Origin of the sequence: Actinomadura violacea, from assembly GCF_017573465.1 — a bacterium.
GTDB classification, from domain to species: Bacteria; Actinomycetota; Actinomycetes; order Streptosporangiales; family Streptosporangiaceae; genus Spirillospora; species Spirillospora violacea.
In genome coordinates this window covers 1-110988 of the sequence record NZ_JAGEPF010000033.1, presented here as the reverse complement: position 1 = coordinate 110988, position 110988 = coordinate 1, and the positions used below count along the sequence as shown (strand labels likewise).

The window sequence follows — 110988 nt, the reverse complement described above, 5'->3', positions numbered from 1 at the left end:
CCGGGCCGGACCGCCGAGCGGCACGTCCTCGCCGCCGTCCCGCCACGCCCGGGTCTCGCCCAGGATCCCGAACCGCATGCCCGAATCATCCCAGCACGGCGCACCCGAACGGGTTGTCGACCACGTACCGCCAGCACCCGTCCGCGCCGCGCCGCGCCACGTCCGTCGCGGTGCCCTCGATGTGCACGGGCGCGCCGTCGCGGCCGGTGCCGTCGATCACCCAGTCGACGATCAGCAGCGCGACGTCGCCCGCCGCGTGGACGTGCCGCGGGGCGACCTTGATCGGCACGCCGAGAGCGACGAACCGCTCGTTCGCCGCGCGGGCCTCCGCGCCGCGCAGGGCTGCGCCGGGCTCGGGCACGAACACCGCGCCGTCCTCGTACAGCTCCGCCACCGCCGCGGTGTCGCCGCTGTTGAACCGCTCCTCGAACACGTGGGGGACGTCCTCGGGACGCATCGCCGGCCGCCGCATGGTGGTCCTTCCGGTAGACAAGATCGTCGAGACGCGGCAACGCTAGGAGGCCCGTTCATGGCTCACCAAACGGTCAGTCGCCCGGGACTGCCCGACGATCCGCGCGCGGACGCCGCCGCGCCGAGCCCGTCCTGCCCGGTGGAGATCGCTCTCGACGCGCTGCGCGGGCGGTGGACGACGCTGGTGGTCCGCGAGCTGCTGCGCGGCGACCGCTCGTTCACCGAGCTGCGGACGGCGCTGCCCGCACTGTCGGACAAAGTGCTCGCCGACCGGCTCGCCCATCTCGTCGGCGCCGGCGTCCTCGTCCGGCACCGGGAGCCGGGCGTGCCGCCGCGCACCCGCTACAGCCTCACCGAGCGGGGGCGGCGCCTCGGCCCGGTGCTGCAGGCCCTGTGGGACTGGGGCGCCGCGACGCCTTAGGCCGCTCCCGCGGCGGTGGCGACGGCGATGACGCGGGTGAGGGTGCCGTGCAGGTCCTTCAGCTCGTCCAGGCCCATGCCGAGCCGGTCCATGATCGTGGCCGGGATCTTCTCCGCCTGCTCGCGCAGGGCGCGGCCCGCTTCGGTGACGGTGACGGCGAGCAGCCGCTCGTCCCTGCCGTCGCGCCGGCGGCGGATCAGGTCGGCGGACTCCAGCCGCTTGAGCAGCGGCGACAGCGTGCCCGGGTCGAGCTGGAGCAGCCGGCTCAGCTCCTTGACCGACAGCTGCTCGTGCTCCCAGAGCGCCAGCATGACCAGGTACTGCGGATGCGTCAGCCCCATCGGCTCCAGGATCGGGCGGTAGAGCGCGAGCACGCTGCGCGACGCCACCACCAGCGCGAAGCAGACCTGGTTCTCCAGCGCCAGCGGGTCGGGGGCGTCGCCCAGATCACGTGCCACGGTTCCTCCACTCGCCGGGGGCTTCGGCTATAAAGGTTACTACCGCAACGTTTTGTACACCAACGGTTGGCGAGGCAACGGAGGACGCATGTTCCGCAGGGCCCCCCTGGAAGAGCGCATCGCCCGCCGCCAGGCCGAGCTCGGCCCCCGCCCCCGCGGCGGCGGCCAGTTCGACCACCCCACCGCCAAGTACCTGTTCGTCGGGCTGCTCGCCGTCACCGTGGCCGCCCACGTCATCGGCGGCGTCCTGTTCGCCGTCATGGGCTGAGAGGGGAACGCATGGCGCTCCGACGTCCGTCCTTCCTGCCGTCCCTGGACGAACTGGAGCAGCAGGCTCAGGACCGCTCCGCGCAGACCGCCCGGAAGGGCTCGCAGTTCGACCACCCGACCGCCAAGTACCTCTTCATGGTCATGCTCGTGGTGACCGTCGCCGCGCACGTCGTCGCCGGCATCGTCTTCCTGGTCATGGGTCACTGAGCGGCGTCATAGGTCACTGAGCGGGGAGGCCGGCGACCCATTCCGCGCTCGTCATGATTTCGGCCTCGCGCGGGAAGAACCGCTCCACCAGGAACCGGTGCATCTCCTCGTCGGCGTCGTCGCACCCGTCCGACAGGACGATCTGCGCGTACTGCCGCTCCGTCGCGTCCCGGAGGGTGCTGATCACGACGCCGCTCGTCGCCAGGCCGGTCAGTACGAGCGTCCCAGCGCCGCGCGCCTTCAGCAGCGCATCCAGATCCGTGCCGGCGAACGCGCTGAAGAAGCGCTTGTCGAGGACGGGCTCGCCGGGCAGCGGCGCGACCGCCGGATGGATCCCGCTCTCCGGATGCGACTCGGTGAGGACGTCGGTGCCGGTCAGCCCTCGGAACGGCTTGTTCAGCGGCCCGATCTCCGGGTGCCCGTCGCGGTGCACGACCCGGACGTGGATCACCGGGACGCCCGCCGCGCGGGCCGCCGCCACCGTCTCCGCCAGCCGCGCGAGGTACCGGTCCGCCCGGTCCCCGAGCTGCGCCGCCACGATGCGCTGGACGTCCATCACCAGGAGGGCCTGCATGTTCGCGTTCACGGCGATCATCCCACCGCGGGCCGCGGCGCCGCGTCCAACACCCGTCCGGCCGGTTCGACAACCCCGGGTTGTCGGCGCAGCGTGCGGTGGGGGCCGTGGCCGGGCGGAAACCGGTTGACCCGGCTGCGAGCATGGGCTCATGGACCGCACGTTCGATGACCTGGTGGACGAGGCCGCCTCCCTCTCCGTCGACGGCTGGGACTTCTCCTGGCTGGAGGGCCGGGCGACCGAGCAGCGCCCGTCGTGGGGCTACCAGCGGCTGATGAGCGAGCGGCTCGGACGGGCCACCGCCGCGCTCGACCTGCAGACCGGCGGCGGCGAGGTGCTCGCCGAGGCCGCGGCGTTCCCGCCGACGATGGTCGCGACGGAGTCGTGGCCGCCGAACGCCGCCAAGGCGACCCGGCTGCTGCACCCGCGCGGCGCCGCGGTCGTCGTCCACCCCGACGGCGAGCCGCTGCCGTTCGCCGACGGCGCGTTCGACCTGGTCACCAGCCGCCATCCGGCCGTCGTGCGGTGGGCGGAGACCGCTCGCGTCCTCGCGCCCGGCGGCACGTACCTCGCCCAGCACGTCGGCCCGGCCAGCGTCTTCGAGGTCACCGAGCACTTCCTCGGCCCGCAGCCCGAGGCGCGCGCCGAGCGCGACCCGGCCGCCGAGAGCGCGGACGCCCGCGCCGCCGGCCTCGACATCGCCGACCTGCGTACCGAGCGGCTCCGCGTCGAGTTCTTCGACATCGGCGCGGTCGTCTACTTCCTGCGCAAGGTGATCTGGATCGTTCCCGGCTTCACCGTCGACCGCTACCGCGAACGGCTCCGCGCCATGGACGAGCTGATCCGGCGCGACGGATCGTTCGTCGCGCACTCGTCCCGCTCCCTCTTCGAGGCCCGCAAGCCCGCCTGAGCGGGGCCCGGGACGAGCCCGGGCCCCGCCCCGCCTGCTTACCGCCGCGAGATGTGCAGGATCTCCGCCGCGCGCTCGTAGCCCGCGCGCCGGTAGATGCGCTCCGCGCCGTCGTCCTCGGGCATCAGGAACGGCGTGGTGATCCCGGCGTCCCGGCCCTCGCGGGTGAGCCACGCCGTCAGCGCCGCCGCGATCCCGCGCCGCCGGTGGGCCGCGCGTACGCCGACGCCGGCGAGCTCGCTGACGCCCTCGTGCGGCGGCCCGAACTGGCCCGCGCCGGCGGCCTCGCCGGTCGCCGCGTCCACGGCCAGCGCGACGATGCCGCCCCGCGCGGAGACCCGGCGCAGCCGCGCCACGTCGTGCGCCGTGGCGTCCGGCATGCCGTACGCCTCGCCCTGCACCCGCGCGACCTGCCACAGCAGCGCGTCGTCCACCGCCCGGACGATCTCGACCGGGCCGTCGACGGCGGGCATCGGCGGCGCGGAGGCGCAGGTCAGGATCGGCAGCCGGCGCTCCGCCGCGAACCCGCCGGCGAGCAGCGCCGCCTCGACGCCGGGCGCCGCGGCGGGCAGGTACTCCAGGCGCGGCGTCCGGCCCCGCTCCGTGAACGCGTCGGCCAGCTCGCGGACGTCGCGCGGAGCGGGCCGCGCGCCGTCGTCCGGGATGGCGTAGTTGAAGAACAGGCCGTCGCTGTGCTCGTCGAAACGGGCCAGGAACGGCGGGACGCGGACGGCGTCGCCGCCCGCGGCTGCACGCAGGTACGCGTGCACGTCGGATTCGAACATGGTGAGAAGACCCCTAGTGCCAGGGTGGACGGGAACGGCGTGTTCGGGCCGCTCCGGAACCGGCACCGGACCGCGGGACGCTCCGTCCCGCCCGGTGGTGCGCAGCGGCCCGTCAGCGGGTCGCAGGCACAGGCCTCACTCCTCGTGTCCGTGATCGATCGACGCCCGCAATCTACACCGGCCGGACGTCACTTCGTGCGGACGGCCATCTTCGGGTACATCTCCGAGTACTGCTTGCCGGCGAAGTACGAGGTGAGCTGCGCGCTGTTCTTTCCGGACGCCGACGGCAGGCCGCCGCGCAGGTCCGCGATCGGCGCGGCGAACCCGCAGCCGTTCGTCTTCGGCACGGCGAACGCGTCGTCGACCGCGTCGATCTTGATCCAGAACGTGCCGTCGGGCCCCGGCGCCGGCGTGATGCCCGGCAGGTCCAGGTCGAGGTCGATCGGCGCCGCGGCGGACCCGACGAAGCACCTGTCGCCGAGCAGCTGGTTGATCAGCTTGATCTTCAGGGCGATGCGCGTCTTGCGGTTGGCGATGTCCATGTCGATGGCGCCGCCGTACTGGGGCTTCACCTTCAGCGCGAACAGCGGGATCTTCTCGGTGCCGGGGATGCCGAGGGCGCCGCCCGCCACCGGCATCGCCTTGCTGCGCATCTTCACGAACCTGGTCAGCTCGGCCCCGGTCTTCGGGTCGACGCCGAACAGCATCGTCATCGTCATCGGGGCGGTGATCTGCTGGTCGATGTTGCCGATCTTCATCCGGCCGCCGCTGGTCACCAGGACGTTGCAGTACCAGTCCGCCGGGTCGGCGCCGACCGGCAGGACGTCGGGGCAGTCCGACAGGTCGAGCGCCGCGGGCGGCGCGTCGGCGGGGGCGCCCGCCTGGGCGCGCGGCTTCGGGGCGGCCTGCGCGGACGCGGCGGACGCGGCGCACAGGGCGGTGCCGGCGAGGCCCGCCGACAGGGACAGCGCTGCCAGCCGCTTGAGCATGGACGACACGGAGATCCTCTCGCTGGGGGTGGAACCGCGGCGGGGGGCAGGCCGAGAGACCGGACCGAAATCCGGCTACTCGTGAGTATGGGAGCGATCCAAGAACAAACGAGATCACGTGTCAATAGGGCGTTCGTTCCTGCCGCCCCCGCTCCCCGGCGCGCCTCGGCTCAGGTCACCGCAGGCCGATGCGGGTAGAGGTCGCGGAGCACACCCAGTTCGGCGCTGTGGTGGATGAACTCGTCGAGCACGTGCAGAGCCGTGTCGATCGCGGGATATTCGGCATAGCCGAAAAAGGCGGGACCGGACGGTTCCCACAGCCGTTCCTCGGGCATCGCGGCGAACGGCTCGCGCCAATGGACGCGGAAGGCCGTCTCAAGGAACGCGATCGCACCCGCGGCGGTGCCGGCGAATTCGACGTCGTCCAGCGTGATGTTGCGGCCGCGGAAAAGCCGGTCCCCGAAGTCGGTGAACGTGAGGCCGATATGGCCGATACGCCACGCGAGGTTCGCGATCGGGACCGGGTCGGGCGCAGGACCGCCGCCGCCCTCTCCGTCGATATGCCAGCGGCCTTCGGCGTCGGGGCGGATCGTCCAGCCGCCGGGCGTGGGCTCCCACAGGTACTCGGCGTCGGTGAGCCCGTCGAGACGCTCGCGGGTACGCCGCCATACGTCGTCGAACGCGCGGCCGATCGAATCCCGGACACTGTTCACGGAAATGTCCTCCTGAGCGCGGGCGAACGGATCTCCGACCTTATTGAAAGGCGGCCGGAATCGCTCAGGTGCAGGTCAGGCCAATACGCGCCCAGGACGTGTTCGCATAGCCCTTCGGATTCCACAGGTGGACGGGCGATTCGGGCTGGACGGCGCCCGCGGAGTCCCAGGCCCGGGCCATGATCACGACGTCGCCCCGGGGCAGGTCGAGGGTGGTGCGCCAGTGCCGCCACGTCCACGGGGAGTCGCCGTCGTCGAGGGCCGCCTGCGTCCAGGACCGGCCGCCGTCCGCGGAGACGTCGACCCGCGCGGCGGTGCGGTCGCCGCCCGCCAGCGCGTAGCCGGTGACCTCGGTGGGGCCGGACGGGACGCGGTCGCCGTCGTCCGGACGCAGGATGTCGCAGTTCACCGTGATCGGGCCGAGCGAGATCCCGCCGCCCGCCGCCGGGTCCGCGTCGGCGGGCAGCACCCGGTACGCGGTCGCCTGGAAGTAGTTGTCGGACGGCTCGGCGCGCGCGCTGACGCGGGTCAGCCATTTGACGCTGCGCGCGCCGATCCAGCCGGGGACGACCGCGCGCAGCGGCGCGCCGTGCACGCGCGGCAGGGGCCGCCCGTCCATCGCCCAGGCGAGCAGCACCTCGGGGCGGACGGCCTTGTCCACGCCGATGGAGCCGCCGTAGGGCTGCGGCGGATCGGCCAGCTGCGACACGTCGGGCGCGGTGAACGCGACGTGCGCGGCCTCGGGGCGCAGCTTCGCCTCGGCGAGGACGTCGGCGAGGCGCACCCCGGTCCAGCGGGCGGTGGACGTGGCGCCCGGCCCCCACGGGTCCTCGCCGGGGATGGCGCGGACCGCGGCGAGCCCGGCGCGGCGGTTCCCGGCGCACTGCAGCGTGGCCGCGACCTCGTGCTCGGCGAACCGGTCGCGCAGTTCCGCCAGCGACAGTTCGAGCGGGCGGTCGACGAGGCCGTCCACGGTCAGCCGCCAGGCGGCCGGGTCGAGGTCGGGGACGGGCCCGTGGTTGCGGCTGTAGAAGGCGTCGGGCGGCGTCGTCCGGCGGCCGGCCAGCGCGGCGCGGGGGGGTTCGGCGTTGAACGGGTCGCGCCCGTGCACGACCATGTCGTCCCGTTTCCCCCACAGGCTCATGACGTGCGGATACCCGGGAACGAGAGGGTCGAAGCCCGCTCGCCCCGCCCTGGAGGCCGCCATGCAGGACCCCGCCAGTCAGGACGGTGCCGGCAAGGCCCCTGCCGGTAAGGACGACCCGGAGCTCGCCCGTGATCTGCTGGCCAACGAGCGCACGTACCTCGCCTGGATGCGGACGGCGGCCGGGGTCATGGTGCTCGGCCTCGCGGTCGCCAAGCTCGTCGAGGACGGCGGCACGCGGGCGGTGGCCGCCGGGATCGTGCTGGTGGTGACGGGTGTGGCGGGCATGGCGTACGCCGCGGTGCGCTACCGGGCCGGGGCGGCCGCGATCCAAGGGCGGCGGCCGTCCCCGGCCGGGCGGACGGCGGGCCCGCTGGCCGCCGGCGGCGTGCTGATCGTCGCCGTCGCGGCCGCGATGACCCTCCTGCTCTGGTGAGGGCCCGCCCGCCTGCCCGCGTCAGCAGTCGTTGACGGGCGGCTTGCCGGCGAACCGGTCGTCGAGGAAGTTCACCGAGTCGTTCTGCCGCACGACCATCTCCAGGGCGTGCTCGCCGATCGCGTCCCGCACGACGTGGACGGTGGCGCCGCGCGAGCACCACGCCTTCACCATCGCGTCGTCCTGCGCGGCGGGGACGATCTCGTCGGTGTTCGCGTGGTAGTCGAACACGGGGGTGGCCGGGGCGGCGGCGCCGAGCGTGTTGGCCTTCAGGACGGCCCGGACGCGCGGCACCGCCAGCGGGTCGGGGACGGTGCTGTAGTCGGACAGCTTCTTGAACGCGAACGAGGTGAGCAGGCTCGTCAGGCACTTCCCGGCGGCGTCCTTCATCGCCTGCTTGCCCTTGTCGTTCATCAGCGCGTCGATGTCCATCTCCGGGTACTCGGTGCCGAGGCTGACCGCGGCGGCGGCCTCGAACCCGGAGAAGACCCCGCCGTCCAGCGACCGCGCGACGGCCTCCGGGTCGGCGGGGATGCCGCCCATCGACGCGCCGGCGAGCTTCACGTCGGGGGCGTAGGACGGCTGGAGCTCCGCGGCCCAGCCGGTGGCCTGGGCGCCGCCGGAGTAGCCCGCGAGCGCCCACGGCGCCTGCGCGGCGATCCCGGAGTCCTTGAACCGCTGGACGGCGCGGATCCCGTCGAGGACGGCGTGCCCGGCCTGGACGCCCGCCATGAACACCGACTTCGGTCCCTCGAAGTCGGGCATGGCGACGGCCCAGCCCTTGCTCAGCATCGGCCCGGCGTAGATCGCGGCGGTGGAGGCGAACAGGTCGCCGGAGGCCAGGCCGTAGGACGGGGCGCACTGCGAGCCGGTGGAGTCCTCGGCGGCCTGCACCGACACGACCGGCCGCGCGCCGGACCCGGTCCACGCCTTCTTCGGCACGAGGACGGAGGTGACCGCGAGTTCCGGCGTCCCGTGCGAGTCGTTGGTGCGGTAGGAGACCTGCCAGGCGTTCGCGGTGTCGGCCACGTTCCCGGCCTTGGGCGTGAACGCGCGGGTGGCGACGATCGCGCCCGGCGCGTAGGTGCCGATGTTCGCGGGCGCCTTGTAGAAGGGGTCCTGGTCGGGCGGGACGGAGCCGGGCACGGTGTCGGCCGACGCCGGGGCGGCCAGGGCGGCGGCGGCGAGCGCGCCGGCGGCGGCGACCACGACGGCTCGCGCCGCCGCGGCGCGGAGGGAGGAGCGTCTCATCACGGACTCCCGGGGGGGGTGGGGTACGGGACACGCGAAACGGCGGCGTTCCGCAAAGGCCCACCCACTGTAAGGGAGCACTTGCGTCGTGTTTATGAGCGGGACTGAGCAACTCCCGGCGGCGTTTGTGGGCCCCGCCACCAAACCCGGCGGGGTCAGCCCTTGGGCGCCTGGAGGCTCCACAGCCGCCCGTCGGGGTCGCGGACGGTCATCTCCCGCGTCCCGTAGTGGGTGTCCTCGAACGGGCTGACCACGTCGACGGCCGGATCGGGACGGAACGCGTCCGCGTCGGGGACCCGCAGCGCGAGCTGCATCGCGGGTTCGCGGTCCTCCGGGACCTCGATCACGACGACATAGGGGCCGCTCCCGTTGCGGAACACGCCGGAACCGTCGCCGGTCTCGGTCTCCAGCTCGAACCCGAGCGTCTGGAGGAACTTCGCGGTCCTCCCCCAGTTGCGGGTCTCCATGAACACGGCCTCGAATCCGTCGGTCGCCATGTCACGACTCCTTTCCAGGTTGCGATCGCGCCCCGTGGGCATCGTCGAGGTAGGCGCGCAGGGCCGCGGCGACGAGCGCCGACAACGACATTCCCTCGTCGATCGCGTGGTGCTTGACCTGCTTGATCAGCTCTACCGGCAGGTACACGTTGAACTGCTTGACCTCCGCGTCACCCATGACAGGATGCTAGCATCCTTGCCAGCTAAGGACGTGGTCGGCTTCGGGGAGGCAGCGATGAGCGGCACCGATCTGCGGAGGGCCGTCAGGGGGCGGGTGCTGGAGCCCGGCGACGACGGCTTCGACGCGGCGCGCAGGGCCTGGAACCTGACGGTCGACCAGCCCGTCTCCGCCGTCGTCGAGGCCGCGGACGCCGAGGACGTCGCCGCGCTGGTCCGCTATGCGCGCCGGTCGGGACGGACGGTGACCGCCCAGGCTTCCGGCCACGACGCGTCCGGCGACGTGGACGGGGTGATCCTGCTACGTACCGGCCGCCTCGACGAGCTGCGGGTGCGGGACCGGCTGGCCCGGGCCGGAGCCGGCGTGAACTGGGGCCGCGTCCTGGCGGCGGCCGGGCCGGAGGGCCTGACGGGCCTGGCCGGCAGCTCCCCGGTCGTCAACGTCACCGGGTACACGCTCGGCGGCGGCCTGTCGTGGTTCGGCCGCAGGCACGGGTGGGCCGCCGACAGCGTGCGCGCCTTCGACGTCGTCGACGCGGAGGGCGAACAGGCACGGGTGACCGCCTCGTCCGACCCCGAACTGTTCTGGGGGCTGAAGGGCGGCGGCGGTGACTTCGCGCTGGTCACAGCACTGGAATTCGACCTGCATCCGGCATGCACAGTGTATGGCGGACGCGTGGTCTGGCCCGCGGAGCGCGCGGGAGAGGTGTTCGAGACCTTCCGGAAGCTCACCGGCGAGGCGCCGCCCGAGCTGACCGTGTGGTTCAACCGCTTCGCATTCCCCGGCGCCCCGCCGATGGTCGCGCTCGACCTCACCTACCTGGGCGACCCGTCCGAGGGCGCGGCACTGGTGCGCGCCATCGACGCGATCGACGGCCCGATCAGCGACGACCGCGGCCTCGTGGCGGTGGCCGACCTCGGCGGGATCGCCGGCGAGCCGGCCCGCCCCACCGCCTCCCTGCCGCGCGCCGAACTCCTGACCGGCCTGGACGAGAGCCTGGTCACCGAGCCGATCGAGCCGTTGATCTCCATCCAGATCCGGCACCTGTCCGGCGCGCTCGCCGAGCCGGGCACGGGCGCGAGCGGGGCGTTGCCCGAGCCGTACCTCCTGCAGATGGTCGGCGGCGGCCCCGATCCCGCCCGCGTCCGCGCCAAGCAGGTCGGGCTCGTCGAGCGGTTCGAGGCGGTCATCGCGGGACGCAAGCCCTACACGCTGCTGACCCCGGACGAGACCGCGGCCGATGCCTTCCCCGCGCCGACGCTCGCCCGGCTCCGCGCCCTGAAGCGTTCCCGCGACCCGCACGGCGTCTTCCGCGCGAACCACCCCGTCCTCACGTAGGCGGCTTGTCTCGCTATGCGGAGAACGCGGCCGCTATGCCGTAGTGGTCGGACAGATAGGTGGCGCGGCCGTCGGGCAGGCGGATCTCGTCCTTGAAGACCAGGCTCGTGGTCGCCGTCAGGGGCGGGGCGGCGAGGATCTGGTCGATCGGTTCGAGGCTGAGCTTCGGCGTGGGCCGGAAGGTGGTCGCGGGGCCGCCGTCCAGGACGTCCACGAGGCCGGTCGCGGCGCGGAAGTCGCGCAGGACGGGCGAGGACCGGGGGACGTTCAGGTCGCCCGCGACGACCAGCGGATCCGTCAGCCGCGGGTGCGCGAGCAGTTCCGCCAATCGGGCGAGCTCGCCGGCCTCGATCCGGGTGTAGGGATTCGCGAGGTCCCAGTCGTTGTCCCGGTTGGCCGTCAGATGGGTATTGGCGATGGTGACGTGGCGGTCCCCGAATGCGATGCGGGTCAGAAGGGCTCCCTTGCGCAGCAGGCCCTCGGCGCGGGGACGTCCGGTGAATCGGTAAGTGTGGAAATGGCGGCGGACGATCGGCCGCCGCGAAAGCGTCACGAGGCCGCCGCGCACCAGCGGGACGGACGGCCCGTGCGCGATGTGCGGGTACGAGGGCATCGCGCGGCGGAGCGTCGCGAGATTGACCGGGGACACCACTTCCTGGAGGCACACCACGTCGTAGGGCGATTCCTCGAGGATTCCGGCGAGCACTCTGATCCGGGCGCGGGAATCGCCCCGGAACAGCGTGTTGAACGTCAGCAGGCCGAAGTTCACGGGCCTCGGGTCGTCCCAGGTGGCCATGGACGCCACGATAGGGGCCACCGCGTCGCGGCGGGGGCGGCCCGCGTTCAAGATTCGTCGATCAGCCGGCGGGGACGCGGCGGTGGGCGCGCCGGTATTCGCTCGGGGTGACGCCGAGTTCGCGGGCGAAGTGGGTGCGGAGGTTCGCTGCGGTGCCGAGACCGCATTTCTCCGCGACGAGGTCGACCGACAGGTCGGTCTCCTCCAGGAGTTCGCGGGCCCGGATGACGCGCTGGACGAGCAGCCATTGCAGCGGCGTCGTCCCCGTCTCGGCGTGGAAGCGGCGGATGAGGGTGCGGCCGGTCAGGCCCGCGCGGCCCGCGAGCTCGGCGGTCGTGAGGGGGCGGTCGAGCCTGGTCAGCGCCCACTGCAGGACGGGGCCGAGCCCGTCGTCGCGGCCGGACGGCGGCAGCGGCGTCTCGACGTACTGGGCCTGGCCGCCGGTGCGGTGCGGCGGGACGACCATCTGGCGGGCGACGGCGTTCGCGACGTCCGCGCCGAGGTCCTGCCGGACGACGTGCAGGCACAGGTCGATCCCGGCGCTGTTGCCGGCGCCGGTGAGCAGGTCGCCGTCGTCGATGTAGAGGACGGACGTGTCGGCCTCGACGGCCGGGAACCGCTCGCGCAGCACCGCCGCGTGCTTCCAGTGCAGCGCGGTGCGGCGGCCGTCGAGGAGGCCCGCGGCGGCGAGGACGAACGCGCCGGAGCACAGCGACACGATGCGGGCGCCGCGCGCGTGCGCGGCGCGGACGGCCTCGATGACCTGCGGCGACGGGTCGTCCAGCACGTTCCCGGCGGCGGGGACGACGATCGTGTCCGCCTTTTCGAGGGCGTCCAGGCCGTGCGGGGCGACGATCTGGAACGCGCCCGGCAGATCGTCCTGGCCGGACGAGCCGCGCAGCCGGGACGAGCCCTCCGAGCAGAGCCGGACGTCGTACCAGGGCCCGGTGTGCGACGGCGGCGGCGAGCCGAACAGCTGGCAGGGGATGGCGACCTCGAAGATCGGTGCGCCGGGGACGACCAGGATCGCCAGGGTCCGCGTCATGTCAGAAATCTATCGGATGCTGTCAATCCTGCCACTCGTGGCGGGCCCGGGCCGTCCCGATCATTGACCGCATGAACGCACGGACGAAGACCCGGCCGGCACGGATCCCGGCCGGTACGCAGGCCCCGGACCGGCGGCGATGGCTCGTGCTCGCCGTCGCGTCGGCCACCCAGTTCCTGGCGATCCTCGACCTGTTCGCGGTGAGCGTCGCCTTCCCGGCGCTGCGGCGCACGTTCGACGGCGCGCCGCTGCCGCAGGTGTCGTGGGTGCTGAACGCGTACACGATCGTGCTCGCGGCGCTGCTCGTCCCGGCGGGGCGGCTCGCCGACGACACGAGCCGCAAGAAGAGCTTCCTCGCCGGGATGGCGCTGTTCGGCGCCGCGTCGGTGGCGTGCGCGGCGGCGCCGACGCTGCCGGTGCTGGTCGCGGCGCGGGTCGTCCAGGCGGCGGCGGGCGCGGTGCTCGTCCCGACGTCGCTCGGGCTGGCGCTGCCCGCCTTCCCCAGGCGCGAGCACCCGACCGTGATGGGGATCTGGACGGCGGTGGCGGCGCTCGGCGGCGGCTGCGGGCCGGTGCTCGGCGGGCTGCTGCTGATGGCGGGCTGGCGCTGGATCTTCCTGATCAACGTACCGGTGACGGCGGCGGCGATCCTGGCCGGCCGGCGGCTGCTGCCGGACACGCCGCGCAAGCCGCGCCAGCGGCTCGACCTGCTGGGATCGGCGCTGGTGCTGGGCGCGGCGACGGCGCTGACGGCGCTGCTCGTCCAGGCGCCGGCGTGGGGGTACGGGTCGGCGCGGACGATCGGCTGCGCGGTCGCGGCGGCCGTCCTCGCGGTGCTGGCGGTCGCGCACATGCGGCGGCACCCGAACCCGGTCATCGGCCCGGACCTGTTCCGGCACCGGCCGTTCGCGGTCGCGGTGTCGGGGGTCTTCCTCTACTACCTGGTGTTCGCGGCGACGCTGGTGGCGGCGACGCTGTTCTTCACGGGCGTGTGGCACTACCCGGTCGTCCGGGCGGGCGTGGGGATCGCGCCGATCCCGCTGTCATGCCTGGTGATGTCGCCGTTCTCCGGGCGGATCGTCGGGCGGATCGGGGGCCCCGCGTCGGCGGTGCTGGGCGGGCTGGCGCTCGCGGCGGGCTGCGGCTGGTGGGCGGCGACCGCCTCGCCCGAGCCGTCCTACCTGGTGATGTTCGTGCCGGGCGCGCTGCTGGCCGGGGTGAGCACCGCCCTGCTGCAGCCGCCGCTGTTCGGGTCGGCGGCGGCGCTGCCGGCGGACCGGCTGTCGCTCGGGTCGGCGGTGCTGATGATGGCGCGGCAGATCAGCTCGGCGCTCGGCATCGCGGTGCTGACCGTGCTGCTCGGGAACGCGGCGCGGCCGCCGGTGGCGGCGTTCCGGCACGGCTGGCTGTTCATGGTCGCGGCGGCGCTGCTGTCCGCCCTGATCTCCCGGCATTTCCGGACGAACAACAACAATAAGTAGAAATGCCGTGAATGGCTCCGGCCGGCTGGCCGGAAAGCGCAGCCGACTATCCGGTTAGCGTTGCGAACGAACAAATGCTCGTGCATAGTTGGTCCCGCACGAAGTCGCGGTTCCCCGCCCTGCGGAAGATGGAAGGAGCACCGGCCCCCGCCGATGGCCGTCCATTTTTCGGAGAAATGCGACATACGTGACCTGGGACCCGCCACCACCCGTTCGCGACCGCGCCGGAAGGCCCATCGATGCCCAGCGATCCCGCCCGCTCCCCGCTCGGCGACCGGCACATCTGCTCGATGCCCGGCTGCACCCGCCCGTCCTGCTTCCAGGTCCGCCTGGAGACCGCCGGCGCGCCACCGCCCGGCCGGGGCCCCCGCGCCACGGCCCGCGAACCCCGCTCGCCGAGCGAGCCCCGCGAACCCCGCGAAGCCCGCGGAGCCGGGGCCCGCCGCGACTTCCGGGGGCCCGGCTGCGACGCCGCGTCCCGCGCCGGCGACTCCTGCGGCACCCACCTCGCCGACGTCGTCCAGGCCCTCGCCCGCCGGTCCCGCGGCGGGTCCGGCGGCACCGCCCAGATCGTCGTGTACGCGACGCCCGAAGGCCGGCACCGCGCGGACGGCGAGCCCCCCGGTCCCTTCGACCGGTTCACCCTCGGCGTCATCCCGATATGAACGCCGGCGGCCGTTGCCCGCACCCGACGCCTTTCCGATACTGGAAAAAGTCGGATGTATACGGACGAGGCCGGACGAAGGTGAATCTCGATGGGATTCCAGCTTGGCTTGTTCTCCCCCAACACCGAATCAGGACTGGCGATAACCACGGTTCCGGAAAGGTGGCGGGCGACCTGGGACAACAATCTGCGCCTCGCCCGCCTCGCCGACGAGACCGGCATCGACTTCCTGCTCCCCGTCGCCCGCTGGACCGACTGGGGTCCCGGCACCGACTTCCACCACAGCGTCCTCGACCCGCTGGTCTGGGCGTCCGGCCTGCTCGCGAACACGACCCGGCTGCGCGTCTTCACCACCGTCCACACCGCGTTCCACCACCCGGTCGTCGCCGCCAAGCAGCTCGCGACCGCCGACCACCTCAGCCGCGGGCGCGTCGGGCTGAACATCGTCGCCGGCTGGCACGCCCCCGAATACGAGATGTTCGGCCTCACCCTCCCGGGCGACCACGACACCCGGTACGCCTACGCACAGGAATGGTGGGACGTCGTCCGGCGCATCTGGTCGTCCTCCGAGCCGTTCGACCACGACGGCCACTACTTCCACCTGCGCCGGGTCGTCGGCTCGCCGAAGCCCTACAACGGGCGGAGCCTGCCGGTGATCAACGCCGGGTCGTCGCGGCAGGGCCGCTCGTTCGCCGCCCGCAACGCCGACCGCGCGTTCACGGTCGTCGCCGGACCGGAGGACGGCGCGGAGATCGTCGCCGCGATCCGCGCGGAGGCCGCGTCGCAGGGCCGGAACGTCGGCGTCTTCACCCTCGGGCACGTCGTGTGCCGCCCCACCCGCACCGAAGCGGAGGACCAGTTGCACTACTACGCCGACGAGCACGCCGACTGGCCGGCCGTGGACGAGGTGATGCGCCTGCAGGGCCTGCACGCGCAGTCGTTCACGCCGGAGATGCTGCAGGTCCACCGGGACCGGTTCGCCGCCGGGCACGGCAGCTGCCCGCTGGTCGGCGACCCTGACGACGTCGCCGACGGGATCGCCGGGTTCGCCCGCGCGGGCTTCGACGGCATCGCGCTGTCGTTCCTGGACTACGCCGAGGAGCTGGGCTTCTTCGCCGCCGAGGTGATGCCGCGGCTGCGCGCCCGCGGCGTCCTGCCGATGCCCGCCGCCGCCCCGGGCGGCTCCCCGTGACCGCCCCCGGGCCGGCCCCGGGCGGGGACGAGGCGCCGCTGTCGTCGTGCCGGCGCGTCGCCAGCACCGACATCGACGTCCTGCACCGGACCGTCGAGCCGTACGCGATCGGCCACGACCTGCAGGCGCGCGACCCCGGCCGCCCGCTGGACGGCCTGGTCAACGCGCTCGGCGTCGGCGCGGTCAAGCTGGTGTGGGTCCGCTACGGCGGCGCCGGCGTCATCGTCGACACCCCGCCGACCGGCGGCGCGTTCGCGCTGTGCGCGCCGATCGCGCCGATGGGCGTGGAGTACCGCGGGTCGCGCGGCCGCGACACCGCGGGCGGCAGCCTCGTGGTGTCGCACGACGAGGCGATGCGGCTCACCCCGGACCCGCGGCACGGCTGCCTGGTGATCGCGACGAGCACCGGCCGGCTCGCCGACCACCTCGGCGGCTTCCTCGGCCGCGAGTACGACCCGCCGCTGCGCTTCCACAGCGTGGACGGCCCGGCGCTCGCGCCCGCGTCCATCGTCGAGCGGACGTGGCGGCACGTCTGCGCCGTCCTCGACGACACCGCGCCCGGGGGGCTGCACCCGCTCGCGGCCCGCAGCCTGGAGGAGTCGCTGCTCACCTCGATCCTGCTCGGGCTGCCGCACACCGCGACGCCGGAGCTGGCGGAGCCGCCGCGGCGCGTCCCGCACCATCTCGCCGGGTTCATCCGGGAATGGGTGGACGCGCACCATGACCGGCCGATCGGCACGTCCGAAATCGCGGCGGCGGCCGGGATCGGCGTCCGGCAGCTCCAGGCGATCTGCCGCGCCCAGTGGGGGCTCACGCCGACGCAGCTGCTGCGCGGGGTGCGGCTCGACCACGCCCGCGACGCGCTGCGGTCGGCCGTGCCGGGCCGCCGGACGGTCTCGGACGTCGCGGCCGCCGCCGGCTACCTGCACATGGGCCGGTTCGCGGCGCACTACCGGCAGCGCTTCGGCGAGACACCGAGCGACACCCTCAGGCACGCGGCGGCCTCACCCGGCTGACGGCAGCCGTCCGGACGCCCGGCATCGACCTTGGTCGGTATTTCCGGCGACGCGTCCCCGGCAGGCTCGGCGGCATGAAAGACGCGAAGTCCTACGACGGCCTGTCCTCCTTCGTGTTCATGCTCGGGATGTACGCGGGCGGCGTGCCGTTCGTCACCAAGCTGTTCGGCTGGAAGCCGGACGGCCCGAAGCGCTACCTGGTGTTCGCGCTGCGGCTGCCGTCCCCGGCGTGGTGGATCGTGTCGCTCCTCGCGCTCGGCGTCGCGTTCGCGCTGCTCTGCTGGATCGACACCGCCAAGAAGCGCCGCTTCCCCGGCTGACACCACAACGTTGACTTGCGGCGTGTCGGCCTTAAGAAGCGCGTTTTAAGGCCGACACGCCGCAAGTCAACGAGGCGGGGCGGCGTGGCGGTCGCGGACGTCGGTGAAGATCCGGTCGCCGGCGCGGCGGCCTAGCCGCGCGAGGGACCGGGTCGCGCCGGGCGACAGGCGCGCGATCGTCCGCGCGACGTGCGCCTCGACCGCGACGGGGACGACCGCCGCGTCCTGCCGGACGGCCCGCAGGATCGCCCTGGCGACCTTCTCCGGCGGGAAGCCGCGCCGCTCGATCGCGCGCGCCATCTTCTCGCGCAGCTCGGCGTCCGCCGCCGGGGCCAGCCCGACGAACCGGGTCTGCCGCTTGATCGGCGTGTCGACCGCGCCGGGGCAGACGGCCGTGACGCCGATCCCGTACCGCTCCATGTCGAGCCGGAAGCACTCGGCGAGCTGCAGCACCGCCGCCTTCGTCGCGCCGTAGGCGGGCAGCTCCGGGCTCGGCGTGAACGCGGCCAGCGACGACAGGACGACGATGTGGCCGCCCTCGCCGCGCTCGACCATCTGCCGCCCGAACAGCCGGGATCCGCGGTACATGCCGTCGATGTTGATCGACCGGATGCGCGCCCAGTCCTCCTCCGGCGTGTCCAGCAGCGAGCCCGCGAGCGCGATCCCCGCGTTGTTGACGACGACGTCCGGGACTCCCCAGGTGCCCTTCACGTAGTCGGCGAACTGCTCCATCGCCTCCGCGTCGGCGACGTCCACGCGGTAGACGTGGGCCTCGCCGCCCGCCGCGCCGATCTCGTCCACGGTCCGCTTGGCGCCGCCCTCGTCGATGTCGGCGACGACGACCCGCGCCCCCGCCTCGGCGAACGCGCTCGCCGTCGCGCGGCCGATGCCGCTGCCCGCGCCCGTCACGACGACGAGGTCGCCGCCGAACTCCTTGCCGGGCTCGGCGGCGGCCCGCGCGTGCGCGAGGCCCGGCGTCTCCGGCCCGCCCTCGACGTGCTCGACGAACTCGGTGATCCAGCGCGCGACCAGGTCCGGATGGCTGCGCGCCACCCAGTGCCCGGCCGGGGCGCGGCGCACGTACAGGTTCGGGACGACGCCGCGCGGCGACAGCAGCAGCGGCTGCGACCCGTACCGGTCCTTGATCGGGACGATCAGCTGGACGGGCACGTCGGTCCGCCCGTCGCCCTCAGCCGGGGCGCCGCGCCGCCCGCCCTCCGCCGGGGCGCCGCGCCGGCGTCCCATGTTCGCGCGGTACAGGCCGAGGCCGTTGCGCGCGTCCCGGGCGAGCGTCCCGGCCGGATGCCCGGGGCGCGGCTCGGCGCCCTCCCGCAGCCGCAGGCCGCGCGCGAACCCGGCCGGGAGCAGCCGCGCCGCCGCCTCGCCGACGCGCGGCGCCATCAGCACCGGCATGTAGACGCTGCGCCGCGCCTGCGCCAGCACCTCCCGCACCCCGCGCGGCCCCGACCGGACGGCGGTCCGCACCCAGCGGGCGAGGTGCCGCCGGTCCGGCCCGGAGATCGAGGTGAACGAGGCGAACCGGCCGCGGAGCCGCTCCCCGATGACCGCCTCCCAGCCCTGCACCGACCCCCAGTCGTGGCCGACGAGATGCACCGGCTCGTCCGCGCCGACGCCGTCGAGCACCGCCTCCAGGTCGCCCATCAGCGCGTCCAGACCGTAGTCGAGCGGGTCGGACGGCGCGGACGAGCCGCCCGCGCCGCGCACGTCGTAGGCGACCACGCGGAACCGGGCCGCGAGCCGCTCGGCGACGTCGTCCCACATCGCGCCGGTGTCGGGGTAGCCGTGGACGAGGACGACCGTGGGCCGGTCCCCCTCGCCGCGCACCCGTACCGCCAGGTCGATCCCGCCCGACCTCACCCGCTGGTCCCGCATCGGCGCTCCCTACCGCGTTCCGGGGGTTTGCCCGAGAACCTACGCCGATGAGGTCTGCTGTCCAGGCCCCTCAGCGGACGGGCTGGCGGAGGATCGTCCGCGCCTTCGCCTGGTCCTGCGCCTTCGGGTCGGTGAGGTAGATCTCGTGGTGCAGGCCGTTCGCTTCGAGCCCCTCGGCGTGCATCAGCGCGTCCATCTCGGCGAGGCTCGCGGGCTCGTCCGCGTACGGGCCGCGATGCAGCATCTGCACGCACCGCCCCTCGGTGAAGGCGACGAGCTGGACCCGCGCCGCCGCCGGCACCTCCGGCCTGACCCGCTCGACGGCCTCGCCGATCGCGTCGACCTCGTCCGGCAGCCGCAGGAACAGGTGCCACCACCACTCCTCGCGCGGCACCTCGAACGGGGAGCGCTCGTCCTCCACCCACCAGCGGCCCTCCAGCGGGACCATCGGCGCGCCGAGCGCGCCCATCACCGCGTACAGCGCGCCGACGCTCGCCCCGTACGCGGCGCCGCCCGGCTCGCCGCATCCGGTGACGGACAGGCCCCTCACCGGCCCGAACTCCGCGATCTCCGGCTTCTCCGCCGCCTCGTACCAGCTCATCGGACATCCTCCAGTCGAATCAGGACCCGGGTCTCCAGGTCCTCCGGCGGCGTGCTGGCCGGGTCGTTCAGGTAGACCTCGCGGACCGGCCCCGCGGGCGCGTGCCCGTGGTCGCCGAACCAGGCCAGCACGGCGTGGACGGTGAGCGCGATCTCCTCGTACGGGCCGACGTGCAACGCCTGCGCGAACGCCCCGCCGGGCAGGACGTCCTCGCCGGACGGCGACTCCAGGGCCACCCGCACCTCGAACTCCTCCGCCATGTCCAGCGGGAACAGCCCGACCAGGCTCGGCACCCCCGCGAACCCGTCGAGGAGGCGGGCGACGCAGGCCCCCGTCGCCGGGGCGATCGCCATCGGGGTCGCGGGCTCGCTCGCCGTCCGCACCCGCCGCGCCGGCTCCCGCACCACCGACACCGCCGTCTCCGGCAGGCCCTCGGCCAGCACCCGGTCCAGCAGCCGCAGCGCGCGGCGCCGGCGCGCCACCTCCGCCTCCAGCCGGTCCCGCGCGACGCGCAGCGCGTCCGCGCCCTGACCCGCGAGGACCCGCGCCACCGCGGACAGCGGCACGTCCAGCTCCCGCAGCATCCCGACCGTCAGCGCGTCCCGCGCCTGATCGGGCCGGTAGTACCGGTAGCCCGACGCCGGATCGACCCATGCCGGGGACAGAAGCCCCAGCTCGTCGTAGTGGCGCAGCTGCTTGACGCTCAACCGGCACAGCCGCGCGAACCGCCCGATGGGCAGGAGATCGTTGCTCACGCCCCCAGCGTGACGTCTCCCAGCGTGGGAGAGTCCACTAGGGACGCGCCGTCAGCCCCGTGCAGCCGCGCAGCCCGTCCCACCGCCGGCCCTCGGCCGCCGCCGCTGCGCCCTTCATCGGGATCGGCAGCCCGCCGATGATCTCCGCGGGCTTCCACTTCGCCTTCGTGACCTTCCGGCCCTCGACCCGCAGCAGCAGCACCCCGGACTTCGCCGTCTGCCCGTGCGCCGACGAGAACACGAAATTGCCCATGCCGTAATGGACGTACCGGCCCTGCAGGTACCCGCCGCCGAGCGGGACGTGCGCGTGCCCGCCGACGATGATGTCCGCACCCGCGTCGACCAGCGTCTTCGCCAGCTCCCGCTGCCTCGGCAGCGGGCACGCCTTCAGCTCCTGCCCCCAGTGCAGATGCACGATGACCAGGTCGGAGCCCTTCCGCGCGTCCTTCACCGCCCGCACCATCCGCGGCACGTCCTTCGCCGACGCGAGCCCGCCCTTGCCGGGCCCCGCCGTCCACGCCGTGATCAGGTTGTCGTCCAGCACCTGCGTCGCGCCGACGACCGCGATCCGGTTGCCCTTCACCGTCGTCCGGTACGCCTTGAACGCCTGGTCCGCGTCGCGTCCGATGCCGACGACCGGGAACCCGCTGCGCCTGATCGCGGCGAGCGAGTCGCGCAGGCCCTCCTCCATGTAGTCCATGCCGTGGTTGTTCGCCATGGACGCCACGTCGACGCCGGCGCGGCGCAGCGCGGTCAGCGCCGACGGCGGGGCCCGGAACGCGAACTCCTTGCCGGGCGCCGGCGTCCCGCCCGTCGTGATCGCCGTCTCCAGGTTCACCATGGCGAGGTCGGCGGCCCGCAGCGTGGACGCGACGGGTCCGAGCGCCGTCGCCGGATTCGCGAGCCGGGACCGCAGCGGCCCCTCGAAATGCGTGTCCCCGCCGAACGCGAGCACGATCGGCTCCGGGCGCGCCTTCGGCGGCGCCGCCTTGGCTGTCGGCTTCGCCGAGGTCGCGGGCGGCGTCGCCCCGTCCGCCTTCGGCCCGCCGGACCCGCCGCACGCGGACGCGGCGCCGGCGACCAGCACGCCGACGGCCACCACGGCGAAAACGCGCATGGGAGACCTCCCCGCTCTGATCGGCACAGCATGGCACGACCAGGACAACCCGGGCTACGCCCTTTCCCGGCGGGCGGGGGTGCGTTCAAGGCGCGGTGTCGGTGGAGGTTTCTTGGCCGTTGGGCTTGCCCTGGGTCAGTTGGTAGGGCGGGATCGGGTCGGCTGCGGGGATTTCGCGGGGTGGTTCCGGGGTGTCGGAGTCGGCGGGGGTCTCGTTCGGCGGGGGGCCGCCGAAGGCCTGGGTGATGGCCTGGAGGGCGCTCGTCACTTCGCTGGGGATGACCCAGAAGGTGCTGCCCTGGCCCTCGGCGAGCTTCGGGAGGGTCTGGAGGTACTGGTAGGCGAGCAGTTTCGGGTCGGGGTCGGCGTCGTGGACGGCGGTGAAGACCTGCCGGATCGCCGCTGACTGGCCCTCGGCCTCCAGGATCGCGGCCTGCCGTCCGCCCTCCGCCTTGAGGATCGCGGACTGCTTGTCGCCCTCCGCGGTGAGGATCTTGGCGGCGCGGGCGCCCTCGGCGGTGAGGATCGCGGCGCGCTTCTCACGCTCGGCGCGCATCTGCTTCTCCATGGCGTCCTTGATGGACGCGGGCGGCTCGATCGCCTTGATCTCCACGCGGGTGACGCGGATGCCCCATTTCCCGGACGCGTCGTCCAGGACGCCGCGCAGGGCGGTGTTGATGCGGTCGCGGGAGGTGAGGGTGGCCTCCAGGTCGAGGGTGCCGATGACGTTGCGGAGGGTCGTCGCGGTGAGCTGCTCGATCGCCTTGATGTAGTTGACGATCTCGTAGTCGGCGGCGCGCGGGTCGGTGACCTGGAAGAACAGGACGGTGTCGATGTGCACGACGACGTTGTCCTCGGTGATCACGGGTTGCGCCTTGAAGGAGACGACCTGTTCGCGCAGGTCGATGAGCGACTTGACGCGGTCGACGAACGGGACGACGAAGCTGATGCCGGGTTCGAGGGTGCGGTGGTAGCGGCCGAGGCGTTCGACGTTGCGGGCGCGGGCCTGCGGGACGATCCAGACCGACCGCAGGACGGCGGTGGCGACCACGGCGAGCACGGCGGCCGCGGCGATGAGCAGGGCAATGGCGATGTCGGTCATGATGTCTCCTCGCCCGGCCCGCCGGGGACCGGGTAGAGCAGGGCGGTGGCGCCTTCGATGGCGAGGACGTCGGCGGCGGCGCCCGCGGGGATGACGAGGTCGGGGTCGTAGGGGCGGGCCGACCATTCCTCGCCGCCGATGCGGGCGCGTCCGCCGGCGCGGGACACCTCGGTGAGGGTGATGGCCTCGCGTCCGACGAGGGCGGCGGCGCCGGTGCGCAGCAGGGGCGGCTGCCGGACGTGGCGGCGGGCGACGGGCCGGACGACGGCGAGGCCCGCGACGGAGCCGGCGGCGAAGACGGCGACCTGGGCCGCGAGGGGGAGGCCGAGGGCGCCGGTGAGGCCGGCGGCGAGCGCGGCGGCGGCGAGGAGGCCGAGCGCGAGGGTGAGCGTGAGGAGTTCGGCGATGCCGAGCAGCGCGGCGATCAGCAGCCAGACGGCCCACGCGTCCATAGCAGCTCCTTGTGGCTGCCGGAAGTCCTCAACAACAAAGTAACTCCGGAAACGGGAAATGGCGCCCCCTGGAAGAACACGACAGAATGGAGTTCGGTCCCACAGGAGGAGCGTCTACATGGGCGACCGCACGGCCTTCCGCACCTGTCCCCTCTGCGAGGCCCTCTGCGGGCTCGAGCTGACCCTCGACGACGGCGGCGCGGTGACGCGCGTACGCGGCGACAAGGACGACCCGTTCAGCAAGGGGTTCCTGTGCCCGAAGGGCGCGACGCTCGGGGTCCTCGACGGCGACCCGGACCGGCTCCAGGAGGCGCTCGTCCGCGACGGCGAGGCCCACCGGACGGCCGGTTGGGACGAGGCGTTCGAGATGGTCCGGCGGGAACTGGCCAAGGTCGTCGAGCGGTACGGGCGGGACACGGTGGCCGTCTACATCGGCAACCCGACGGCGCATTCGGTGGCGGGGCCGCTGTACGGGGCGGCGATCGTGAAGGCGCTCGGCACCCGCAACCTGTACACGGCCAGCACCGCCGACCAGATGCCGAAGCACGTGAGCTGCGGGCACATGTTCGGCGACCCGCTCGCGATCCCGGTGCCGGACCTGGACAGGACCGGGCATCTGCTGATGCTGGGCGCGAACCCTCTGGAGTCGAACGGGAGCCTGGCGTCGGCGCCCGACTTCCCCGGCCGGCTGAAGGCGATCCGGGAGCGCGGCGGGAAGGTCGTCGTGGTCGACCCGCGCCGCACGCGGACCGCGGCGCTCGCCGACGAGCACCTGTTCATCCGCCCCGGCACGGACGCGTTCCTGCTGATGGCGCTCGTCCACACGCTGTTCGCCGAGGAGCTCGTGACCGTGCGGCTCGACGGCCTGGTGAACGGCCTGGACGACCTGCGCGCCCTCGCCGTCGACTTCGCCCCCGAGCGCGTCGCGTCCGTCACCGGCATTCCCGCCGGGACGATCCGCAGGACGGCGCGGGAACTGGCCGCCGCCGACCGCGCCGCCGTCTACGGGCGCATCGGCACGTGCACGCAGGCGTTCGGGACGCTCAACAGCTGGCTCGTGGACGTCCTCAACGTGCTCACCGGCAACCTCGACCGGCCCGGCGGCGCGATGTTCCCGCGCCCCGCGCACGCGCCCGTGTACCGGCGCAAGAAGCCGTTCACGACCGGCCGGTGGCGCAGCCGCGTCCGGGACCTGCCCGAGGTCAACGGCGAGTTCCCCGTCGCGACCCTCGCCGACGAGATCGAGACGCCCGGCGAGGGCCGCATCCGGGCGCTGGTCACTATCGGCGGGAACCCCGCGCTGTCCGCGCCGAACGCCTCCCGCCTCGACCGCGCGCTCGCCGGCCTCGACTTCATGGTGAGCGTCGACCCGTACCTGAACGAGACGACCCGGCACGCGCACGTGATCCTCCCGCCGCCGCGGCCCGCGCAGACGCCGCACTACGACATCGCGCTGACCGGGCTCGCCGTCCGCGACTACGCGCGCTACTCGCCGCCGATCGTCCCGCTGCCGGACGGGCGGCCGAGCGAGTCCGAGATCCTCGCGCGGCTGGCGCTCGCCGCGTCCGGCTCGGGCGGCGACCCCGCCGCCCTCGACGAGCTGATCATCACCACGACGCTACGCAAGGCCACCGAACTGCCCGGCTCGCCCGTGCACGGCCGCGAGGCCGACGAACTCCGCAAGATGCTGGACGAGGCCGGCACCCCCACCGAGCAGCGGCTCGACATGATGCTGCGCCTCGGCCCCTACGGCGACGGCTTCGGCGCCGACCCGTCCGGGCTCACCCTCACCCGGCTGCGCACCGAGCACCCGCACGGCCTCGACCTCGGCGCCCTCAAGCCCCGCATCGACGAGGTGCTGTGCACGACGTCCGGATGCGTCGAACTGTGCCCGTCCACGTGCGCCGCCGACGTCGGCCGCCTCCTCGCCGCGCTGCGCGCGCACAAGCCGCCGGAGTTCGTGCTGATCGGGCGGCGGCACCTGCGGTCCAACAACAGCTGGCTGCACAACGTCCCCGAGCTGGTGCGCGGCTCCAACACCTGCACACTGCAACTCAACACCGCCGACGCGGCGCGGCTCGGCGTCGGCGCGGGCGACACCGTCCGGGTCGCGTCCCGCACCGGCTCCATCGACGCCGTCGCCGAGCCCACCGACACCGTCATGGCGGGCGTCGTCAGCCTCCCGCACGGCTGGGGACACGACCGTCCCGGCACCCGCACCGCCGTCGCCCGCGAGCACGCCGGCGTGAACGTGAACGCCGTGACCGACGAGCAGGAGATCGACCCGCTGTCCGGCAACGCGGTGTTCAACGGCGTCCCCGTAACCCTGACTCTGTGTTAGCCCAGGGGGACGACCCCCTGGAACCCCCGCCACGACGGACAACGCGTTTCCCGCTCCGCTAGCGCTCCGCGCGAAACGGCCACTATCCCAGGGGAGCGACCCCCTGGAACCCCCGCCACGACGGACAACGCGTTTCCCGCTCCGCTAGCGCTCCGCGCGAAACGCATTGTCCGTCGTCGGGCGTGCCCGCTCCACTCGCTGGCGCTCGCTCCGCGTGCCCGCCCGTGTCAGTGCAGGGAAGCGGCCCGCCGGAACCCGATCACGACGTGTTTAGCACCGGCGGCGGCTGGTAGGTATCACTCGCCGCAGGCGGCTCGGGCCGCCTCGAACGTCACACGGGGGATCGACTAACCTCGCAATCAAGCGTCCCATTACGGCCGTCTCTAACCAGTGGGCCGGACGGAACCGATGGGTCCGGGCGCCGCCTCGGGCGGGCCGCCCGCACGCACCGAGGGAGGGACATGAACCGGCGGTCGAGCAACATCTTCCGGCGCGGCGCAAGGGCGCAGGCGACGCAGCGGCTGGCGGACGCGACGGACAACCTGGAGCACGCCAGCGGCCTCGACCGCACCATCCGCGTGCTGTCCAACGCCGTGCGGAGGACGCTGCCCCCCGGGCCGCTCAAGGACGTCCTGCACGGCGTCCCGTTCGGGCACCCCGCGCACACACCGCTCACCGACGTGCCGATCGGCTGCTGGATCTCATCGGCGATCCTCGACCTCATGCCCGGGACGGCGCGCGCCTCGCAGGCCCTCGTCGCCGCCGGGCTCGCCGGGGCCGTCCCGACCGTCCTCACCGGCATCGCCGACTGGTCCGCGCTGCACCGCGAGCAGCAGCGCGTCGGCCTCGTGCACGCGTCCGCGACGGCCACCGCGAGCATGCTGTACTCGGCGTCCCTCGCCGCCCGCTACCAGGGCCGCGACGGCGCCGGGAAGGCGTTCGGGTTCGCCGGGCTGACCGTCCTGCTCGGCGGCACCTACCTCGGCGGGCACCTGGCGTTCCGGCAGGCGGCGGGCGCCAGCCACGCCGACCAGACGTCCCACCTCGTCGCGACCGGCTGGCACGACCTGTGCGCCGCCGACGAGCTGCCGGACGGCTGGCCGGTGCACCGCAGGCTCGGCTACATCAGCCTGTTCGTGCTGCGCGAGGGCGACGAGATCAACGTGCTCGCCGACCGGTGCAGCCACCTCGCCGGCCCGCTCCACCAGGGCCGCGTCACCAGCGACGACAACGCCGAGACCTGCATCGTGTGCCCCTGGCACGGCAGCACGTTCCGGGTTCGCGACGGCTCGGTCGTGCACGGCCCCGCGACGGCCCGCCAGCCGTACTTCGAGACCCGCGTGACCGACGGCGTCGTCCAGGTCCGTCCCGCGGGCTGACCAGCGCTTTTCGCCCGCTTCGCGGCGGTTCGCGGACCCCCGTTCGGGGTATATGTCGAATATACGTTCGACTACCGGAGGTTCGCGCCGATGAAGGGCGACAGGGTCGAGATCATGATCGACGCCGGCGGCGAGGGAACGCGGACGTACGAGGTGGTCGCCGCGCGCGCGGGCCGCCGCGTGGAGGTCGCGACGCGCCGCGGCGTGGTGGAGGTCAGCGAGGTCACCCGCACCGGGACCCCCGTCCGCACGGCCCGTTTCATGGCCAGCCGCGTCCTGGCCCTCGTCGAGTACCCGAACAGCGACACCCACCCCGACGACCCCACCCCACCCACCTGACCCCACAGCCCCGGCCCCGCCAGCTTGAAGCCCGGCCACCGGCAGATTGAAGCCCGGCCACCGCCAGGTTGAGCCCCAGCCACCGGCAGCTTGAAGCCCAGCCACCGGCAGATTGAGCCTCAGCCACCACCCCGGGCGTGCACGCGGAGCGAGTGCAGCGAGCGCAGCGGGCACGCCCGACGACGGACAATGCGTTTCGCGCGGAGCGCTAGCGGAGCGGGAAACGCATTGTCCGTCGTGACGGGGGTTCCAGGGGGTCGCCCCCCTGGGAAAAGTGGCCGTTTCGCGCGGAGCGCTAGCGGAGCGGGAAACGCATTGTCCGTCGTGACGGGGGTTCCAGGGGGTCGCCCCCCTGGGCTAACGCAGCAGGTTCACGATGGCGACCACGCCGACTACGACGATGACGGCGCGGAGGACCAGGGGCGGGATGCGGCGGCCGACCTTGGCGCCGAGGAAGCCGCCGACGGTGGAGCCGGCGGCGATCAGCAGTACCGCCCACCAGTTGATCCGGGTGTCGCCGAACAGCCAGGTCACGATGAACATGACCGCGGCGGTGCCGTTGACGATGGCGGACAGGACGTTCTTGCTCGCGTTGAGCCGCTGGAGTTCGTCGTCGAGCATGATGCCGAGCAGCGCGATCAGCACGATGCCCTGCGCGGCGCCGAAGTAGCCGCCGTACATGCCGGCGACCAGCACGCCGAGCCAGAGCCAGGGCCCGCCGTGCGCGTGTCCGCCGCCGTCCTCGCGGCGCTTGCGGATCCAGCCCTGCATGCGCGGCTGCACCACGACGAGGACCAGCGCGATGATGATGAGGATCGGGACGATGAACTTGAACGCGGACGCGGGCAGGCCGAGCAGCAGGAGGGCGCCGATCACGGCGCCGATCAGGGACGCGCTGCCGAGCCGCAGCAGCCGGGCACGCTGCCCCTTGAGCTCGGCGCGGTACCCGTACGCGCCGGTGACGCCGCCGGGGACGAGGCCGATGTTGTTGGACACGTTCGCGACGACGGGCACGTAGCCGAGCGCCACCAGCGTCGGGAACGTGATCAGCGAGCCGGAGCCGACGACGGTGTTGATGCCGCCGGCGGCGACCCCGGCCGCGAACACCGCGGCCGCGTCCAGCAGGTTCACGAGGGCCCCATCCCGGCGTCAGGTGTTGGCAACGGCGCTCATGATGGTAGGGACACCGCAGCTCAGCCCGGTAATGGGGGTGCCGGTTGCGCGGCGGCCGGCGCGCCCGGCGGTCAGCGGACGGCGCGCGCGTACCAGCGGCCGCCCTGCCGTTCGATGGTGAGGGGGAGGCCGAAGCAGTCCGTCAGGTGCTCGGGGGTGAAGACCTCGTCGACCTTGCCCTGCGCGACGATGCCGCCCTTGCGCAGCAGCAGGGCGTGCGTGAAGCCGTCCGGGACCTCCTCGACGTGGTGGGTGACCATCGCCATGGTCGGCGCCATCGGGTCGTCGGCGAGGGCGCCGAGCCGGGCGACGAGGTCCTCGCGGCCGCCGAGGTCGAGGCCCGCGGCGGGCTCGTCCAGCAGCAGCAGTTCGGGGTCGGGCATCAGCGCGCGGGCGATCTGGACCCGCTTGCGCTCGCCCTCGGCCAGGGTGGTGAACGTGCGGCCCATCAGCTCGGCGCAGCCGAGCTGGTCGAGCAGCCCGACGGCGCGGCTGACGTCGGTCGAGTCGTACTCCTCCTGCCAGCGGCCGAGGATCGCGTACGAGGCGGTCAGCACCAGGTCGATGACCTTCTCGCCGGCGGGGACCTTCTCGGCGAGCGCGGTGCTCGCGAGGCCGATGCGGGGCCGTAGCTCGAACACGTCGGTGCGGCCGATCTCCTCCTCCAGGATCTCCACCGAGCCCTCGGTGGGGTGCATCATCGCGGCGGCGACCTGCAGCAGCGTGGTCTTGCCCGCCCCGTTGGGGCCGACGACCACCCACCGCTCGCCCTCGTTCACCGTCCACGTGACATCGCGCAGCAGGGCCGAGCCCCCGCGCCTGACCCCGACTCCGCGGAGCTGAAGTACCTCGCCGGCCATCGCGTGCCTTCGTCCCCATTCCCGGTGATCCCACCGGTCCCGGTCCGGACCGGTCCGTTGTCCAGGAAAGAACCTATGCGATCCGGGGGCTCCGGCGCCCCCCGCCTCCCCGCGGAGGCCGCCCGGGAAGGCAGGAACGTCGCGCGGGCCCGATGGCAGCGGCGATCCGAGCGCTTATGGTGGATCGCATGTCCATTGGGGAGTGTCGGGCGCGATGAGCCCGGACGGCATGAGCAGGGACGTGGCGACGGCGCTGGTCGCGTGGGGCAATGCCTGGCTGACCGGCAGCGTCGGCCTGGACGAGGCGGTGGACGCGGTCGAGAAGGCGGCGGGCCCGCAGATCCTCGGCGGCGAGCCCGCCGAGGTGACGCTGCGCCGCGGGCTCGGCGACCTGCGCGTCGGCGGGCTGACGGCGCTGCGGCTGGCGCTGCCCGAGCCGGGCGACCCGCTCGGGCTGACGGGTCCCGCCGAGTTCAACCGGGCGGCGATCGACGCGGGCGCGGCGGTGGTGGTGCTGCTCGGCGACCGGGCGATCGGGCTGGTCCCCGAGGAGGACCGGCGCGGCTCGTCCTATGTCGGGGTGCGGTGGTCGACGCACGACGCGTCCGCGAACCCGCCGGACGTGCCGGGTCTCGCCGACGCGGACCGGCAGCTGACGCTGGCGATGCGGGACGCGACGGAGGCGCTGCTGACGGTGGACGACGTGTCGGGGGTGCCGCCGGAGATCGCGGACGCGCTGGTCGACCTGCGCGACCCGCACCGCGGCGACCATCCGCTGGCGCCGGGGTATCCGCCGCGGGCGCACCGGGTGGCGGCGCTGGCGGGCCGGTTGGCGCTGGTGGTGGACCTGGCGCGGCGGATGGACGAGCGGGGCCTGACCGCCGACCAGATGCGCCGGCGGGGTGAGGCGCTGCGGCTGCTCGACCGGGCGGTGCGGCGGGCGCGGGTCGCGGCGTGCAACAGCGCGTTCGATCCCGTCCCGTAGGCGCCGCTGAGAACGTGCCAAACGGAAAGCGGGACGTCCCCGGAGGGACGCCCCGCTCACACCGTGCGGTGCCGGTTCAGTCGCGGACGACGATCGTGTTGACGATCTTGTCGGCGAAGGTCTGCTTGCGCTCGTCCCACAGCGGCCACAGGAAGCCGAGGTAGCACAGGAAGCTGTCGGCGATGTGCGCGAGCTTGCGCACGAAGGCCATGCCGAACCCGATCGGCTGGCCGGTCTGCGCGCTGACCAGCCGGATGCCCATCTGGCGCTTGCCGATGGACTGGCCGGTCGTGCCCTCCTGGTAGCAGATCCACAGGCCGCCGGCGAGCATCAGCGCGCCGCCGATCAGGATGAACAGCACGCCGATCAGGGCGCCGCCGCCGCTGCCGGAGCTGCTCAGCAGGCTGCCGAGCAGGTACAGCACCCAGAACGGGCCCATGAAGATGAGGTAGTCGATGATGTAGCCGCCGACGCGCGACCCCCACTCGGCCAGCTGGCCGGTCGAGCCGTAGTGGTGGTGGTGCACCTCCTGGTAGCCCGGCGCGGCGGGCGGCCCGGGGGGACCGGGAGGGGCGGGCGGGGCGCCGTAGCCCGGCTGGGCCGAGGGCGGCTGGCCGTAGCCCGGCTGCGCCGGCGGCTGGCCGTACCCGGGCTGCGCCGGGGGCTGGCCGTAGCCCGGCTGCGCGGGGGGCTGGCCGTAGCCCGGCTGGGCCGGGGGCTGGCCGTATCCGGGCTGCTGGGCCGGGGGCTGGCCGTACCCGGGCTGCTGTTGCCCGTAGCCCGGCTGCTGACCGTACGGGTCGTAGGGGTTACCCACACTTGCTCCTTATTGATTGACCCTGTGGATATGTGACGCCCGCCGGACCCGGAGGGCTCCGCAAGTCTGACCGACGATCGACCGCGGCTCAAACCCGCAGAACACCGAACCGGACGAGCTGCCACAGCTCCGACCCGATGAGGGCGGCGCCGAGCATTCGGGCACGGGTCTTCGGCTGGAGTGCCCACCACCGTCCCCAGAGCCCCAGCGGGGCGAGGGCGACGGCGATCGCACCGGTCAGGGCCAGCGGGTTCGCCAGCGCGCCGCGGGCCGGGTGGCCCGCGCCGAGCTCGGTGAACACGGTGGTCCCCCCGCACAGGGGACACGGGAGACCGGTGAGAGCCCGCACGGGGCAGAGCACGCCGGGGTCGTGGAGGCGGTGGATCCATGAAACGCCGACGGCCGCAACGGCCATCGCCGCAACGCGCAGCAGCACGCCTTGTGGGCCGTGCCGCGCTGCGGTGAGGGTCCGGCTGACGTGCCGGCCGAGCGCACCGTCCGGTGCGCCGGCGGCCGCCGCCCCGGGCGCTCCCCCCAACGAAATCCTCCGCCTCGAGAACATACGGCTGAGTGACCCGTATACCGGGTTCACCCGGAGGCGGGTCAAGTCCGGGCGACGATCCGCGACGCGACCGTTACCGAGGGCATGCTGAGCCCACCTCGGAGCAAGACTAGGACAAACGGTCAGCTATGCGGGCAGAGTTATGGGTTACGGATGCCACGAATCACGTTCGCGAGCAGCACGGAGACGTGCGGGCGAGCGGCACGGGCACACGGTGCGCGGACGGAGCGGTACCGCACGGCGGCGCGCGGTCCGGGGTTGCGGGACCGCGGCGCCGGGTCAGGACTGCGCCGCGGCGCCCACGACGAGGGGGCCGCCGGCGTCGGTGTGGTACTCCGCCTCGACGACGTCCGCGACGACCGCGGTGATGTTGTCGGGGCCGCCGTTGGCCCGCGCCTCCTCGATCAGCCCGGCGACGGCGCGCTGCGGGTCGGCCTCCGCGGACAGCAGCTCGTAGATCCGCTGCGCCTCGACCGGGCCGCTCAGGCCGTCGGAGCAGAGCAGGTAGCGGTCGCCGAGCCGCGCCTCGCGCAGCCGCAGGTCCGGCTCGCGGTCGTCGCGGCCGTCCAGCACCCGGTACAGCACGTGCGACAGCCGCGAGGTCTCGGCCGGGTCGGCGGTCTGCCCCGCCTGCTCGGCCTCCGCCTTCAGCAGCTCGTCCATCGTGTGGTCCTGGGTCATCTGGAACAGCTCGCCGTCGCGCAGCAGGTAGCCGCGGGAGTCGCCGATGTGGGCCAGCGCCACCGAGTCGCCCGCCCACAGCATCGCGGTGAGCGTGGTGCCCATCCGGCTCAGGTCGGGCCGCTCCTCGCGCACGATGCGGAGCTTCTCGTTGGCCTCCGCGACCGCGCGGCCGAGGGTGTCGACCAGGTCGTCACCATGGCCGTCGGTGTCCAGTGAGCGCAGCGAGCCGATGACGGTCGAGCTCGCGACCTCGCCGCCGGCATAACCGCCCATGCCGTCGGCGACCGCGATCAACCGTGCACCGGCGTAGCCCGAGTCCTCGTTGTTCTCTCGGTTGCACCCGATGTCACTGCCTGCTGCGTACCTGATTGCTACGTTCATACCGATTTCGATGACGATCCTGTCAGAGGAGTTGTATCACTCACGGGCGGCCTCCCCGGCCCGGTCCGCGCCGTCGTCCACCCGGCCGATGCCGTGCCGGACGGCGTAGAGCGCCGCCTGCGTCCGATCCTGCACTCCCAGTTTCATGAGCAGATTACTGACGTGCGTCTTGACCGTCTTCTCCGAGACGACGAGGGCGCGGGCGATCTCCCGGTTCGACCTGCCCCGCGCGATGTGCACGAGCACCTCCCGTTCCCGTTCGGTGAGCGCGGCGAGGCCGCGGTCGGCCGGCCCGCGCTCGGGCCCGCCCGCTGATCCGGCGCGCAGCATCGCCTCCGCGGCGTCCGGGGCGAACAGCACATGCCCGTCGTGCACCGCCCTGATCGCCTGGACGAGGGCGCGCGGGTCCACGTCCTTGTACAGGTAGCCGGCCGCGCCCGCCTGCACCGCCGGCAGCACGTGCCCGCGTTCGGTGACGCTGGTCAGGATCAGCACCCGCGCCCCCACCCCCCGAGCCCGCAACTCCGCCAGCGCGGTCACGCCGTCGGCGCCCGGCATCTTGAGGTCCATCAGCACGATATCGGGCTCCAGCGATTCGGCCAGCGTCACGGCCGATGTGCCGTCCTCCGCCTCGCCCACGACCTCGATGTCGTCCTGGATGCCGAGGAACGTGCGCAGCCCCTGCCGGACGACCGGATGGTCGTCGGCGATCAGCACCCGGATCGGCGGCGCGGCGGGCGGCGGGGTCACAGCGGCACCTCCAGCCGCACCCGCGTGCCGCGCCCGGGCGCGGCGTCGACGCCGAACGTCCCGCCGATCGAGCACGCCCGGTCGCGCATCGACGCGAGGCCGAGCCCGCCCTGCTGGTCGCCCTCGGACGCGTCGAACCCGGACCCGTCGTCGGCGACCTCCAGCACGGCGCTGCCGTCGCGCACCAGCAGGCTGACGTCGACCGTCCCCGCCCCGGCGTGTCGCAGCGCGTTGTAGACGGCCTCCTGCGCGATCCGCAGCACGACCGCCTCCTGCTCCTCCGCCAGGACGACCGGCTCGGCGGCGGTGAACCGGACGGCGGTCTCGTGCGCCCGGTCCAGCACCTCGGCGTGCTTGCGCAGCGAGGCGACCAGGCCGTCGGCGAGGTCGGCGGGCCGCAGCTCGAAGATGACCGCGCGCAGTTCGGCGAGCGCGTCGGCGGCGAGCCGCTCGACCTGCTCCAGCTCCTGGACGGTCCGGACCGGGTCCTTGTCCGCCAGCGCGGACGCGGTGCGCGCCGTCAGCCGCAGCGAGAACAGCTTCTGCGCGACGGCGTCGTGCAGCTCGCGGGCCAGCCGGTTGCGCTCGGCGACGACCGTCAGCTCACGGTTGTGCTCGTACAGCCGGGCGTTGGCCATGGCGATGGCGGCGTGCGCGGCGAACAGCGCGAGCACGTCCTGATCGTCCTGCGTGAACCCGCCGGGCCGCTTCTTGTTCGCCAGGAAGATGATGCCGAGGACGTCCTCGCCGTCCTTGATCGGCACGCCCAGGAAGTCCTTCAGCACGGGGTGCGCGACGGGCCAGCCCTCGAACTCCGGCTCGCGGCGGATGTCGGCGAGCCGCTTCGGCGTGTCGCCGTGCAGCATCGCGGCGAGCATGCCGTGCTGGCGGGGCAGCGGGCCGATCCGCTCCCACTCCTCCTCGGAGACGCCCTCGACGACGAACTCCGCGAACGACCCCTCGTCGTCGGGCACGCCGAGCGCCGCGTACCGGGCGTCCAGCAGCTGCGCCGCCGCCCGGACGATCACCTGCAGCACCTCGTGGACCGACAGGTGGCGGGTGACGGCGAGCACGGCGGAGCTCACCGCGTGCAGGGTCGCGCCCTGCCCGGCTCCGAGCCCTTCCGCGTCGCCCATTCCGGCCTCTCGCCTCCCCCTCCGCGCGCCCTTCGACGCGCGCATGTGAAGACCGTACTCGGTTTTGCCGCCGTGCCTCCGGATGCGGGCTCGGCCAAGGCGGTCCGGTGGTCCTAAGACCATTTGCGGAGGGGCCGCGGGGGCCGATGGCCGATGCCGGAAGGCGCCCCGGTTCCTAGCGTCTGAGGCATGAAGACGGCCGGTGGAAAGACAGCATTGATCACTGGAGGGTCCCGGGGGCTCGGGCGGGCGCTGGCCCGCGAGCTCGCCGCGGACGGCTGGACGCTCGTCGTCGACGGCCGCGACGCGGCGGCGCTGGAGGCGGCGGCCCGGGAGATCGGCGGGGACGTGACGGCGGTCGCCGGGGACGTCGCCGACGCCGCGCACCGCGCGGAGCTCGCCCGCGCGGTCGCCGGCGGGCTCGACCTGCTCGTCAACAACGCGAGCACGCTCGGGACGACGCCGCTGCCCCGGCTCGCCGACCAGCCCGTCGCCGACCTCGCCGCGACGTACGCGACGAACGTGCTCGCGCCGCTCGCGCTGATCCAGGCCGTCCTGCCGGCGCTGCGGGAACGGCACGGCGCGATCCTCAACGTCACCTCGGACGCGGCGGTCGAGAACTACGAGACGTGGGGCGGCTACGGCTCGTCCAAGGCGGCGCTGGAGCAGCTGTCCAACGTCCTCGCGGCCGAGGAGCCGGACGTGCGGGTGTGGTGGGCGGACCCGGGGGAGATGCGCACCGGCATGCTGCGCGACGCCGGGGAGGACGCCGACGCCGCGCCGCCGCCCGAGGAGGCCGCCGCCGCGTTCCACCGGCTCGTCACGGACCGTCCGGCCAGCGGCCGGTACCGCGCCGCGGACCTCGCGAGCGCACGATGACCACCGTGATCGAACCGGACGAGGCCGCCGCCGGGGAACGGCCGCGCCAGGGGGTGATGGACGGCGGGTACCGGGTCGCGACCCTCGGCATCGTGCTCGTCGTCACCCTCCTGGCGTTCGAGTCGATGTCCGTCGGGACCGTCATGCCCGCCGTCGCGAAGGACCTCGACGGGCTCTCGCTGTACGCGTGGGGCTTCAGCGCCACGCTGATCGCGAGCCTGCTGTCCACCGTGCTGGCGGGCGGCTGGGTGGACCGCGCCGGCCCGGCCCGCCCGTTCATGATCGGCCTCGCGGTGTTCGTGGCCGGCCTCGCCATCGCCGGTACCGCGCCGACGATGTGGCTGTTCGTCGCCGGACGCGCCGTCCAGGGCCTCGGCTCCGGCGTCCCGATGGTCGCGCTGTACGTGGTGATCGCCCGCGTCTACCCCGAGCACCTGCGGTCCCGCGTGTTCGCCGCGCTGTCGGCGGCGTGGGTGCTGCCGTCGCTGATCGGGCCCGCCGTCGGCGGCGTCGTCGCCGAGCACCTCGGCTGGCGCTGGGTGTTCCTAGGCCTCATCCCGCTGGTGATCCCGCCCGGGCTGCTGCTCACGCCCACGCTGCGCGGCGTCCGCCGGACCGCGTCCGCGGCGGACGCCCCGGGCCGCACCCGCTACACCGCCGCCATCGCCGCCGCCGGAGGCGCCGGCCTGCTGCTCTACGGCCTCGGGCGCACCGGCTGGGCGATGGCCCCCACCGCCCTCATCGGCCTCGCCGGGCTCGGCTACGGCCTCCCCCGGCTGCTGCCCGCCGGAACCCTCCGGATGCGGCGCGGGCTGCCCAGCGTCGTCATCGTCCGCGGCCTGCTGTCCGGCGCGTTCTTCGGCGCCGACTCCTTCATCCCGCTGACCCTCACCTCGCTGCACGGGTTCAGCCCCACCAAGGCCGGCGTCGTGCTGACCGTCGGGGCGCTCGGCTGGTCCGCCGCGTCCCAGATCCAGGGCCGCTCCAAGCGGTCACGCGCGTTCTTCGCGCTGCTCGGCGCGGTGTTCGTCGCCGCGGGGATCGTCGCCGTCACCGTCGCGCTCCAGCTGTCCGGCTGGGCCGCCGTGCCCGCCTGGATCGTCGGCGGCGCCGGGATGGGCTTCGCGATCGGCAGCCTCAGCGTCCTGATGCTGGACCTGTCCCCCGAGGACGAGCAGGGCGTCAACTCCTCCGCCCTGCAGATCGCCGACACCCTCGGCTCGTCCCTCGTCGTGGGCGCCGCGGGCGCGCTCCTCACCGGCTTCGGCACCGGCCGCCTGCACCTGGGGCTCGCCGCCGCCGGGGTCATGTTCGCCGCGATCGCCGCCGCCGGCGTCGTCGCCGCACTCCGCCTGGAGGCCCGGAAATGACCGACATCATCGACTTCACCCTCCCGTCCGACCTCGAAGCCCACGAACCGCCCGAGGCCCGCGGCCGCAGCCGCGACGGCGTCCGCCTCCTCGTCGGCCGCCGCGCCGCCGGGCAGGTCTCCCACCACGCCTTCCGCGACCTGCCCGAGCTGCTCGAACCCGGCGACCTGCTCGTCGTGAACACCTCCGCCACGCTGCCCGCCGCCGTCCGCCTCGACCGCATCAGCGTCCACTTCTCCACGCCCCTGCCCGGCGCCGACGGCCGCGACTGGATCGTCGAGCTCCGCCGCATGTCCGGCAAGGCGAGCCTCCCCTACGGCGGCGGCAGCCCCGGCGAGTGGATCCCGATGCCCGGCGGCGCCACCCTCACCCTCATCGGCCGCCGCACCGACCGGCTCTGGCAGGCCCGGCTGAGCACCGACGTCGTCCCCTACCTGCGCCGCCACGGCGTCCCCATCCGCTACGGGTACGTCCGCCGCGACTGGCCCACCGCCGCCTACCAGACCGCCTTCGCCCACGACCGCTCCACCGGCAGCGCCGAGATGCCGAGCGCCGCCCGCCCCTTCACCCCCGAACTCGTCACCCGGCTCGTCTCGCGCGGCGTCCTGCTCGCCCCGATCACCCTGCACACCGGCGTCGCGTCCCCCGAGGCCCACGAACCCCCGTACGCCGAACGCTACGAGGTGCCCGCCGCCACCGCCGCGCTCGTCGCCCACGTCCGCGGCCGCGGCGGCCGCGTCATCGCCGTCGGCACCACCGCCGTCCGCGCCCTGGAGACCGCGGTGGACGCCTCCGGGACCGTCCAGGCGGCCTCGGGCTGGACCGAGCACATCGTCACCCCGGAACGCGGCGTCCGCGCCGTCGACGGCCTCCTCACCGGCCTCCACGAGCCCCGCTCGTCCCACCTGATGATGCTCACCGCCATAGCCGGCCGCCCCCTCCTCGCCACCACCTACCAGGCCGCCCTCGACGAGGGTTACCTCTGGCACGAATTCGGCGACCTCAACCTCCTACTTCCCTAGAGACGGCGACCAGCAGAGGCGCGCGGGGATCCCGTCGGTCATGAAGCCCTCCTCGAACGGCTCCCACGGCCGGGGATCGTCGATGACGTGGACACGACGGTCCGCCGGCTCACCCCGGCCCGCGGGCAGCTCGGGCCGGACGGAACCCGCCCTGACCCCGGCCTGCTCCGCGACCCCGAGCATCGCCTCCGCGTCGAACGGCTCGGTCGGCTCGATGTCGAAGGCGTCGGGGTCCAGATGCCGCAGCAGCCCGTCGACGGCCTCCCGGTCCACCGCCCGCGCCCGAGCGGCCCCGATCAGCGCCTCGAAGGCCTCCTCCGCCCGCTCGCCGCCGTCGTCGTCCCAGGCGAAGAAGGAGCTCTCGACCTGGTCGTTGCGGCCCGTCTCACCACCGCCGCCGTCCTTCAGACCGTCGGGGTAGTCCGTGCGGGCCCAGGTCGAGCCGTCCCACCAGTAGACGTACTGGACGATGTGCTCATCGCGCATCATCCGCGCCAGCCACTCCCACGGAAGCCACGCCGGGCCGCCGGCCAGCAGATCGACGGGCGGCACCTGGTGACGGGTCTCGCTGTAGTCGACGTCGTAGCCGTACAGGATCGCGCGGCCGCCCTCGACCCAGCTCATCCCATGCCAGCCGTTGCCCACGTCGTCGGTGCGCACCCCGTCGCCGCGCACCGTCGCGCCCCAGCTCGGGGTGCCGACGCTGAGCATGGCCAGCGCGCACGACTCCGCCCACAGGTCCTCAGGATCCGCCAGCTCCAACTCCACAGGCACAGCCCACTCCCGTCGCACGGTGATCGTCCCGCCTACGACGCCGCCCCCACCCCCGAAGTTCCCCTGGAGCCCGCGGCTGCGACCGCCTCCATGACCGCCATGGACAGGCGTCCGCCTGAGGAACGCGCGTCACGAACCGGTCCGGCTCCTGATGAGCAGGATGGTCGCCAGCGGCACGATCACCAGGTCCAAGGCGACATGCCAGACGCTGAACGGGTTGGTGTGCAGGAACAGGAAGCGGATGACGCCCAGCGTCCCGCCGATCACCGGCAGCACGGTGGCCGCGGGCACCGCTCCCGGCCACCTCCGCAAGAGGCCCGTCCCGACGAGGGCGTAGACCACGCCGAACCCGGCGGCGCCCAAGACGTTGCCTTCGGTGCCGTAGACCGGGACCTGCAGGACGTGCGTGATCGCGGAGAGCAGCAGCAGCCACCCGGCGACCCTCCGGAGCCGATCGGCCGCCGGCGCCGATCGGGGTGCTGCGCTCTGTGCTGCGGCCTTCATCTCGCCACCTTTCCAGCGGGAAGGCCACCCGGAGCGCGTGACGCCGGCGCGCCCGGCGTGCGCGAAATTGGTACGGTGACCTGACTGATTTCCGAGATAGTACGGTGGCCTGACTATCGTGTCAACGAACCGCACAGGCGGCGACCTGGACAAACTCGCCGACATCGCGATGGGGCCCGGCTCGCGCATCGGCGCGCTCGCCCGCAGGCTCGCGGCCCTGGTCACCGATCGCGTGCAGGAGGGACTGGCGGCCGAGGGGATCACCGACGTGCGGCCGGTCCACCTCCGGGTCTTCGTCGCCCTCGATCAGGGCCCGGCCCGGATCACCGCCATCGCCGAGCGCCTGGGCGCCACGAAGCAGACGGTGGGCCCCCTCGTCGACGAACTGGTCAGGCTCGGTTACCTCTCACGGCTCCCGGACCCCCGGGACTCACGCGCCAAGCTCGTCGATTTCACGCCCGCCGGACGCGCCGCCGCCACGACGGCACAGCAATGCGCCGAGGCGATCGACCGAGAGCTGGCCGAGCAGGTCGGCCTCGCACGCGCCCAAGACTGCCGCGCCACGCTCTGGTCCCTCATCACGGGCCTCGACCGCTCCGCCGGCTGAACCCCTACGCGAGGTCGTGCTCCCCGCGCTTCACCGCCTCCACCAGCGCCCGAAACCCGGCAGGGGGCAGCGCCACCTTGGGGCCGACAGGGTCCTTGGAGTCGCGTACACCGATGTTTCCAGCGAGCTGCGCAACTTCGACGCAAGCCCCACCGGACGTGTTGGAACGGCTCGCCTTCCGCCACCGCGTCATGGGCACCTCCGTCGCTCGTTGGAGCACTCCACACAGGGCTCCGGACGTCCCGCCTACGGCAGGTCGTGCTCCCCGCGCTTCACCGCGTCCAGCAGCGCCCGGAACATGGCAGCCGGAAGCGCGACCTTTGCCCCCTCTGGGTCCTTGCTGTCGCGCACGCCGATGTTTCCCGCGAGGTTCGCAACCTGCACACAATCCGACTGCGCACCCGAACCGCTCCGGGACGATTTCCGCCACTTCGTCAAGGGCATCTCCGCTGCTCCTTGGAGCACTCCACACAAGGTTCCGGACGTCCCGCCTACGGCAGGTCGTGCTCCCCGCGCTTCACCGCGTCCACCAGCACCCGAAACCCAGCCCGAGGCAGCGCCACCTTGGGCCCCGCCGGATCCTTGGAATCACGCACCCCGATGTTTCGCGCGAGCCGTGCAACTTCGACGCAGTTGGTGTTGTCCGATGTCGCGCTACGGCTCGCCTTGCGCCACTGCGTCATTGGTACATCTCCATGGCTCGTTGGAGCATCGCTCGCGATGGTCCTATCGGGGCGGCGATGTGGCCGATACGGTCATAGCGTACTTCGAAGTCCTGAACCTCCGCCGGATCGATCACGAGTCCTGCACCGTGGGGGGCGTCCGCGTATGCGATATCGCGTGCGTCCACTGTGAGCAGGTGCAGTGGCCCGTCATATCCGGCGTGAACGCCGGCGCCTCTCTCGACCACGCGGACGTTGACGTGGGGCAGGTCGCTGAGTTCGAGTAGATGGGCGAGTTGCTCGCGCATGATGTCGGACGAGCCGACGAGCTGTTCGAGGACCACCCAGTTGAGAATCACGGAGACCTCGGGCGGACGGCCCCGGTCGAACACCGCCGCCTGCCGGGCGAGACGGGTGTTCACCGCCGCGTCCAGGTCGCGGACGAGCCCGACGGAGAACCCGGCGCGGGCGTAGGCAGGGGTTTGCAGCAGCCCGGGCACGAGCCCGACCTCCCACATGCGCACGCGTGATGCACGCGCCTCCTGCTCCGCGAGATCACCGAGTCGCCATTCGTCGCTTTTGCGCTCTTTGGCGAACTTCACGAGGCGGGTGAACAGGCGGTCGAGGTCCCATTCGCGGTCGACGATCTCCGCGTGGTCCAACTGCATGGGGATATGGCCGGACTCGATGCGTGAAACAATTGAACGATCACGTCCGATGAGCCGTCCCAACGCGGCACCGGAAATCCCTCGCGCGCGACGCTGTCTTCGCAGCTCAACCGCTATGAAGTCCCACATCGACCGGTCCGGGTCCAGGGAATCCTGATCTTTCACCGCCCACGCTCCTGCCGGTGTATTTGGTGTATGAACGTAGCGAACTTACCTCCACCAAGGGATTCTTGGCAGGCAGTTGTTCCGGATTCCCGAGGGAGTGGGGTGGGTGGAATGGGGAGGGTGGCGATGTCGCGGGAGGATATGCGGCATTTCATCTCGCGGCTTGACCGGGAAGTGGCGATGTGGCCTGATTTGGCGTGCGGGATCGTGGAACGCCGAGGGGAAGGCGCCGTCCTGAACGTCGTGCGGATCGGTTCGGCGCTCAACTCGGTCGAGATCACGTGCCGGAGGGTGGACGGCAACGACTGGTACGCGTGGGCGTCCGATGGCGAGCTGATCGGCGCCGTGGACTTCGTCGAGGACGTCGCCGCCGCGATAGCGCGGGTGCTCACGCAGCGGGCGCACGCATGAGCCCGGCGGTCGTGACCGGCGGGTTCGCAGGTGTCGCGCTCGTCGTCCTGGTCTTCGGGGCGGTGTGCGGGCTGGTCGGGGCGGTGGCGGGCGCGCTGCTGGCGACGCGCCGGCGGCCCGCGCGGCCGCGGCATCGGCGGGGCGACGACCTCCCGGACGCACCGCCGCTCATCGTCGCCGCGCCGACGGATCCGCTGCGCGACCTCTACCGGCCACGCCCACGTTGAGTTGCGGCGTGTCGGCCTTATCCGGCCGCTTTTAAGGACGACACGCCGCAAGTCAACGAAGAGCGCTCGTGTTGGACGCGTCCCCCTCGTCGTCCGGCGCGGGTCAGGGCCGCCTTGGAGGGCGGTCCGTTCCCGGCGTTCCCCCGACGCCTGGGAGGGGCGCCCCGGAGCCGTGGCTCCGGGGCGCCTCGGGCTTTGCGGTGCGGTGGTGGGGCGGCTTGTACAACGGAGATGTCATGGGGGACGGGAGAAGCGTCCGGGACGCGTTCGAGGCGGTTCCGCGGAGCCTGTTCGTGCCCGAGGTGATCTGGTTCCGGCGGGAGGACGGGTGGTTCGTCCCGCTTCGCCGGCAGGACGACCCGGACCGCTGGCAAGAGGCGTGCCGCGCCGACGACCCCATCGTCACGCAGGTCGACGAGGGCAGGGCCGCCGGCAAGGGGTTCTGGGCGACGAGTTCGAGCAGCACGCCCAGCCTCATGGCGCGGATGCTTGAGGCGTTGCAACTGGGCCCGGGGATGCGGGTGCTGGAGATCGGGACCGGGACCGGCTTCAACGCCGCTCTGCTCGCGTACATCGCCGGGACGCAGAACGTCACGTCGATCGAGATCGACGTGGGGCTGGCCACACGGGCGCGGGAGGCGCTCGCGCGGGCCGGGCGTCCGGTGCGGGTCGTCGCGGGCGACGGTCTGCGCGGCCATCCGCAGGGCGCCCCGTACGACCGGCTGATCGCGACGGCCGCCGTCCGCGAGGTCCCGTACGCGTGGGTGGAGCAGGTGAGGCCGGGCGGGCTGATCGTGACGCCGTGGACCCTGACGATCCATCCTGAGGCGCCGTTCGGGGTACTGCGCGTCGGGGACGACGGGACGGCCGAGGGCCGGTTCGTGGGGCCTTCCGGGTTCATGTCGGTGCGAGGGCAGCGCGGGTCGCAGCAGGAGGTCCGGCGGATCGACCGGGCGTGGATCAGGGCGGGCGAGCCGGACGTGGCGCGGTACGGGGTGACGGTGACCCGCGAGGGCCAGGCCGTCTGGCTGGACGAGCCCGGCCACCGGGTCGGGTGACGCCGGTGGCCTGATCCGGGCGAACCGGTAGGCGGATCGTCCCGTCCCACTAGGGTGCTCCCACATTCTCCGGACTCGTCAGGATCGCCATGACTCTCGACGCGGACAGGGCCGGCGAGGCGCTGCGCCCGGACGACCCCGGCCGGATCGGTCCGTACCGGCTCCTCAGGCGGCTGGGGCAGGGCGGGATGGGCACGGTCTTCCTGGCCGAGGGCCCCGGCGGCGGCCCCGTCGCGGTCAAGGTGATCAACCCGGAGATGGCCGGGGAGGGCGAGGCGCTCCAGCGGTTCCGGCGCGAGATCGAGGCGGCGCGGAGCGTGCGGCGGTACTGCACGGCGCCGGTGATCGACGCCGACCTGGACCGGCGGCCGCCCTACCTCGTCACCGAGTACATCGAGGGCCCGGGCCTCGACCGGGCCGTCGCGGACCGGGGCCCGCTGGACGGGTCGGCGCTGGAGGGCCTCGCGGTCGGCGTCGCGGTCGCGCTGGCCGGCATCCACGGCGCGGGGGTCGTGCACCGCGACCTGAAGCCGGCGAACGTGCTGCTGTCGCCCACCGGGCCCCGCGTGATCGACTTCGGCATCGCCCGCCCCCTGGACGGCTCCGACGGCCCGACCCGCAGCGGCCAGTTCGTCGGCACCCCGTCCTACATGGCGCCGGAGGTGCTGCTCGGGGAGCCCGCCGGGCACGCGTCCGACGTGTTCGCGTGGGGCTGCGTCGTCGCCTACGCGGGGACGGGACGCCCGCCGTTCCAGGGCCGGACGATCGCCGAGACGTTCCACCTGATCCAGACGCGGGAGCCGGTGCTGGACGGCCTCGACCCCGCCTTGCGGGACCTCGTCGCCGCCGCCCTCGCCAAGGACCCGCAGCAGCGCCCGTCCGTCCGGGATCTGCTCGCGCGGCTGGTCGGCGGGGTCGAGCCCGACGACACGGCCGCGCTGGAGGCCACGGTCCGCGCCGAATGGGCGACGGGGGACCGGACGATCGTCGACCCGCGGCCCCGGCGGAACCGGCGCCCGCTGCTGGCCGGTGCGGCGGCCGCGGCCGTCCTGGTCGTCGCCGCCGCGGTCGTGCTCGCCGTCCGAGGAGGCGGCCTGGGCTCGGACAGCCCGCCCGGCAACGTGACGCGCGTGTGGGGCGACGACTTCGCCTCCACGGACAGCGGCTGGATGGGCACGTCCTACACCCACGAGAACAGCTACCGGGGCGAAGGGTACGAGGACGGCAAGTACTGGGTGAACGCCGATTCGTCCAGGGGCGAGTGGTCCGCCGCCCCCGTGGACCTCGGCCGGATCGCCGACCGCGTGCTCCTGACCGTCACGACCAGCGACCTCAGCGGGCCGGACGACGGCTGGTACGGCGCCGACTGCAGGGGCATCGAGGACTACGCCGACGGCACCGACCGGCGCTACGCCTTCCTGATCCGCAAGGACGGCGGCGAGGCGGTGATCCGCAAGATCGCCTCGGCGCAGGGCAACGAGCAGTTCGCCCGCAGCGGCACCGTCCCCGGCCTGCGGAAGGGCCGGCCGAACAAGATCCAGATCGCCTGCGAGGCGGAGGACGGCGGGAAGAGGGTCCGGCTGCGCCTCTGGGTGAACGGCGCGCGGGTGATCGACAAGACCGACGCCGACGCTCCGCTGGGGTACGGCCACGTCGGCCTCGAGGCGGCGCCGGGCGGCGGCACGGACGCCTCGGCCGCCATGTCGGCCGGGTTCGACGACATCACCGTCTACAAGATCAAGGGCTGAACGGCGCCGCGGCGTCTCGAATGGCGGACCTGCGGTTCGGAGGGTGGGCCGCGACCGGTACCGTTGTGGACAGCTATGGACGGGTCAGCACAGCGAACGCTGCTCATCACACTCACCGGACGCGACCGCCCCGGCGTGACGTCGCGGCTGTTCCGCACACTCTCCCAGTTCCCGCTCACCGTCGCCGACGTCGAGCAGGTCGTGATCCGCGGACGCCTCGTCCTCGGGGTCCTGCTGGCCTACACCGAGGGCGCCGACATCGGCCGCGTGTGGAACGCCGCCGAGAAGGTCGCCAACGATCTCGACATGGAGATCGAGCTGTCCACCGGCCGCAACAAGCGGATGCCGAAGCGCAGCGGCCGGCTGCACGTCACCGTGCTCGGCGCCCCGCTGAAGCCCGCCGCGATGGCCGGGATCGCGGGCCGGATCTCCGCGCACGGCGCCAACATCGACCGGATCGAGCGGCTCGCGCAGAACCCGGTGACCTGCATCGAGATGGACGTGTCGGGCGCCGACCCGGACACCCTGCGCGCGGCGCTGGCCGCCGAGGCCGCCGAGCAGCAGGTCGACATCGCCGTCCAGCACGGCGGGCTGAGCCGGCGCGCGAAGCGGCTGATCGTCATGGACGTCGACTCGACGCTGATCCAAGGCGAGGTGATCGAGCTGCTCGCCGAGCACGCGGGCTGCCTCGACGAGGTCGCGAAGGTCACCGAGGCGGCGATGCGCGGCGAACTGGACTTCGAGGGGTCGCTGCGCGAGCGGGTGGCGCTGCTCGCGGGGCTGGACGCGGCGGCGATCGACGACGTCCGCGAGAAGCTGCGGCTCGCCGCGGGCGCCCGCACCATGGTCCGCACGCTGAAGCGCCTCGACTACAAGTTCGCGATCGTGTCCGGCGGGTTCACGCAGGTCACCGACGCCCTCGTGGACGATCTCGGGATCGACTACTCGGCGGCGAACACGCTGGAGATCGAGAACGGCAAGCTCACCGGGCGGGTCACCGGGCCGGTGATCGACCGGGCCGGGAAGGCCGCGGCGCTGCGGCGGTTCGCCGCGGAGGCCGGGGTGCCGGTCAGCCAGACCGTCGCGATCGGCGACGGCGCGAACGATCTCGACATGCTCCAGGCCGCGGGCCTCGGCGTCGCCTACAACGCCAAGCCCGTCGTCCGCCAGGCCGCCGACACGGCCGTCAACGTCCCCTACCTCGACACGATCGTCTTCCTTCTCGGGATCTCCCGGGAGGAGGTCGAGGCCGCCGACGCGGCCGACGCCGCCCGGCACGACTAGCACCGCCGGCTCCGCACCTGAGCCAAGGAACAGGCCCTAGGCGAGGACCGACCTCCCGGCAACACAGAACCCCCGGCAGCACTGCTGCCGGGGGTTCGCTTCGTTCTCACTCATCAGGGCCTCAGCGCGCCCCACAACATCTCACTTGACGATCGGCCGGGCGCGGCGACAGTACTACATGCGGTCGAGAGTCGTCCGCAGCAAGAATGACAACCAGGGGATGATCGATATGACCAAGGCCAGGAAGCCCGCGGAGAGGGTCGCCGAAGACATGGGGAAGATCGCCGGTACGGCGATCACCACCACGGCGAAGCTGGTCATCCGCGTGTTCACCAAGAAGAAGTAAACCCGCCGGGGCCGGTCCCGCACGCCAGGGCGGGCCCACGACGTTGATTCTGATCCGGTCCCCGTCAGAGACGGGGACCGGATTTTTCACTCCCAGACGGCGGTGGCGGGGTCGATGCCGCGGGCCTCGGCGTTCGCGAAGATGGCGTCGCGGAACCAGCCGGCCAGGCCCGGTTCCATCGCGTCGTAGTAGCGGGCGAAGCCCGGGTCGTCGGCGAACATCCGCCCCAGGCACGCGTGCATCGCGTGGGTGCAGTCGAAATAGGTCGCCATCAGCGCGCGGTGCCGCTCGGCGAGGGCGTTGGCCTCGGCGGAGCCGGGGACGGTCCCGGCGCGGCGGGCGGCGGCGAGGTCGGCGTTGAACGCCTCGGTCCGCGCCGCGACGTCCTTCCAGTCCCGCGCGGTCATCGCGGCGGCGCGCTCGGCGTACTGCGTCCACTGCGCGCTGCCGCCCCAGCGGTCCCGGGCGTCCTCGACCCACTCGGGCCGCCAGTCCGCGCCGAAGATCTCGACCTGCTCCTCCGGTGTCAGCCGCAGCCCGGAGTCCAGCGCGTCCAGCATGCGGTCGACGGCGCGGGCCATCTCCCGCAGGCGCCCGGCGCGCCGCTCCAGCTCGGCCCGCTGCCGCCGCAGGTGGTCGCGGGCGTCGGCGGACGGGTCGTCGAGGATCCGGGCGATCTCGGCGAGCGGGAAGCCCAGCTCCCGGTAGACCAGGACGCGGTGGATGCGGGCGATGTCGTCGTCGGCGTACACCCGGTACCCGGCGGCGGTGTGCCCGCCCGGGCGGACGAGCCCGACCGCGTCCCAGTGGTGCAGGGTCTTCACGCTCACCCCGACGAGCGCGGCAGTGCGTCCGACGGTCAGCCCGTCCTCCCCGGCGTGCGTCATCGGCCCAGTGTCGCGCACCAGGCCGATGACGTGCGCGCTCACGGTTGCGGGACCTCGATGCCCATCTCGCGCATCCAGCCGGCCTGCGGCCCGTCCGGGTCGAGCGGCCTGGCGGCCGTCATCACGACCCGCGCGTTCTCCGGCGTGACGACCTCCAGCTCGACGGAGTTCCACGGCTTGTCCTCCGGCCCGCTCGTGCAGCCCGGCACCAGCTCCTCGCAGCGGGCGGCGATCTCGTCGAGCTGGCTCAGCACGCAGGCGAAGCTGACGCCCACCGCCGGCGCCGCGGCCGCCGGTTCGCCGGGTACCAGGAGGACGTCCTGGAACGCCCAGCGCCGCAGGTGCGTGATCTGGCCGGGGACGGAGAACAGGTCGACGAAGCCGAGCCCGCGCATCCAGAAGTCCCGGGACTCGGCAAGGTCGCGGGTCGGCACGGTCACGAACATCGGCATGGGGTAGATCTCGTGGTAGACGTCCGCGGGCTTCGCGTCGGGCCCCGGCAGGGGGACGGGGCTGATGAATTCGCTCATGGCCCCCGATCGTCGGCCCTCCTGCGACGTCAGGGTCAAATCCGGCGCGGGCCGGATCTAAGGTAACGATCATGCCCTCCGCACTCGTGCTCATCGACCTGATGCCCCGCATCGTCGCCCTCCCCGTCGCCCCGCACACCGGTGACGAGGTGCTCGACCGGTGCCGGTCCCTCGCGGCGGCGTTCCGGGCGCGGGGCCTCCCGGTGGCGCTCGTCCGGGTCAAGCGGCCGGGCGTGCCGCGGCAGCCTCCCGGCAGCGAGCTCGCCGACGGCCTCGCCGAGCCCGGCGACATCCTCGTCGCCAAGCGGGCCGTCGGCGCGTTCCACGGCACCGACCTGCACGAACGCCTCCAGGAGCGCGGCGCGACCACCCTGGTGTTCGGCGGGCTCGTCACGACGATGGGGGTCGAGTCGTCCGCGCGGGCGGCGAGCGACCACGGCTACGAGGTCGAGTTCGTCTCCGACGCGATGTCCGGCTTCGCCGCCGAGGAGCACGAGTTCGCGGTCCGCCGGATCTTCCCCCGCTTCGGCACCGTGCGGGAGACCGCCGCCTACCTGTGAATCCGCGCACGCCGCCCGCCCCGCAACGATCACCGTGGGGGTTTTCGGGGTAGGAGTGGCGGTGTGCGGTCCCCGGCACCCGCCGGGACCGGCGGGACGAGTCGGGAAGGCGAGCCGGAGCGGTGCTGAAGCGTGCGCGGTCGGCGTACGCCCAGATCAACGGGCAGTCGGCGCCGTTCTATGGGCTGGCGGCGGCCCTCGCCATGGCGATCCCGCTGCTGGTCGGATCGCTGACGGGCCGCGCCGCGCAGGGCTCGATGATCGCCCTCGGCGCGTACCTGGTCGCGCTGCGCGCGCCGGAGGGCCCGTACGGGAACCGGGCGCGGGACCTCGCGAGCGGCGTGCTGATGGTCGCGATCGGGTCCGCGGTCGGCGGCCTGCTCAGCGGGCACACCTGGCCCGCGGTGATCGTCGTGCCGCCGCTGATCGCGCTCGGCGTCGCGGTCCCCCGGATCGGGTCGACCGCCGGGCTCGCGGTGCTGCTGAGCGCGATCCGGCCGCCGTCCGCGGACGTCATCGGCGTCGGCCTGCTGGAGCTGATCGGCGGACTCCTCACCATGGGCCTGCTGCTCGTCCCGTGGCCGGTGCGGCGGCTGCGGCCGCTGCGCGAGGCCCTCGCCGACGCCGCCGACCGCGTCGCCGAGGCGCTCGACGCCGTCGCGCAGGACGTCGGCGCGCCCGACCCGAGCCCGCTGGACGCCGTCGAGCTCACCAACCCCGACCTGCTCGCCGTCACCCGGATGCCCGACTGGGAGGAGCGGCGGCGCGCCGCGTCCGAGGCGCTCACCGAGGCCCGCGCCGTCTACGGCCTATACCGGTCCGGGCGCGGTGGAGGGGAGCCCACCCGGCCGGAACGGTTGATCGACGCGCTCGGCCGCGTCCTGCACGAGACGGTCACGCTGCAGGCCGTCCTGGAGGCAGCGAAGAACTACCCGCCGGACCGCGAATGGGAGCTGGAGACGCAGACCGCCGTGTCCGCGCTCGCGGCCCGGCTGCGGCTGCTCGCCGGCGCGATCGCCACCAACGGCGAGGCGCCGCTCGGCGGCGAGGAGTCCGCCGCGGTCCGCCGGATGGGCCGGCTGGCCGAGCAGATCAGGCGGGCCGGGCTCGCCGGCGACGAGGACCTGGTCGCGGTGTCGCTGATCGGGCAGGTGCGGCGCTCCATCGACCGCATCGCCGGTGAGACGTCGTCCGCGCGCCGCACCATCGCGGCCGGGCTGCGGATCGGGATCGGGCCGCCGCGGATGCCGGGCGCCCCCGACCCGATGTCGGCGCTGGACCGGATGCGCCGCGCCGTCCGCACCCGCTCCCCGCTGTTCCGGCAGATCACCCGCGTGTACGTCACCGCGGTCGTGTCGATGTCGCTGGCCGGGGCGCTGCACATCCCGCACGGCCACTGGCTGACGATCACCGCGATGCTGAGCCTGCGCGCCACCTACGGGGAGACCGTCGAACGGCTCGTGCAGCGCGTCGGCGGCACCGCCGCCGGGTCGGTGGTCGCCGCGATCGTGCTGACGCTCGCGCCGACCCAGCGCGTCGTCGCGATGATCGTCTTCGCGTTCGCGCTGGCCGGGTTCGCGCTGCGCCCGATCAACTTCGCCTACTGGGGGCTGTTCGGCACGCCGCTGGCGATGATGCTGCTCGACTTCTCCGCGCCGTCCGACTGGCGCATCGCCGGCGAGCGGATCGGCCTGGTCGCCGGCGGGACGGTGCTGTCGTTCCTCGCCGTCCGGCTGCTGTGGCCCGCCGGGCACGTGGAGCGGCTGCCCGTCCAGCTCGGCCGGATGCTGTCGGTGCACGCCGACCTCGTCCGCGCGGCGGCGGACGTGGTGGGCGGCGAACGGGTCCGGCTGCCGCAGGAGAAGGTCGTCACCGCGGAGCGCTCCGCCGAGGCCGTCGCCGAGACGGCGGACCGGCTGCGGCACGAGCGGCTGCCCGACACCGAGCTGATCGGCCGGCTGCGCGACGCCGTCCGCGCCGCGCACCGCGTCCGCGACCACCTGATCGCGGTGTCGCGGGTGACGCGGGAGGAGGCCGTCGACGCCGGGCCGGTCCCGGAGATCCTGGACCGCCTCGCCGACCAGCTGGAGGAGGCCGCCGGGCTCCTGGACGACCCCGACGAGGACCTGAAGTCCCGCTCGCCCGCGGCGGAGCTGGAGGACGAGCTCGCCGACCTCGACGCCTACCTGAAGAAGCTCACCAAACGGCGCCGCGCCGAGATCAAGTCGGGTGTCGGACGGGAGGAGTTCACGCCGCTGCGGCACGCGCTGCTGCAGGTGTCGGGGACCCGGTACGCGGTCCGGTCGCTGCGCCGCGACACCGGACGGGTGATCAACGCCTCGCTCGCGGCGGTCGGGCAGGGGTCCGAGCCCGGGCCGGAGGCGGAACCGGAGCCGGTCAGTCCTTCGGAGCCCGGAACGTGACCAGGGTGCCCGCGCCGGGCCGGGCGTCCGCCCACGCGCCCGGCAGGTCGACGACCGCGAGCGCGCAGGTCGGGAACCGGTCCGGGGCCTGCCCGGTCAGGTCGTGGACGAGCTGGTGCACCGATGGGTTGTGCCCGACGAGCAGGACCGTCCCCGCGTCGTCCGGCGCCTCGGCGACCAGGGACAGCAGCAGGTCCAGGTCGTTGTCGTAGATCTTCGGCTCGACGTCGACGCCGGTATCGGCGCCGAGCGCGAGCAGCCCGAGCGTCTCCCGCGTCCGCACGGCGGGGGAGCACAGCACCCGCGCGGGGACGAGCCCCTCCGCGCGCAGCCACTCGCCGGCCGCCGCGGCGTCGCGCCGCCCGCGGTCGTTCAGGGCGCGGTCGGCGTCGGGCGTCCCGAGGGCCGTGACGGCCTTGGCGTGGCGGAGCACGATCAGCGTCGGCATGCCGCCACCCTACGGCGCGACCAGCGCCGCCAGGCCCCACAACGCGAGCAGGATGGCGAGCATCCCGCACAGCACCAGGGCGAAGCCCTTACCGCCGGACAAGGCCGGCTTCCCGCCGCTCGCCACAGCGCCTCCCGTTCCTCGGTCACGTTCCCGCGTACAGCGTACGACCGGTCCCGCGTGGTCCTGACACCACCCGGGGGAACGCGGAAGGGGCCGGTGGCGCGACGCCACCGGCCCCTCGCGTTCCGGACGGATCAGGACGCCCCGGCCGGGGACTCGTCGGCCTTGCCGGACGCCGCCGAGCCGTTCGCCTCGACCGCGACCGCCTCCTCCGCGGGGGCCGGCGCCTGCTCTGGCGCGGTCGCCTCGACGGCGCCGCCGTTCCCGCCGCCGTTCGCGTCGCCGCCCTTCACGGCGGGCTTCGCCGCCTGGTCGCCGCCCGCGTCCGCCGACGGCGCGATCGGGTCGGCGCGCCGCTTGGACACGACGATCGCCGCGACGACGATGCCGACCGCCACGACCGTCACGCCGACGCGCAGCGCGTAGTTGTCGGCGTAGGTCACGACCGCGTCCGCGATCAGCAGCGCGACCAGGTTCATCACCTTGATCAGCGGGTTGATCGCGGGACCGGCGGTGTCCTTGAACGGGTCGCCGACCGTGTCGCCGATGACCGTCGCCTCGTGCGCCTCGCTGCCCTTGCCGCCGAGGAAGCCCTCCTCGACGACCTTCTTCGCGTTGTCCCAGGCGCCGCCGGCGTTCGACAGGAACACCGCCATCAGCACCCCGGCCGCGATCGCGCCGCCGAGGTAGGCGCCGAGCGGCGCGTACCCGAGCGCGAACCCGACCGCGATCGGCGTCATGATCGCCAGCAGCCCGGGGGTGGCGAGCTCGCGCTGCGCGTCCCGGGTGCAGATGTCGACGACCCGGTCGTAGTCCGGCTTCTCGGTGTAGTCCATGATCCCGGGCTTGGTGCGGAACTGCTCGCGCACCTCGACCACGACGCGTCCGGCCGCCCGGCCGACCGCCATGATCGCCAGGCCGGAGAACAGGAACACCACGGCCGCGCCGATGATCAGCCCGATCAGCACGTTCGGGTTGTCGATCGACAGGTTGATGTGGCCGCCGTTGACGAACGTCGAGCCGATCGCGTCCTTGGCGCCCTTGGACGCCTTGGCCAGCGCCGACTCCACCGCCGTCCGGAACGAGCCGAACAGCGCGGTCGCGGCGAGCACCGCCGTGGCGATCGCGATGCCCTTGGTGATCGCCTTGGTGGTGTTGCCGACCGCGTCCAGCCGCTCCAGCACCGACGCGGCCTCGCCCTGCACGTCGCCGGACATCTCCGCGATGCCCTGCGCGTTGTCGGACACGGGCCCGAAGGTGTCCATGGACACGATCACGCCGACGGTGGTGAGCAGCCCGGTGCCGGCCATCGCCACCGCGAACAGCGCGACGGTGGTGTTGCCGAAGCCGAGCAGGAACGCCCCGTAGACGGCGCCGCCGATGACGAGCGCGGTGTAGACCGCCGACTCCAGGCCGAGCGAGATACCGGACAGGATCACCGTCGCGGGGCCGGTCCGGGCGCTGTTGGTGACCTCCTTCACCGGCTTGCGGTTGGTCTCGGTGAAGTAGCCGGTGAGCAGCTGGATCGCGCTCGCCAGCACGATGCCGATGAGCACCGAGCCGAGCGCCACCCAGCGCGGGTCGGCGTCCAGGCCGCGGATCGAGGCGTTCGAGACGCCGTCCAGGTCGGCGAACGACGAGGGCAGGTAGGCGAACGCGGCGATCGCGACGAGCACCGCGGAGATGATCGCCGAGATGAAGAAGCCCCGGTTGATCGCCGACATCCCGGACCGGTCGCCGTCGCGCGGCATCACCGCGAAGATGCCGATCACCGCGGTGATGACGCCGATCATCGGCACCAGCAGCGGGAACACCAGGCCCTGGTTGCCGAACGCCGCGGTGCCCAGGATGAGCGCGGCGACCAGCATCACCGAGTACGACTCGAACAGGTCCGCGGCCATGCCGGCGCAGTCGCCGACGTTGTCGCCCACGTTGTCGGCGATCGTCGCCGCGTTGCGCGGGTCGTCCTCCGGGATGCCCTGCTCGACCTTGCCGACCAGGTCGGCGCCGACGTCGGCGGCCTTGGTGAAGATGCCGCCGCCGACCCGCATGAACATCGCGAGCAGCGCGGCGCCGAACCCGAAGCCCTCCAGCACCTTCGGCGCGTCGCCCTGGTAGGCCAGCACGACGATCGCCGCGCCGAACAGCCCGAGGCCGACGGTGAACATGCCGGCGACGCCGCCGGTGCGGAACGCGATCCGCATCGCGGTCTTCTCGCCGCCCTCCTCGCGGGCCGCCGCCGCGACCCGCACGTTGCCGCGGACCGCCAGCCACATCCCGGTGAAGCCGGTGACGGCCGAGAACACCGCGCCGATGACGAAGAACACCGACCGCCCGATGCGCTCGCTCCAGGAGTCGGCGGGCAGGAGCAGCAGCACCAGCGGAATGAGCACCACGAAGACGCCGACCGTGCGGAACTGGCGTTTCAGGTAGGCGCTCGCGCCGACCTGGACCGCGCGCGCGATCTCCTGCATCTTCTCGGTGCCCTGACCCGCGGCCAGTACATCGCGTACCAGACCCGCGGCGACGGCCAGTGCCAGCAAGGCGATCACGGCGACGACGACGACCAGTGACAGGTCGCCGCCGCCGAGATCTACCTTTGCTGCTGCAGTGGCCGGGCTTGACAGGGAAAGCCCAGACATCCGTCCTCCTCGACAGGGGCGTTGCGATCCGACCGTCAAAAGACGATCTTTACCGCCTACCCCGCGAGTCCTGATTTCGAACGCCTCGCACGGCAGCGCGGGTGCCGGGAGTCTACGCAGGAGAAGGGCGAATGAGAAGGCCGCCAGACCCTTAATGAGGATGTCACGGAAAAGCAATCCGCATTACGCCGTAATTTGACCTTTAAACCGGGTCGGCCGCTATTTCCGCAGGTCAGTCCCGGTAAGCACAATGTCACTCCGCGGCCACCTTGACTAGGCCGCGGGCAGCGTCCTCCGGCGGCGGCGCATGCGCCGCCCGCTAATTAAGCTAGGCATTAACACGTAATATGTCCAGGCCCAAATCGGGGCGATTCAAGATCAATCTCTGCAGAGAATCCCACACGCCGCCGACTCCCCCGTCCCCGGGGCCCCAAGAGCCACATCCGCCAATTCCGCCACGGCGGCGTCAGGCGGAGCGGGGGCGGGCGGCGGACCGGCGGTAGCCGCCCGGCGCCACGCCGAACTCCCGCTTGAACGCCTTGGCGAACGCGAACTCCGAGGTGTAGCCCGTCCGCTCCGCCACCGCGCTCAGCGGGTCGCGGGTCTCGCGCAGCAGCCGGCCCGCCGTCGTCATCCGCCAGCGCGTCAGGTACGCCAGCGGCGGCTCCCCGACCAGCGCCGCGAACCGCCGCGCGAACGCCGCCCGCGACAGGCCCGCGCACCGGCCCAGCTCCTCCACCGTCCACCGCCGTCCCGGCTCGTCGTGGATCGCCCGGAGCGCGCGCGAGACGCCGGGGTCGGTGAGCGCGGCCGCCCAGCCGTCCGGCGCGTCCGCGTCGTCCAGCCAGGCCCGCAGGACGTAGAACAGCAGCACGTCGATCATCGGCGGGACGATCCCGTCCGCGCCCTGCCGCCCGCCGGACAGCTCCGCGCCGAGCAGCGCGACCGCCGCGCGCAGCTCCGGATGCCGGCCGTGCCGCGCCCGGACGTGGATCACCGGCGGCAGCCCGCGCAGCAGCGGATGCGGGCGCGCCTGGTCCAGGTCGTACGCCCCGCACAGCATGACCGTCCGCGGGCCGGGACCGTCGATCGCCAGCTCGCCGAAGCTCCCGCCGCCGTCCGGGCCGGTGTGGAACCCGGCCGGCGGCGTGGACGGGTCGTCCGCGAGGACGTGCTCGCGGCCCGACCGCAGGAACACCACGTCGCCCGCCGCCAGTTCGAGGGGCTCACCACCGGCGTCGCCCGGCGGGACGATCCAGCAGGTCCCCTCCAGGATCACGTGGAACCCGGCGCCCGCAACCGGGCGGAGCCGCAGTGCCCACGGCGCCCGCGCGTCGGTGCGCGTCGCCGCCGGAAGGCCGGTCCGCATCGAGGCGATCACTTCGGTGAGCACGTCCATACCGGGCATGCTACGTCGCGACCGCGAGACGAACGGACATGAAGTGACGACGCCGAGACATTCAGCGTCTCCCATCCGCTCCGTACGGTGATCAGCATCAGGTTCCCGCGAACACCAGGAGAAGAGATCATGCGTGCGGTCACCCAGCGCTCCTTCGGCGGCCCGGACGTCCTCGAAGTCGTCGAGACCGGGCGGCCGGCGCCCCTCCCGGCGGAGGTCCTCGTCCGCGTCCGCGCGACGTCCGTCAACCCGGTCGACGCCTACATCCGCGCGGGCTCGTTCCCGCTGCTCGGCGAGCCCCCGTTCGTCCTCGGCTGGGACGTGTCCGGCGTCGTGGAGGAGGTCGTCCCGGGCGTCACGCGGTTCGCGCCGGGCGACGAGGTCTACGGCATGCCGCTGTTCCCGCGCGCCGCCGGCGCCTACGCCGAGTACGTCGTCGCGCCGTCCCGGCAGATCGCCCGCAAGCCCGCCGGGCTGAGCCACGTCGAGGCCGGCGCGCTGCCCCTCGTCGGGCTCACCGCCTGGCAGGGCCTCGTCGACGCTGCAGGGGTCCGGGAGGGCGACCGGGTCCTCGTGCACGGTGCGGGCGGCGGGGTCGGCCACGTCGCCGTACAGATCGCCAAGGCGCTCGGCGCGCACGTCGTCGCGACGGCGAGCGCGGCCAAGCACGACTTCGTCCGCTCGCTCGGCACCGACGAGGTCATCGACTACCGGACGACCGACTTCACCGAGGCCACCGGCGACCTCGACATCGTCTACGACGCCGTCGGCGGCGGATACGGCGAGCGGTCGCTGAGCGTGCTGCGGCCGGGCGGCGTCCTCGTCACCGCCGTGGACCGCGAGGATGCCGAACTCGCGGCGGCCACCGCCGCGGCCGGACGCCGCTTCGCCGGCATCACCGTCGAGCCCGACCACACGGGCCTCGAAGCGCTCACCGCGCTCGTCGACTCCGGCCGGCTGCGCCCGCACGTCGCGCACGTCCTGCCGCTGGAGGACGCGGCCAAGGCGCACGAGCTCGTCGAGTCCGGCCGCACCCAGGGCAAGATCGTCCTCACCCCGTGACCCGTCCGCGGAGACGGCGAAGGCCCCGCCGGAGCGGGGCCTTCGCCATGCGGTCTCGCGGGGACGGGCGCGTCGGTGGAACTCGAGGAGGGACGCCCCCGGACCGGCCTCGCCGGGGCTAGATGGTCGCCTCGGCCTCCGCCGGCCAGCTCATCCGGATCTGGACGCCCTTCGGCGTCGTGGCGATCTCCACATCGTCGGCCAGCCCGGCGATGACCGCCAGCCCGAGCTCCGCGGTGCCCTCGCCCAGATCGAAGTCCAGATCGTCCTCGTCGGGCCGCGGCGGCGGCCCGCCCGCCGCGTCGTCCCCGGGAACGGTGTCGCTCACGGTGACCTCGAAGCGGCGCCCGGACCCGGTCAGCTCGAGCCGGACGGGTTCGTCCGGGCAGTGCAGGCGGTGCGCCTCCACGGCCCGCGAGCACGCCTCGCCGACCGCCAGCCGCACCTCGTCCAGCAGCGCCTCGGCGACGCCGCTGCGGCGGGCCACCGCGGTCACGATCAGCCGGGCGGTCCGGACGTGCACGGGAAGCGCACTGAAGGACAGTTCAACGGTCGCCATCGTGGTGTCAGGCCGCCTACTTCGCGCCCTTGCGCTTCTCCTCGGCCTCGGCGATCGAGTCGTGGATGCCGAAGACCTTGGTCAGCCCCGTGATCCGGAAGATCTTGAGGATGCGCTCCTGGGTGCAGACCAGCTCCAGCGAGCCGTCGTGCGCGCGGACCCGCTTGAGCCCGCCGACCAGGACGCCGAGACCGGTCGAGTCCAGGAACTCGACCTTCTCCATGTCCACGAGCAGGTGGAACTTGCCCTTGTTGACCAGGTCGATGAGCTTCTCGCGAAGCTTCGGCGCCGTGTAGACGTCGATCTCGCCCTCCACGTTGATGACGGTGAGGCCATCGTCGGTGGTGTAGTCGTTCACCTTCAGGTCCACAAATCCTCCAGCGCCGTGCAGCACAATCCGATCCCGCCCTCCGGGCTCCGCGGCGGCGGCCCGGACGGCGAGACATCGCCGTGATTCAACCACGCTCCGGCGCGGCGCACGCACGTTATCGACCAGTCGGGCGAAAGTTCGCGCCGTCCCGTCTGACCTGCTGATCTCGCGCGGAGGACAGGGGGATCGGGCCCACCGGCGCCGGGGCGTTCCCGTAGTTTTGCCCCGGCTGGCAAACTGAAAACCTGATGGCCGCCCAAAGATCTTCAACCCCTCTCGACCGGCTGCTCGCCGACCCGTCCCGGCGCGGCCGCATCACCCATGTGGAAAGCGTTCCCGCACGTCAGGGCCGTCGCGCACCGTGGCCGACGTGGTCGACGCCACTGCTGGTGGACCGGCTGGCCGCCGCCGGCATCCAGGCCCCGTGGGAGCACCAGTCGGCCGCCGCGGAGCACGCCCGCGCCGGCCGGTCTGTGATCATCGCCACAGGCACCGCGTCCGGAAAGTCCCTCGCCTACCTGCTGCCCTCCATCGAGGCGATCTATGCGGGCGAGGACGACCACCGCCGCGAGGGCACGGTCCTCTACCTGTCGCCGACCAAGGCGCTCGCCGCCGACCAGCTCCGCGCGCTGCGCGGCCTGCGGCTCACCCGCGTCCGCGCCGCGACCTACGACGGCGACACTCCCCGGGACGACCGCACCTGGGTCCGCCAGCACGCCAACTACGTGCTGACGAACCCGGACATGCTGCACCGGTCGATCCTGCCCGGGCACTCCCGCTGGTCGTCGTTCCTGCGCCGCCTCCGCTACGTCATCATCGACGAGGCCCACGGATACCGAGGGGTCTTCGGCTCGCACGTCGCGCAGATCCTCCGCCGGCTGCGCCGCGTCTGCGCCCGCTACCACGCCGACCCCACCTTCATCCTCGCGTCCGCCACCACGTCCGAACCGGCGACCACCGCGTCCCGGCTGACCGGCCTCGACGTCGTCGCCGTCGACGACGACGCCTCGCCCCGCGGCCCCGCCACCTTCGCGCTCTGGGAACCGCCCCTCACCGAACTGCGCGGCGAACAGGGCGCCCCCGTCCGCCGCACCGCCACCGCCGAAGCCGGCGACCTCCTCGCCGACCTCGTCGTCGAAGGCGTCCAGACCCTGGCGTTCGTCCGGTCCCGGCGCGGCGCCGAATCCGTCGCCCTCGGCGCCAAGCGCGCCCTGCACGAGGTCGCCCCCGGCCTCGCCGAGCAGGTCGCCGCCTACCGCGCCGGCTACCTCCCCGAAGAGCGCCGCGCCCTCGAAGCCGCGCTGCGCTCCCGCTCGATCGTGGGGCTGGCCAGCACGAACGCCCTCGAACTCGGGGTGGACGTGTCCGGGCTCGACGCCGTCCTCGTCTGCGGCTGGCCCGGCACCCGCGCCTCCCTCTGGCAGCAGGCCGGACGCGCCGGACGGTCCGGGCAGGCCGCCCTGTCCGTCCTCGTCGCCCGCGACGACCCCCTCGACACCTTCCTCGTCCACCACCCCGAGGCGATCTTCGGGACACCCGTCGAGGCCACCGTCCTCGACCCCGACAACCCCTACGTCCTCGAACCCCACCTGTGCGCCGCCGCGTCCGAACTCCCCCTCACCGACGACGACGCCGCGCTCTTCGGACCGTCCACCGCCGACCTGCTGCCCGACCTCGTCCGCCGCGGGTTCCTGCGCCGCCGCCCCAACGGCTGGTACTGGACGCGCCGCGACAAGGCCTGCGACCTCGCCGACATCCGCGGCGCCGGCGGCGCGCCCGTCCAGGTCGTCGAGACCGCCACCGGACGCCTCCTCGGCACCGTCGACGAGGCCTCCGCGCACACCACCGTCCACGACGGCGCCGTCTACATCCACCAGGGCGACTCGTTCATCGTCCAGACCCTCGACCTGGACGACTCCGTCGCCCTCGTCGAGGCCGCCGACCCCGACTACTCCACCACCGCCCGCGACGTCACCGACATCACCATCGCCGAGCGGCTCCGCTCCATCTCCTGGGGCGAGGCGACCCTCTGCTACGGCACCGTCGACGTCACCAGCCAGGTCGTCGCCTACCAGATGCGCCGCGTCCAGACCGGCGAGATGCTCGGCGAGAAACCGCTCGACCTCCCGCCCCGCACCCTGCGCACCCGCGCCGTCTGGTGGACGCTGTCGGAAGCGCAGGTCGACGCCCTCGGCGACCTCGACCTCGCGGGCGCCGCGCACGCCGCCGAGCACGCCTCCATCGGCCTGCTCCCCCTCTACGCCACCTGCGACCGCTGGGACATCGGCGGCGTCTCCACCGCCGTCCACCCCGACACCGGGCTGCTCACCGTCTTCGTCTACGACGGCCACGAGGGCGGCGCCGGCTTCGCCGAACGCGGCTACGCCGACGCGTCCGCCTGGCTCCGCGCCACCCGCGACGCGATCGCCGCCTGCGAATGCGAGTCCGGCTGCCCGTCCTGCATCCAGTCCCCCAAGTGCGGCAACGGCAACGACCCCCTCGACAAGCAGGGCGCCCTCACGCTGCTGGCCGCACTCCTGAACTCAGCCCCCTGACACCTCCCGCGCGGCCTGCGAGCGACGCCGGTTCGCGAGTCGTCGGGGGCTTCAGTTCGGGGCGACGCGCTGGGCGGGAACGGGCGCCTGCTCGTCCAGGCCGCGGCGGGCCTGCGCCAGCGCCTGCTGCAGCTTGCGACGCTCCATCTCCAGCGTCTGCAGCGACTCCTCGTGCTCGTCTCGCAGATCCCGCAGCTCGCGGCGCACGTTCACGGCCCGCCGGAAGCCGAGCGCGGCGATCCCCGCGCCGGCCATGAACACGATCGCGACGACGACGCCGGCCAGGAACAGGTGCCACTGCTGCGTGATGCCGGGGACCTCGTGCCCGAACGCGGTCACGTGGACGCCGCCGGTGTTGCCCAGGATGACGGCCACGGCCGCGGCGAGTGCGGCGAGCGTGACGACCAGCCCCAAGATGATCATGCGGAGGGTCTCCTCTCCCGTGCCGGACGAGCCGGGGATCCGGCTGGCTCGGCAGCCTAGACCGATCTCAACCCCCGTCCAAGCCCCAGCCGGCCCCCTAGCACCACGAATCACCCAGGGACCGGGCCGGACGGACCGGCTTACTTGCGGCGGTGACTGCGGGGCTGGGAACGGCGCCTGCCCGCGGGCTTCCCGGACGCCGGCTTCGCGATCTGGACGTCGACACCGCCGGGCTTGCCGCCGGCGGCCGCCGAACGCCGCCCCGACCTGCTCTTCGCCTTCTTCGGCGCCGCACCGAGCACCATCGTGTCGCCGCCGTGCGCACCCTTGCCGGCCGGCTTCACCGCACCCGTCTTGGCGATGGCCTCCGCACGGGCGATCCGCTCACGCGCACTCTTGACGCGCTTGCGTCCCGTCCCGCCGCGGGCGATCCGCGCGGCCCGGCCGAGGCCGCTCGCCCCGGCCTGGGAGACGCGCAGCCGCCGCGTCCAGGTGCCGAGGTGCGCGGCGACGATCAGCAGGATCAGCGCGATCCCGACGCTCTTGCCCCACTGCAGCCGGTCGGTCGCCGCGACGTTCACGGCCTTCGGCTGGTCCGTCGCGATCTGCGGCGCGGGGTAGGTGAGGCCGGGCGTCGCGCCGTCGGGCTGGACCGACGGCAGCGTGACCGGCGACTCGTTGTTGAACGGCGTCAGCGGCGTGGACGTGTTCGGCCCGGAGGTCCCGGAGGGCAGGGACGGCGCGCTGCCGGTCGGAAGGCTCCCGGTGCCGCCGGCCGCCATCGCGGTGGCCGTGGCGGGGGACGAGTACAGCGACCCGCCCGTCCCGGTGGACCGCCTGGCCCGCACCCCCACCGAGACCGCTCCGCTCGACCGCGTCATGGACAGGCTGGCGGAGCAGTTCGTGCCGGAGCAGAGCGAGGCCGTGGAGGCGGACTTCGAGCTCACCCCCGAACCCGACAGGGAGTAGCCGAGGAGGTCGTCCTCATAGCCGCGGTTCCACTTCACCACGAGCTTGCTTCCGGACACGCTCGCGGAGACGCCGGTCGGCGCGGCCGGCGCGATCCGGACGGTGAAGTAGCTGGTGTCGTAGACCTTCCCGGTGATCGAGCCCTTGAGGTAGGCCTTGTACTTGCCGTTGCGGCGCAGCTCCAGCGGGGCCGACAGGTCGCCCGCCCAGCTGCTCTCCTTGAGGAAGGTGTCGCCGATCCCGGGCCCGTCGACGCGCAGCTGCATCTTCAGCGCGAAGTCGTAGTGGGCCTTCACGGTCACGCTGGTCCCGCTGGTGATGACGGCGCCGTCCGCCGGGCTGATCACGGCGGTCGTGGCGGCGTCCGCGGGCAACGCCCCGAGGACCGGGATGCTCATCGCAAGGGGCGCCGCGAGTGCGACTGCACCGATCCTGCGAATGATGGTCACGGCCTCAATCCCTTCGACAGCGTCCTGCATCTCCACCCGCCGAGAACGACGCTCGCGGGGCGCACTGTGCCGAGTGATGACTATGGGCTCAGGGCAGCGTAACGTACCGGACGGTAGGAAAAATCACAGGAAGGTGACAAAGAGGTAGCAGAAACCGGCCCCACCTCACGCACCCTCCTATTGACACTCAGTGCAACGAGTCGCGCCGGGCCAGGTTACGCCGTCCCGTCCCACGGGGCCAGCCCGGGCCCTCGATCGGACCCGGACATCACCGCCCCCGAGCGGCACGCGCAGCCCCACCGCCACCTCGACCTCGACGGTCTCGCCGCGGACCCGGCACCGCACCATCCGCGCCCCCGACCGGCTCGCGATCGCCCGCGCCTTCCCGCACGCGCCCGCCGCACCGTCCGCCACCCGCGCCGCCCCCGCGAGCGCGGCCAGGTCCGCCGCCGCGTCCCCCCGATGCCGCGCCGCCCGCACCCCGCCGACCCCGACGGCCACCACGCCCCCGACCCAGATGACGGCCATGAAGGCCACCACCCAGAGCGTCCCCGCCCCCCGATCACACCGCCACCCCACCCCCGCCCGTCGCCCGGTGCGCGGTCTCCCTGCCATAACTGCACCTCCCTTTCGTCAGCCCATGCCTCCGCCCAACAACCGCGGCCCGCAGTCGGCATCGTTTTCGGCAAGCTCGTCACCGTGCCCCGCCCCGAGCCGTCCGACCGATTCAGGAACGGCCGGCTCCACCAACCACACCCCGAGCAACCGCTCCGCCAACCACCCACCCACCGCAGGCGGCCGGCTCTCCCTCCCGCCCACCCCAGGTGGCCGGCGCTACCGGCCGCCCACCGCAGGTGGCCGGCGCTACCAGCCGCCCACCACAGGTGGCCGGCTCCACCAGCCGCCCACCACAGGTGGTCGGGGCTCTAGCGGCCGGACGCCCAGCGCTGGTGGGCGTTCGTCTGCCGCGGTGGGTGCCGGTGGCGGACGTGCGCGGGGTCGGGGTCAGGTGTCGTCGTCCGCGGCGCCCGGTTCCGTCGCGGCGGCCACATGGGCGTGGACGGTCAGGGCGGGCAGTCCCGTCGCGGCCGGCGGTCTGACCGGAGCGGAGACGTCGACCTGGACGGTCGCGGCGTCGCGGTGGACCGTCACCGTGGCGTGGGGCGGGACCGCCTTGACCACCAGCTCCCGGACGGCGGTGAGGGACTCGCCGCGTGCCGCCGCCCGCGCGCCCGTCCGGGCGGCGTCGGTGCAGGTGAGCTGCGCCGACGCGGCCGCCACTCCCCACAGCGCGATCGCGGTGACCAGCACCAGGCTGGGCAGTGCCAGCGCGATCTCGGCCGTCACCATGCCCCGGTCGCGGGCGCCGCGGCTCACCCGGCCATCTGCAGCGCCTTTTTGATGATCCCTTGCAGCAGCGTGTGGACTTCCGGACTGTTGACGATCTTGTAGAGCAGCGTGGCGAACGCCGCGGCGGCGATCGTTCCGACGGCGTATTCGGCGGTGGACATCCCGCGGTCTCCGGAAAGGCTCCGCCATCTCCGCACCACCATCTGTATCGCCCGCATGGGGCCTCCCTGTTCTCCTTGGGGACGCCCGGTCGCGTCCGATCCCAGACTCCGGTGCGGCGGATCCGGCCACCAGGCGAACCGCGTTCTGTGGATAACTCGGCGGGTTCACCACGGCAGGAGGATGGTCGAGGCGATCCCGGCGATCGCCGGCACCACTCCGAGCAGGACGAATGCGGGCAGGAAGCACAGACCCAGCGGCGCGAGCGCCCGGACGCCCGCGGCGCGCGCCCGTGCGGCGGCGGCCGTCCGCGCGACGCGCCGCTGGTCTCGGGCGAGGCGCCCGAGGGACGGCGCCAAGGCGGCGCCGCTGGAGACCGCACGGACGGCGGTGCGGGCCAACGGTGCCAGCACCGGCTCCTCGGTGAGCGCGAGCCATGCCTCCACGGGATCGGCGCCGAGGCGGATCTGGACGGCAACACCGCGCAGTTCCTCGCCGAGCGGACCGCCGACTGCGTCCGCGACCGCCTCGACCGCGTCCTGCCATGGGGCGCCACCGCGCAGACACGCGGCAAGGAGGTCGACGGCCACCGGAAGGTCCGCGATGATGCGCCCCCGCCGTCGCCGCCGGTCGGCGCTCCCCAGCCGTCCGAAGGAGTACCAGACGGCCCCAGCGACGACGAGGCCGAGCACCGCGCCCATGAACCCGCCGAACGTCACCCAGCAAAGAACTCCGGCCACCAGCGACGCCGCCCGCCGCAACACCGCGTCACGCCGCCCCGTCTCCGCGCGCTCCGCATCCCCGCCGCCCCGCGCTACCGCGGACCCCGATGCATCCGGGACGCGCTTCCACGGCGGCTGCCCCCTCGGCGAAGCCTCCCCGAACTGCCCCTCAAGCCTGCGCCCGGCCGCATTAACACCCTTCGGCAGAAGAAAGCCCGCGACCGCCGCGCACAGCACCACCATCAACGTCACCATCGTTCCTCCATCACTCAATGGCCCACGGCTCCTCAGCCCACGGCCCGCTACCTCGTCCTCAACACGCTCTGGCCCGCAACCCCGCCGACGCCCGCCTCCGCCAACCGCCCTCACCACCGCCCCTTCACCACGCCCGCCACCCCTGGCCGGTGCTGGTGCTTCGTGGGCTGGCAGTGGACGTGCGGAGCCGGCACCAGGGCGGTTGGCGGCGTTCTTGGGTCCTTTTGAGGTGCTTCCTTGGGTGTCGTCGAGGGCGTGCCGCGTTAGGTTTCGCGCGGCGGCCTGTCGGGCGCGGGTGGTCGGGGCGGGTTCTGGCCGGGGGTGGGGCTTGGTCGGCTAGGTGGGGGACTCGGCGGATTTGGCCAGGTGGCGGGTCCAGTAGAGGCCGGTCGCGTTGAAGGCGACGCCTGTGAGCAGGCAGGCGAGGCCGGGGATGGAGCCGCAGAGGAAGGTGAGGGGGTGAGCGCCCATGGCCGCGGCCAGGCCGACGCCGAGGAGCGGCAGGGTGGCGAGAAGGCGGGCCGTTGCGCGGGGGCCCGCCAGCTGGACCGAGACGTCCTGGCGTTGTGCTTCCTCGTCGCGGAGTGCGGCGGCCAAGCCGTCCAGGACGGTGGCGAGAGTGCCGCCGCGTTCGGTGCCGACGCGCCAGCAGGCGGCGAGGAGGCGCAGGCCCTCGGCGCCGGGCTCGTGCGCCAACTCGGTCAGGTGGTCGGGGATCGACGGGGGTGGGCGGCCGGGTTTCAGCAGCTCGGCGGCCACGTGCGGGTCGAGGACGGCGGCGGACAGCGCGAACGCCTCTTCCGGGGCTCGGCCCGCGGCGAGTTCTGCGGCCATCCCGTCGCAGAGTTCGATGATCGAGGTCCGGCGGCGGGCGGGCCTGCTCCTCCGCTCTCTGAACGCGTCGACGTGGGCGCGGAGGGCGGGGCCTCCTGGTGAAGGGGGCGGAACGAGGATGCGGGCGAGGCGCGCGCCGGCGGGGGACGGTCCGAGCAACAGCCAGGCCGACGCGGCGGAGCAGAGGGCGGCCAGCGCGATCGTGTGGGTCATGGCGTCCACCCCAGGCGGGACGCGAGGGCGTCGGCTCCCGCGGCCGCGATCGTCCGTCCGTCCGCGGTGAAGGTGACGGCAGGCAGGACGCCGACGAGGCCGTCGGCCGCGCGGCGCAGCAGGCAGACCTCGGCGACGCGGCGGCGGCCTCCGCCGGGTTCGCGGACCAGGTGGACGACGATGTCGAGGGCGGCGGCGAGCTGGCTGTGGACCGCCTCGCGGGAGAGGCCGGCGGCGCAGGCCAGTGCTTCCAGGCGTGCGGGGACGTCCGCCGCCGTGTTCGCGTGCAGGGTGCCGCAGCCGCCCTCGTGGCCGGTGTTCAATGCTTGGAGGAGGTCTGCGACTTCCCTGCCGCGAACCTCGCCGACCACTAGGCGGTCGGGGCGCATTCGGAGGGCTTGGCGGACCAGGTCGTTCAGGGTGACGCCGCCGGCGCCTTCCACGTTGGGTGGGCGGGCTTCTAGGCGGACGACGTGGGGATGCGTCGGACGCAGTTCGGCGGAGTCTTCGACGAGGAGAAGCCGCTCGCCTGGATTCGTTAGTGACAAAAGGCTGCTGAGCAGTGTGGTTTTGCCCGTGCCGGTCCCTCCGGTGATGAGGAACGCGGCGCGGGTCTCGATCAGTGCGGAGAGCAGGGCGGCGCCTTCGGGCGGGACGGTGCCGGTCGCGACGAGTTCGGCGAGGGTGAAGGCGCGGCGGCGCGGAAGGCGCAGGGAGAGGCACGTGCCGTTCGCGGCGACCGGTGGGAGGACGGCATGCAGCCGGACTCCGCCGGGGAGGCGCGCGTCGGCGTACGGGGCCGCGTCGTCGAGGCGGCGGCCCGCGGCGGCGGTGAGGCGCTGGGCCAGGCGGCGCACGGCGGCCTCGTCCGGGAATCGGACATCGGTGCGGACGAGCCCCGAGCCGGCGTCGACCCACACCTCGCCGGGCCCGTTCACCAGGACGTCCGTGACCTCTGGCGCCCGCAGCAGCGGTTCGAGCGGGCCGGCGCCGACGAACTCGGCGCGCAGTTCGTCGGTGAGCGCGAGGACCTCGCGGTCGCCGAGGAGCCGGTCCTCGGCGCGCAGCGCCGCCGCGACGCGTCCCGCGGTGGCCTCGCCGCCGGCGTCGGCGAGCCTGTCACGGACGGCCGACGACAGCCTGGTCATGCCGCCTCCGCACAGGTGATCGGCGTCTTCGGACGGTGCGCCGCCCTCATGCCGCCTCCTCGCGGTAGGCGTAGGGCTGGAGGGCGAGGTCGGCGAGGAGGCGGGCGCAGAAGTCGGCGAGGGGGCCGCGGCGGCAGGCGCGGGCGAGGCCGCCCTCCTCGACCGCGGCGGGGAGGCGGCGGTCGCGCTCGTAGGCGCCGGCGACGGGGAGGCCGAGGGCCTGGGTGACGGCGCCGGGTGTGAGGCCGCCCGGGGAGGGGCCCTGCACGACGAGGCGGAGGTCGGCGGTGTCGCGGCGCAGGGCGGCGGCGAGGCCGTCGGCGGCGACGGTGGCGCGGACCTCGGCCGGGACGAGCAGGAACGTGACGTCGGCGGCGCGCAGCGCGGCGCGGCCGATGTCGCCGGGGAAGCGGGGCACGTCGGCGACCACCAGGTCGAAGCCGCGGGCGGCGGCGTCGAGCAGGGACAGCACGGCCGCGTCGGTGATCGGTGCGGACTCGCCGCGCCGCCAGGACAGCACCGACAGCTCGCCGGCGGACGGGAGGGTGTCGCGGAGGGTGGCGGCGTTCAGCCGGCCGTTCCGTTCGGCGAGGTCGGGCCAGCGGGCGCCCTCGTGGCCTTCGAGGCCGAGCATGAGGTCGACGCCGCCGCCGAGCGGGTCGGCGTCGACGAGCAGGGTGCGCAGGCCGCTGCCGGCGGCGGCGAGGCCGAGCGCGGCGGACAGGACGCTGGCGCCCACGCCGCCGCGGGAGCCGACGACGCAGAGGGTGGTGGCGCGGTTGGCGTCGGGTTCGCCGGCGGCGGCGAACGCGTCGATGAGCCATTGCTCGTGGTCGGGCAGCACGGCGACGTCCTGCGCACCGATCCGGACGGCCGCCTGGTAGGCCTCGGGCGTGGCGGCGCCGGCGACGAGGACGACGCCGCCGCGGCGGGGCAGGCCGGCGGCCGCGACCTCGGCGGCGGCGTCGGCGCCGACCAGGACGAGCGCGGGCCAGGCCCAGGCGGCGCGGGCGTCGCCCGGGCCGGCGGCGACCTCGGCGTGCGCGTCGGCGGCCGCGGCGAGGCGGAGCAGGCCGTCGGCGACGGCGGGGTCGGCGGTGATGATCAGTGCGGCGATGTTCATCGGGTCCTCCAGTGCGGTCAGAGGACTCCAGCGTGCGGCGCCGCGGCGGGCGGATGAAAGCGTTCCGTAAATTGTGGATAACTCTCCGCGTCCTGTCGCCGGACGAGGAGAAACGACGCGGCGGGCGGACGGTGGCGTGGAGGATCTGACACGCCGCCGTCCGCCCGCCGCAGGTTTGGGCGACCCCCGCCGGGGGGGAGAGCGGGGGTCGCCTAACGGTCCGGCTCCGGGGGGGTAGAGCCGGTCCGTTTTCCCAAGAAAGTCTCGGGTGAGATCGGCTGAGCCGTTAGCAAGGCCGGTCTATAGGAGAGGCAAACTCGTTGCCTCCAGTCTAAGCAGATCCAACATATGCTGCCCGACCGCCATGAGTTCCGTCGAGCCGCAAAGTCGCCCGGAGGGCGGTGTTTATCCCCATCTGTCGATGGCGCAGCCCTCCGGATCCCCGTGCAGGGCGGCGGAACGGAGGCCGCAGGGGCCGTCCCCGCCCATACGGAGTGCAACGGTACGGAAGTGGGAGCGTACCGGAGAACCAAAGATTTTTCCGGCCGAGCCCCCGATCGGCGGCCGAAAAGAAACGATCACACTGCGTGATCGTTTTGGCGGCCGGAGCGGCCGTTGCGGATAGCCCGAAATTGCGTGATTCGCCCCTTATCCGGCGAAGAAGCCGAGTGCGGCGGCGCGGCGGGCGGCCGTCGCGGACCGTCCGGATTTGCGAATAGGGGCTTGTCATCAGGGCGAATGAGGCGTAGACAGGGTCTACGGACCACGTGTCCGCGCACGGCAGCCGGGCACCCACGCGCGACCAGCCGCGGGAGGCGCGCCGAGACGGGCTTGACCCGATCCGGCGAATGTGAGGTGCACGCTTGGTAACCCGGTGTGACGTGGTAGGCGACGGCGCTCCCTGGCGAGCGCCGTTCGCTGTGCCGGCGCCCCGCCGCCCAAGCCCGGCCACCCAAAACCCGACATCAGCGCCCCGCCGCGAGGGGCCGTCAGTCGCCGCGCACGTCCAGGCCGAGGGCCGTCGCCAGCACGACCGCCTGGTACGGGTCGATGACCGCGCCCTTCAGCTCGACCGTGCCCGGGTCGACCGACGAGAGGTCGCTCCCGCGCAGGTCGCAGCCGGACAGGTCGGCGCGGTGCAGCGAGGCTCCCGACAGGTCGAGGCCGCGCAGCGTGGCGCCCGCGCACCGCGCGCCCGTGAGGTCGGCCTCACGCAGCCGGACGCCGGTGAACGACGCGCGCCGCAGGTCGGCGCCGGGCAGCCCGGTGAACGACCAGTCGCCACCGGACACCTTCATCAGGTCGTGCGCGCAGCCGTCGAAGAGCCCGCCGACGACCTTGCAGCCGGCGAACGTCGCGTCGAAGAGGTTGCAGCGGACGAACGTGCAGTTCAGGAACGCCGCGTCGGTGTGCGTCGACGCGTTGAACCGGACGCCGCGGAAGGTGCACTCGGTGAACACCGCGCCGGCGCCGGACGCCTCGGTCATGTCGACGTCCACGAACAGGACGCGTTCGTGTTGTTCGCCGGTCAGGTCGCGCGAGTCCCAGTCGGCGGACGCGATGGTGGTCTCGGTGGGCGCCGCCGGGCGCCCATCCATCCGTTCGGCCATCAGCCCAGCATGGCTGCCGCCACCGACAAGACAGGCACCGACAAGACGCGCACCGACAAGATGTGTCAGCCGCGCATGAAGGCTTCGCAGATGGCCTGCGAGTCGCGGGCCGCCGCTGCGACGGCGGCCGAGCAGTGCGCGACCCACTGGGCGACGCCCTCGGACGTCCCCGACGCATAGGCGCGCAGTGCCTCGGCATAGTCGCCGGCGAGTTCGGCATGGCCGACCTCTGGGGCGACCAAGGATTTCGGGTCGAGGCCGCGGGCGACGAGCGTGATCCGCTGCGCGGCGCGGGCGATGATGCCGTCGCCCCAGCCGAACGGGCGCAGCGTCAGCAGCTCGCCGTGCACGATGGCGGCGACGACGAGTGCGGGGGCCTTGGTCGGCTGCGTGAGAAGCCCGCTGAGCGCGTCCAGCCGTGCCGCGACCTCCGCGGCCGACGGCGGGTCGCCGAGCCCGAGGACGTCCTTGACCTGCTGGTCGTCGGTACGGGGACGGCCGAGGTCGGCGGTGTCGACGGCGTCCGCCGCGGCGAGCACGTGCAGCCGCGCGAGCACCTGGCGGGGCGCCTGCCGCCAGGTCTCGGTGAGCGTGCCGAGTTCCGCCGAGACCCGCAGCGCCCCCTGGACGACCGGGTCCGTCGGGTTCTCGGTGGTACGCAGGTCCTCAAGGGTGACCGAGGCGCCTTCCAGCACGGCGGACGCGCGCGCGCCGCGCAGCGCCGACTCCGTGGACACCTCCGCGCTGCGGCGCCGCAGGATGCGGTGTCCGAGCAGCCGGTCCACGGCGGAGCGCGCGTCGGCGACGGCGTCCTCGACGCCGGGCAGGTTCGCTATCTGAGCAAGGGCATCGGTCACGGCCCGACCCTATGCGGTCGCCGGTATCGCTCGCGCAACCCCCCTGCGCGCGCGTAGAACGGAAGCGGTTCCCGAGGCGCAGCACTGGGAAGGCACTGTGTGTCGGGCATCACACAGCATCATCCGGAGCCGAGGGCGCCGGTCGCGCTCTTCCTCGACACTCGGGAATGCGGCCTTGTGGGGGCGGGACCTTCCTGGTGAAGTGGGGATACCGGGCGACCCCCGTTCAGCTAGAAGGAGTACGCGTTGAGCCAGAGCCAAGAGACACTGTCGAACCTTCTGCAGGAGACGCGGAGCTTCCCCCCGCCCGCCGAGCTCGCCGAAGCGGCGAACGTCAAGGCCGAGGCGTACGACGAGGCCGCCGCGGACCGCCTGGGCTACTGGGCGAAGCAGGCCGAGCGGCTGACCTGGTCCAAGCGCTGGGACGAGATCCTGGACTGGAGCAACCCGCCGTTCGCCAAGTGGTTCGTGGGGGGCGAGCTGAACGCCGCCTACAACTGCGTCGACCGGCACGTCGAGGCCGGCCTCGGCGCGAAGGTCGCCTACCACTGGGAGGGCGAGCCCGGCGACACCCGCACGATCACCTACGCGGACCTGCAGCGGGAGGTGAACAAGGCCGCGAACGCGCTGCTGGAGCTCGGCGTCCGCAAGGGCGACCGGGTCGCGATCTACCTCCCGATGATCCCGGAGCTGCCGATCTCGATGCTCGCGTGCGCGCGGATCGGCGCCACCCACTCGGTGGTGTTCGGCGGCTTCTCCTCCGAGGCGCTGCGCACCCGCATCGACGACGCGCAGGCCAAGCTCGTCATCACCGCCGACGGCGGGTACCGGCGCGGCAAGCCGTCCGCGCTGAAGCCGACCGTGGACGAGGCGGTCGCGCAGACCCCGACGATCGAGCACGTGCTGGTCGTCCGCCGCACCGGCGAGGACGTCGCGGAGAACGAGCGGGACGTCTGGTGGCAGGACCTGGTGGAGCGGCAGAGCGACGAGCACACCGCCGAGCCCATGGACGCCGAGCACCCCCTGTACATCCTGTACACCTCGGGCACCACGGGTAAGCCGAAGGGCATCCTGCACACCACGGGCGGATACCTGACGCAGTGCGCCTACACCCACAACGCGGTGTTCGACCTGAAGCCGGAGACGGACGTCTACTGGTGCTCCGCCGACATCGGCTGGGTGACGGGCCACTCCTACATCGTGTACGGGCCGCTCGCCAACGGCGCGACCAGCGTGATGTACGAGGGGACGCCGGACACGCCCAACAAGGGCCGCTGGTGGGATCTCATCCAGAAGTACAAGGTGTCCATCTTCTACACGGCGCCCACGGCGATCCGCACGTTCATGAAGTGGGGCGACGACATCCCGGCGCAGTACGACCTGTCGTCGCTGCGGGTGCTGGGGTCGGTGGGCGAGCCCATCAACCCGGAGGCCTACGTCTGGTACCGGGAGAACATCGGCGCCGGCCGGACGCCGGTGGTGGACACGTGGTGGCAGACCGAGACCGGCGGCATCATGATCAGCCCGCTGCCGGGCGTGGCGGCCGCCAAGCCGGGCGCGGCGATGCGCCCGCTGCCGGGCGTGTCCGCGGAGGTGGTGGACGACCAGGGCGAGCCGGTGCCGAACGGCGGCGGCGGGTTCCTGGTGCTCACCGAGCCGTGGCCGGGCATGCTCCGGACGGTCTGGGGCGACGACGAGCGGTACATCAAGACGTACTGGTCGCGCTTCGAGGGCAAGTACTTCGCCGGTGACGGCGCGAAGAAGGACGAGGACGGCGACATCTGGCTGCTCGGCCGGGTCGACGACGTGATGCTGGTGTCCGGGCACAACATCTCCACCACGGAGGTGGAGTCGGCGCTGGTGTCGCACCCGAAGGTCGCCGAGGCGGCGGTCGTCGGCGCGACGGACCCGGTGACCGGGCAGGCGATCGTGTCGTTCGTGATCCCGCGCGGCAGCGCCGGCGAGGAGGTCGAGGGCGCGGAGTTCCTGAAGGAGCTGCGCGACCACGTCGCGAGGACGCTCGGCCCGATCGCCAAGCCGCGGCAGATCATGATGGTGCCGGAGCTGCCGAAGACCCGGTCCGGCAAGATCATGCGGCGGCTGCTGCGGGACGTGGCGGAGAACCGCAGCATCGGCGACGTCTCGACGCTCGCCGACAGCACGGTGATGGACCTGATCTCCGAGAAGCTGCCCGGCTCCAAGTCCGAGGACTGACCGGAGCGCAGGTCGCGGCGGACGGCCCGCGGCGGGGTGCCGGAAACGGCGCCCGGCCGCGGGCCGTCGCACGTCCGGGGTGCTCGGCGGGGTGATCGGGCGGGTAGCCTGGTGATCAGGTGTGCCGGGAAGTCTGGTCGGCGATGGACGCCCCCTCTCGCCGTCGGCGTGCGGGCGGGGCTCCGCGTCCGGACCGTCGCCACCTTCCGGGGGTTGATTCATGCCGCGCCCGTCCACCACGTCCGGCAAGCGCCGTATCGCCCATGTCTGGCCGTTCCGTCCGACGGTGCGGTACGGCGGTCAGGTCGCCGCGGCGCTGCGCACCGAGACGGTCGGCGGCATCGTCATGCTCCTCGCGACGGTCGCCGCGCTGGTCTGGGCGAACACCCCGTGGGCCGACGCCTACAAGAGCCTGCAGTCGCATGACCTGACCCCGCACTGGCTGCACCTCGAGCACATGGACGTGCAGCACTGGGCGTCCGGCGGGCTGCTCGCGGTGTTCTTCTTCATCGCGGGCCTGGAGCTGCGCGAGGAGCTGACGCACGGGGAGCTGCGCGACCCGCGGGACGCGGCGCTGCCGGTGATCGCGGCGGCGGCGGGGGTGGCGGTGCCGGCGCTGATCTTCGTCGCGGTGAGCGCGGGCGAGCCGGGGGCGCTGCGCGGCTGGGCGGTGCCGACGGCGACCGACATCGCGTTCGCCTTGGCCGTGCTGGCGGTGACGTTCTCGTCGTGCCCGGCGCCGCTGCGCGCGTTCCTCCTGACGCTGGCCGTGGTGGACGACCTCATAGCCATCACCATCATCGCGCTGTTCTACACGGAGACACTGCACTGGACGTGGCTGGCCATAGGCGTCGTCCTCATCGTGCTGTACGGGCTGCTGCAGGCCAGGAACGTACGGTCGCCATGGCTGTACCTGCCGCTCGCGGTGCTCGCCTGGTACTGCGTGCAGCGCAGCGGGATCCACGCGACCGTCGCGGGTGTCGCCCTGGGCATGCTGACCAGTTCCAAGGAGACGCCCGATGGCCGGCCCACCAACGCCGAGCGGGCCGACCATGTCCTGCGGCCGTTCTCGGCGGGGTTCTGCGTGCCGGTGTTCGCGTTCCTGTCGGCGGGCGTCGCGCTCAGCGGGTCCGCGCTGAACGCCGTCCTCGGCGATCGGGTGGCCCTCGGTGTGATCTGCGGTTTGGTGATCGGTAAGTTCGTGGGGGTCTTCGGGGGAGCATGGTCGGCCGTCCGGCTCGGCCTGGCGACGCTCGGGGAGGAACTGCGCTGGCGGGAGATCGCGGGAGTCGCGATGCTCGCCGGGGTGGGTTTCACCGTTTCCCTGCTGATCGGCGGTTTGGCCTATACCGACCCGTCCCGATTCGAGAGAGTGACGACTGCGGTCCTGATCGCGAGCATCATCGCCTCGGCGGCCGCCGCCGTCGTCTTCCGGAGGCGGGCGCGCCCGCGCCCGGCGGAGTGACGGCCGACCTGGAAGGAGAGGAGCGCCATGTCCGAGGCACTGCCCGGCGGGAGCGTTGAGGACAAGTCCCTCGGCGAGCTCGTCGCACTGGCGTCCGGCAACGTCTCCGCACTGGTCAGGGCGGAGATCGACCTGGCCAAGCTGGAGCTGAAGGCGGACGCGAAGAAGGCCGCCTACGGCAGCCTGATGTTCACCATCGCCGCGCTGATGGGCGGGCTGATCGTCATCCTGCTGTCGATCGCGCTCGCCTACGGGCTCGTCGCGCTGGGCCTGTCCCACTGGCTGGCGTTCCTGGCCGTCTCCGGGATCTACCTGGTCCTCGCGGGCGGCCTGATCGGCTTCGGCTACCTGCGCATCCGCAAGATCGACGGGGCGAAGCGGACGCGCAAGACGCTCAAGGACGACTTCGCGGCGCTCCGCCACCGCGGCGACTCGGACACCCCCGCGCTGACGGACTGAACCACGCCATGTCCGGGCACGACACGTCCCTGGTCGAGGTCGACGGACCGTGGACGCACCGCGCCGTCAGCGCCGGCGGGACCCGGTTCCACGTCGCCGAGGCCGGAGAGGGGCCGCTGGTCCTGCTGCTGCACGGGTTCCCGCAGTTCTGGTGGTCGTGGCACCACCAGCTGGTGTCGCTGGCGAACGCCGGATACCGGGCGGTCGCGGTGGACCTGCGCGGGTACGGCGGCAGCGACAAGCCGCCGCGCGGGTACGACCTGATCACCCTCGCCGGGGACGCGGCGGGGCTGGTGCGCGCGCTCGGCGAGCCGAACGCGGTCGTGTGCGGGCACGACTGGGGCGGGCTGCTCGCATGGACGACGGCGGTGTACCACCCGAAGACCGTGCAGCGGCTGGCGGTGGTCGGTGCGCCGCATCCGCTGCGGCTGCGGCAGTCGGTGCTCGGCGATCCGCGCGGGCAGGGCCGTGCGGCGCGGCACACGTTCGCCTTCCAGGTGCCGATGTGGCCGGAGCGGCGCCTCGTCCGCGACGACGGGGAACTCGCGGGCCGGCTCCTGCGCGACTGGTCGGGCCCGGGGTGGCCGGACGAGCGGACGGAACGCTTCGCGCGCAAGGCGGTGCAGATCCCGGGGACGGCGCACTGCGCGCTGGAGTACCACCGGTGGCTCATCAGGTCGCAGGCCCGTCCGGACGGCATCCGCTACGCGCACCGTATGCGCACCCCTGTCCAGGCGCCCACGCTCCAACTGCACGGTGCCCTCGACACGTGCACGCTGCCGTCCAGCGCCCAGGGGTCCGGACGGTACGTCGCGGCGCCCTACCGCTGGAAGCTCATCGAAGGGGCGGGCCACTTCCCGCACCAGGAGCGTCCACGCGCGTTCGACGCGCAGCTTCTCGGATGGCTCGCCGACCCGGAACCCGACAGCTGACCTAGGCCGGCCCCCAGGACGCAGGCCCGGCCCTAGAGCGGCCGAGGACCCGCGTACCGTGGAGGCATGCGGGATCGTGACGAGTCCGGACGCCCACGCAACGCACGGCCACGCGACGCGTACGGCCGTCCGCTGCCGCACGGCGCCTCCGGTGTGCCGACCATGCCGGACGACCTCGACCTGCCGCCCGATGAGGCCCTGGTGGAGGCGCAGCGCCTGCTGGACGAGGACCGGCCCTTCCACGCACACGAGGTCCTCGAAGCCGTCTGGAAGGGCGCTCCGGAGCCGGAACGGGAGCTGTGGAGAGGGCTCGCCCAGGTCGCCGTGGGGATCACGCACCTGCGGCGCGGGAACCTGCGCGGCGCGCAGGCGCTGCTGAGCCGCGCCGCCGACCGCATCGAGCCGTACGCCGGCGCCCCACCGCACGGCATCGACGTGGACGGCATAGTCCGGCAGGCGCGCGCGCTGGCCGAACAGCCGGACGACCCGCATGCCCCGGTGAAGCTCCGCCTCACCGCGCCCTGAGGAAGGGCGATCAGTCGGAGCAGCCCTGCGTGTCGACCGCCTTGGTGAGCGACGCGCCCTGCTTGGCGTCCGGCAGGACCTCCTCGGACGTCAGCGCGTACCCGGTCGACGGCGTGTCCAGCGCCGCCGCGAAGATCACGCCGTAGACGCGGCCGTCGGTGGACAGCAGCGGCCCGCCGGAGTTGCCCGGCTCGACCTTCCCGCGGATCGCGTAGATCTCCCGGCTGACCTGCCCGGTGTGGTAGATGTCCGGGCCGCGCGCGGTCTGCCGGGCGCGGATCCGGGCGGCGCCCGGCGTGAACGGCTGGTTCTTCGGGAACCCGGCGATGATCGCGCTGTCGCGGACCCGCGCCTCCCCGGCGAACTTCAGCGGCTGCGCGTCCAGCCCCGGCACGTACAGCACCGCGATGTCGCGCTTCGGGTCGTACAGCACGACGTGGCCGCGGGTCCGGTCGCCGGTGCGCGACTCCACCACCGACGAGCCCTGGGCGCCCGCGACGACGTGCGCGTTCGTCATGATGTGCTGCGGCGCGAACACGAACCCGGTGCCCTCGATGCGGCGCTGGCACTGCGGCGCGGTGCTGACGACCTTGACGATGCTGTTCTTGGACTCGCGCAGCCCCGCGGTGTTCAGCACCGACTCGTCCGGCGGCGGCACCTGCACCACCGACTCGCCGCCGAGCCCGTTGAACACCTGCGGGAACTCGCTGCTCTTCACGAACCCCTGGAACGAGGTGAACCAGGTCTGCGCCTGCGCGGGCATCACCCCGTTGATGCCCTTGATGATCGTCGAGCCCTTGACCTGGGTGCGCACCGGCTTGAACTCCGAGTTCGCCACCAGGTTCCCGAAGAACCAGGCGACGACCAGCAGCGACAGCGCGCTGACGAAGGTGCCGCCGACCGCGTCCGCGGTGCGCGCGTTCAGCCCGGTCACCCGGTTGCGCAGCACCGCGCCGACCGACGAGGCGATCAGCTGCCCGAGCGTGGCGGCCAGGAATGCCACCACGATGGCCAGCAGCGCCTGCTGCGCGGCCCCGTTGACGGTGGCCTCGGCGATCGGCGGCGCGATGAGCACCCCGATCACCCCGCCGCCGACGAAGCCGACGAAGCTCAGCAGGCTGACGATGAACCCCTGCCGGTACCCCGAGACTCCGAACAGCACGACGAGCACGAGCAGGATGAGATCGAGAACGTGGTCGTGCAGCACCGCTTCACCGTATAGTGCGCCGGGCCCGCTTCACGTCCCCTCGACGGACCAGTTTGGCCGGGCGCGAATGACCGTGCAGGGCGACGCGGCGGCGGTGCCGTCCGCGCCCGGACTGACGCCGAGCCCCTGACCTGCGCCGATCCGGGCCGGTGCGAACCGCGCTGGGAGGACCGGTCAGTCGCGGGCCGCGAGGGTCAGCACGTCCGGCGGCAGGTCCTCCACGTGACCGGTGTCCCAGGGGCGGTCCCAGCCGCCCGCGACCAGCACCTGCGTCAGCACCGCGGCGGTGAACCCCCACACCAGCATGCCGCCGGCGCGGAACGCCGGGCCCATCTTGATCCCGGACGGGTGCCGGACCGTCAGCCGGTTCGCCGGGTCGGCCAGGTCGGCGATCGGGACCCGGGCCACCAGCGCGACCTCGCCCGGATGGCCGGGCGCGACCTCCGACGGCTCCCGCCACCAGCCCGCGACGGGCGTGACGCGGTGCCGGCTGTGCGACAGGTGCAGCTCGGGGAGCGTGCAGATCACGTCCACGCCGGCCGGCTCGACGCCGGCCTCCTCCCACGCCTCGCGCAGCGCCGCCGCGACCGGGCCGTCGTCGCCGGGGTCGATCCGGCCGCCGGGGAACGCGGGCTGCCCGGCGTGCTTGGACAGCGTCGCGGCCCGCTCGGTGAGCAGCACGTCCGGGCCGTCCGGGCCCTCGCCGAACAGGATCAGCACGGCGGCGGCGCGGGCGCCGGGCGCCGGCTCGAACATCGGCGGGACCGGCATCCGCGGCGCCTCGGCGCGGAACCGGTCGAGCCACGGCGGGCAGGTGGATGCGATCTCGGTCACGCCACTCCCAACTCCGGAACGCCCGCGTTCCTTCCCGATGGGAACGGTTCCATCACCCCGCGGGCTCGCGGACGGGCGCCGCTCACGAGAACGGGCCGGGCTTGACGAGCTTGCCCGCCGCCTCCGCGTCCACCGGGCCCGTCCCGTAGGCCGGGCAGTCCTTCGCGAGCGGGCACGCCCCGCAGGCGGGACGGCGCGCGTGGCAGATCCGGCGGCCGTGCCAGATCAGCCGGTGCGACAGCATCGTCCAGTCCTTGCGGGGGAACATCTCGCCGATCTGCTTCTCGACCTTCACCGGGTCGTCCTCGTCGGTCCAGCCGAACCGGCCGACCAGGCGCCCGAAGTGGGTGTCGACGGTGATGCCCGGCACGTCGAAGGCGTTGCCGAGCACGACGTTGGCGGTCTTGCGGCCGACGCCGGGCAGCGTGACGAGGTCTTCGAGCCGTCCGGGGACCTCGCCGCCGAACCGGTCGCGCAGCGCGGCCGACAGGCCCATCACCGACTTGGTCTTCGCGCGGAAGAATCCGGTCGGCTTCAGCAGCGCCTCGACGTCCTCGGGGTCGGCGGCGGCCAGGTCCTCCGGCGCCGGGTACTTCGCGAACAGGGCGGGGGTCGTCAGGTTCACCCGCTTGTCGGTGGTCTGCGCCGACAGGACGGTCGCGACCAGCAGCTGGAACGGGGTGCCGAAGTCCAGCTCGCAGTGCGCGTCGGGATAGGTCTCGGCGAGCACCCGGTTCATCCGGCGTGCGCGCCGCACCAGCCCGGTCCTGGTCTCGTCGCGGAACCTGCGCGCCCGCGCCGCCCCGCCCGGCACCTGCGCCTTGGGCTGCCCCTTGGCCGGCGCCTTGGCCTGGGCCTTCTCGTCCTGCGCGCGCGCCCGCGCCTTACCGCCCGCCTCCGCGCTCATGCCGGCTCCGTCGTCATACGGCAAGCCTAGGACCTCACCCCCGCCGGCGGTGGCCGAGAAATTTCAGGCCAAGCGCGTAATGGCCGGGGGTTCCCGCCGTCTCTTCAGCACGTCGTACCCCGCGAAGGAGATCTCATTGTCTGACTTCAGCCAGGTGGTTTCCCTTCCCGTGCGCCGCATCGACCTAGGGTTGTCCTTCGCCGGCTCCGCGCGGCTGGCCGGCGCGCTGCGCCCCCAGGTGCCCGCCGTCGCCGAGGAGGCGGCGCGCCGGATCGAGAAGCGGCTCCCGGAGTTCGTCCGGCCGCACGACCCCCGGTACGCCCGGGGCCTGGAGACCGCCGTGGAGTGCGCCATCGGCCACTTCCTGGACCTGCTGGCCGACCAGGGCGTCTCGTCGGCCGACGTGCTGGACTTCTGGCGGCGGGTCGGCGCCGGCGAGGCGGGCGAGGGGCGCACGCTCGACTCCTGGCACACGGCGATCCGGATCGGCGCGGGGGTCGCGGTCGAGGAGCTCACCGAGCGCGCAGGGCGGCTCGGCTACCGGGCCGACGCGTCCACCATGGCGGGCATCACCCATGCGATGTTCGACTACATGAACCAGCTCGCGGCGGCCGTCTCCGAGGGCCACGCCGACGCCGCCGCGCGGGCCGCCGGGTCGCAGCAGGACCACCGGCGGCGGCTGCTCGACCTGCTGCTGGACGAGCCCGCCCCCGCCGCGCGGGACCTGCGGGAGGCGGCCGGCGAGGCGTCCTGGGCGCTGCCCCGGACGGTCGCGGCGGTCGCGCTGCGCGAGCGCGGGCCCGAGACGCGGCGCCCGTCGCTGCCGCCGGACGTGCTGCTCGGCCTGCACCGCGCCGAGCCGTGCCTGATCGTCCCGGACCCGGAGGGCCCCGGCCGCGCCCGGCTGCTGGAGCGGCGGCTGGACGGCTGGACCGCCGCGATCGGCCCGGCCGTCGAGCCGACCGGCGCGGCGCGGTCGCTGCGCTGGGCGCGCGACGCGCTGGACCTGGCCGACGAGGGCCTGATCGACCGGGACGCGGCCGGTCCGGACGCGCCGATCGCCGCCGAGCTGCACATGCCGATCATCGTGATGATGCGGGAGCGGGACCTGGTCGAGAAGGTGATCGAGCGGCGGCTCGCGCCGCTGCTGGCGGCCCGCCCGGCGCAGCGGCACCGGCTCGCCGAGACGCTGCTGGCCTCGCTGGAGTGCGGGTTCAACGCGACGGCGGTCTCCGGGCACCTGCACGTGCACCCGCAGACCGTCCGGTACCGGTTCCGGCAGCTGGAGGAGCTGTTCGGCGACACCATCCAGGCGACGTCGGACCGGCTGGAGCTGCACATGGCGCTGCGGGCGTGGCTCGCGCTCAACCCCGAGCCGTCCGCGCGCGAGCAGCTCCGCTACGGGTGATCCTCGTGCGCGGGGAGGGTCAGCTCACGGCCCAGCCTTGGGCGGCCATCCCCGCGTACGAGGAGGGCTTCAGCGTCACCGGCTGCAGGCCGGACCAGCTCGCCTGCAGGAACCAGCCGTCGCCGTTGGCGAGCCGGTACACGCCGCCGAACTTCACGAGCTTCCACACCTGGTTGGCGCCGCCGCAGGACGCCATCACGACGGAGTACTCCTGCCCGCCCTCCCACATGGGTCCGGCCGAGAGCTGCCCGCGCGCCATGCACTTCCCGGTGGACATGCTGGTCAGCGTGAAGCCGCCGCCGGTGTTCTTGCGCCGCCACGTCGTCGCGGAGCCGCTGCACGCGCGCTGGACGACGTTCGTACCGCTGGGGGCCAGGCAGGACTGCAAGGTCGTGTTGCGCACCCGGTAAGGGCCGGCTCCTCCCGGACTGCCCGCCGCCGGAGCGCCGCCGCCGGCACCGGGCAGCCCGTGCCCGCCGACGGGCTTCTTCCCGGACGCGTGGTCGGGCGCCCGCGACTCCTGGTCGGGCGCGCCGGAGGCCGCGGGGGACGCGGGCGCGGCGGCCGGCGGCGCGGCGCGCGTCGTGCCCGGCCGGTGGTCGCCGTCGCCGCCTCCGCCGCCCGTCGCGAACAGGACGGCCAGGACCAGCGCCCCCGCGGCCGCCGCGACGCCCGCCGGGACGGCCCACGCGGGGAACGACGCGGCCGGCGCGAGGCCCCCGAACGGGGCGGACGGCGCGGCCAGCAGCACGGCGCCGATCGGGAGCGCGCGCCGCAGCCGCCCGTTCAGGTCGGACATCTCCTCGGCCGTGCGGCGGCACCGCTCGCAGGACTCCAGGTGGCGGCGCAGCGCGCGGCTGCGGCGCCGGCCCGGCCGGCGGACGGACGCGGCGAGCTGCGCGGTGTACTCCGCGCAGTCCGGATGCCCCTCGCAGCTCGCGGCGAGGTAGGCCTGCCGCAGCCCCTCGCGCGCGCGGAAGGACAGCTGCGCGACCGCGCCCGCCTCCATGCCGAGGATCTCCGCGACGCGCTGGAGCGGCTCGTCCTCGATGACCGTGTGCCACAGGACGGTCTGCCAGCGCTCGGGCAGCGACCGGAACGCGCGGACGAGGGCGTCCATCTCGTCGACGTCGGGCAGTTCCTCGGGCGGGCCGTCGGCCCACTCGGCGACCTGGTCGGTGACGACGGTGCGGCGGTCGGAGCGGGCCCAGTCGACGGCCGCGTTCCGCACGACCGTGTACAGGTACGGCCGGCAGGCCTCGCGGGGGCCGCGGCCCTGGCGCAGCGCCGCGAGCGTCCGCGCGAACGCCTCGCTGGCCAGATCCTCGGCGAGGTACTGGTCGCGGACGAGCCCCCGGGCATAGCCGAGGACCGCCGCGTGGTGCCGCCGGTACAGCTCGTCCGACGCCCGTTCGTCGCCCGCGCCGGCGGCGGCCGCCAGATCGGCGTCCGGCTCGGTCCCCACGCCTGTCACCACGACGACATCCAACCCAGAGCACGCATCTGATCACAACCCTCGTAGGTCGCCATCCGCCGCCCCTTTAGACGCCCGATTGCTCACTTCATTACGAGGTTTCACGAAGTTCCGTGAGCAATCCGGGCGCCGACCCCGCGCCGCCTTAAAAAGACGGGTGTGTTTTTTTATGCTACGGTCCGGGCATGATCTACGTCTCCGCACGCTGGAGGGCCACGCTCGCGGGCCGGCGCGTGCTGATCACCGGGGCGGCGCGCGGCATCGGCGCGGCACTCGCCGCCCGGCTGCACGAGCGCGGCGCGCGGACCGCCCTGGCCGGCCTCGAACCGGACCTGCTCGCCGCCGTCGCCGCCGGCTGCGGCGACGCCCCCTGGTGGACGTGCGACGTGACCGACCGCGACCGGGTCCGCACCGTCGTAGACGAGGCGGCGCGCGCGCTCGGCGGGCTGGACGTCGTCATAGCGAACGCCGGTGTCGCGGCCCAGATGCCGATCGTCGGCGGCGACCCGGCGGTGCTGGAGCAGAGCCTTCGGGTCAACGTGCTCGGAGCCCACAACACCCTTTCGGCCGCCGGTCCGCACATCAGCCACCGGCGCGGCTATGCCCTGACCATCGCGTCGCTCGCCGCCGCCGTCCACCTCCCCTTGCTCGGCGCCTACAGCGCGTCCAAGGCGGCGGCCGAGGCGCTCGGCGACACGCTGCGCATCGAGCTGCGTCCATGGGGCGCCAAGGCCGGCGTCGCCTACTTCGCGGAACTCGACACCGACATGACCAGCCGCGGCTTCGGCACCGAGGCCGCCGCCGCGCTCACCCAGGGCGCGCGCGGCGCGGCGCTGGTGTCGCGGGTCGCGCCCCTCAAGGCCGGGATCGACGCGCTGGAGCGCGGCATCGCCCACCGGTCCCGCCGGATCGTCGCGCCCTGGTGGGTCGCCGGGGCACTGCCCGCGCGCGCGGCGATCCAGCCCGTGGTGGACCGGCTCGTCCAGCCCAAGCTGCGCGGCGCGCTGGAGATCGCGCGCGAGGAGCAGGCCGCCCTGACCACCCCGCAAGCGGACCGCGCGCTGTGAGCGCCGAACCGCGGGTGGCCCCCGGCGGCATCCGGGACGTCGGGCCGCTCAACTGGCTGATCTGCGCCGTCTCCGGACGCGTCGCCGGGACCGGGCCGCCCAACCTGTTCCTGACCCTCGCGCGGCGGCGCGGCCTGTTCCGCGGCTGGCTGTGGTTCGGCGGGCGCCTCATGCCGGGCGGGAAGCTGAAGCGCCGCGAGACCGAACTGGTGATCCTGCGCGTCGCCCACCTGCGCGAATGCCGCTACGAGTTCGACCACCACGTGCGTCTCGCCCGCCGCGCCGGGGTCCGGTCCGCGGACGTCGAACGGCTCAAGGAGGGTCCGGACGCGGGCGGCTGGAACCCCCGCGAGCAGGCGATCCTCGCCGCCGCCGACGAGCTGCACCACCGGCGGGACCTGTCCGACGAGACCTGGGCGCGGCTGCGCGCACGCCTGACCGAACCCGAATGCGTCGAGCTGTGCATGCTCGCCGGCCACTACGAGATGCTCGCGACCGTGATCACCGCGCTGCGCGTGCGCCCCGACGTCCCCCTCAAGCACCGCTCACCCCGGCCACGCCGCTGACCCGCTAGCCCGTCCGCAACGCTGACCCCGGCCCCCAGGAGGTCCGAATGCGCACACGACGGTTCATCACCACGACGCTGCTGCTCGCCGGAACCCCCGGCCTGGTCGCCGTCGGAGCATGGCGGCCCGCCGCCGCCGCGCAGACCTCCGCGTCCGTGCGGTTCTTCGATGCCGACGGCATCCATGTGGAGCGGGTCCAGCGGATCGACGAGCGGCAGTACGCCGTCCGGGTCAGCACCGCCGCGCTAGGGCGGGCCGTGGACGTCCGCGTCCTGCTGCCGACGGGCTACACGCAGCGGAAGTCCGCCCGGTATCCCGTCCTGTACCTGTTCCACGGGACGGGCGGCCGCGCGTCCGACTGGGTGCAGAAGGGCGACGCCGAGGCCACCACCGCCGGGAAACCGCTGATCACCGTCATGCCGGACGCCGGATTCGACGGCGACGGCGGCGGCTGGTTCACCGACTGGGCGGACCCGAAGACCAAGCTCGGCCCGTCCCGCTGGGAGACGTTCCACGTCGGGCAGCTCGTCCCGTGGATCGACCGCAACCTGCGGACGGTCGCCGCCCGGCGCGGCAGGGCGATCGCGGGCCTGTCGCAGGGCGGGTTCGGAGCGATGAGCTACGCCGCCCGGCACCCCGACATGTTCGGTTCCGCGACGTCGTTCTCCGGCGCCCCCGACATCGCCTACGACCCGGTCACCGCGGCCGGCGCGTACGGCGTGATCTCCTATGTCGCGGCCGTCGAGGACGGCGTCCCGCCCGACGCGCTCTTCGGCTCGCGGTTCACCGACGCGATCAACTGGCGCGGCCACGACCCCGCCACCCTCGCGACGAACCTGCGCGCGACCCGGCTGTCGCTGTACACCGCCACCGGCTTCCCAGGGCCGCTCGACAAGGGCGTCCCGGACCCGGCGGCGATGGGGATCGAGGCCCTCACCCACCAGTCGACGCTGAGCTTCCACCGCCGGATCCAGGGGCTGGGGATCGCGAGCCGGTTCGACGACTACACCTTCGGCACGCACACGTTCCCGTACTGGGCGCGCGACCTGCGGCAGGAGATCGGCCCGCTGATGCGCGCGTTCGCCCGTCCGGCCCGTCCGCCGGCGCGCGTCTCCTACACCTCGATCGACCAGGCGTGGTCCCAGTGGGGCTGGACGATCTCCTTCGACCGGCGCGCACCCCGCGAGTTCAGCAGCCTCAGCGACGCCACCGCCAAGGGCTTCACCCTCCAGGCCAGCGGCACCGCCACCATCACGACCCCGCCGTCCTACCGCCCGCGGACCCGCTACACCATCACGACGGGAACCCGCCGCATCACAACCAAGGCCACCGCGTCCGGCCGCCTCACCTTCCCCCTCCCGCTCTCCCACAAGACCCACGTCAAGATCACCCGCAGCTGACACCTCGTTGAGTTGCGGCGTGTCGGCCTTATGCGGCGGTTTTTAAGGCCGACACGCCGCAAGTCAACGAAAGGTCAGCCTTCGAGGAGGCCGGAGCGGGCCAGGCTGCGGACGTGGTCGACGATCGGCGGGCCGACGGCGCGCAGCGCGGCCATGTCGCCGGACGCGATGGCAGGGGTCACCATCGTCCCGACCGCCGCGACGACGACCTGGCAGGCGAACCGCGCCCGCTCCCCGGTCGCGCCCATCAGGTCGGCGAGCGCCGCGGCCAGGTCGCGCTGGACGGCCGAGCGCCGCGCGACCGCCTCGGGGCCCGCGGCGAACACCTCCACCAGGAACACCCGCGCGTAGCCGGGCTCGGACGCGAGGACGTCCAGGTAGACGGTGATCGCCCGCTCGAACCGGTCGGCGGGGTCGGCGCCGCCCTGCACGGCCTGCGCGAGCCGGTCGCGCACCAGGTCGCCGGCCTGGTCGAACGCCGCCATGAAGCAGTCGAGCTTGGAGGAGAACAGCCGGTAGAAGCTCTGCCGCGACACCCGGGCCCGCTTCAGCACGTCCTCCACGGACGTGCCGGCGTAGCCCTTCTCGGTCATCGCCTCGGCCATGGCCGACAGCAGGCGCCCGCGATGGACGCGGTCGACCTCCGCACGGGACAGCGCGTGGCGGCCCCGCGGGAGCCGGGACGGCGAGGACTGCGGCACGTGATCACGATAGAGCACCGGCCCGCGGCGCACGCCCGTCCGGAAAACGGGGATGAGACCGGTGTGATGGCATTCACCGGATGGTCCGTACACTGGGCGAACGGGATCGTGGAGGCGGTCCTGCGTTTCGGCGCGCCGTGACCCTACCTTCACGTACGCGGTGGGACGTACGTCACACTATGCATGTAGGTGTTTCGAGGAGGAGAAGCGTGACCGACCGCGACGTGGACGTTCTGAGCAGAGCACCGCTCTTCGAGGCCCTCGACGAGCAGGGCGCCAAGGCGCTGCGCGCCAACGTGACGGAGGTGCGCCTGGCCCGCGGCCAGACGCTCTTCAACGAGGGGGAGACGGGCGACCGGCTGTACGTCGTCCTCGAAGGCAAGATCAAGCTGACCCGGACGGCGCCGGACGGCCGGGAGAACCTGCTGAGCGTGCTCGGCCCGAGCGAGATGTTCGGCGAGCTGTCGCTGTTCGACCCGCGGCCCCGCACCGCCAGCGCGATCGCGGTGACCGAGTGCCGGCTGGCCGGGCTCGGGCACGACGACCTGCGGCCGTGGCTGACCGGGCACCCCGAGGTCGCCGTGCAGCTGCTCCGCGCGCTCGCTCAGCGGCTCCGCAAGACCAACGACGTGATGGCCGACCTGGTCTTCACCGACGTGCCGGGCCGCGTGGCGAAGGCGCTGCTGGACCTCGCCGAGCGGTTCGGGCAGCCGTCCGAGGCGGGCCTGCACGTGCACCACGACCTCACCCAGGAGGAGCTGGCGCAGCTCGTCGGCGCGTCCCGGGAGACGGTCAACAAGGCCCTCGCCGACTTCGCGCAGCGCAACTGGCTGCGGATCGAGGCGCGCGCCGTGGTGATCCTCGACATCGAGCGGCTGCGCAAGCGCTCCAAGTAGGGGCGCCGGGCGGCCCGCCCGTCCCGGCCTCCGCTCAGCGGCGCGCGGCGGGTCAGGGGCGTTCGTTCAGGTAGTCCAGCTGCGACTGGACGGACCATTCGGCCGCCGGCCACAGCGTCCGGTCGACGTCGGCGTAGACGATCTCGACGACCTCCCGGGCGGTGCGGGCGCCGCCGGCGACGGCGGCCTCGACCTGCGCGAGGCGTTCGCGGCGGTGGTCGATGTAGTGGTCGAGGGCGGCCAGCGGGTCGTCCAGCTTCGGACCGTGACCGGGGAGGATCACGGCCGCCTCCCGGTCGGCGGAGAACGTCCGCAGCCGGTCCAGCGAGCTGAGGTAGTCGCCCAGCTTGCCCTCCAGCACGGTGGTGCCGTAGCCGAGGACGGTGTCCCCGGTGAGGACGGCGCGGTCCGCCGGCAGCCAGAACGTGAGCGAGTCGTCGCTGTGGCCCGGGGTCTCCATGATCCGCAGTTCGAGGCCGCCGGTGGTGACGACGTCGCCCTCGCCGAGCCCCTCGTCGCCGAGCCGGTGCCGCGGATCGAGCGCCCGGACCTTGACGCCCCCGCCCGCGATCTCGGCGAACCGCGCGGCCCCGGCCGAGTGGTCGGGGTGGCCGTGGGTGAGCAGGACGAGCCCGACCCGGCGGCCCTGGCCCGCGATGACGTCGGCGACGCGGCGCAGGTGCTTGCCGTCCTTCGGGCCGGGGTCGACGACGACGACCTCTTCGGCGCCCGGTTCCCCGATGATCCAGGTGTTGGTGCCGTCCAGGGTCATCGCGGACGGGTTCGGTGCGAGCACGCAGGTCGCCCGTTCCGTGCCCATCCCATCGATCTCGCTCATATCGCCCATCCTGCCCGAGGCCCGATCGGGGTGGCGGACCGGGTTCCAGCCCAGCGTCTCGAGGTGCCGCAGCACGGACGTGCCGGCCAGCCGCCACATGACGGCCCTCGACCACGGCACCCGGCGCGTCACGTCCCGCCCCTCAGCCCTTCGGGTAGTACTGGGCCGCCTTCTCCGGCAGCACCAGCCACGCCTCGCCGTCGATGATCTCCGCGGTGGGCTCGTGCACGACGATCTCGCGGGGCGCGGCGAGCACGTCCGCGACCGTGTCGAACGCGGCCAGCTCGCTCAGCGTCGCCAGGGTCGGCGGCAGCATGAACCACTCGCCGGCCTGGGCCCGCTCCACGGCCTCCGCCGGGCGCACCCACGCGACCTGGTCGGCCTCGGTGCTGACGTCGCGCGCGCGCTGCCCCTCGGGCATCGCGGCGACGAAGAACCGGGTGTCGTAGCGCTTCGGCTCGATCTTCGGGGTGATCCAGTGCGCCCACGGGCGCAGCAGGTCCGAGCGCAGCACGAGGCCGCGCCGGTCCAGGAACCCGCCGAACGACTGGGAGCGGTCCAACAGGGCCTGCCGGTCGGCCTCCCAGTCGTCGCCGCGGGTGTCGTCCACGACCGAGTCGCCGGTCGGGCCGGCCAGCAGGACGAGCGTCTCCTCGAACGTCTCCCGGACCGCCGCGCACACCAGCTCGCGGGCGGTCTTCTCGTCGGCCTTGAACGCCGCGCCCCACTCCGCCGGGGACGGCCCCGACCAGCCGAGGTCGGCCTCGCCGTCGCGCGGGTCGACCGAGCCGCCGGGGAAGACGTAGGCGCCGGGCGCGAACGCCATGGACCGCACCCGGCGCAGCATGAACGCCTGGATCCCGTGCCGGTCGTGATCGCGCAGGACGACGACGGTGGCGGCGTGCCGGGCGGCGGCCGGCTGCGCCCGGCCGGACAGGATGTCGTCGATCTGGTCCCGCATCGTCTCCGGCAGCTTCAGCCCGTTCACCATCGCCCCGCCCCACTCGTCGCACTCATGGCGGTTCATTCGGACATACCGAATGGCGTTCCGTCAACCCCGGGGTCCCGGGGGCGGGGCGACCGCCGGGACCCGGGCGCGGGTCAGGAGACCTCGGCGATCAGCTCGACCTCGACGGGCACGTCGCGCGGCAGCACGGCGACGCCCACGGCGCTGCGCGCGTGCTTGCCCGCGTCCCCGAACACCTCGCCCAGCAGGTCGCTGGCGCCGTTGATCACCTGCGGCTGGCCGTGGAAGCCCGGGGCGGACGCGACGAACCCGACGACCTTGACGATCCGCACCACCCGCGACAGCTCGCCGAGCTCGGCCTTCAGCGCCGCGATGCAGTTCAGCGCGCAGATCCGCGCCTGCTCGGCGGCCTGCTCCAGCGTCACCTCCGCGCCGACCTTGCCGGTCACCTTGAGCTCGCCCTTCACCAGCGGGACCTGCCCGGAGGTGTAGACGAGCGAGCCCGTGCGGGCGGTCGGCACGTACGACGCGAGCGGCGTCACGACCTCCGGCAGCTCCAGCCCCAGCTCGGTGATGCGCTCTTCGGGCGTGCTCATGGCGTTCCTCCTCGTTGAGGCGTTCGGGTCTCTCGGCGGCGGGTCTTCTCGGCGGCCCGGTCCCGTCCGGTCAGGACTGGACCTCGCGCTTGAAGTAGGCCACCAGGTTCTCCGGGTTCGGGCCCGGCAGCACGGTGACGAGCTCCCACCCGTCCTGGCCCCAGTTGTCGAGGATCTGCTTGGTCGCGTGCACCAGCAGCGGAACGGTCGCGTACTCCCACTTCTTCATGGGTTTCAGCCTAGCGATCAGCCCGCCCGCGCCCCGCCCGAACCCGGCCTAGTCCGCGGCGGCGTCGTAGCGGTCACGGGCGGCGCGGATCTCGGCGATGCTGTGCTCGGCGAAGTGCCGGACGGACGCGAGCAGCGGGACGAGGCGCTCGCCCAGCAGCGTCAGCGCGTACTCCACCTGCACCGGCACGGACGGGGTCACGCTGCGCGCGACGAAACCGTCCCGTTCGAGGGAGCGGAGCGTCTGCGTGAGCATCTTCGCGCTGACGCCCGGCAGGGCGCGCGCGAGGTCGGCGTAGCGGCGCGGCCCCTGCGTCAGCTGGAACAGGACCATCGACGTCCACTTGCTGCCGATGACGCCGAGCACGTCGTGCGTCGGGCATGCGTCCATGTAGGAGTCGAACGCGGCCTTCGCCTCCAGCCGCCGTTCGGCCGCGGTCATCGTCGCCATGCTGCGGGTTCACCTCCGGGTGCCGATCGCACCTGCAAGTAACCACTTCCAACGCCCCGATGTTCCGGGTGACAGTGGCTTTCGCCGCGGAGTTCCCGTCCGCGGAACCCCACGTCAGGAACGGAGTTCGGCATGCGCGCGATCATCGTGGAGAAGCCCGGCGGACCGGGCGCGCTGGAGATCGCCGAGGTCGGGACGCCCGCCCCCGGCCCCGGCCAGGTGCGGATCCGGATGGCGGCCGCCGCCGTGAACCCGGTGGACGCCGCGACCCGCTCCGGCGCCCTCGCCGACGCCGGGCTGATGCCGCCGTTCGGGTCGCGCGGCCCGATCGGCATCGGCTGGGACGTCGCCGGGACCGTCGACGCGGTCGGCCCGGACGTCGCCCGGTTCGCACCCGGCGACGCGGTCATCGGGCTGCGGGACCGGCTGGACGTCCCGCTCGGCGCCTACGCGGACGCGATCGTCCTGGACACGTCCGCCGTCGCGCGCGCGCCGCGCTCCGCGTCCGCCGCCGAGGCCGCGACGCTGCCGCTGAACGGGCTCACCGCGTCCCAGGCCCTCGACCTGCTGGACCTCCCGTCCGGGAGCACGCTGCTGGTGACGGGCGCGGCGGGCGCGGTCGGCGGGTTCGCGGTCGAGCTCGCCGTCCTGCGCGGGCTGCGGGTCGTCGCGGTGGCGTCGGCGGCGGACGAGGCGCTGGTCCGCGGGCTGGGCGCCGAATGGTTCGTGCCGCGCGGCGTCCACCTCGGCGACGCGGTCCGCGCGCTCGTCCCGGGCGGTGTGGACGGCGCGCTGGACGCGGCGCTGCTGTCGGTCGCGGCGCTCGACGCGGTCCGGGGCGGCGGCGCGTTCACCGCCGTCGCCGGCGGGGCCGCCGTCCCGGTGCCGCTGCGGGGTATCGCCGTCCACAACGTGTGGATAAAGGCGGACGGCGCGCGGCTGGAACAGCTGTCGGCACTCGTGGACGCGGGACGTCTCACCCTCCGCGTCGCCGGCACGTTCCCCCTGGCAGAGGCCGTGAAGGCGCACGAGCGGCTGGAGGCGGGCGGGCTGCGCGGGCGCCTCGTCCTCACCGCGCGCTGACCGCCGCCGCGCCGCCGGTCAGCGAGTGGTGCGCCGGTCGTCAGGGCGTCCGCCGAGTCTGTGTGCCAACGACGACGGCGACGAGCAACGGAGACGACAATGACCATGAACGTGCTGATCTCGGGTGCGAGCATCGCGGGCCCCTCCCTGGCCTACTGGCTGAGCCGCTACGGCCACCGGGTGACGGTCGTGGAGCGCGCCCCGGCGATCCGCCCCGGCGGCCAGGCGGTCGACTTCCGCGGCGACGTCCACCTGAGCGTGCTGCGCAAGATGGGCGTCCTGGACGAGATCCGGCGGCGGCAGACGCACGGCGGGGCGCTCGACCTCATCGACGCCGAGGGACGGGTCCAGGTCAGCCTGCCGGACTCCTTCACCGGCGGCGACGTGGAGATCCACCGCGGCGACCTCGCCGAGATCCTCTACGAGCTGACCCGCGACCGCGTCGAGTACGTCTTCGGCGACTCGATCGCCTCCCTCGCCGACACCGGCGACCGGGTGGAGGTCACCTTCGAGCGCTCCGCGCCCCGCACGTTCGACCTGGTCATCGGCGCGGACGGGCTGCACTCCAACGTCCGGCGGCTCGCCTTCGGCGACGAGTCGCAGTTCGTGAAGGACTCCGGTCACCACGTCGCGATCTTCGAGGCGCCGAACCGGCTCGGCCTCGGCACCGGCAAGCTGTACAGCGAGGTCGGGCGCGGCGTGTCGGCGTACCCGACGCGCGGCGGCGCCGGCGCGAACGTGATGTGCGTGTTCACCGACGACAGCCTCCGGCCGCACCACCGCGACGTGGACGCGCAGAAGCGCGCGCTGGCCGACAGGTTCAACGGGATGGGCTGGCACACCGGCACCCTCCTGCAGGACATGTGGAGCGCCCCGTACTTCTACTGCGACTCGATCAGCATCGTCCGGATGGACTCCTGGACGAAGGGCCGCGTCGCGCTGCTCGGCGACGCCGGATACGGCGCGACCTGCGGCGGGATGGGCACCGGACTGGCGGTCGTCTGCGCGTACGTGCTGGCCGGCGAGCTGGCGGCGGCCGGCGGCGACCACCGCGCCGCGTTCGCGGCCTACGAGCGGCGGATCAAGAAGTTCACGACGGCGTGCCAGCGGGTCGCGGGCGGCGCCGGGTCGTTCTTCGCGCCGAAGAGCGCGGGCGCGCTGCGCCGCCGCGCCTTCCTGTACCGGCTGCTGACCGCCGGCCCGCTCAGCCGGCTGCTCGACAAGCTGGCGACGCAGGCCGCCACCGCGATCAAGCTGGCGGACTACCCCGAGCCGACGCTCGCGGCGTGACCGCCGGCTACCGGGCCTCCTGCTCGGCGCGGGACATCACGCGCCGCAGGAGGCCCGACAGCGTCCGGCGCTCGTCCGCGGTCAGGCCGGCGAGCAGCCGGTACTCCTCGTGCCCGACGCCGCCCATCGCGCCGAGCCACGCGGCGCGCCCGTCGTCGGTCAGCTCGACCCGGACGCGCCGCCGGTCCGTCGCCGACGGCGTCCGGCGGACGAACCCGCGCCGCTCCAGCGCGTCCAGCCGGCCGGTGACCGAGTTCGGCGGCATGCCGAGGTCGGCGGCGAGTTCGGACGGGGCGGCGCCGCCGTGCCGGCCGCCGAGCGCCTGCAGGGTGTCGTACTCGTGCCGGTGCAGGTCGTACTCCAGGAGCGACCGGTCCTTGACCCGCCTGATGTGCTCCACGAACCGGATCATCCGGGTGACGGCGCCCTCGATGTCGGGATCGAGGTCGGGCAGGATCCGCGTCCACCGCGCGACGTGCTCGTCGGTCCGGTCGCGGGGCCCGTCCGCCGCCCCGGCCGCGCCGGTCCCGCCGTGCGGTCGCGTCCCGCCGTGCGGTCGCGTCCCGCCGTCGCTGCTGCCGTCCATGCACGGATCGTACGACCCACATCACTTCGGCAGCGAATAATTCTTTGACGAATAGTTCCTCACCGAACTACATTGCGGCGCATGTCCCCTCCGCTGCGCGGCCGCGACTTCCGGCTGCTGTTCACCGCCCGGGTCCTCTCCCTGACCGGCGACGCCGCCGTGCCCGCCGCGCTCGCCCTCGCCGTGCTGCGCGCCACCGGCTCCACCTCCGCGCTCGCCCTCGTGCTCGGCTGCGCGATGGTGCCGCGGCTGCTCCTGCTGCCCCTCGGCGGCGTCCTCGCCGACCGGCTCAACGCCCGCGCCGTCGCCATCACCACCGACCTCGCCGGCTGCGGCGCCCAGCTGTTCGCCGCGATCGAGCTGCTCGGCGGCCACCCCCGGCTCTGGCACCTCGCCGCCGCGCAGGCGGTCGGCGGCGCCGCGTCCGCGTTCCAGACCCCGACGATCGCCCCGATGATCACCGGCACGGTCGAGCCCGGCGGCCTGCAGCGGGCCAACGCCCTGCTCGGCACCGCCAACGGCGCCACCCGGCTCGCCGGGCCCGCCCTCGCCGGCACGCTCGTCCTCACCGCCGGGCCCGGCTGGACGTTCCTGCTGGACTCCGCCTCGTTCGCCGCCAGCGCCGCCCTGCTCGCCCTCGCCCGCGTCCGCCGCGCCCCGGACCCCGAACCGCGGGACGGCGGGTCCACCCGCCGCATGCTCCGCGACCTCGCCGAAGGCTGGCACGAGGTCCGCTCCCGCGACTGGTACTGGACGAGCCTCATCGCGCACGCCACCTGGAACGGCGCGTCCGCCGTGCTGCTCACCCTCGGCCCCGCCATCGCCGTCGACCGGCTCGGCGGCGAGGGCACCTGGGTCGCGACCGTGCAGGTCGGCGCCGTCGGCCTCGTCACCGGGGCGCTGCTGGCGGCGCGGGTCCGGCCGCACCGGCCGGTGCTCGTCGCCAACCTCGGCCTCGCCCTGTTCGCGCTGCCCCTCGCGCTGCTCGCGGCCGCAGCGCCCGCGCCGCTGGTCATCGCGGCGTACGGGCTGGCGCTCACCGGGCTCGGCGTGCTCAACCCGACCTGGGAGACCGTCGTCCAGCTGACCATCCCGCAGCGGTCGCTGGCCCGCGTCACCTCCTACGACTGGCTGCTCTCCCTCGCCGCCGCGCCGCTCGGCTACGCGGTCGCCCCGTGGGCCGCGTCCGCGTGGGGCCCGTCCGTCCCGCTACTGGTCAGCGCCGTCCTCGTCGGCGGTACCTGCCTGGGGACGGCCGCCGTCCCCGGCGTCCGGGCCCTGACCATGCCGAAGCCCGCCGAGACCACCGCCCCCGTGCCCGCGGCGCGCTGAACCGCCACCGCGGGCCTTCCGGGGCCGCGGACGTCAGAAGTCGGTGGGGGGCTCGTCCTCGCGGGAGCCGCCCCCCGCCGGCCGGTCGCCGCCCGTGATGCCGCGCCGCTCGCCCTCGCGGGGGCCCTGCACCTCACCGGACCGCTCGCCCTCCGAGAGCCCGTGGTGCGGCCGCGGGTCGTCCAGCCCGATGACCGGCGGGACGTCCTCCGCCGACTCCAGCGTCGAGGGCTGCTCGGCCGCCTTCGCCAGGTCCTCCTCCGCCTTGGCGAGCCGCTCGCGCAGGTCCAGCCGGTTCGCCTCGGAGCCGCCACCGCCGGACTCGCCGCCGCCCATCTTGTCGAAGAACCGCAGGATCTCCACCGGCAGCGGCATCACCAGCGTGCTGTTCTTCTCCGCCGACACCTCCACGACCGTCTGCAGCAGCCGCAGCTGCAGCGCCGCCGGGTCCTGCGACATGATCTCCGCCGCCGCGGCCAGCCGCTTGGACGCCTGGAACTCACCGTCCGCGGTGATGATCCGCGCGCGCCGCTCCCGCTCGGCCTCCGCCTGCCGCGCCATGGAGCGCTTCATGCCCTCCGGCAGCGACACGTCCTTGATCTCCACCCGCTCGATCAGGATCCCCCACGGGTCCTGGGTGATCTCGTCGATGATCGAGCGCAGCCGGACGTTGATCTTCTCGCGCTCGCCGAGCAGCTCCTGCATGTCGGCCTGGCCGATCGCCGACCGCAGCGACGTCTGCGCCACCTGCGAGATCGCGTACCCGTAGTTCTGCACGTTCACGATCGCCTTCACCGGGTCGACCACCCGGAAGTACACGACCGCGTCCACCCGGACGCTCACGTTGTCCTGGGTGATGCCGTCCTGCGCAGGCACCCCCATCGTGACCGTCTGCTGGTTCACCTTCTGCATTCGCTCGGCGTACGGGATGATCGCCGTCAGGCCCGGCCGGCGGACGGCGCCGGGCCGCAGCTGCCCGCCGCGCTGCACCTGGCCGAACCGGAACACGATGCCGTGCTCGAACTGCTGCACGACCCGCAGCGACGAGGCGAGCGTGATCAAGCCGCCCACCACGACGATCAGCACAATGATCAGGGCCACCGCTGCCATCACGGGCCACCTTTCGTCCCTGGACGGTCCGTACCCGTCGGGGTGCGGACGTACCGGCCCGAAGACCGGTCTCACGTTTCCCAGCTAACCGCGCGGGCACGCCCGAGACAACGGCCCGGGCAAGCGATCTACCCACGCGCGCACCACCGTGTCAGGGATCACTTGCATCAGGGAGGGCGCCCTCTAAAGTCCTTGCCGAGTGAACGATATGGTCGATCGGGTGAGCGCGAGAGACACCGACTGGGACGGCGTACGCCTCCACGTCGTCACCGGCAAGGGCGGCACGGGCAAGACGACCGTCGCGGCCGCACTCGCCCTGGCCCTGGCCTCCGGCGGCCGCAAGGTCCTGCTCGTCGAGGTGGAGGGCCGGCAGGGCATCGCCCAGCTCTTCGACTGCCCGCCGCTGCCCTACGAGGAGCGCCGCGTCGCGATCGCCCCGGACGGCGGGGACGTCCACGCGCTCGCCGTCGACACCGAAGAGGCGCTCATCGAGTACCTCGAGATGTTCTACAGCCTCAAGCGCGCCGGGAAGGCGATGACCAAGCTCGGCATCGTCGACTTCGTCACCACCATCGCCCCCGGCCTGCGCGACGTGATCCTCACCGGCAAGACCTCCGAGTCCGTGCGGCGCCGCAAGAAGGACGGCTCGTTCATCTACGACGCCGTCGTCATGGACGCCCCGCCCACCGGCCGGATCACCAAGTTCCTCAACGTCAACGACGAGGTGTCCGGGCTCGCCAAGGTCGGCCCGGTCCGCAACCACGCCGACACCGTGATGAAGGTCGTCCGCAGCCCCGAGACCGCGGTCCACTTCGTCACGCTGCTGGAGGAGATGCCCGTCCAGGAGACGATGGACGGCATCCGCGAGCTCACCGAGGTGGGGCTGCCCGTCGGCGGCGTCATCGTCAACATGGAGCACCAGCCCGTGCTGTCCGAGGACGACCTCGCCGCGGCCGCCGCCGGCACCCTGGACACCGACGAGATCCTGCGCGGGGTGAAGGCCGCCGGGCTGGAGCACGACGCCGAGTCCATCGCCGCGGTCCTGGCCGCCGAGGCCGGCGAGCACGCCCGCCGCACCGCGCTGCAGCGCCGCGAGAAGGAGCGGCTGGAGTCGGTCGACCGGCCCCGCTACACGCTGCCGATACTGTCGGACGGCATGGACCTCGCCGGCCTGTACGACCTGGCCGCCGCCCTCCGCGCACAAGGCGCCGCGTGATCTTGGAGACCTCATGAGCCCCACCAAGAACCCGCCCGCGCTGGACGTCGACGCCCTGCTCGACGACCCGCGCACCAAGATCATCGTGTGCTGCGGGTCCGGCGGCGTCGGCAAGACGACCACCGCCGCGGCCCTCGGCGTCCGCGCCGCCGAGCGCGGCCGCGACGTCGTCGTCCTCACCGTCGACCCGGCCCGCCGCCTCGCCCAGTCCATGGGCCTGTCCGAGCTGGACAACAACCCGCGCAAGATCGAGATCGACGGCGACGGCGAGCTGCACGCCATGATGCTCGACATGAAGCGGACCTTCGACGAGATCGTCGAGGCGCACGCCGACCCCGACCGGGCCAAGCAGATCCTCGCCAACCCCTTCTACCAGTCGCTCTCCTCGTCCCTGTCGGGCACGCAGGAGTACATGGCGATGGAGAAGCTCGGGCAGCTGCACCGCTCCGGCGCCTGGGACCTGATCATCGTCGACACCCCGCCGTCCCGCAACGCCCTGGACTTCCTGGACGCGCCCGAGCGGATGGGCCGCTTCCTCGACGGCCGCTTCATGAAGATCCTCGCCGCCCCCGCCAAGACCGGCGGCCGGTTCGGCGTCAAGGTGATCAGCGCCGGGTTCGGCATGTTCACCGGCGCGATCAACAAGGTGCTCGGCGTCCAGCTGCTGCGCGACGTGCAGACCTTCGTCGCCGCGTTCGACACGATGTTCGGCGGGTTCCGCGAACGCGCCGACAAGACGTTCAAGCTGCTCCAGACCCCCGGCACCGCGTTCCTCGTCGTCGCCGCCCCCGAACCGGACGCGCTGCGCGAGGCGTCCTACTTCGTCGAGCGGCTCGCCGAAGAGCGGATGCCGCTCGCCGGGCTCGTCGTCAACCGCGTCCACGAATCCGCCGCCGACGGCCTGTCCGCCGCCCGCAGCCAGGCCGCCGCCGAGACCCTCGACGAGCGCGGCGAGCACACCCTGACCGCCACGCTGCTGCGCCTGCACACCGACCGCATGCAGCTCGCCGCCCGCGAGGAACGCCTCCGCGACCACTTCGCCTCGACGCACCCGACCGTCCCGGTCACCGCCGTCCCCGCGCAGGCCGAGGACGTCCACGACCTCGAAGGCCTCCGCCAGGTCGGCGACGACCTGGCTGTGTCGATACAAGCTCGGCCCAAGCGCCTCGCCTAGGGGCTCGGCGCTTGACCGTGCTTGGGCGGGCGCGGCCTCGCTTCGCGAGCTTCCCGGCGGGGCTCGCCTTCGGCTTCGCCCCGCCGGTCAGACAACGCACCCGCGCGCCGGCTCGGCTCGGCTCGGCTCGGCTCGGCTCGGCTCGGCGAACACTACCCCCAGGCGTGCTTGCGCGGCGGGGCGCGGATCCGTACGGGCCGGGGTCAGGTGGGGGACGGGGCGGTCTGGAAGACGGGCCAGCCGATCTCGGTGCGCCATTGCCCGGCGTCGGCCGTCTCGCGGCGGCCGGTGAGGTAGTACTCGCGCATCGGGCCGTCCACCGCGAGCGCGTGCCGCGAGACGTACGCGGCGAGCGTGCCGTAGGAACGGTCCACGTCGTCGGGCGGCCCGTGGTGGGTGATGACGGCGAGCTCCGCCGCCGGCACCTCGCACCCGACGACCCGGCCCATCGGGCGGACGGCCCCGGCGCACGGCAGGAAGATCGTCGCCTCGCCGCGGTGCCGGGTGTACAGCTCGTCGGCGAAGACCCCGCCGGCGCGCCCGGCCTCGGACACGCCCTGCGCCGCGACCGTCCCGTACAGCTCGCCGAGCGCGCCCTGGAACCACGCGGCCATGTCGGCGACGTCGACGACCTCGGTGATCGCGGCGGCCCGCACCGCCGGGACGCTGCGCAGCTCCACGTTCGCCGACGCGTCCGCCGGGGGAGGCGCGAGGAGGTCGCGCAGCGCGGCGACGGAGCGGCGGGTGCGGCCGAGGTCGTCCTCCAGCCGGCGCAGGTGCGCGACGATCCGCTCGTTGCGGGCGGGCACGTCCGGCGCGGCGAGGACCGCGTCGATGTCGTCCAGCGGCATGCCGAGGTCGCGGAAGCGGCGGATGACCTGCGCGGTCGGGATCTGCTCGGCGGTGTAGCGGCGGTAGCCGGTGGCCGGGTCCACATGGGCGGGTTCGAGGAGCCCGACCCGGTGGTAGTGCCGCAGCGTCTTGACGCTCATGTGGGTGGCGCGCGAGAAGTCCCCGATGGACAGGTACGTCATGCCGCCCATTGTGGGCTCTCCCCTTGGGGGAGGGTCTCGCTCGTGCGCGCGCGTTGACCCTGCCCGTGCGGCAGCCGCGAGGGTCGTTGCGACGGCCCGCCGGGCCGGACGGAAGGAGACCGACGATGACGCAGGCCATCGACTACGAGCTGCAGCCCGCCGCGATCGAGGACATCGCCCGCCGGTACGTGGCGGTGTGGAGCGAACCCGACGCCGCCGCGCGCCGCGCCGCCATCGCCGCGCTGTGGGCCGAGGACGGCGTCGAGCTCGTCGAGGGCGCGCGGTTCCGCGGCCACGCCGAGCTGGCGGACCGGATCGCGGAGGCGTACGGCGAGTTCGTGGGCAGCGGCAAGTACGCCGTGACGTGCGCGGGCGACGTGTTCGGCCACCACAACGCCGTCACGTTCACCGTGCGGCTGGTCACGCCCGACGGCGGCGTCGCGTGGGCCGCGCGGGTGCTCCTCGTCCTCGGCGAGGACGACCTCATCCGCTACGACTACCAGTTCACCGTGCAGCCCCTGGAGGCATGAGCACGCGAACACCCGGCACACGGTGCGCCGACATGAGTGCGCGGTGTGAGCATGGGTGGACGCGGCGGCAGGCCCGTACCCATCGGTACGGGCCCGCAGCCGCACTATCGCCGACCTTCCGGTCGCCGCTCAGCTCGCGACGAGTTCTTCCTCGTCGGACTCGACGGACCGCTCGTACTCCTCCTTGGCGGTCTCCAACAGGTCGCGCCATGAAAGCACGTCCGGCCGGCGCCGTAGGAGCGCGCGGCGCTCCCGCTCCGTCATGCCGCCCCAGACGCCGAACTCGATCCTGTTGTCGAGGGCGTCGGCGAGACACTCCGTGCGCACCGGGCAGCCGCGGCAGATGAGCTTGGCCCGGTTCTGCGCCGCTCCCTGCACGAACAGGGCATCCGGATCCGCGTTACGGCAGGCGGCGCGGGCGGTCCAATCCGTGATCCACATCTTGGCCCCACTCCCCTAGGGTCTGTGTCGATTTGCGCTCCTTGGCCGGACGGGCGCGGACGTCAGGCCGCCAAACGAAAGCCGTGGGGAAGAACTTACGGAAGCGAGGGACGATTCAACAGACCCCGATGGGCCCATTCTCGATATAGCCCACCGGGGCCATACCGCCGGAACGGACTAGTTACCTGTAGTTGACGCGCCAGACACGGCGCAGGTTGTCACGAGAGGCACATACCGGACGAACGGCCGGCGCCGGCGCCCCGCTGCGCCCGGACCCGGGGGGACCTGTCCCGTATGCACTGGTCGTCCCGCGTACCCTAGACCCCGTGCGCGATGCGAAGCTAGCTCGGGGTAAGGCCTTCTCCACACTGTTCAGGCTGTTGGGAGCGGGTGTCGTCGCGGGCGTCCTGGTCGCGTTCATCGCGCTGCCCGGCGTCGGCAGCGCGGGACTGACCGCGCGCGACGCCGCGAACAACTTCGAGAACATGGACAGCAACCTGAAGACGACACCGCCGTCGGAGAAGACGGTGATGTACGACGCCAACGGCAAGCAGGTCGCCACGTTCTTCGACAAGTACCGCGAATCCGTCCGGCTCGACCAGGTCGCCCCCATCATGCGGCAGGCGATGGTCGACATCGAGGACTCGCGCTTCTACCAGCACGGCGCGCTCGACCTCAAGGGCACGATCCGCGCGCTGGCCTCCAACGTCGAGTCCGAGCAGACGCAGGGCGGGTCCACCCTCACCCAGCAGTACGTGAAGAACCTGCTCGTCGACCAGGCGACGACCCAGGACGAGTACAAGGAGGTCACGGCCCCGACCGTGGGCCGCAAGCTGCGCGAGCTGCGCTACGCGCTCGACATCGAGCAGCACATGACCAAGGACCAGATCCTCGAGGGCTACCTCAACGTCGCGTACTTCAGCGCCGGCGCGTACGGCATCCAGGCCGCCGCCAAGCGCTACTTCAGCGTCCCCGCCTCCAAGCTGACCCTCGGGCAGGCCGCGCTCCTCGCCGGGATCACGCAGAACCCGACGCTGTACGACCCGATCCGCAACCCGAAGGAGGCGCGCAAGCGGCGCGACATCGTCCTCTACCGGATGCAGCAGCTCGGGCACATCTCCAAGGCGCAGGCCGACACCGAGGCCGCCAAGCCCATCCTGCTGAACCGCACCGACCCGGTCGGCGGCTGCGAGTCCAGCGCGGCGCCCTACTTCTGCGAGTACGTCAAGTACGACATGCTCGACATCCTGTCCAACGGCAAGTACTGGTCGATGACGCCGAAGGAGCAGGAGACCGTCGTCAACAAGCTGAACCGCGGCGGCTACACCATCCGCACCACCCTCGACATGAAGGCCCAGAACGCCGTCGACCGGGCGCTGCGCGGCCACGTCGCGCCCGCCGGCAACCGCGTCGGCGCGGAGGCGATGGTCGAGCCCGGCACCGGCAGGATCAAGGCGATCGGGCTGAGCAAGCGGTTCGGCGCGGGCAAGGGCCGCACCACCATCAACCTGCCCGCCGACTCCCACCACGGCGGCGGCACCGGCGTGTCCGCCGGCTCCACCTTCAAGACCTTCACGCTCGCCGCAGCCCTGGACGAGGGCATCCCGGTCAGCACCTCGATCAACTCGCCGCAGACGACGACCGTCAGCGGCTTCCAGCCCTGCAAGTACACCGGCACCATCAACGGGACGAAGTACAAGAACCAGATGGCCGGCGGCGGCACCTGGACGCTCCACAACGCCGGTGACAGCGAGGCCGGCAACTTCGACCTCAAGTCCGGGACGTGGCACTCGGTCAACACCTTCTACGCCCAGCTGGAGAAGCGCGTCGGCGTCTGCGACGCCGTCAACATGGCCAAGGCGTTCGGCATGAAGAAGGGCAACGGCGAGGAGCTCGCACCCGTCCCGTCGCAGGTCCTCGGCACCAACGACATCGACATGGTGCACCTCGCGGCCGCCTACGCCGGCTTCGCCGCCCGCGGCAAGTACTGCGCGCCCATCTCCGTCACGCAGGTCATCGACTCCGACGGCAAGCAGCTGAAGCTGCCCAAGCAGGACTGCCACCAGGCCGTCGACCAGGCCGTCGCCGACAAGGTCGACTCCATTCTCAAGGGCGTCCTCACCAAGGGCACCGCCGCGGGCCGCGGCATCGGCCGCCCCGCCGCCGGCAAGACCGGCACCTGTGAGGAGTTCACCTGCGCGGTGTTCGCCGGCTTCACCCCGAACCTCGCCGCCGCCACCGCCTACTGGGACTACCGCGGCCCCTGGCAGTACAAGGTCTACGGCGTGTACGGCGCGGACACGCCCGGCGGCATCTGGCAGCAGAGCATGCAGTCCGCGCTCGCCGGCCAGCCCGCCCCCGACTTCAACACCCCGTCCCGCGACTTCGGCGACACCACCAGCGTCCCGAAGGTGAAGGGCATGACGGTCGCCGCCGCGCGGGCCAAGCTCAAGGGCGCCGACCTGAAGGTGCAGGTCGCGTCCGGGTCCGTTGACTCCGACCAGCCGAAGGGCACGGTCGTGTCGACCTCGCCGGACGCGGGTGCCAAGGTCCCGCCCGGCACCACCGTCTTCCTCTACGTCAGCAGCGGCAAGAAGAAGAACGGCGGAGGCGGCGGCGCGGGAGGCGGGGGCGGCAACGGCTACCCCGGCTGGCCGCCGCCCGGCCACTGACCGTTTCCGGCCGAGGAATTCGGTGAAAAGAGGGCCCGGCTCCGCATCGCGGAGCCGGGCCCTCTTCCGCTTCCAGGGCTTGTTCTCCCGTCGCCCGCGGTCCCCGGCGCGGCGGATCGGCACTGATCTTCCCTGATGCGAGGGCGGAGAAATGCCGGCACAAGACCGTTCCGAATGGCGCCGCGACAGCCGGCGACGACGCGAAGAAGCCGGCGAGGAACATGCTGCTCCCCACGGACGACACCGAACTGAACGTCCTCAAGGTCGGCGTGACCGAGAAGACGGTCGGCTTCGACGTCATCCCGCCCGTCGACCTCCCCTCCAGCAAGATGGACGAGTTCTGCGAGGGCTTCGCCGAGATCCTGGCGAAGAAGGCCGATCAGGAGAACGCGCACGTACGCGAACTCCGCGCCGAAGGGGAGATCTAGAGCGGTGCGACGCAGCGGTTTCATCCTGTGCGCGATCGCGTCGTCGTTCGCGGCGGCCGTCGTCTACGCCTGGGCGTTGTTCGAGGCCCCGTTCATCGATCCGCGGTCCGCCGGCGAGTACTGCGCGGGCCGGCCGCCGGCTTCGCCGCCGATCGAGGAGCACTGGTTCCCGCCGGCCTTCAGGTGCAACTGGGACGACGGCACGTCGACCGATCTGGTCCCCGGATTCGTCACCCCACTGCTCGTCCTCCTGGCCGCCGCAGCGGTGGCGGCCGTGGTGGCCGCCGTCCGGACGCCCCCGCACCCCACCGAACACACCGCCGAGATGGGAGACCGGCCCCGTGAGGACGGATGACCTCGTTTCACGCAGACGCGTCCTGGCGGTGACAGGGACCCTGACGGCGAGCGGCGCCCTGTGGGGAACCGCGAGAGCGCCCGCGCCACGACCGGGAGCCGGCCCTCGCCGTGCTGGGATGGCGGTCCGCGCCGGACGTCGCCGCGCCGTTCGAGTCGAACTACCTGTCCGGCACCGCCATCGCCGTCCGCCCCGACCTCTATCCCACCGGCTCGGCCGGCAACCTGCTCGGCTACGAACTCCTGATCGTCCGAGACGTCCTCGCCGAGTGCGGCGGGGTGGTCAGGTGGGGCGGCGACGACCCGAAACAGCCCAAGGAGGGGCCATTTCCAGATCGACGCGCACCCCGGCGACAAGGCCCTGCGGCGGGTCGCCAAGAAGTTCCGCGGCTGGTCCGAGGTGCCCGGCGAAGGCCCGGAACCATGATCGGCCTGTGGCGGGCCGCCATCGACCTGGAGCACCGGCAGCGGCACTAGCCGCGCCCGCGGGCAGGGCCCGGCCGCCGCCGGGCCCTGCGCTCACTCCGCGAGCTGCCGCTTGACCTCCGCGGCGACCCGGCCGCCCTCGGCGCGTCCCGCGACCTTCGGGTTCACGACCTTCATGACCTGGCCCATCGCCCGCGGCCCCGCCGCACCCGTCTCGGCGATCGCGTCCGCGACCAGCGCGGTCAGCTCCGCCTCGGACAGCTGCGCCGGCAGGTACTCCTCCAGCACCGCGCCCTCGTCCCGCTCGGCCTGCGCCTGCGCCGCGCGACCCGCGTCGCCGAACGCCGTGGCGGCCTCCCGGCGCTTCTTCGCCTCCCGGGTCAGCACCTTCACCACGTCGTCGTCGGACAGCTCGCGCGACCGCTTCCCGGCGACCTCCTCGTTCTTCACGGCCGTCAGCGCCATCCGCAGCGTCCGCGTGCGCACCTCGTCGCGCGCCTTCATCGCCGCCGACAGGTCGGTCTCGAGCTTCTCCTTCAGGGCACTCATGGTCACATCATGCCCGCACGAACCCGGCCGCCTCATCAGGATTACCGCGAGCCGCCCGTGTCTGGAACCATGGACACCAGAGAAGGGAGAACCGTGCGAAAGATCTACGCCGCGTCCCTCGGCCTCCTGGGCGCGGGCGCCGCGACCTTCGGGTACGCCTCGGTGATCGAGCGGAACTGGTTCCGGCTCCGCCGCTTCGACGTGCCGGTGCTGCCGCCCGGCCGTCCCCCGGTCAAGATCCTGCACATCTCCGACGCGCACCTGACGCCTGGCCGGTCCCGCCTGATCCACTGGGTCCGCTCCCTGGACGCCCTGGAGCCCGACCTCGTCGTCAACACCGGCGACACCCTCTCGCACCGCGACGCCATCGGCCCGTTCCTGGACGCCCTGGGCCCCCTCCTGGACCGTCCCGGCGTCTTCGTCTACGGGTCCAACGACCTGTACTCCCCGATCTTCAAGAACCCCCTGCGCTACATCTGGCGCACCAGCAAGTCCGACTACAAGCGGCACCGCCGCGAACCCGACCTGCCCTACCGCGAGCTCGGCTCGTCCCTGCAGGCCGCCGGCTGGCTCGACCTCAACAACCGGATCGGGCGCCTCAAGGTCGGCGAACTCGACGTCGAGTTCGGCGGCATCGACGACTCCCACATCAACCGGGACCGCTACGACAAGATCGCCGGCCCCGTCGACCCGCAGGCCGACGTCCACCTCGGCGTCATGCACTCGCCCGAGCCCCGCAACCTCGACCGCTTCACCGCCGACGGCTACGACCTCCTGCTCGCCGGCCACACCCACGGCGGCCAGGTCTGCGTCCCCTTCTACGGCGCCCTCGCCACCAACTGCGGCATCGACCGTCCCCGCGTCAAGGGCCTGCACCGCCACCGCGGCTCCTGGCTGCACGTCTCCGCCGGCCTGGGCACCTCCCCCAAGGCCCCCATGCGCTTCTGCTGCCCCCCGGAGGCCTCCCTCCTCACCCTCGTCCCCCGGTGAACTGGAAGACCTCCCACCTCCAAGCCGCCCTCTACGACGCCGGCGTCCACAACCCCACGATCTCCCGGCTGGCCGCCCGCGTCCTCTGGGGCTACGACATAACCCACCTGTGGCGGAGCCTCGCTCTCCGCCCCGCGGGCCCGACCCTGGACATCCCCTGCGGCGGCGGCCTGGCGCCTGTGGGCACCCAGCACGTCTCCGCCGACCTCTCCCCATCGATGCTCCACCGCGCCCGCCGCCGAGGCGCCCGCACCCTCCTCCAAGCGGACATAACAAACCTCCCCTTCCCCTCGTCCACCTTCGACACCTGCCTCACCTACAACGGCCTCCACTGCCTCCCCGACCCCGCCGCCGCCCTCCGCGAACTGGCCCGCGTCCTCCGCCCCGGCGGCACCCTCCGAGGCACCACCCTCGTCCGCGGCACCACCCCCCGCCACGACGCCCTCTTCGCCCTCATGCGCCGCCTCGGCCTCTTCGGCCCCTCCGGCACCACCGCCGACCTCCGCGCCTGGCTCACCGCCGCCGGCCTCACCGACATCGCCCTCACCCCGTCCGGCGCCGTGACCGGCTTCACAGCCCGTAAATCATGGACGCAGCACTCCCGAACATCCGCTAAAGTGGTCTAAGCGCCGGGAGCACGTACGACTCCCGGGCAGCCACCACCGGGGTGTAGCGCAGCTTGGCAGCGCGCTTCGTTCGGGACGAAGAGGTCGTGGGTTCAAATCCCGCCACCCCGACAGATAACGCCAGGTCAGAGGCCGGTTCTCCACTAAGGAGACCGGCCTCAAGATCTTTTGACCCCCATCTGACCCCGCCCCCAGACGCGACCCCACAACATCCAGGGTCACGCACCATCACCCGCTGGCCACATCCCAGCTCCTTCAGCGGCCATCTGAACGCGGCTCCGGCGCCGCCCAACGCATGATCGCCACCAACCGGCCAGCAGTTCGCGAGCCAAGCTGCCCGACGAGCCCACCACGCCCCCGTGACTCCCGCCCCATGCGCTGGCATCACCCGAACGGCCCTGTACGGCTGCCACAGGGACCGAGCCCGCCGTACAGAAAGGCCCAGCAGCCAACACTCAGCGGGCTCGCGCCTCGTCTGACAGTCGGCTGACATCCCGCGAAGCTACCGTGGCACCGGGCTCCGCCATCCCACACTCGCGAGGAACCGCCGACATGTCGCCCACAATCACTGACCAGACGACCTACTGGGACCACTACGCAGAAGGCGTCCCGGACCAACCCCTCGACGAAGCCCTCAGAAACGCCTTTGGCTGGACCCAGTACCCAGGCCACGGCCCCGGCGACGAACTGCTCGGCCACCCCGCGACGGTTCTGGAGCTCGGCTCGGGCCGAGGCGACGCCATAGCAGCCCTGGCCACCAAGGGCATCACCGCAACCGGCCTGGACATCTCCCCAGCCCAATGTGAGAAAGCACGGACCCGCTGGGCCCACCTCTCCAAAGCCCACTTCGAACACGGCGACGTCCTCGACTACCTCGCCACCACCACCCGCCGCTGGGACACCATCTACTCCATCTGGGGTGCGGTCTGGTTCACCAACCCGGAAGACCTGCTCCCGCTCATCCACGACCACCTGACCCCAGGCGGCAAGCTTGTCTTCTCCCACGCCGCGCCAGTCCCAGGCGCCTACGGCATCCAAGGCACTTACGCCACTGGCCTAACCGGCCGCCAAGTCTGGCTCTACCGCTGGTCCTACGAGCCAGCCACCTGGGCAACTATCCTCGAAACCCATGGCTTCACGGAGGTAGAGGCGATTATCGAACCAGCTCCCACACCACACCACATAGGTACCTTGTTAGCGCAAGCGTGCAAGGGAACGGAGTTGCCGCACCAAAGGCCATTTTGGGGTAAGCATGGAGTTGAACACCGATGGGATCACACCAGAGATCCTCATCACTGAGAGCAAGTACATGCCCGGCACTGAAGTCATTGAAGTGCCAGGACTCGGCTACTGGGCCTCTCGCGAATCCGCACAGGAGGCACTTGACAAACTGGCTCGCGGAGTTTGCCCGATGACACACGAAGTCGAAGGTGGGTCCGAACCCCAGAGATGCCATATCTGTGGAGAAATGGAACGGAGCGTGGAGGCGGCACAGTCCGCTGTTACGGCTGACCGAGGCGATGATGCTCGCACATCAGCTGGACCTGCTTCCCGAGCGAGAGGGCGATGTCCTACGCCATCGAATCGGCATCATCGATGACCGGGCATGGACCCTCGAGGAGATCGGTCGGCTCCACGGAGTCAGCCGTGAGCAAGTGCGTCAACTCGTGCAAAGAGCACTCACCGGTATCCGAAGCCTGATCCCTGCCGAGTTTAGCGGCGAGGGGGACCATGCCTTAGCCACCTTCCCCGAGAAGCTTCTTTCGACGATGCCATCCGCCGGTCCCTCGCCGCCGGCGGTCCCCTCCTCGTCCGCCATAAAAGACCGCGAAACCACCGGAGTCGAAAGGATCCGTCATCCACGCGATCCGAAGAGCATCGCTCCGCGCATTGATCAATGCCTTCGCCGTGGCACGCTTCTCAGCGACCGGCGACTCGCCCGCTCCCCTGCACGTGGTGGAGTATCTTCCGGCGTCTTTCGACGGGATCCAGACGGTCGAGACACGCCTCCGACCGTCGAGGCCTGCCGGCTGGAACTCGGAGTGCAGGCAACATCGGGGCCTACGACGAGACCCTGAGCACTCACTCGACTGGGGATCTTCATGGTCGTGGAGGTGCTGCCGAAGAAGTGGTGGGCCTAATCGTCTGCTCCAGCCTCACGGGGCTGGGGTCGGTGTGCTGAGACCACAGATGCGGAACCAGTCACAGGTGCCGCATCGGTGCTCGCCGTTCTTGTCGGTCTTCCGGGGGCCAAGGCGGAACTGGCGGCGTTGGATGCCACCGGCGAGGGTCTTTACCGTCTCCAGACTGTCACTCACGACGTGCTCTGCCAGGGGAACCTCGAGTTCCTTTCGGGCAGGGTCCCGTTCACCCAGGTACCGGACGAGGCCGCGTTCCGGTTCGTACTCGAGCTCCTGGCGCGCGGCAACGGCGTAGAGCGAGACCTGAAGCTTCATCTCGTCCTCGTCCAGGGCGTCGTGCTTGTCGGTCTCCCGCTCCCCGGACTTGAAGTCGATGATCGTCACGCGGGGTGGCGAGTCAAGGCGGACCACGTCGATGGCGCCGGAGACCAGCACATTCTCGCCGGGTACGAGAACCTCGAACTCGCGTTCCGGTTCGAAGGTGAGACGGCGGAGCTCCTCAACGTAGGTGCGAACGTAGTCGCTGACGATCTCGACTCCGCGGCGATGCATGTTGTCTGCCGGCTCGCCGGTGGTATGGCGCAGGTAGAACAGGCCACGGTCGATTAGGCCTTGAATCTCCCGGCGCAGGGCCGCGGGGTCTGCGGCCAACGCAGCCCAGTGGGCCGGGTCGGCGTGGACGGCTCGCATCAGGTTATGGACGCCCCTGCCGTAGCCGAAGGCCTGGTCGATGGTCGGCGTGAAGCCCAAAACCTTGCGGAGGTAGAAGTCGTGCGGGCACTCCAGGTAGTAGCGCAGGTCTGAGAACGAGGTGATCAGACGGTCTTCGCGGCTGCGTTCACTGGGGACCGGCCGAAGGCTCGGCAGCGGCTGCGGAATGTCGCCGGGCGAGACCCAGCCGCTTCCGCCCACATCGTTGATGATCTTCCGGAGTTCCTTGAAGAACTTCGAAGGCTTGCTGGACGAGATGAAGAGGAAGCGTTCGGCGCGGGTTACTGCGACGTACATCAGGCGCCGCTCGTCGTCGTTGTTGTCGTTGTCCGCGAGCATGGCCGGATCGATGATCTGGGTGATCGACCCGGAGAAGGGCAGAGAGGGCTTCTTCTTGGCGTTGCTGCTGGGGAAGCGATAGCTACATACGTCGGCGACGAAGACCGCGGCGTACTGAAGGCCCTTCACGCTGTGAACGGTGGTGACGGTGACCGCGTCAGGGGTGGCGAGGAGTGGCGCCTCCTGCGGGCGCGCCGACTCCGTTCCCCAGAGCAGGAGGCTGGTGATCTGATGTGCATAGGACTTCGCCCTCGTCCAGCCCGGCGTCTCGATACCGGTGACGAGTGAGCTGAGTTGTCCGAGGTGGTACATCGCAGCGATGGCTCGATTGGCCTGAACGTCCCAGTCCGCGACGCCGCTCTCAGACATCAGCCACTGGAGCATCGTTTGGGGGAAGACCCTGCGCACAGGCCCGGCGCCTGCCAGCCACTTCCGCAGTTCCGGGGTCTTGAGGCCAATGATCTGAGCTCTGCTCAGCGGCCGACCGGCCAGTCGGCTCGCCATCGCCTCCGAGGCGGCGATCAGCCTGTCGGCTGCGTCCGAGGCCACTCGAAGTCCGTCGGCGGAGAGTACGGCGAAGGCTGCCTTGATGGCGCGTTGGGCCGTACCAGGCAGGTCGGCGTTGTCGACCCCGAGGACGTTCTTGAGTCGATTGGGCAGGGAGCGCTGGTTCCATGCGGAGCCGTAGAACTTGTCGCGTCCACCCGAGAGGGAGAGGGCTGCTGCGAACAGCAGGATCTCCGGCTGTGCGAAGAGGTCCGGCCCCGCCTTGACGACGGCCGGAATCCCCGCGTCCCGAAGCGCCTGCATGTAGGTGCGCGCATCGGTGGTGGTACGGACGAGCACCGCGACGTCCGAGTAGGTGATCCCGCGCTCTCCGTCCAGGGTGTCGTGCGCCGCCCCCCGTTCCTCAGAGGGGACCAGATCACGAATGGCCTCGGCGATCCACGCGGCCTCGTCAGGTCGCTCGCCCTCGAAATCGACGATCCCAACGTGCTGAGGCGCGACGTCGATGCGCCCTGCCCGACCGTGGGTCATGTCCGGACTGGACATGCTGCCCGGCACGTTGATCGTGGTGTTCCAGCGGTTGGAGACCTCGATGATCCGTGGCGTCGAGCGATAGTTGGCGGTCAGGTCGAGAACATCTCCCTCAGGGTCGTCGGCGAGCTCCGCCGCAAGGTCGGCCATGATGTCGATCCGGCCTCCCCGCCAGCCATAGATTGCCTGCCGATGGTCACCGACAGCGGTCAGCCAACCGTCCAGCTCGTCGACCAGCATCTGCCGGATCTCTTCTTGCACCGGATTGATGTCCTGCACCTCGTCGACGACGAGGTGGGTGACAGAGCCACGTAGGGTCTCCAGTGCGCCTTCGTCCGCGCGCAGGCGCCGCGTCAGTTCCGACTGCGCCGTGCTGAAGTCGAGGAAGTGCCGACACCTCAGGTAGGCGTAGTAGCGAGCCGCGGCTGTGGCGAACGCCTGGGCGACCGGTCCGTCACCGACCGCCGTCCGAAGAACCGCCTGCTTGCACCAGTCCTGCTCGGCGCCGAATCCCGGACGCGGTCCTGGCGCGAGTTCCACGTCGAGCTGGTCGTACTCATTCAGCAGATCGTAGGCGTTCAGAAAATACTCAATCGTACGACCGCGCGAATAGTACGGCTTGCCCTCCTCGTCCTGGAGGGCTTTCTCCAACCGGGATAGCCCGAGGAGAAAGTTGTAACCTTCTTGTACGAGCGAGTAGCGAGCGACATCGTCAACCACGTCATCGTTGTGGTACTCGTCGGGCCACAGTCGGCGCAGGGTCTCCAGGCAGAATCCGTGGATGGTCCCCACGTACATCCCGCCCAGGCTCGGATCGACACCGGGCTTCTCCACGACCTGGATGTACTTCCGGATCCGGAACTTCATCTCCTCTGCGGCCTGCTCGGTGAAGGTGAAGGCCACGATCTGATCCTTCGGGATGCCGTCATGCGCGTGCCACCAGGCGATCCGGCGGGCCATGGCCTCTGTCTTCCCTGCGCCGGCGCCAGCGATCACCAGCAGGCGCCGAGCATCGGAAGTGACGATCGCCTGCGCCTCGGCGCTCAAGCCGCCCAACAACTGCGCGCGTACATCACTGTCCATGGCCATGCCTTGGTCGCCTCTCGTCTTGGAACGGTCAGATAGTGGCCTCTGCGGTCGACCGTCAGAGTAGTTGCGCCCACCGACATTTTCGAAGCCCGGCGAATCACCCCCTTTCGCCCTAGAGTCGATCAGGATCTCACGCCAAAAACTCGAACGCAGGTTCGAATTTCGGTTCTACCTAGCACTCCAGTTGTAGATCGCGATCTTGCTGATCGGGCTGGTCCGGGAATGGGTGCGGCTACCGGTGATCATCGGTGTGTGAAGACAGAAGATCAGTCGGTGGCCGCAGGCCACAGGATGATCCTGGCCGCTGGCAGGAGGCGTTCGAGGTCCCAATGGGGCGCATCGCGGACGGGTTCGGCCTGGCTCGGCACTGGACCCGGGCGTTGGTGCTCAGGCTGCTGTCGGACCTGCCCCGCAAGAACTCCTGGACGCTCGCCGAGCATGCCGGGGAAGCCAACCCGTAGGGTCTGCAGCACCTGCTGTCCAGGGCCAGGTGGGATACAGACGCGGTACGCGATGACCTGCGCGGCTTCGTTCGTCGAGCACCTGCACCATCAGGACGCGGTGCTGGTCGTGGATAAGACCGGCGGCCTGAAGAAGGGCACGCACACGGTTGGCGTGCAACGCCCGTACACCGGCACCGCCGGACGCATCGAGAACAGTCAGGTCGCCGTCTATCTCGCCACGCCACCCCGCTCAGGCACGCCGCTCAGGCACGCCGCTCAGGCACGCCGCTCAGGCACGCCGCTCAGGCACGCCGCTCAGGCACGCCGCTCAGGCACGCCGCTCAGGCACGCCGCTCAGGCACGCCGCTCAGGC

General features: G+C 72.8%; 118 protein-coding genes, 1 tRNA gene and 1 pseudogene (1 of these 120 only partly in view). 54 read left to right on the top strand and 66 right to left on the bottom strand.

Features of this window, described 5'->3' with window-relative positions:
- Together J4709_RS42430 and J4709_RS42425 are read right to left on the bottom strand one after the other, a co-directional pair.
- Positions 1-78 carry the beginning of an ATP-binding protein gene (locus J4709_RS42430; RefSeq protein ID WP_208250673.1) on the bottom strand. Its footprint begins 2898 nt before the window's first position, so only the first 78 of its 2976 coding nucleotides appear in the window; its start codon is at positions 76-78; its stop codon lies beyond the left edge, outside the window.
- A gap of 7 nt (positions 79-85) precedes the next feature.
- Positions 86-472, bottom strand: a complete 387-nt coding sequence (locus tag J4709_RS42425; protein ID WP_208250672.1) for a YybH family protein — start codon at positions 470-472, stop codon at positions 86-88.
- A 57-nt stretch (positions 473-529) separates the two neighbouring features.
- Here J4709_RS42425 and J4709_RS42420 point away from each other — a divergent pair, with 57 nt between their 5' ends.
- Complete coding sequence (locus J4709_RS42420) at positions 530-892, top strand: winged helix-turn-helix transcriptional regulator (RefSeq protein ID WP_208250671.1); 363 nt, start codon at positions 530-532, stop codon at positions 890-892.
- On the opposite strand, the gene J4709_RS42415 is transcribed toward J4709_RS42420, so the two are convergent.
- Entirely contained in the window at positions 889-1350 is a 462-nt protein-coding gene (locus J4709_RS42415) for a MarR family winged helix-turn-helix transcriptional regulator (RefSeq protein ID WP_307802029.1), read from the bottom strand. The genes J4709_RS42420 and J4709_RS42415 overlap by 4 nt on opposite strands.
- An 88-nt stretch (positions 1351-1438) precedes the next feature.
- Between J4709_RS42415 and J4709_RS42410 the strand changes: the two genes are divergently transcribed.
- Both J4709_RS42410 and J4709_RS42405 read left to right on the top strand, forming a co-directional pair.
- The gene (locus J4709_RS42410) at positions 1439-1618 is read left to right on the top strand and encodes a hypothetical protein (RefSeq protein ID WP_190856127.1); all 180 of its coding nucleotides are present in this window, start codon (positions 1439-1441) and stop codon (positions 1616-1618) included.
- Between the two features lie 11 nt (positions 1619-1629).
- Positions 1630-1827: a hypothetical protein gene (locus tag J4709_RS42405; RefSeq protein WP_208250670.1), complete on the top strand. Its 198-nt coding sequence runs from the start codon at positions 1630-1632 to the stop codon at positions 1825-1827.
- A gap of 13 nt (positions 1828-1840) precedes the next feature.
- On the opposite strand, the gene J4709_RS42400 is transcribed toward J4709_RS42405, so the two are convergent.
- Positions 1841-2413: a cysteine hydrolase family protein gene (locus J4709_RS42400; RefSeq protein ID WP_208250668.1), complete on the bottom strand. Its 573-nt coding sequence runs from the start codon at positions 2411-2413 to the stop codon at positions 1841-1843.
- A gap of 139 nt (positions 2414-2552) precedes the next feature.
- Here J4709_RS42400 and J4709_RS42395 point away from each other — a divergent pair, with 139 nt between their 5' ends.
- On the top strand, positions 2553-3311 hold the full coding sequence (locus J4709_RS42395; protein WP_208250666.1) for a class I SAM-dependent methyltransferase: 759 nt from the start codon (positions 2553-2555) through the stop codon (positions 3309-3311).
- A gap of 38 nt (positions 3312-3349) precedes the next feature.
- Here J4709_RS42395 and J4709_RS42390 read toward each other — a convergent pair whose 3' ends face one another.
- From J4709_RS42390 to J4709_RS42375, 4 genes are all read right to left on the bottom strand, one after another.
- On the bottom strand, positions 3350-4096 hold the full coding sequence (locus J4709_RS42390) for a GNAT family N-acetyltransferase (protein ID WP_208250664.1): 747 nt from the start codon (positions 4094-4096) through the stop codon (positions 3350-3352).
- A 188-nt stretch (positions 4097-4284) separates the two neighbouring features.
- Entirely contained in the window at positions 4285-5094 is an 810-nt protein-coding gene (locus tag J4709_RS42385) for a hypothetical protein (protein WP_208250663.1), read from the bottom strand.
- Between the two features lie 161 nt (positions 5095-5255).
- Positions 5256-5798: a DinB family protein gene (locus J4709_RS42380; RefSeq protein ID WP_208250662.1), complete on the bottom strand. Its 543-nt coding sequence runs from the start codon at positions 5796-5798 to the stop codon at positions 5256-5258.
- A gap of 64 nt (positions 5799-5862) precedes the next feature.
- A complete protein-coding gene (locus J4709_RS42375; RefSeq protein WP_208250661.1) occupies positions 5863-6942 on the bottom strand; it encodes a sulfite oxidase in 1080 nt (359 codons plus the stop codon).
- Positions 6943-7003: 61 nt separating this feature from the next.
- On the opposite strand from J4709_RS42375, the gene J4709_RS42370 reads away from it, so the two are divergent.
- Positions 7004-7378: a YidH family protein gene (locus J4709_RS42370; RefSeq protein WP_208250659.1), complete on the top strand. Its 375-nt coding sequence runs from the start codon at positions 7004-7006 to the stop codon at positions 7376-7378.
- 21 nt (positions 7379-7399) lie between these two features.
- Here the strand turns inward: J4709_RS42370 and J4709_RS42365 are convergent, their stop codons facing one another.
- The 3 genes from J4709_RS42365 to J4709_RS42355 all read right to left on the bottom strand — a co-directional run bounded on the left by J4709_RS42365 (position 7400) and on the right by J4709_RS42355 (position 9304).
- Positions 7400-8629 carry a lipase family protein gene (locus tag J4709_RS42365; RefSeq protein ID WP_208250658.1) on the bottom strand — a complete coding sequence of 410 codons (1230 nt, stop codon included), beginning with the start codon at positions 8627-8629 and terminating at the stop codon, positions 7400-7402.
- Positions 8630-8784: 155 nt separating this feature from the next.
- Entirely contained in the window at positions 8785-9126 is a 342-nt protein-coding gene (locus J4709_RS42360; protein ID WP_208250657.1) for a VOC family protein, read from the bottom strand.
- Position 9127: 1 nt separating this feature from the next.
- Positions 9128-9304 (bottom strand): ribbon-helix-helix domain-containing protein, encoded by a 177-nt coding sequence (locus J4709_RS42355; RefSeq protein WP_208250656.1) that lies wholly within the window; start codon positions 9302-9304, stop codon positions 9128-9130.
- A gap of 57 nt (positions 9305-9361) precedes the next feature.
- Here J4709_RS42355 and J4709_RS42350 point away from each other — a divergent pair, with 57 nt between their 5' ends.
- Positions 9362-10642 (top strand): FAD-binding oxidoreductase, encoded by a 1281-nt coding sequence (locus J4709_RS42350; protein WP_208250655.1) that lies wholly within the window; start codon positions 9362-9364, stop codon positions 10640-10642.
- A gap of 13 nt (positions 10643-10655) precedes the next feature.
- Here the strand turns inward: J4709_RS42350 and J4709_RS42345 are convergent, their stop codons facing one another.
- The gene (locus tag J4709_RS42345; RefSeq protein WP_208250654.1) at positions 10656-11438 is read right to left on the bottom strand and encodes an endonuclease/exonuclease/phosphatase family protein; all 783 of its coding nucleotides are present in this window, start codon (positions 11436-11438) and stop codon (positions 10656-10658) included.
- A gap of 61 nt (positions 11439-11499) precedes the next feature.
- Positions 11500-12483, bottom strand: coding sequence for a GlxA family transcriptional regulator (locus J4709_RS42340; RefSeq protein ID WP_208250652.1), 984 nt, complete (start codon positions 12481-12483; stop codon positions 11500-11502).
- Between the two features lie 71 nt (positions 12484-12554).
- Here J4709_RS42340 and J4709_RS42335 point away from each other — a divergent pair, with 71 nt between their 5' ends.
- The 5 genes from J4709_RS42335 to J4709_RS42315 all read left to right on the top strand — a co-directional run bounded on the left by J4709_RS42335 (position 12555) and on the right by J4709_RS42315 (position 17156).
- Complete coding sequence (locus tag J4709_RS42335; protein WP_208250651.1) at positions 12555-13964, top strand: MFS transporter; 1410 nt, start codon at positions 12555-12557, stop codon at positions 13962-13964.
- A 239-nt stretch (positions 13965-14203) separates the two neighbouring features.
- A complete protein-coding gene (locus J4709_RS42330; RefSeq protein WP_208250650.1) occupies positions 14204-14629 on the top strand; it encodes a hypothetical protein in 426 nt (141 codons plus the stop codon).
- Between the two features lie 90 nt (positions 14630-14719).
- Positions 14720-15820 (top strand): LLM class flavin-dependent oxidoreductase, encoded by a 1101-nt coding sequence (locus J4709_RS42325; RefSeq protein WP_208250648.1) that lies wholly within the window; start codon positions 14720-14722, stop codon positions 15818-15820.
- Entirely contained in the window at positions 15817-16836 is a 1020-nt protein-coding gene (locus J4709_RS42320) for an AraC family transcriptional regulator (RefSeq protein ID WP_208250646.1), read from the top strand. Before J4709_RS42325 ends, J4709_RS42320 begins: the two co-directional genes overlap by 4 nt.
- A gap of 74 nt (positions 16837-16910) precedes the next feature.
- The gene (locus J4709_RS42315; protein ID WP_208250645.1) at positions 16911-17156 is read left to right on the top strand and encodes a hypothetical protein; all 246 of its coding nucleotides are present in this window, start codon (positions 16911-16913) and stop codon (positions 17154-17156) included.
- Between the two features lie 66 nt (positions 17157-17222).
- Here the strand turns inward: J4709_RS42315 and J4709_RS42310 are convergent, their stop codons facing one another.
- The 6 genes from J4709_RS42310 to J4709_RS42285 all read right to left on the bottom strand — a co-directional run bounded on the left by J4709_RS42310 (position 17223) and on the right by J4709_RS42285 (position 23076).
- Positions 17223-19049 carry an SDR family oxidoreductase gene (locus tag J4709_RS42310; RefSeq protein ID WP_208250643.1) on the bottom strand — a complete coding sequence of 609 codons (1827 nt, stop codon included), beginning with the start codon at positions 19047-19049 and terminating at the stop codon, positions 17223-17225.
- Between the two features lie 70 nt (positions 19050-19119).
- Positions 19120-19650, bottom strand: a complete 531-nt coding sequence (locus J4709_RS42305; protein ID WP_208250641.1) for a GyrI-like domain-containing protein — start codon at positions 19648-19650, stop codon at positions 19120-19122.
- Complete coding sequence (locus J4709_RS42300) at positions 19647-20405, bottom strand: MerR family transcriptional regulator (RefSeq protein WP_208250635.1); 759 nt, start codon at positions 20403-20405, stop codon at positions 19647-19649. Before J4709_RS42300 ends, J4709_RS42305 begins: the two co-directional genes overlap by 4 nt.
- Before the next feature lie 37 nt (positions 20406-20442).
- Entirely contained in the window at positions 20443-21522 is a 1080-nt protein-coding gene (locus tag J4709_RS42295) for a CapA family protein (protein ID WP_208250632.1), read from the bottom strand.
- Between the two features lie 85 nt (positions 21523-21607).
- A complete protein-coding gene (locus J4709_RS42290) occupies positions 21608-22624 on the bottom strand; it encodes an SPFH domain-containing protein (RefSeq protein ID WP_208250630.1) in 1017 nt (338 codons plus the stop codon).
- On the bottom strand, positions 22621-23076 hold the full coding sequence (locus J4709_RS42285) for an NfeD family protein (protein WP_208250628.1): 456 nt from the start codon (positions 23074-23076) through the stop codon (positions 22621-22623). The genes J4709_RS42290 and J4709_RS42285 overlap by 4 nt, the downstream gene beginning before the upstream one ends.
- A 118-nt stretch (positions 23077-23194) precedes the next feature.
- On the opposite strand from J4709_RS42285, the gene J4709_RS42280 reads away from it, so the two are divergent.
- The 3 genes from J4709_RS42280 (at position 23195) to J4709_RS42270 (ending at position 27135) form a co-directional block, all read left to right on the top strand.
- Positions 23195-25417 (top strand): molybdopterin oxidoreductase family protein, encoded by a 2223-nt coding sequence (locus J4709_RS42280; RefSeq protein ID WP_208250627.1) that lies wholly within the window; start codon positions 23195-23197, stop codon positions 25415-25417.
- Positions 25418-25878: 461 nt separating this feature from the next.
- The gene (locus tag J4709_RS42275) at positions 25879-26796 is read left to right on the top strand and encodes a Rieske (2Fe-2S) protein (protein ID WP_208250625.1); all 918 of its coding nucleotides are present in this window, start codon (positions 25879-25881) and stop codon (positions 26794-26796) included.
- A 90-nt stretch (positions 26797-26886) separates the two neighbouring features.
- Complete coding sequence (locus tag J4709_RS42270) at positions 26887-27135, top strand: DUF8836 family protein (protein ID WP_208250623.1); 249 nt, start codon at positions 26887-26889, stop codon at positions 27133-27135.
- A 357-nt stretch (positions 27136-27492) separates the two neighbouring features.
- On the opposite strand, the gene J4709_RS42265 is transcribed toward J4709_RS42270, so the two are convergent.
- Both J4709_RS42265 and J4709_RS42260 read right to left on the bottom strand, forming a co-directional pair.
- The gene (locus J4709_RS42265; protein WP_208250622.1) at positions 27493-28266 is read right to left on the bottom strand and encodes a sulfite exporter TauE/SafE family protein; all 774 of its coding nucleotides are present in this window, start codon (positions 28264-28266) and stop codon (positions 27493-27495) included.
- A gap of 113 nt (positions 28267-28379) precedes the next feature.
- Positions 28380-29168, bottom strand: a complete 789-nt coding sequence (locus J4709_RS42260) for an ABC transporter ATP-binding protein (RefSeq protein ID WP_208250621.1) — start codon at positions 29166-29168, stop codon at positions 28380-28382.
- 229 nt (positions 29169-29397) lie between these two features.
- On the opposite strand from J4709_RS42260, the gene J4709_RS42255 reads away from it, so the two are divergent.
- The gene (locus tag J4709_RS42255; RefSeq protein ID WP_208250620.1) at positions 29398-30153 is read left to right on the top strand and encodes an Rv1486c family protein; all 756 of its coding nucleotides are present in this window, start codon (positions 29398-29400) and stop codon (positions 30151-30153) included.
- A 76-nt stretch (positions 30154-30229) separates the two neighbouring features.
- Here J4709_RS42255 and J4709_RS55940 read toward each other — a convergent pair whose 3' ends face one another.
- The 5 genes from J4709_RS55940 to J4709_RS42230 all read right to left on the bottom strand — a co-directional run bounded on the left by J4709_RS55940 (position 30230) and on the right by J4709_RS42230 (position 34483).
- The gene (locus J4709_RS55940) at positions 30230-30970 is read right to left on the bottom strand and encodes an RDD family protein (protein ID WP_208250619.1); all 741 of its coding nucleotides are present in this window, start codon (positions 30968-30970) and stop codon (positions 30230-30232) included.
- A gap of 88 nt (positions 30971-31058) precedes the next feature.
- On the bottom strand, positions 31059-31385 hold the full coding sequence (locus tag J4709_RS42245) for a DUF2752 domain-containing protein (protein WP_208250715.1): 327 nt from the start codon (positions 31383-31385) through the stop codon (positions 31059-31061).
- Positions 31386-31811: 426 nt separating this feature from the next.
- Positions 31812-32597, bottom strand: a complete 786-nt coding sequence (locus J4709_RS42240; RefSeq protein ID WP_208250618.1) for a PP2C family protein-serine/threonine phosphatase — start codon at positions 32595-32597, stop codon at positions 31812-31814.
- 36 nt (positions 32598-32633) lie between these two features.
- On the bottom strand, positions 32634-33347 hold the full coding sequence (locus J4709_RS42235) for a response regulator (RefSeq protein ID WP_307802028.1): 714 nt from the start codon (positions 33345-33347) through the stop codon (positions 32634-32636).
- Complete coding sequence (locus J4709_RS42230; protein WP_232384876.1) at positions 33344-34483, bottom strand: GAF domain-containing sensor histidine kinase; 1140 nt, start codon at positions 34481-34483, stop codon at positions 33344-33346. The genes J4709_RS42235 and J4709_RS42230 overlap by 4 nt, the downstream gene beginning before the upstream one ends.
- Positions 34484-34672: 189 nt before the next feature.
- On the opposite strand from J4709_RS42230, the gene J4709_RS42225 reads away from it, so the two are divergent.
- Genes J4709_RS42225 through J4709_RS42215 form a run of 3 tightly spaced genes read left to right on the top strand, consistent with a single transcriptional unit; the run spans position 34673 to position 37754 of the window.
- Entirely contained in the window at positions 34673-35362 is a 690-nt protein-coding gene (locus J4709_RS42225) for an SDR family oxidoreductase (protein ID WP_208250616.1), read from the top strand.
- Positions 35359-36732 carry an MFS transporter gene (locus J4709_RS42220; protein WP_208250615.1) on the top strand — a complete coding sequence of 458 codons (1374 nt, stop codon included), beginning with the start codon at positions 35359-35361 and terminating at the stop codon, positions 36730-36732. Before J4709_RS42225 ends, J4709_RS42220 begins: the two co-directional genes overlap by 4 nt.
- A complete protein-coding gene (locus tag J4709_RS42215) occupies positions 36729-37754 on the top strand; it encodes an S-adenosylmethionine:tRNA ribosyltransferase-isomerase (RefSeq protein WP_208250614.1) in 1026 nt (341 codons plus the stop codon). The genes J4709_RS42220 and J4709_RS42215 overlap by 4 nt, the downstream gene beginning before the upstream one ends.
- Here the strand turns inward: J4709_RS42215 and J4709_RS42210 are convergent.
- Together J4709_RS42210 and J4709_RS42205 are read right to left on the bottom strand one after the other, a co-directional pair.
- Positions 37743-38528 (bottom strand): hypothetical protein, encoded by a 786-nt coding sequence (locus J4709_RS42210; RefSeq protein WP_208250612.1) that lies wholly within the window; start codon positions 38526-38528, stop codon positions 37743-37745. The two genes, J4709_RS42215 and J4709_RS42210, sit on opposite strands and share 12 nt — an antisense overlap.
- A 129-nt stretch (positions 38529-38657) precedes the next feature.
- A complete protein-coding gene (locus J4709_RS42205; RefSeq protein WP_208250611.1) occupies positions 38658-39032 on the bottom strand; it encodes a hypothetical protein in 375 nt (124 codons plus the stop codon).
- Between the two features lie 118 nt (positions 39033-39150).
- Between J4709_RS42205 and J4709_RS42200 the strand changes: the two genes are divergently transcribed.
- On the top strand, positions 39151-39639 hold the full coding sequence (locus J4709_RS42200; protein ID WP_307802027.1) for a MarR family winged helix-turn-helix transcriptional regulator: 489 nt from the start codon (positions 39151-39153) through the stop codon (positions 39637-39639).
- Between the two features lie 4 nt (positions 39640-39643).
- Here the strand turns inward: J4709_RS42200 and J4709_RS42195 are convergent, their stop codons facing one another.
- The 4 genes from J4709_RS42195 to J4709_RS54075 are packed head-to-tail and all read right to left on the bottom strand — an operon-like array spanning position 39644 to position 41134.
- Entirely contained in the window at positions 39644-39832 is a 189-nt protein-coding gene (locus J4709_RS42195) for a DUF397 domain-containing protein (RefSeq protein WP_208250609.1), read from the bottom strand.
- Positions 39833-39885: 53 nt separating this feature from the next.
- Positions 39886-40083: a DUF397 domain-containing protein gene (locus J4709_RS42190; protein ID WP_208250607.1), complete on the bottom strand. Its 198-nt coding sequence runs from the start codon at positions 40081-40083 to the stop codon at positions 39886-39888.
- Between the two features lie 47 nt (positions 40084-40130).
- Positions 40131-40322, bottom strand: coding sequence for a DUF397 domain-containing protein (locus J4709_RS42185; RefSeq protein WP_208250605.1), 192 nt, complete (start codon positions 40320-40322; stop codon positions 40131-40133).
- Positions 40319-41134, bottom strand: coding sequence for a helix-turn-helix domain-containing protein (locus J4709_RS54075; protein ID WP_208250603.1), 816 nt, complete (start codon positions 41132-41134; stop codon positions 40319-40321). Before J4709_RS54075 ends, J4709_RS42185 begins: the two co-directional genes overlap by 4 nt.
- A 207-nt stretch (positions 41135-41341) precedes the next feature.
- On the opposite strand from J4709_RS54075, the gene J4709_RS42175 reads away from it, so the two are divergent.
- From J4709_RS42175 to serB, 5 genes are all read left to right on the top strand, one after another.
- Entirely contained in the window at positions 41342-41545 is a 204-nt protein-coding gene (locus tag J4709_RS42175) for a hypothetical protein (RefSeq protein ID WP_208250601.1), read from the top strand.
- Positions 41542-41772 carry a hypothetical protein gene (locus J4709_RS42170; RefSeq protein WP_208250600.1) on the top strand — a complete coding sequence of 77 codons (231 nt, stop codon included), beginning with the start codon at positions 41542-41544 and terminating at the stop codon, positions 41770-41772. The genes J4709_RS42175 and J4709_RS42170 overlap by 4 nt, the downstream gene beginning before the upstream one ends.
- 236 nt (positions 41773-42008) lie before the next feature.
- A complete protein-coding gene (locus J4709_RS42165) occupies positions 42009-42830 on the top strand; it encodes an rRNA adenine N-6-methyltransferase family protein (RefSeq protein WP_208250598.1) in 822 nt (273 codons plus the stop codon).
- Positions 42831-42919: 89 nt separating this feature from the next.
- Positions 42920-44578, top strand: coding sequence for a serine/threonine-protein kinase (locus tag J4709_RS42160; RefSeq protein ID WP_208250597.1), 1659 nt, complete (start codon positions 42920-42922; stop codon positions 44576-44578).
- 75 nt (positions 44579-44653) lie between these two features.
- On the top strand, positions 44654-45862 hold the full coding sequence (gene serB / locus J4709_RS42155; protein WP_208250595.1) for a phosphoserine phosphatase SerB: 1209 nt from the start codon (positions 44654-44656) through the stop codon (positions 45860-45862).
- 432 nt (positions 45863-46294) lie between these two features.
- On the opposite strand, the gene J4709_RS42150 is transcribed toward serB, so the two are convergent.
- Together J4709_RS42150 and J4709_RS42145 are read right to left on the bottom strand one after the other, a co-directional pair.
- Positions 46295-47137: a MerR family transcriptional regulator gene (locus J4709_RS42150; RefSeq protein WP_307802026.1), complete on the bottom strand. Its 843-nt coding sequence runs from the start codon at positions 47135-47137 to the stop codon at positions 46295-46297.
- Entirely contained in the window at positions 47134-47625 is a 492-nt protein-coding gene (locus J4709_RS42145; RefSeq protein ID WP_208250587.1) for a VOC family protein, read from the bottom strand. Before J4709_RS42145 ends, J4709_RS42150 begins: the two co-directional genes overlap by 4 nt.
- Positions 47626-47696: 71 nt before the next feature.
- Between J4709_RS42145 and J4709_RS42140 the strand changes: the two genes are divergently transcribed.
- Both J4709_RS42140 and J4709_RS42135 read left to right on the top strand, forming a co-directional pair.
- On the top strand, positions 47697-48185 hold the full coding sequence (locus J4709_RS42140) for an isochorismatase family protein (RefSeq protein WP_208250585.1): 489 nt from the start codon (positions 47697-47699) through the stop codon (positions 48183-48185).
- A 122-nt stretch (positions 48186-48307) separates the two neighbouring features.
- Positions 48308-50608 (top strand): FUSC family protein, encoded by a 2301-nt coding sequence (locus J4709_RS42135; RefSeq protein ID WP_208250583.1) that lies wholly within the window; start codon positions 48308-48310, stop codon positions 50606-50608.
- On the opposite strand, the gene J4709_RS42130 is transcribed toward J4709_RS42135, so the two are convergent.
- The 3 genes from J4709_RS42130 to J4709_RS42120 all read right to left on the bottom strand — a co-directional run bounded on the left by J4709_RS42130 (position 50583) and on the right by J4709_RS42120 (position 55220).
- On the bottom strand, positions 50583-51056 hold the full coding sequence (locus J4709_RS42130) for a SixA phosphatase family protein (protein ID WP_208250581.1): 474 nt from the start codon (positions 51054-51056) through the stop codon (positions 50583-50585). The two genes, J4709_RS42135 and J4709_RS42130, sit on opposite strands and share 26 nt — an antisense overlap.
- 257 nt (positions 51057-51313) lie before the next feature.
- Positions 51314-53821: a sodium-translocating pyrophosphatase gene (locus J4709_RS42125; RefSeq protein ID WP_208250579.1), complete on the bottom strand. Its 2508-nt coding sequence runs from the start codon at positions 53819-53821 to the stop codon at positions 51314-51316.
- A 466-nt stretch (positions 53822-54287) separates the two neighbouring features.
- Positions 54288-55220 carry an AraC family transcriptional regulator gene (locus tag J4709_RS42120; protein ID WP_208250576.1) on the bottom strand — a complete coding sequence of 311 codons (933 nt, stop codon included), beginning with the start codon at positions 55218-55220 and terminating at the stop codon, positions 54288-54290.
- A 129-nt stretch (positions 55221-55349) separates the two neighbouring features.
- On the opposite strand from J4709_RS42120, the gene J4709_RS42115 reads away from it, so the two are divergent.
- Positions 55350-56282, top strand: coding sequence for an NADP-dependent oxidoreductase (locus tag J4709_RS42115; protein ID WP_208250574.1), 933 nt, complete (start codon positions 55350-55352; stop codon positions 56280-56282).
- Positions 56283-56400: 118 nt separating this feature from the next.
- On the opposite strand, the gene J4709_RS42110 is transcribed toward J4709_RS42115, so the two are convergent.
- Together J4709_RS42110 and J4709_RS42105 are read right to left on the bottom strand one after the other, a co-directional pair.
- On the bottom strand, positions 56401-56841 hold the full coding sequence (locus J4709_RS42110) for an ATP-binding protein (protein WP_208250572.1): 441 nt from the start codon (positions 56839-56841) through the stop codon (positions 56401-56403).
- A gap of 16 nt (positions 56842-56857) precedes the next feature.
- Positions 56858-57211, bottom strand: coding sequence for an STAS domain-containing protein (locus J4709_RS42105; RefSeq protein WP_021597910.1), 354 nt, complete (start codon positions 57209-57211; stop codon positions 56858-56860).
- A gap of 248 nt (positions 57212-57459) precedes the next feature.
- Here J4709_RS42105 and sftH point away from each other — a divergent pair, with 248 nt between their 5' ends.
- Positions 57460-59766: a DEAD/DEAH box helicase gene (gene sftH / locus J4709_RS42100; protein ID WP_208250570.1), complete on the top strand. Its 2307-nt coding sequence runs from the start codon at positions 57460-57462 to the stop codon at positions 59764-59766.
- Between the two features lie 51 nt (positions 59767-59817).
- On the opposite strand, the gene J4709_RS42095 is transcribed toward sftH, so the two are convergent.
- The 11 genes from J4709_RS42095 to J4709_RS42045 form a co-directional block, all read right to left on the bottom strand.
- Positions 59818-60189, bottom strand: a complete 372-nt coding sequence (locus tag J4709_RS42095) for a hypothetical protein (RefSeq protein ID WP_208250568.1) — start codon at positions 60187-60189, stop codon at positions 59818-59820.
- A 140-nt stretch (positions 60190-60329) separates the two neighbouring features.
- The gene (locus tag J4709_RS42090; protein WP_208250567.1) at positions 60330-61556 is read right to left on the bottom strand and encodes a hypothetical protein; all 1227 of its coding nucleotides are present in this window, start codon (positions 61554-61556) and stop codon (positions 60330-60332) included.
- A 228-nt stretch (positions 61557-61784) separates the two neighbouring features.
- The gene (locus tag J4709_RS56275; protein WP_372442227.1) at positions 61785-62222 is read right to left on the bottom strand and encodes an Rv3654c family TadE-like protein; all 438 of its coding nucleotides are present in this window, start codon (positions 62220-62222) and stop codon (positions 61785-61787) included.
- Positions 62223-62612: 390 nt separating this feature from the next.
- On the bottom strand, positions 62613-62984 hold the full coding sequence (locus J4709_RS42080) for a TadE family type IV pilus minor pilin (RefSeq protein ID WP_307802025.1): 372 nt from the start codon (positions 62982-62984) through the stop codon (positions 62613-62615).
- Positions 62981-63160 (bottom strand): DUF4244 domain-containing protein, encoded by a 180-nt coding sequence (locus J4709_RS42075; RefSeq protein WP_307802032.1) that lies wholly within the window; start codon positions 63158-63160, stop codon positions 62981-62983. The genes J4709_RS42080 and J4709_RS42075 overlap by 4 nt, the downstream gene beginning before the upstream one ends.
- 123 nt (positions 63161-63283) lie before the next feature.
- On the bottom strand, positions 63284-63856 hold the full coding sequence (locus tag J4709_RS42070; RefSeq protein WP_307802024.1) for a type II secretion system F family protein: 573 nt from the start codon (positions 63854-63856) through the stop codon (positions 63284-63286).
- A 573-nt stretch (positions 63857-64429) separates the two neighbouring features.
- Positions 64430-65140, bottom strand: coding sequence for a type II secretion system F family protein (locus tag J4709_RS42065; protein WP_208250557.1), 711 nt, complete (start codon positions 65138-65140; stop codon positions 64430-64432).
- Positions 65137-66288, bottom strand: a complete 1152-nt coding sequence (locus J4709_RS42060) for a TadA family conjugal transfer-associated ATPase (RefSeq protein WP_208250551.1) — start codon at positions 66286-66288, stop codon at positions 65137-65139. The genes J4709_RS42065 and J4709_RS42060 overlap by 4 nt, the downstream gene beginning before the upstream one ends.
- A 46-nt stretch (positions 66289-66334) precedes the next feature.
- A complete protein-coding gene (gene ssd, locus J4709_RS42055) occupies positions 66335-67411 on the bottom strand; it encodes a septum site-determining protein Ssd (RefSeq protein WP_208250547.1) in 1077 nt (358 codons plus the stop codon).
- 989 nt (positions 67412-68400) lie between these two features.
- Entirely contained in the window at positions 68401-69021 is a 621-nt protein-coding gene (locus J4709_RS42050) for a pentapeptide repeat-containing protein (RefSeq protein WP_208250545.1), read from the bottom strand.
- A 65-nt stretch (positions 69022-69086) separates the two neighbouring features.
- Positions 69087-69878: a Fic family protein gene (locus tag J4709_RS42045; protein ID WP_208250544.1), complete on the bottom strand. Its 792-nt coding sequence runs from the start codon at positions 69876-69878 to the stop codon at positions 69087-69089.
- 246 nt (positions 69879-70124) lie between these two features.
- On the opposite strand from J4709_RS42045, the gene acs reads away from it, so the two are divergent.
- From acs to J4709_RS42020, 5 genes are all read left to right on the top strand, one after another.
- Positions 70125-72092, top strand: coding sequence for an acetate--CoA ligase (gene acs, locus J4709_RS42040; RefSeq protein ID WP_208250543.1), 1968 nt, complete (start codon positions 70125-70127; stop codon positions 72090-72092).
- Between the two features lie 220 nt (positions 72093-72312).
- On the top strand, positions 72313-73557 hold the full coding sequence (gene nhaA, locus J4709_RS42035; protein WP_208250542.1) for a Na+/H+ antiporter NhaA: 1245 nt from the start codon (positions 72313-72315) through the stop codon (positions 73555-73557).
- Between the two features lie 27 nt (positions 73558-73584).
- A complete protein-coding gene (locus J4709_RS42030) occupies positions 73585-74016 on the top strand; it encodes a phage holin family protein (protein WP_208250541.1) in 432 nt (143 codons plus the stop codon).
- A gap of 8 nt (positions 74017-74024) precedes the next feature.
- Positions 74025-74948 carry an alpha/beta fold hydrolase gene (locus J4709_RS42025; protein WP_208250540.1) on the top strand — a complete coding sequence of 308 codons (924 nt, stop codon included), beginning with the start codon at positions 74025-74027 and terminating at the stop codon, positions 74946-74948.
- Positions 74949-75014: 66 nt separating this feature from the next.
- A complete protein-coding gene (locus J4709_RS42020; protein ID WP_208250538.1) occupies positions 75015-75473 on the top strand; it encodes a DUF309 domain-containing protein in 459 nt (152 codons plus the stop codon).
- Positions 75474-75483: 10 nt separating this feature from the next.
- Here the strand turns inward: J4709_RS42020 and J4709_RS42015 are convergent, their stop codons facing one another.
- The 3 genes from J4709_RS42015 to nth all read right to left on the bottom strand — a co-directional run bounded on the left by J4709_RS42015 (position 75484) and on the right by nth (position 78253).
- Positions 75484-76680, bottom strand: coding sequence for a MarP family serine protease (locus J4709_RS42015; RefSeq protein ID WP_208250537.1), 1197 nt, complete (start codon positions 76678-76680; stop codon positions 75484-75486).
- Positions 76681-76854: 174 nt separating this feature from the next.
- Positions 76855-77514: an NUDIX hydrolase gene (locus J4709_RS42010; protein WP_307802023.1), complete on the bottom strand. Its 660-nt coding sequence runs from the start codon at positions 77512-77514 to the stop codon at positions 76855-76857.
- Between the two features lie 82 nt (positions 77515-77596).
- Complete coding sequence (gene nth, locus J4709_RS42005) at positions 77597-78253, bottom strand: endonuclease III (protein ID WP_208250706.1); 657 nt, start codon at positions 78251-78253, stop codon at positions 77597-77599.
- Between the two features lie 304 nt (positions 78254-78557).
- On the opposite strand from nth, the gene J4709_RS55170 reads away from it, so the two are divergent.
- A complete protein-coding gene (locus tag J4709_RS55170) occupies positions 78558-79829 on the top strand; it encodes a PucR family transcriptional regulator (protein ID WP_269757593.1) in 1272 nt (423 codons plus the stop codon).
- A 19-nt stretch (positions 79830-79848) separates the two neighbouring features.
- Here the strand turns inward: J4709_RS55170 and J4709_RS41995 are convergent, their stop codons facing one another.
- Positions 79849-81306, bottom strand: a complete 1458-nt coding sequence (locus tag J4709_RS41995; protein ID WP_208250532.1) for a sigma-70 family RNA polymerase sigma factor — start codon at positions 81304-81306, stop codon at positions 79849-79851.
- Between the two features lie 182 nt (positions 81307-81488).
- On the opposite strand from J4709_RS41995, the gene J4709_RS41990 reads away from it, so the two are divergent.
- Genes J4709_RS41990 through J4709_RS41980 form a run of 3 tightly spaced genes read left to right on the top strand, consistent with a single transcriptional unit; the run spans position 81489 to position 84336 of the window.
- On the top strand, positions 81489-82370 hold the full coding sequence (locus J4709_RS41990) for an SDR family NAD(P)-dependent oxidoreductase (protein ID WP_208250531.1): 882 nt from the start codon (positions 81489-81491) through the stop codon (positions 82368-82370).
- Positions 82367-82936 (top strand): carboxymuconolactone decarboxylase family protein, encoded by a 570-nt coding sequence (locus J4709_RS41985; protein ID WP_208250530.1) that lies wholly within the window; start codon positions 82367-82369, stop codon positions 82934-82936. Before J4709_RS41990 ends, J4709_RS41985 begins: the two co-directional genes overlap by 4 nt.
- A gap of 47 nt (positions 82937-82983) precedes the next feature.
- On the top strand, positions 82984-84336 hold the full coding sequence (locus tag J4709_RS41980; protein WP_208250529.1) for an alpha/beta hydrolase: 1353 nt from the start codon (positions 82984-82986) through the stop codon (positions 84334-84336).
- 74 nt (positions 84337-84410) lie between these two features.
- On the opposite strand, the gene J4709_RS41975 is transcribed toward J4709_RS41980, so the two are convergent.
- Entirely contained in the window at positions 84411-85037 is a 627-nt protein-coding gene (locus tag J4709_RS41975) for a TetR/AcrR family transcriptional regulator (protein ID WP_208250528.1), read from the bottom strand.
- A 209-nt stretch (positions 85038-85246) separates the two neighbouring features.
- On the opposite strand from J4709_RS41975, the gene J4709_RS41970 reads away from it, so the two are divergent.
- Positions 85247-85933, top strand: a complete 687-nt coding sequence (locus J4709_RS41970) for a Crp/Fnr family transcriptional regulator (RefSeq protein ID WP_067483689.1) — start codon at positions 85247-85249, stop codon at positions 85931-85933.
- Positions 85934-85985: 52 nt separating this feature from the next.
- Here the strand turns inward: J4709_RS41970 and J4709_RS41965 are convergent, their stop codons facing one another.
- The 5 genes from J4709_RS41965 to J4709_RS41945 form a co-directional block, all read right to left on the bottom strand.
- On the bottom strand, positions 85986-86903 hold the full coding sequence (locus J4709_RS41965) for an MBL fold metallo-hydrolase (RefSeq protein WP_307802022.1): 918 nt from the start codon (positions 86901-86903) through the stop codon (positions 85986-85988).
- Positions 86904-86913: 10 nt separating this feature from the next.
- Complete coding sequence (locus J4709_RS41960; protein ID WP_208250695.1) at positions 86914-87732, bottom strand: NUDIX hydrolase; 819 nt, start codon at positions 87730-87732, stop codon at positions 86914-86916.
- Between the two features lie 140 nt (positions 87733-87872).
- Positions 87873-88334, bottom strand: coding sequence for a RidA family protein (locus J4709_RS41955; RefSeq protein WP_208250527.1), 462 nt, complete (start codon positions 88332-88334; stop codon positions 87873-87875).
- A 70-nt stretch (positions 88335-88404) separates the two neighbouring features.
- Positions 88405-88563 carry a Sp36 family protein gene (gene sp36 / locus J4709_RS41950; protein ID WP_021591512.1) on the bottom strand — a complete coding sequence of 53 codons (159 nt, stop codon included), beginning with the start codon at positions 88561-88563 and terminating at the stop codon, positions 88405-88407.
- A gap of 48 nt (positions 88564-88611) precedes the next feature.
- Positions 88612-89013, bottom strand: a complete 402-nt coding sequence (locus tag J4709_RS41945; RefSeq protein ID WP_208250525.1) for a winged helix-turn-helix transcriptional regulator — start codon at positions 89011-89013, stop codon at positions 88612-88614.
- Between the two features lie 132 nt (positions 89014-89145).
- Here J4709_RS41945 and J4709_RS41940 point away from each other — a divergent pair, with 132 nt between their 5' ends.
- A complete protein-coding gene (locus J4709_RS41940) occupies positions 89146-90096 on the top strand; it encodes an NADP-dependent oxidoreductase (RefSeq protein ID WP_208250523.1) in 951 nt (316 codons plus the stop codon).
- A 99-nt stretch (positions 90097-90195) separates the two neighbouring features.
- The gene (locus J4709_RS41935) at positions 90196-91386 is read left to right on the top strand and encodes an FAD-dependent monooxygenase (protein WP_208250522.1); all 1191 of its coding nucleotides are present in this window, start codon (positions 90196-90198) and stop codon (positions 91384-91386) included.
- 7 nt (positions 91387-91393) lie between these two features.
- Here J4709_RS41935 and J4709_RS41930 read toward each other — a convergent pair whose 3' ends face one another.
- Positions 91394-91972, bottom strand: a complete 579-nt coding sequence (locus tag J4709_RS41930; RefSeq protein ID WP_208250521.1) for a MarR family winged helix-turn-helix transcriptional regulator — start codon at positions 91970-91972, stop codon at positions 91394-91396.
- 81 nt (positions 91973-92053) lie between these two features.
- Here J4709_RS41930 and J4709_RS41925 point away from each other — a divergent pair, with 81 nt between their 5' ends.
- Complete coding sequence (locus J4709_RS41925) at positions 92054-93304, top strand: MFS transporter (protein ID WP_208250520.1); 1251 nt, start codon at positions 92054-92056, stop codon at positions 93302-93304.
- 33 nt (positions 93305-93337) lie between these two features.
- Here the strand turns inward: J4709_RS41925 and J4709_RS41920 are convergent, their stop codons facing one another.
- On the bottom strand, positions 93338-94414 hold the full coding sequence (locus tag J4709_RS41920) for a slipin family protein (protein ID WP_208250519.1): 1077 nt from the start codon (positions 94412-94414) through the stop codon (positions 93338-93340).
- Between the two features lie 220 nt (positions 94415-94634).
- Between J4709_RS41920 and bagA the strand changes: the two genes are divergently transcribed.
- The gene (bagA, locus tag J4709_RS41915) at positions 94635-95630 is read left to right on the top strand and encodes an ATPase BagA (protein ID WP_307802021.1); all 996 of its coding nucleotides are present in this window, start codon (positions 94635-94637) and stop codon (positions 95628-95630) included.
- A gap of 13 nt (positions 95631-95643) precedes the next feature.
- Positions 95644-96804 carry an ATPase BagB gene (bagB, locus tag J4709_RS41910; protein WP_208250517.1) on the top strand — a complete coding sequence of 387 codons (1161 nt, stop codon included), beginning with the start codon at positions 95644-95646 and terminating at the stop codon, positions 96802-96804.
- Positions 96805-97007: 203 nt separating this feature from the next.
- On the opposite strand, the gene J4709_RS41905 is transcribed toward bagB, so the two are convergent.
- Positions 97008-97838: a MerR family transcriptional regulator gene (locus J4709_RS41905; protein WP_208250515.1), complete on the bottom strand. Its 831-nt coding sequence runs from the start codon at positions 97836-97838 to the stop codon at positions 97008-97010.
- A 125-nt stretch (positions 97839-97963) separates the two neighbouring features.
- Here J4709_RS41905 and J4709_RS41900 point away from each other — a divergent pair, with 125 nt between their 5' ends.
- Entirely contained in the window at positions 97964-98368 is a 405-nt protein-coding gene (locus J4709_RS41900) for a hypothetical protein (protein WP_208250514.1), read from the top strand.
- A 129-nt stretch (positions 98369-98497) separates the two neighbouring features.
- On the opposite strand, the gene J4709_RS41895 is transcribed toward J4709_RS41900, so the two are convergent.
- Positions 98498-98809, bottom strand: a complete 312-nt coding sequence (locus tag J4709_RS41895; RefSeq protein WP_208250512.1) for a WhiB family transcriptional regulator — start codon at positions 98807-98809, stop codon at positions 98498-98500.
- A gap of 380 nt (positions 98810-99189) precedes the next feature.
- Between J4709_RS41895 and J4709_RS41890 the strand changes: the two genes are divergently transcribed.
- The 4 genes from J4709_RS41890 to J4709_RS41875 all read left to right on the top strand — a co-directional run bounded on the left by J4709_RS41890 (position 99190) and on the right by J4709_RS41875 (position 102740).
- The gene (locus J4709_RS41890; protein ID WP_208250511.1) at positions 99190-101481 is read left to right on the top strand and encodes a penicillin-binding protein; all 2292 of its coding nucleotides are present in this window, start codon (positions 99190-99192) and stop codon (positions 101479-101481) included.
- 122 nt (positions 101482-101603) lie between these two features.
- Positions 101604-101909 carry a hypothetical protein gene (locus tag J4709_RS41885; RefSeq protein ID WP_504740149.1) on the top strand — a complete coding sequence of 102 codons (306 nt, stop codon included), beginning with the start codon at positions 101604-101606 and terminating at the stop codon, positions 101907-101909.
- Positions 101910-101913: 4 nt separating this feature from the next.
- Complete coding sequence (locus tag J4709_RS41880) at positions 101914-102264, top strand: hypothetical protein (RefSeq protein WP_208250503.1); 351 nt, start codon at positions 101914-101916, stop codon at positions 102262-102264.
- Between the two features lie 110 nt (positions 102265-102374).
- Positions 102375-102740 (top strand): hypothetical protein, encoded by a 366-nt coding sequence (locus tag J4709_RS41875; protein WP_208250501.1) that lies wholly within the window; start codon positions 102375-102377, stop codon positions 102738-102740.
- Between the two features lie 42 nt (positions 102741-102782).
- On the opposite strand, the gene J4709_RS41870 is transcribed toward J4709_RS41875, so the two are convergent.
- Positions 102783-103238, bottom strand: a complete 456-nt coding sequence (locus J4709_RS41870; RefSeq protein WP_208250499.1) for a GatB/YqeY domain-containing protein — start codon at positions 103236-103238, stop codon at positions 102783-102785.
- A gap of 93 nt (positions 103239-103331) precedes the next feature.
- On the opposite strand from J4709_RS41870, the gene J4709_RS41865 reads away from it, so the two are divergent.
- The 5 genes from J4709_RS41865 to J4709_RS56270 all read left to right on the top strand — a co-directional run bounded on the left by J4709_RS41865 (position 103332) and on the right by J4709_RS56270 (position 106932).
- Complete coding sequence (locus J4709_RS41865) at positions 103332-104228, top strand: metallophosphoesterase (protein ID WP_307802020.1); 897 nt, start codon at positions 103332-103334, stop codon at positions 104226-104228.
- Positions 104225-104854, top strand: a complete 630-nt coding sequence (locus tag J4709_RS41860) for a class I SAM-dependent methyltransferase (RefSeq protein ID WP_208250495.1) — start codon at positions 104225-104227, stop codon at positions 104852-104854. The genes J4709_RS41865 and J4709_RS41860 overlap by 4 nt, the downstream gene beginning before the upstream one ends.
- 37 nt (positions 104855-104891) lie before the next feature.
- A tRNA-Pro gene (locus tag J4709_RS41855) sits at positions 104892-104965 on the top strand.
- A 441-nt stretch (positions 104966-105406) separates the two neighbouring features.
- Positions 105407-106153, top strand: coding sequence for a class I SAM-dependent methyltransferase (locus tag J4709_RS41850; protein ID WP_208250493.1), 747 nt, complete (start codon positions 105407-105409; stop codon positions 106151-106153).
- Positions 106154-106374: 221 nt separating this feature from the next.
- Positions 106375-106932, top strand: coding sequence for a sigma factor-like helix-turn-helix DNA-binding protein (locus J4709_RS56270; RefSeq protein ID WP_372442230.1), 558 nt, complete (start codon positions 106375-106377; stop codon positions 106930-106932).
- A gap of 78 nt (positions 106933-107010) precedes the next feature.
- Here J4709_RS56270 and J4709_RS41840 read toward each other — a convergent pair whose 3' ends face one another.
- Positions 107011-110172 carry an ATP-dependent helicase gene (locus J4709_RS41840; protein ID WP_208250489.1) on the bottom strand — a complete coding sequence of 1054 codons (3162 nt, stop codon included), beginning with the start codon at positions 110170-110172 and terminating at the stop codon, positions 107011-107013.
- A 329-nt stretch (positions 110173-110501) separates the two neighbouring features.
- Between J4709_RS41840 and J4709_RS54065 the strand changes: the two are divergent.
- Positions 110502-110988 (top strand): annotated as a pseudogene (locus J4709_RS54065) (transposase); the annotation flags it as partial.

Coding starts and splice junctions, on each gene's coding strand:
- J4709_RS41840 (WP_208250489.1), bottom strand. CDS start 110,172: ATGGCCATGGACAGTGATGTACGCGCGCAGTTGTTGGGCGGCTTGAGC.
- J4709_RS42145 (WP_208250587.1), bottom strand. CDS start 47,625: ATGAGCGAATTCATCAGCCCCGTCCCCCTGCCGGGGCCCGACGCGAAG.
- bagB (WP_208250517.1), top strand. CDS start 95,644: ATGAGCCCCACCAAGAACCCGCCCGCGCTGGACGTCGACGCCCTGCTC.
- J4709_RS42270 (WP_208250623.1), top strand. CDS start 26,887: ATGAAGGGCGACAGGGTCGAGATCATGATCGACGCCGGCGGCGAGGGA.
- J4709_RS42355 (WP_208250656.1), bottom strand. CDS start 9,304: ATGGGTGACGCGGAGGTCAAGCAGTTCAACGTGTACCTGCCGGTAGAG.
- J4709_RS42050 (WP_208250545.1), bottom strand. CDS start 69,021: ATGGCCGAACGGATGGATGGGCGCCCGGCGGCGCCCACCGAGACCACC.
- J4709_RS42410 (WP_190856127.1), top strand. CDS start 1,439: ATGTTCCGCAGGGCCCCCCTGGAAGAGCGCATCGCCCGCCGCCAGGCC.
- nth (WP_208250706.1), bottom strand. CDS start 78,253: ATGAACCGGGTGCTCGCCGAGACCTATCCCGACGCGCACTGCGAGCTG.
- J4709_RS42130 (WP_208250581.1), bottom strand. CDS start 51,056: ATGCCGACGCTGATCGTGCTCCGCCACGCCAAGGCCGTCACGGCCCTC.
- J4709_RS42395 (WP_208250666.1), top strand. CDS start 2,553: ATGGACCGCACGTTCGATGACCTGGTGGACGAGGCCGCCTCCCTCTCC.
- J4709_RS41920 (WP_208250519.1), bottom strand. CDS start 94,414: ATGGCAGCGGTGGCCCTGATCATTGTGCTGATCGTCGTGGTGGGCGGC.
- J4709_RS42195 (WP_208250609.1), bottom strand. CDS start 39,832: ATGACGCGGTGGCGGAAGGCGAGCCGTTCCAACACGTCCGGTGGGGCT.
- J4709_RS42425 (WP_208250672.1), bottom strand. CDS start 472: ATGCGGCGGCCGGCGATGCGTCCCGAGGACGTCCCCCACGTGTTCGAG.
- J4709_RS42370 (WP_208250659.1), top strand. CDS start 7,004: ATGCAGGACCCCGCCAGTCAGGACGGTGCCGGCAAGGCCCCTGCCGGT.
- J4709_RS42275 (WP_208250625.1), top strand. CDS start 25,879: ATGAACCGGCGGTCGAGCAACATCTTCCGGCGCGGCGCAAGGGCGCAG.
- J4709_RS42315 (WP_208250645.1), top strand. CDS start 16,911: ATGAAAGACGCGAAGTCCTACGACGGCCTGTCCTCCTTCGTGTTCATG.
- J4709_RS42330 (WP_208250650.1), top strand. CDS start 14,204: ATGCCCAGCGATCCCGCCCGCTCCCCGCTCGGCGACCGGCACATCTGC.
- J4709_RS42255 (WP_208250620.1), top strand. CDS start 29,398: ATGAGCAGGGACGTGGCGACGGCGCTGGTCGCGTGGGGCAATGCCTGG.
- sp36 (WP_021591512.1), bottom strand. CDS start 88,563: ATGAAGAAGTGGGAGTACGCGACCGTTCCGCTGCTGGTGCACGCGACC.
- J4709_RS42220 (WP_208250615.1), top strand. CDS start 35,359: ATGACCACCGTGATCGAACCGGACGAGGCCGCCGCCGGGGAACGGCCG.
- J4709_RS42185 (WP_208250605.1), bottom strand. CDS start 40,322: ATGACGCAGTGGCGCAAGGCGAGCCGTAGCGCGACATCGGACAACACC.
- J4709_RS41900 (WP_208250514.1), top strand. CDS start 97,964: ATGACGCAGGCCATCGACTACGAGCTGCAGCCCGCCGCGATCGAGGAC.
- J4709_RS42110 (WP_208250572.1), bottom strand. CDS start 56,841: ATGGCGACCGTTGAACTGTCCTTCAGTGCGCTTCCCGTGCACGTCCGG.
- J4709_RS41870 (WP_208250499.1), bottom strand. CDS start 103,238: ATGAGTGCCCTGAAGGAGAAGCTCGAGACCGACCTGTCGGCGGCGATG.
- J4709_RS41990 (WP_208250531.1), top strand. CDS start 81,489: ATGATCTACGTCTCCGCACGCTGGAGGGCCACGCTCGCGGGCCGGCGC.
- J4709_RS42140 (WP_208250585.1), top strand. CDS start 47,697: ATGCCCTCCGCACTCGTGCTCATCGACCTGATGCCCCGCATCGTCGCC.
- ssd (WP_208250547.1), bottom strand. CDS start 67,411: ATGAACATCGCCGCACTGATCATCACCGCCGACCCCGCCGTCGCCGAC.
- J4709_RS42405 (WP_208250670.1), top strand. CDS start 1,630: ATGGCGCTCCGACGTCCGTCCTTCCTGCCGTCCCTGGACGAACTGGAG.
- J4709_RS42030 (WP_208250541.1), top strand. CDS start 73,585: ATGTCCGAGGCACTGCCCGGCGGGAGCGTTGAGGACAAGTCCCTCGGC.
- J4709_RS42165 (WP_208250598.1), top strand. CDS start 42,009: ATGGGGGACGGGAGAAGCGTCCGGGACGCGTTCGAGGCGGTTCCGCGG.
- J4709_RS42230 (WP_232384876.1), bottom strand. CDS start 34,483: ATGGGCGACGCGGAAGGGCTCGGAGCCGGGCAGGGCGCGACCCTGCAC.
- J4709_RS41905 (WP_208250515.1), bottom strand. CDS start 97,838: ATGACGTACCTGTCCATCGGGGACTTCTCGCGCGCCACCCACATGAGC.
- J4709_RS42160 (WP_208250597.1), top strand. CDS start 42,920: ATGACTCTCGACGCGGACAGGGCCGGCGAGGCGCTGCGCCCGGACGAC.
- J4709_RS56275 (WP_372442227.1), bottom strand. CDS start 62,222: ATGGCAGGGAGACCGCGCACCGGGCGACGGGCGGGGGTGGGGTGGCGG.
- J4709_RS41980 (WP_208250529.1), top strand. CDS start 82,984: ATGCGCACACGACGGTTCATCACCACGACGCTGCTGCTCGCCGGAACC.
- J4709_RS41850 (WP_208250493.1), top strand. CDS start 105,407: ATGTCGCCCACAATCACTGACCAGACGACCTACTGGGACCACTACGCA.
- J4709_RS41960 (WP_208250695.1), bottom strand. CDS start 87,732: ATGCGGGACCAGATCGACGACATCCTGTCCGGCCGGGCGCAGCCGGCC.
- J4709_RS42365 (WP_208250658.1), bottom strand. CDS start 8,629: ATGAGACGCTCCTCCCTCCGCGCCGCGGCGGCGCGAGCCGTCGTGGTC.
- J4709_RS42310 (WP_208250643.1), bottom strand. CDS start 19,049: ATGCGGGACCAGCGGGTGAGGTCGGGCGGGATCGACCTGGCGGTACGG.
- nhaA (WP_208250542.1), top strand. CDS start 72,313: ATGCCGCGCCCGTCCACCACGTCCGGCAAGCGCCGTATCGCCCATGTC.
- J4709_RS42295 (WP_208250632.1), bottom strand. CDS start 21,522: ATGCGCGTTTTCGCCGTGGTGGCCGTCGGCGTGCTGGTCGCCGGCGCC.
- J4709_RS42325 (WP_208250648.1), top strand. CDS start 14,720: ATGGGATTCCAGCTTGGCTTGTTCTCCCCCAACACCGAATCAGGACTG.
- J4709_RS42340 (WP_208250652.1), bottom strand. CDS start 12,483: ATGACGCGGACCCTGGCGATCCTGGTCGTCCCCGGCGCACCGATCTTC.
- J4709_RS42025 (WP_208250540.1), top strand. CDS start 74,025: ATGTCCGGGCACGACACGTCCCTGGTCGAGGTCGACGGACCGTGGACG.
- J4709_RS41895 (WP_208250512.1), bottom strand. CDS start 98,809: ATGTGGATCACGGATTGGACCGCCCGCGCCGCCTGCCGTAACGCGGAT.
- J4709_RS42350 (WP_208250655.1), top strand. CDS start 9,362: ATGAGCGGCACCGATCTGCGGAGGGCCGTCAGGGGGCGGGTGCTGGAG.
- J4709_RS41930 (WP_208250521.1), bottom strand. CDS start 91,972: ATGGACGGCAGCAGCGACGGCGGGACGCGACCGCACGGCGGGACGCGA.
- J4709_RS42390 (WP_208250664.1), bottom strand. CDS start 4,096: ATGTTCGAATCCGACGTGCACGCGTACCTGCGTGCAGCCGCGGGCGGC.
- J4709_RS42090 (WP_208250567.1), bottom strand. CDS start 61,556: ATGAGCATCCCGGTCCTCGGGGCGTTGCCCGCGGACGCCGCCACGACC.
- sftH (WP_208250570.1), top strand. CDS start 57,460: ATGGCCGCCCAAAGATCTTCAACCCCTCTCGACCGGCTGCTCGCCGAC.
- serB (WP_208250595.1), top strand. CDS start 44,654: ATGGACGGGTCAGCACAGCGAACGCTGCTCATCACACTCACCGGACGC.
- J4709_RS42375 (WP_208250661.1), bottom strand. CDS start 6,942: ATGAGCCTGTGGGGGAAACGGGACGACATGGTCGTGCACGGGCGCGAC.
- J4709_RS42215 (WP_208250614.1), top strand. CDS start 36,729: ATGACCGACATCATCGACTTCACCCTCCCGTCCGACCTCGAAGCCCAC.
- J4709_RS42190 (WP_208250607.1), bottom strand. CDS start 40,083: ATGCCCTTGACGAAGTGGCGGAAATCGTCCCGGAGCGGTTCGGGTGCG.
- J4709_RS41925 (WP_208250520.1), top strand. CDS start 92,054: ATGTCCCCTCCGCTGCGCGGCCGCGACTTCCGGCTGCTGTTCACCGCC.
- J4709_RS42120 (WP_208250576.1), bottom strand. CDS start 55,220: ATGGACGTGCTCACCGAAGTGATCGCCTCGATGCGGACCGGCCTTCCG.
- J4709_RS42095 (WP_208250568.1), bottom strand. CDS start 60,189: ATGATCATCTTGGGGCTGGTCGTCACGCTCGCCGCACTCGCCGCGGCC.
- J4709_RS42420 (WP_208250671.1), top strand. CDS start 530: ATGGCTCACCAAACGGTCAGTCGCCCGGGACTGCCCGACGATCCGCGC.
- J4709_RS42285 (WP_208250628.1), bottom strand. CDS start 23,076: ATGGACGCGTGGGCCGTCTGGCTGCTGATCGCCGCGCTGCTCGGCATC.
- J4709_RS41955 (WP_208250527.1), bottom strand. CDS start 88,334: ATGAGCACGCCCGAAGAGCGCATCACCGAGCTGGGGCTGGAGCTGCCG.
- J4709_RS41935 (WP_208250522.1), top strand. CDS start 90,196: ATGACCATGAACGTGCTGATCTCGGGTGCGAGCATCGCGGGCCCCTCC.
- J4709_RS42305 (WP_208250641.1), bottom strand. CDS start 19,650: ATGAGCTGGTACGAGGCGGCGGAGAAGCCGGAGATCGCGGAGTTCGGG.
- J4709_RS42115 (WP_208250574.1), top strand. CDS start 55,350: ATGCGTGCGGTCACCCAGCGCTCCTTCGGCGGCCCGGACGTCCTCGAA.
- J4709_RS42345 (WP_208250654.1), bottom strand. CDS start 11,438: ATGGCCACCTGGGACGACCCGAGGCCCGTGAACTTCGGCCTGCTGACG.
- J4709_RS42125 (WP_208250579.1), bottom strand. CDS start 53,821: ATGTCTGGGCTTTCCCTGTCAAGCCCGGCCACTGCAGCAGCAAAGGTA.
- J4709_RS41945 (WP_208250525.1), bottom strand. CDS start 89,013: ATGGCGACGATGACCGCGGCCGAACGGCGGCTGGAGGCGAAGGCCGCG.
- J4709_RS56270 (WP_372442230.1), top strand. CDS start 106,375: ATGATGCTCGCACATCAGCTGGACCTGCTTCCCGAGCGAGAGGGCGAT.
- J4709_RS42075 (WP_307802032.1), bottom strand. CDS start 63,160: ATGGTGGTGCGGAGATGGCGGAGCCTTTCCGGAGACCGCGGGATGTCC.
- J4709_RS42260 (WP_208250621.1), bottom strand. CDS start 29,168: ATGGCCGGCGAGGTACTTCAGCTCCGCGGAGTCGGGGTCAGGCGCGGG.
- J4709_RS42360 (WP_208250657.1), bottom strand. CDS start 9,126: ATGGCGACCGACGGATTCGAGGCCGTGTTCATGGAGACCCGCAACTGG.
- J4709_RS42240 (WP_208250618.1), bottom strand. CDS start 32,597: ATGAACGTAGCAATCAGGTACGCAGCAGGCAGTGACATCGGGTGCAAC.
- J4709_RS42225 (WP_208250616.1), top strand. CDS start 34,673: ATGAAGACGGCCGGTGGAAAGACAGCATTGATCACTGGAGGGTCCCGG.
- J4709_RS42205 (WP_208250611.1), bottom strand. CDS start 39,032: ATGAAGGCCGCAGCACAGAGCGCAGCACCCCGATCGGCGCCGGCGGCC.
- J4709_RS42335 (WP_208250651.1), top strand. CDS start 12,555: ATGAACGCACGGACGAAGACCCGGCCGGCACGGATCCCGGCCGGTACG.
- J4709_RS41940 (WP_208250523.1), top strand. CDS start 89,146: ATGCGCGCGATCATCGTGGAGAAGCCCGGCGGACCGGGCGCGCTGGAG.
- J4709_RS42060 (WP_208250551.1), bottom strand. CDS start 66,288: ATGACCAGGCTGTCGTCGGCCGTCCGTGACAGGCTCGCCGACGCCGGC.
- J4709_RS42065 (WP_208250557.1), bottom strand. CDS start 65,140: ATGACCCACACGATCGCGCTGGCCGCCCTCTGCTCCGCCGCGTCGGCC.
- J4709_RS42280 (WP_208250627.1), top strand. CDS start 23,195: ATGGGCGACCGCACGGCCTTCCGCACCTGTCCCCTCTGCGAGGCCCTC.
- J4709_RS42245 (WP_208250715.1), bottom strand. CDS start 31,385: ATGGCCGTTGCGGCCGTCGGCGTTTCATGGATCCACCGCCTCCACGAC.
- J4709_RS42020 (WP_208250538.1), top strand. CDS start 75,015: ATGCGGGATCGTGACGAGTCCGGACGCCCACGCAACGCACGGCCACGC.
- J4709_RS42170 (WP_208250600.1), top strand. CDS start 41,542: ATGAGCCCGGCGGTCGTGACCGGCGGGTTCGCAGGTGTCGCGCTCGTC.
- J4709_RS42290 (WP_208250630.1), bottom strand. CDS start 22,624: ATGACCGACATCGCCATTGCCCTGCTCATCGCCGCGGCCGCCGTGCTC.